Consider the following 115,343-nt stretch of genomic DNA (forward strand, 5'->3'; position numbering starts at 1 on the left):
AGTCGTAATGGCTTTCACGGCCACTGTTTTCCAGAATGGCGGTACGGCGACCGGTGTTATCCACCTCGTAGTCGAGTTTGGCGATGACGCTGGCATCCGCTGACTGCGTGGTCAGGGTTTGCAGGCGATTGACGCTGTCGTATTGGTAGTTTTGTGATACCCCGTTTGGATATACCACGGTCTCCACCGAGCCAACCTTGTTGTATTCATAACGGGTGGTCTGGCCGTGATTGTCGGTCAGGGTTTGCAGGCGGTTCAGTGCATCGTAGCTGTAGCTGACCGTTGAGGTTTCTCCTGCGGCGATCACTCGGCGTTCGAGGATGTTACCGGCCAGGTCATAGCCGTATTCGATACGGCTGCCGTTGGGCTGGTCTTCGCCGGTCTGACGATCCATGTCATCAAATTGGTAGTACCAGCTGCGTGTGCCCTGATCGTCCGTCAGGGTTGCCGAGGTGCGATTACCCGCCAGGTCGTACTGGTAGGTTTCGTAACTGCCGTCACTGTAGTCAACCCGCAACAGCTGCCCCATCAGGTCGTACTGGTAATGGCTGGTGTCACCATTAAAGTCAGTATGGCTGCTGGTGTTGCCTGCGTTGTCGTAGCTGAAGGATTCCACCTGGCCTTCTGGCAAAGTGCGGGTTAGTACCTGGCCGTTGGAATTATAGGTCCAAAGGGTGCTGTGGTTGTTGGCGTCGGTCTGGCGGATGCGGTTACCGGCCTGATCATATTCGTACTCGGTGCGTTGCAGGTACGCGTCGATCACTGCCAGCAAACGACCTTCGGCATCGTATTCATAGCCGGTGACCATACCTGCCTGATCGGTGCTGGAAGTACGACGACCCAGTGCGTCCATACCGCTGGCAGTAGTGGTGGTGTCTGCATGGATAACTGCCACCCGCTGGTCAAGCTTGTTGTATTCATAACGTGTCACACGACCAAGCGCATCGGTTTCGTTCAGCAGGTTACCGTTGTCGTCGTAGTCGTAGTGATGTTCTTCGCCCAAAGCATTACGCACCAGCGTGCGACGACCGGCCTGGTCGTATTCGTATTCCGTGCGGTGGCCGAAAACATCGATTTCGGCGCTGACTCGCCCACCCGGGTTGTATTCAGTTTCGACTTGTGTGCCGTCTGGATAGTGGGTAATGGTCTGGCGGTTAAGTTTGTCGTACTCGAAATACGTGGTGCGGCCAGCCCGGTCGGTGCTGGAGGTTTTGTTGTTCTCCGAATCGTAGCCATGGCTTTCGGTGGAGCCATCCGGGTATTCCACCTCGATCAGGTTGCGGTAAACATCGTAGCTGCAATGGGTTGCCCGGCCAGCACGGTCAATCGTAGTGACTTCGTTGCCAACCTCATCAAACAGGGTTTCACTGCTAGTGCCATCCGGATAGGCGGTTTTGGTCAGCCGGTTCAGGCTGTCGTATTCGTACCAGGTGGTTTCATCAACCAGCTCGCCATTTACGGTACGAGCACGGCGTTCGCTGAGCACATTGCCGTTATCGTCATAGCTGTAATACGTGGTAACACCCAATACATCGGTTTCACGCATTTTGAAACCGAGATCGTTGTAAACGTAGTCGGTCCGACCTTGCAGCACGTCGTAGGTGTGGATGACCTGACCTTTGTCATCAAACTCGTTGGTGGCTATCTGATTGTTGGCGTCAGTGATACTGACCAGACCGCCGAACTCGTCGTAGGCCATGGTGTATTGATGCTGCAACGGATCGGTAATCAGGATTTCCTGATTACGGTCGTTGTATTCGTAATAGGTGGTGTTATTGAGTGCATCGGTAATCGACAGGATGTTGTCGTACTCATCGTACTCGGTAGTTTCGGTTTCACCGAGCGGGTTGGTCACCGAGGTCTCATTGCCCCGATCATCATAGGTGTAGGTGGTTGAATACCCCAGCGCGTCCACTTTGGTGGTGACGTTACCGCGATCATCGTAATAGAAAATGGTGTTAAAGCCATTTCTGTCAGTCACCACGCTCTGGCGGCCTTCGATGTTGTTGTCAAATTCGGTGAGGTTACCGTCGGCGTCTTCCTGTGCGATCAGACGTCCATCATCGTCGTAGATATTTTTGGCGACCTTGCGACCGAGCGGGTCAAGAATATCTACCAGGCCGTGTTTGCCGTTGTAACTGAAACTGGTGACATTGCCTTCGGTATCGGTGTAGGCGGTCAGATCGCCCTGGGTATCGTAGGCATATTCATAAACGTGGTCGGCCGGGTCCGTCATGCGTGTAATTCGGCCCTCGGCATCACGCTCAAAGCTGATTCCGATACCACTGGAATGGGTTATGCCACTGTCAGTGTAGGTCAGGCGATTACCGTTAGGATCTTCGATATAACGGATACCAAAGTCCTGGTTCAGGTAATAGATATAGCCTTCTCGTGTGGTGAGGATGTAGTCAGACACCATCACAGCACTGGTATCGAGATCGACCATATCGCCGTCGTTGCTGAGCACATACATGGAATCGGCTGCATCAGCGTGAAGTGATGAACTGGTGCCGTTAATCGCTTCAAATTTGAAACTGACGTAGGTGGAACCGGCCATATAACAGCCTTCCTGATAGGGGCTCTCACCCCCTGTCCCAACAACTGTGCCCACTACTTTAAAGGCTTCGACATCGCCATTTGGCAAGGTCACGGTCACTCGCTTGGCAGATGTCGAATTGATACACATGGCCGTCAGGCTGACTGGCTGTTCATCCACCAAAAAGGTGGCATGACTACTATATGTATTCCAGCCCTGGGTTGGTTCTGCCGACTCTTCAAGCAGAATATTCTGGTAATCCACCGACCAGCCATAGCCAAAATCCAGATTTTCAGCACGTCGGCGGCTGTCGTATTGCCGCGTCACAACAACCGGTATGCCAGACACGGGAAGAGAAATATCTTCAAACGCCATACTGAAATTGCCGACTTTCATACCGCCTTCGATCAGCAAGGTGGCACTATCGTAGGTTTTATTACCACCCAGATCTTGAGCCATCAGCACCAGGGTGTACTGCCCATTCATCATTGTGGTTGGGTCAAGCCTTGCCAGCGTTGTAGTGGCCGCCGCCGCAGCATCCCCTTCAGCCAAAATCACCGGTTCGTCGTCGTGACTGCGGTAACCAAGTAACTGCCAGTAAATTAACTGGTCGTCTTCAATAGTGGTGGTGATATCGACAGGGGCGGTAATTGATTGATCGGTTACCAGGTCGACCAACATAGCCGTTGGTGGGACAAGATCCGTTGGGTCACGCACATAAACCGAAGCCGAAACTTCATCAGCACCAAGATCATCTTCAACATGATAAACAAAGCTATGCTTGCCAGAGCCAGACAGAATGACTGACGCGTAACCATTAGCATCTATCGTGACCAGCTCGCCATCGTAGCTCAGCTGCTCTGTGTAATGACCAAGATGCCCGGTAAATCCAGCCTGTACTGTTAATGTATCGCCCTCTTCACCGATACGTTCAGGTACGACCAGAGTGGCTTGTAGTTCAGTATCTGCAGATTGAACCGGAATCGTGAATGTTTGGCCGTGAACGAATTCACCGTCGGATACTTCATAGACTATGTCTGCCTCACCTCCCTGGCCATCGGCTGGAGTCCACGAAATAACACCAATGTCATCAATCACCATACCATCAGGGGCCTGCAATAACTGGTAGGTCAGGTTTTCCTCATCAGGGTTGTCGACGACAACATAATAAGAAAACTCCACTCCAACTCTGGCGTTTTGCGGTGGTGTAGAAGTGATTGTAAAGTCGTTATTAAGACGAGTTACTACCAATGTGTAACTTTGTAGTACGTATTCCCCCCTAGGGTCTTCGACTTTCAGAATAATGGGATAATTTCCAATATCGTCATCACCAAACTCACAAAGGAAAAGTCCTGTTGAAGACTTTATAGTACAGACGTCTGGGGCGGACTGTATGCTATATAGCAGTTCGTCACCATCGGCATCGGCGGCGATCATTTGGTAACTGTATGTAGTGCCTACTACAATCGAGCCTGCAGGAACGCTGGTCAGAACCGGCGCTTCATTTTCGACGATCACTGCCACTTCAAATTGTTGTACGACAGATGCACGACCATCAGATACTGCATATTGTACGGTATGAATACCCTCTTGGGACTCTACTGGAGTCCATTGCAAAAGACCTGTAGCTGTTATTTCCATGCCTTCTGGCGCAGTCTGTAACTCATAACCGAGTACATCGCCATCATCATCAATAGCGGCTATCTGATACTCATACAAGTCACCAGCCAATACCTCAGTAGATGGTTCACTGGCCACAACCGGCGCTGTATTCACATAGGCAGTCAATGTCACTGACAATATGAACACATTACTGTTGCTGGCATCGTCGGATATACGTACCGAAACATCAAAATCGAGATCGCCATAATCTTCCAGCGTTATCCATTCAATCACACCCTGTTGACTAACCGTCATTCCCGTTGGAGCAGATACAATATCAAAGGTGAATTCTGTATCATCTTCCCAAATTACCGGTATAGAGTAAGACAGGGTTTCCCCTGCAGTTAGTTCGACGCTATCCGTAGCAGCTTCCAAAGCCGGTGGAATGTCATCAACCTCGACAGTCGTGACATACAGAGTCAGGGCATACGTTGCAGACAGGCCCCTGGGGTCAGAAACCAGCACCTCTATAGCCACTTCCTGATCAGAAGAAACTGCCGGGCTATTCCAGTTCAGAACACCGTCACCCGATACATCAAGACCATCAGGACCCGATATAATCTCAAACGTCAGAGCTTCCCCTTCAGGATCGGAAGCTGGAATCACGTGATTCAGTGCTTCTCCAGCAGTTATCTCTATCGACTCCTCCGCATCAGTAAATATCGGCGGTTGGTTCGGATCTTTTACCGCCAGTAAATAAACCTGACTATCTCGCAGACCATAACCATCCATTGCCTCTACTTTGATTTCAACTTCACCAATGTTTTCTTCACCCGGTTCCCACGAAATAACACCATCAGTGAATGTCATACCTTGCGGGTATGTTTCCAGAGACCAGCGCAAACCTGTTTCATTAGGATCACTGGCTTCCGGAATGTATTCATAAACCTGGTTATAATAAACTTCTGTCTCAGGGACAGTATATATCTCAGGATAGACTCCTGACTGATTAGTCACAACAAGTGTAAATTTTTGCTTGGCATAAAGACCATCACTCCCGGTGTATTCAATAATTATTGAATGAGTTCCGATATCATCATTTACAGGCACCCACTCCAAAATGCCTGTCGAAGCATTTATATAAGCTCCATCAGGAGCAGAAAAAATTGAAAATATTCCATCATCAAAATTCACTCCCACAGGGGTGTAAACATATGAAGAGCCTGATGGTATTTGCTGAGGAGGTATAGATGTAAAATATGGCTGATTACAATCACCGATAGGACTATAAGTGTTAATGAATTGCCAACTGAGAATGTCGTGATCACCCCATGCTTCGCCTGTTCCTGAAGTAAACCCCACATATGCATCCTCCTGTTCGAGAACACTTGCCAGATCGACCTGATACGAAATCAGAGGTTCTTCAGGTCGGGTGTAGTCCAGGGAAAGACGCACTTCCAGGCTATCTGAACTGCCATCATAATCTATCCATGAATACCAGATATCGCCGTCATTCATTCTATCTTCAATTACTTTGAGAGTACGAGAATAACCACTCCCGTTAATATTAACACCTACATGATTACCACTATATTTGTCCCGTGAGCCATTATTATAGGTATCATACTCGATCCCCAGACTGGTATTTATTCCTTGATATCCTATACCGACACCGCTTCCACCGACTTCATTACTAACGGTTTGAATGACAAACACAATACCGTCCGCACCATCGCCATCATTGTCTGATATCCCCCCTGGATTGGAGATTCTGAAGCTGAAAAATGTGCTGAATGAAGCCTCAAAACCACTATCATCGGCCAAAGGAATTCTTTCTTCCAGAAAAGCACTACCCGCCTGCCAGCGACTACTGCCAGTCAAACGTAAGACTCCCTCAGCATCTGTGGGATATATAATTTCACTATCGCCGTTCAACTTCAGCGATGTCGTGTCGATAAACCCATCAAAACTAACATTAATCGCATCACCAGGAATACACTGAGCTTCAATATCCTTGACTTCAATTTGATATGTCTGAACATCGGATAATCCCTGAGGGTCAGTAACAACAACCGAAACCTGAACGGCGTCTGTTATTTCATCGGGGGCGATCCAGCTGATCAAGCCCGAACCCGGAGTAATAATCATCCCTTCAGGGCTATCTGTCAGAGCATAAAGCAGCTCATCACCATCAGGATCTGTAGCAGACACATCATATATGTAAGCTTCTCCTAAAAATGCGCTGGTTCCCGGGACGGATTCAATAAAAGGTGGGTTGTTTACCGCCTCAACGGTTATTTCTATTAACGCCATATCGGATGTTAATTCACCATCAGAAACCTGATAGGAAAAATTTTCCACGCCAGAAAAATCATCATCAGAAACATATGTCAGAGTTGAGCCTGATATAGTCGCGGAACCATTCTGTGGCTGAGAAACCAACATATAATTCAGAACCATTGAGTCTGCATCTATTCCAACCAGAGCCAAATCAACACTAACGCCCGAGTATGTTATTGCCGATACAGCTTCAGCTTTTGGAGCAGCATTCGCTGGTACGTCTCCATCCGATCCTTCGTCATCCGTATCTTCGCAGTACCCTTCCTCGGCAAACGTCTCGGTGTCCTGATAAACCAGATGAACATTCTCATTATTAAGAACCGAGATATTATCGGCCAACAATTCGCCAACCAGAATAAAACCGGGATAAGAACGAATTATGGCATCGCCACCTCCCGAATACAGACTGGCTGCTATTTTTGCCCTGTCATACAAGACCAGATCATTCTCGTATGAAAAGACAGCAAGACGCTCAGGATTTTGGTCTGAGCCATCCAGTTCGTCGCTATCCACATCACAGTTATTATAATTGATGCAGCTGCCGTTATTAAATGGCTTGGATTGAGTGTCCTTGACGTAAAATCTGACCTTGCCTGATCCATCCCCCAGAGGGTTACCATCATCATCCGTTGTTCTGACATACAGGTAGCTGGCACCAATTTCAAGACTACCCAGGAAATATGAACCCGGCTCAAACACCATGACAGAGCCTTCAGCACCTTCCAGATTGGTTATATGATAGGGATTGCCGGAATTATCGTACTTAAAATACAAAGAGTGCGAACTGGTTTCAATACGTATTTCTCCCCAGTCAGAGTTTTCAAAATAGAAATACTCCTCATCCGATTCTGGTTCAGGAAAGACAATATCACTGACACTTTCATGGCCACAAACATCAGCCCCACACCATTCGCCTGAACTTTGCTTATATTTAACATCATCAATATAAACAACTGTCGTGGAACCCTTTATTTTCACAGTACGATCATTACCGGATTCTTCAAAATCCGGCAATGCCAGATTACCAACCGTATTGCCACTGGCCGATACACCGCAGCTGCTTTGATTGGGTTCATAATAATTTTCAGGTAATACATTCAGGGTTGTGGCTCCCTGAATGGATATATTACATACGTCGTCGTCTGCCTTCCAACTTGTGGTGCTGCCATCGTTAATTTCGATAACGCCATTCTCAAAAACACCCAGTACTCCTCCCGCCATATTACTGCTACTACAGGTGCCAGCGGTGGCAACCAGCGGGAAGATACAACAACCGAACAATGCAATATTATTTATTGCCTTTGCAGAGACAGTCTTCCTGAGTCGTTTCAGGATATTCATATCAAAAACCATTATTCACAATTCCCTGTGAGATTTCTGTGTTTGAGAAGGACTGATTGTCCAGCCAGTGCCAGAGGAAGATAGCCGCCGTGAGGAAATGAGGTCAGGTAGCGATCGTGAGACGATCTGAAAGAAGCAGGCATTCGTACATCCATGCAATATTTTGTAGTGATATCCGTATCAACTGGATACATATAACATCAAAAACCGCCACTTATCTTACAAAACCCCATTGTTTTGTGACTCATATCACAAATTAAGACCTCAAGTTCAGGATGAGTAAGATGAAGTACTGCGGGATCCGTTTTCACAACTTTGTCAGTCAGCAGGCTGACTGCATGACAGGCTGTTGCTTTTTGTTTTCGAGGCACTCAATGTCAGGCAAAAGCAGGAGAAAAGAGGGAAATTATGTGTGATAAAGGAGCAATATGAGCCTGTTTTTAACGCTGCAATGGTAACGCAAATAGACAATAACCCTCCTGTCCCAGCCTTATTATTTGTGGGAGCGAGAATTATCCCACTCCCACAAGCAACTAATCAGCCAGCCCCGGAAACAGGTTGCTGCCGCTCGCCAGCGACAACTCTCCCGCCTGCCCGCACGCCAGTAATTCGCCGAATCAGCACATAACACAGCGGCACGTACAACAGCACCAGCAAGGTGGCTGAAGCCACACCACCCAATACAGCAGAGCCAATGGCTTGTTGCGCTGCGGCTCCCGGGCCGGTGGCCAATACCAGCGGCACGACGCCAGCACCAAATGCCAGTGAAGTCATCAAGATTGGCCGCAGTCGCTGGCGCGCCGCTTCCAGTGCAGCGGTCAAGGGTTTGCTACCCTGCCGCACCGCCAGTTCGGCAAATTCGACGATCAGGATGGCATTTTTGGCCGACAGCCCCATGGTGGTAAGTACACCAACCTGAAAGAAAATGTCGTTGCGGGTGCCCAGCAGCATGACCCCGGCCACGGCACCCAGCAGACCCAGCGGAATCACCAGTAATACCGAGAAAGGAATGCTCCAGCTGCCGTACAGCACCGCCAGACAAAGGAAAACAAACAACACGGAAACCAGATACAGCAGCGGTGCCTGGCCACTGGAAACCCGATCCTGATACGACAGCCCGCTCCATTCAATATTACTGTGGGGGATCTGTCTGGCGAGGCTCTCGAGGCCGGCCATCAGCTGCGCCGAGCTGGCCGATTCATCGGCCGCACCACTCAACGACACCGCTGGCAGACCATTAAACCGCGCCAGATTCGATGGCCCGGATTGCCAGCGACTGGCGGTGAAGGCACTGAGCGGTGTCATGCCATCTTCGCCATTACCGACCCACCAGTCTTGCAGATTGGTCGGGTGCGAGCGGTAAATAGCATCGCCCTGCACCAGCACTTTCTTGATCCGCCCCTGATGCACAAAATCACCAACGTATTCACCGCCCCAGGCAATGCCTAACGTGCGATTGATCTGTTGCAGATCCAGCCCGAGGGTTTGCGCCCGCTGCTGGTCGATGTCCAGTTTCAGCTGGGTAGCACTGTCGGCAGCGCTGGCTTCGGCATACAACACATCCTCTCTGGCCGCCGCCTGATCGGCCAGTTCCCGAGCCTTCAATAACAGCTGCTGACGCCCCAGACCACCGGTGTCCTGTAACCAGAATTCAAAGCCGTTGCTTTCCCCCAGACCGTCTATTGGTGGCAATACCATGGCAAACGCGCGGGCGTCGCGAATCTGGTTTAGTGCACCGGTAGCCCGCCGCGCAATTGCCTGAGCGGAGTTTTCCGCCCCCGGGCGTTCGTCCCAGTCTTTCAATACCGCAAAGGCAACACCGGAATTCTGGCCTGAGCCGTTAAAGCTGAAACCGGAAACCGTATAAATGGCCTCCACATTGGCGGCTTCTGCCGTCATAAAGTAGTTTTCAATCTCGGCTACCAGCTCGGCGGTGCGATGATAGGTTGCGCCAGGCGGCAAGGTATAACGAACCAGCACAGTGCCCTGATCATCTTCCGGGATAAACGCCGTTGGCAGTCGCAGGAAACCTTGCCAGGTTGCGCCCAACAACAGCACATAGAGGAACAACAGCCGCCAGCTACGCTGACTACTCCAGCTCAACAGCCGCGGATAAGCCGCTGCCCAGCGTCCGGCTGTCTGGTTCAGTGCGGCGCGCCAACCACTGGGTTGCGCCGGTCTATGCCCCAGCAATAGCACGCACAGGGTTGGCGTCAGGGTCAGGGCGACTACCACCGACAGCACCATGGCGGCTACCAGCGTGACCGAGAATTGCCGGTAAATAACTCCCACGGAACCTGGGAAAAATGCCATTGGCAAAAACACCGCTGCCAACACCACCGCAATGCCCACCAGCGCCCACGACAGTTCCCGCATCGATTCCAGAGTCGCCTGCCGCACCGGCATGCCATTGGCCAGGCGGGCTTCGACGTTCTCGACCACTACGATGGCGTCGTCCACCAGCAAGCCAATCGCCAGCACCATGGCGAACAGCGTCAGGGTATTGATCGAATAACCGGCGATTGCCAGCACGGCAAAGGTGCCCAGTAAGACAATCGGCACCGTTAATGCCGGAATCAGTGTGGTACGCCAGTTTTGCAGAAACAGGAACATCACCAGCACCACCAGTACCACAGCTTCCGCCAGGGTATGCAGTACCGACTTGATCGAACGTTCAACAAAGCGGGTGGTATCTTCCGGGTAGATGATTTGTATTCCTGGAGGGAACGAACCGGACAGCTGTTCAAGCCGTTGCTTGATCGCTGCGGCGGTGGTCAACGCGTTGGCGCCAGGCGATTGCATAATTGCCATACCTGATGCCGGATGACCATTGAGCCGCGACGTTGTGGCGTAACTTTCGGCGCCGATTTCTACCCGGGCGACATCGCCCAGTCGCACCAGCGCACCGTCCTGATCACTTTTCAGCACGATGTCGCGAAATTGTTGCGGTGTTTGCAGCCGTGACAAGGCCGTCACAGCGACGTTAAGCGCCTGACCATCAGCCAGTGGTCGTGCGCCCAACTCGCCAACCGGGACTTCGGTATTGCTGCGATCAATCGCAGCGACAACGTCTTCGGGCACCAGCTGGAAGCGATTGAGCTTGATGGGGTCGAGCCAGATTCGCATGGCGTAGGGCGAACCAAACGGTCGAATGGTGCCAACGCCGGGAATACGCGAAACCGGGTCCAGCACGGTGCTGTTCATCCAGTCGGCAATATCGTGGTCAGTCATGCTGCCAGTCTGGTCGTAGAACACCGCCACCATCAGGAAGGTATTACGCATGGCCGTCACGGCCAGTCCAGCCTGTTGTACTGGCGACGGCAGCCGTGAAGCCACCTGATTAATCAGGTTCTGTACCTGCACCTGGGCCATTGCCGGATCAGTGCCATGCTGGAACGTCAGCATCAGCTCGGCTTCGCCAGACGATGACGACGTCGCTTCAAAATACAGCAGGTTTTCCAGCCCTTTCAGCTGTTGTTCCAGAATCTGGGTGACGCTGTTTTCGACCACTTGTGCCGATGCACCGGGATAGACAGTCGCCACCCGGATAATCGGCGGCGCAATATCGGGATATTGGGAGACAGGTAAACGTTGCAATCCGGCCAGCCCAGCCAACAGCAGAATCACTGCCAGCACCCAGGCCAGTACCGGTCGATCAATAAAAAAACGCGCGATCATGGGCTGCTCCCTGCCAGACCAGCGGCAATATCGTCCATTGCCAGCGAATTGAGTTCAGTTGGCTGCCATTCAGTGGTAGTCACCAGTACCCCCGGATACAGCCGCATGATGCCCTCGGTCACCACCTGATCGCCGCTTTCGAGACCGGAATCCACCAGCCAGTGATGGCGCGTGTTGGCGTCCGGGCGTTGTTCCAGCAGCGTCAGCAAGCGGATTTGCGCCGCGCCATTTTCCACCCGCCAGACAAAGGCCCGCCCCTGTTCGTCAAAATTTACCGCCTGCTGCGGCACCACGACCACATCGACTTGCTCGCCCAGAGTCAGCTCGGCACGCACAAACATGCCCGGTACCAGCAAGCCATCCGGGTTAGCAAACTGCGCTCGTAACGTCACCATGCCGGTGCTGGTGTCCGCCCGCGAATCGGCAAATGTCACCGAGCCGGTCGAACCATAGTCCAGGCCGTCTTCAAGTGTCAGTTTGACTGGCTGGTGCGCCACCAGCGAATGGCCATCGGTCTGTTGCAACTGCCGCCGCTTTAACGCCAGTAATTGCCGGGCAGGCAACACCAGATCCACATAAACCGGGTCGAGCTGCTGAATCCGCGCCAGCGGTACAGTTTGCTCAGCCGATACCAGTGCGCCCTGATTCACTTCCGCCCGGCCAATCACACCGCTGACCGGCGCCCGGATTTGGGTTTGTTGCAGATCCAGTTCAGCACTTTTCAGTGCCGCTTCACGGGCCTGCACTTCCGCCTGTTGCTTGGCCACTTCGGCCTTGCTGAGTTCGTATTCGTGCTGGCTGATGCCATCAACACCCACCAGCTGCTGATAACGCTGACGGCTGATTTCGGCACTGGCCAGGCTGGCCCTGGCAATCGCCAGATCTGCACGGGCCTGATGCCACAAAGCCTGATAACGATCATCCTGAATACGGTACAGCAGCTCACCGGCTGCAACACTGGCACCTTCCTCGAACAGCCGTTCGGCTACCAGTCCGCGAACCTGCGGCCGCACCTCGGCGATCCGCTGCGCTACCACTCGGCCTGACAATTCGGTATGTAACGACTGGCGCTGGCGTGCGACGGTCACGACGGCGACCGCCACTTTTTCAGCCGCTGCAGGCGCATTTTCAGGCTCGGTTTGGGAAGCCGCTGAATCCGGGCCGAAACCACAACCAGTCAGCTGCAGCAATCCCAATATCAGCAGACCGGCACCCAGCCATTTTTGAGCTTTGGCAGCCCGCCCGGTCAGCGCTTCAGGTGGCTGCGCATCAGGCAGCCTGTTGTTGGTTGCTTCAGGCACTGAGTGTTGCTCCTCCATCGACGACCAGATCATGCATGGTGATGTGGGAAGCCAGTGGTGATGCCAGAAACAGTACCGAAGCCGAGATTTCCTCATCGCGCGCCACTTTCTGCAACGGAATTGCCAGCTTGTATTGCTGCGGCAACCCTTGCACCAGCTGCTGGTAGCCAGCGGCGACCTGCTCTGCGTCCTCCGGGTTTTGTGCCACCATGGCGCGTAACATCGGGGTATCGGTGGAGCCTGGTGAAACCAGATTGCAGCGCAGATTCCAGCCTGCCAGCTCCAGTCCGACACACTGACACAGACTCACCACGGCAGATTTCGACGCGCAATAAGCTGCCATGCCCAGGCGAGGCACATGGGCCGCGTTGGATGCCAGTGTGACGATATTGCGATTACGCTGGCGATTGAGTTCCACGTCTGCCTTGAACCAGGGCATCAGAGCTTGTAGCAGGTAAAAAACGCCGTTGACGTTAACGTCGAAACAGAGCTTCCAATCAGCCAGGCTGAGCTGATCAACATTGCCATTACGCAGCACGCCCGCAGCGTTGATCAGTACGTCCGGCCCCAACCGACATTCGAGCAAGCTTTCAACCACTTGCTGCACGGCCTGGGGGTCAGCCAGATCCAGTTCCACCCGACCACAGTTACCACCCGCCATCAGCTCACTGAGTTCAAACGCCTGATAGTGTTGATCGAGTTCCAGCACCCGGCCACCCAGCTGACGGATATCGTCGGCGATCCGGGCGCCAATGCCCTGGGCAGCGCCTGTCACCCACACCAGCTTGCCACTGAAGTCCATACCCGCGCTGGCCAGACTCATGCAGTCACCTGTTCAGTACCTGCTTGAGTGGTTTTGCCGTTCGCAGCCTGACTGGCAGCCTGATTAGCCAGCAGCTCCAGCCAGCCATTGAGGGTTGGTTGGCGTGCCAGATCCTCGAACATCAGCTCAAAACCGAGTTTGTCCCACTCGGCTACCAGCGTCATGATATGCACCGAGTCGAGGCCGTAATCCATCAGGTTTTCATCGCCATCAATTTCGGCCGGATCTTCATCAATAAAGCGCAGCAATTCGCCCAGCAACCAGTCACGATCGAGCTGATGATGATTGGCTAACAGCTGATCGGTAGTCACCACGGCACCACAGCGGCCAGCAACATAGTTGAGCGCCATCTGGTGCTCCTGCTGGGAAAAATCCGCCAGCGCATCGGCCACCATAAAGGGCTGGATGTCGTACATAAACGCATCCAGCGACGTCGACATACAGCCGATGTGCGCATACACACCGGTAACAATCAGTTGGTCACGCCCCCAGGTTTCGCGCATCAGGTTCAACAGCTCGCTGCGCTGAAAAGCGCTGTAACGCCATTTGGTCAGCAGCTTGTCGTGGGCTCGTGGAGTCAGGCCTGGCGTCACTTCCGTTTCATGCTCACCGGCGGCAGTAATACCCGGCCCCCACATATCGGTCAGCAAGGCGCGGTCGGTGCGGCTTTGTTGCAATGGCTGGGCGGTGTAGACCACCGGAATACCCTGCTCGTCCGCCCAGCTGCGCAGCCGGGCGATGTTGGCGGTCATCTGTTCGATCAATGGATTCTCAGTACCGTAAAACCGCAGGAAGTACTGCTGCATATCGTGAATCAGCAGCACCGCACGGGCCGGATTGAGTTGCCAGCTGACGCGATTGGCTGGCAGCTGGTCAGCGGTTGGCAGTGGATAACAAACAATTTCTGGAATACTCATAACAATTAACCTGCTGGCTGCTCAGTGGTGGAAGCTTCGGTAAGCGAAAGTTCAGTGGCATGGACTTCATCACAGCCCGCCGGGAAACCTGCCTCGGCCCATTGGCGCAGCAGGGTTTTGCTGGTTTTGCCGACCGGAGTCAGTGGCAAACGCGCCAGCAGTTGCACCTTGTCGGGCAGCTTGTATTCAGCAATGCCTTCAGCACGCAGGTACTTGCGCACGTCAATCGCCCGCAGCTTGCCGGAATGGCTGACGATACAGGCCAGACTTTTTTCACCCATCAGCTGGTCTGGTACTGAAATCAGCGCCGCCTGATAAATGTCCGGGTGGTGCAACAGCAGGTTTTCGATTTCTTCGGCGGCGACCTTTTCACCACCACGGTTGATCTGATCCTTGATCCGCCCCACCACTTGCAGATAACCGGCGTCGTCTCGCACCACCAGATCGCCCGAGGCATAGAAACCGTCTTCGTTAAACACCTCGGCATTGTGTTGCGGCGCTCGGTAATAGCCGCGGAAGGTATAAGGTCCGCGTACCAGCAACAGGCCAGGCTGGCCATTGGCAACCGGTAAACGGCTTTCCGGATCGACCACCTGCACCTCATCGTCCGGGCACATCGGATAACCCTGGGTGGTGTACCTATGCTGATCGTCGTCGTTCAGACGGGTGTAATTCACCAGCCCTTCTGCCATACCGAACACCTGTTGAAGCTGACAACCCAGCTCTGCTGGCACCCGTCGTGCCAGTGCTTCGGCAAAGCTGGCACCGCCAACCTGCAACAGTTGCAGTGAAGCCAGTTGCTGCTGATGGCCAGGTACTGCCTGTAACCACAAGGCTACTGCGGAGGGCACCAGCGCCACCATGCTGACCTGATATTTTTCGATCAGCCGGAAACAATTAATCGCTTCCGGTCCTGGCGCCAGTACCACAGTGCCACCGGCATAAAACACCCCTAATGAGCCCGGTGAACTCATGGTGTAGTTATGAGCGATAGGCAAGGCACAGAGGAAACGGGTGTTGTGGTCCAGCTGACAAATTTCGACGCTGCGACGAATGCTGTAGTAGTAGTCGTTGTGAGTGCGAGGAATCAGTTTAGGGGTGCCGGTACTACCACCGGAGAGCTGGAAAAACGCCACTTCGTCGGCCGGAGTTGGCGTTGGCTGGAAGTCTTCAGCGGCTTCATGAATCAGTTGCTGCAGCGACTCAGCACCGGCATAACCAACACCACCGTCAACCAACACCAGCTGCAGTTGTTTGAGCGACAGCCGCAGTTCATCAATAAAGCCTTTATCAGCAAACAGCGCATGTTCGGCAGAGCCAATAATCAGCGCCGGTTGCAACTGTTCTGCATAGGACGTCAGCTCGCGACGCTGATGGCTGAACAAGGCGTTAACCGGTGTAATGCCCAGCTTCAGCAAGGCAAAAAACACCACAAAATATTCCAGCTGGTTGGCCAGCTGCACCACCGCGGTCTGCCCCTGATGCAAACCACGACGTTGCAAGGCCGCTGCCAGCTGGCTGGAACGCTGCTCCAGTTCCAGATAACTGAGGCTGCCATGCTCGGATATCAGCGCCAGGGTGTCCGGCCGCCGCTGACACGGCAGGCTCAACAGGTCCGTCATGGGCCGGTCCGTCCAATAACCTTGCTGACGATAGAAATCAGCCAGCGCTTGTGGCCAGCGGCTGAACTCCACCAGCTCTGCTGAATTCACGGTTGATGTTGCTTGCGAACTCATTGGCCTTCCTCCGGCAGCAGTACCCGTAACATGGTTTGTAGTTTGGCTTCGGTTTCATGCCATTCGGATTCCGGGTCGGAGTCAGCGACGATGCCGCAACCGGCGAACAGTCGAATACGATCGTCATAAACGCGGCCACAGCGAATCGACACCACCCACTCGCCATTGCCCTGCTCGTCGCACCAGCCAACCGTGCCCGCGAACAGCTCACGATCGAAGGGTTCGATCAGGTTGATCAGCTTGTGGGCCTGACGGGTTGGTACGCCGCACACCGCTGGCGTTGGATGCAGCAAGGTCGCCAGCTCCAGCGCGCTGGTTTGTGAATCTTTGAGCTGGCCTTCAATCAGGGTCGACAGATGCCACATGGCGCGGGTCGACATCAGTGATGGCGCCGCCGGAACCGAGAGTGGCTCGCACAGCGGCGATAACAACCGTTCGATTTCATCGATCACCAGTTTGTGTTCATGGCTGTCCTTACCAGATCCCAGCAAGGCCTGACTGACCGCTTCGTCGGCGCTAACCGTAGACTGGCGAGCGGCGGAGCCCGCCAATGGATTGGAAATGATCTGATCGCCCTGTTTGTGAATCAGCAGTTCCGGGCTGGCGCCAATAAAACTCGAGCCATCTGCCAATGGCAGCAGGAAATGATGACCGCTGGGATTCTGGGCCAGCAGCCGCTGAAACAGTCGCTCAGCCGGAACACGCTCTTCCAGCTCGACATCCAGAACCCGCGACAGCACCGCCTTGCGAATATCACTGAGACCAAAGTTGGCGACCGCCTGTTGCACCCCCTGACAGAAGCGTTCTTTCTCGGGCAGGCTGCGGCGGTTTTTCACCGATACCGGCTTGCGAGTAGCGATTCGGGGTAATTCCAGCAAGGTTGCACCGGCGTTGTCGACCACCCGGGCTTGCAACGGGATGTGTAATTCTGCCGGTTGACGACGATCAAACGGGATAGCGCCCACCACAATCGGATTGGCGATGCCGCAGGCCCGCGCCCGCGCCAACTCGCTTTTGACCTGACGATGAAAGTCTTGCTGGCAGCCGGTGGCGGTTTCCACCGGAATCTGCAGACGGCTGAACACCCCCTGCGCAAATACTTGCTGGCGTCCCGATCGGAACACAAATTCATTATTGGTTGCGGCAACGGGCTGATCGCTGACAGCGCTCTGGCCGACCACAGACTCCTGCCAAAGGCTGAGACCTACGCTGGATTGGTTCACAAATAAACCTCCCTTCTGGTTGCAACTTAATAATGATAATAATTATCATTAATGCTATTCCCGCGGCATTCGCCTCGTCAACCATCGGATAGGCAAAGATGAGAAATATTTACATTTTCAGTTACCCAAGACCGCCATTTCGAAATTTCGTCACTTTTAAGCCCACATTTCAGCCGTTAAAGTCATCTGGATCCCGCCAGCCTGTGGCCAACTACTGGTCCATTGGATTACTGGCAAGCAGTCTGTTGATGGCCCCCACCAGCGCACTGTCTCAAGCAGCAACCTGCCAACCTGGCGCCGCCTGCAGCCAGCAAAGCGGCTGGGCCGATACATCCATCACAAGCTTGTCCAGCGCCGTTCAACGGGCACTGGAACACGACGCCACCCTTTCTACTGCTCGCCAACAACGTCAGGTCGTACGATTTCAAACCGATCAGGCCCGTGCGCCACTGTTGCCACAACTGTCATTGCAACTGGACTACAACCAATATTCTGAGCGAGGCCGAGGACTGACCGGCAGCAGCCAGTCCGGCTATAGCGACTACGAAATCCGTAGTCTCAGTGCCAGCCTGCAACAAAGCCTGTTTAACGCCGGTGACTGGTATCGTTATCAGGCCGCCCTGTCCGCCGACCGCCAGGCGGCCATGACGTTACAGGCTGCACAGCAGGATTTATTACTGCGAACCAGCAGTGCCTGGTTCAACACCTTGCGCCAGCAGGATCTGTTGGCAACGCTGGAAAGCGAGCTGGAAGCATTACAACAAAGCTGGCAACAGAGCCGCCGCCGCCATGAAGCCGGTCTGGTAGTCTCACTGGAGGTACAGGAAGCGCGTGCGCGGATTGACCAGACCCTCGCCACACTGGTGCAGGCGCGCAATGATCTGCAGTTGGCGCGGCTGCAATTGCAACAACTGACAGGCGTAACCATTGCTGCCTTACCGAGCCTGGGCACTGTCAGGGTTCTGGAAGACAAGAGCCAGCAACAGTGGCTGGCGCTCGCAACGGGCAATAGCCTGGAATTGCAACAGGCCGGTCTTAGCCAGCAGCAAGCAGTCCAGGACAGGCAAGCCAGCCGCATGGACCTGCTTCCCAACGTGACACTGAATGCTGGCATCAGTCGTGAAGTTGAGGATGCCTGGCGTTATTCCGACGATGGCACTGGCACACCGCTTGACACCAACAGTCGATATATTGGCATTCAGGTTTCGGTGCCGCTGTATCAGGGGGGTGGTTCCTATGCCGCCAGCCGTGCTGCTGCCGCCACTCTGGCCGAACGTCAACAGCAGCTGCGACTGCAGCAACAATTATTGGAAACCGGCGTCCTCAGCCTCTATGCCCAACTGCAAAACCAGCAGGCCAGTATTGATGCCAGACAGCAGGCGCTGACGTCCGCCAACGCCACTCTGGCAGCAACCGAAGCAGCCTGGAACACAGGCTTGAGAAGATTTATTGATGTATTGAATGCTCGCCAGGCACGTTATGACGCCGAACGGGAACTGGCAGCCAGCCGCTATGATTACCTGATCAGCTGGTTGTCATTACACCGGGTCGCCGGAACCCTGGATAGCGAAGTGATTGCAGAACTGGATTCAGCGATTGAACCGCAGCACCGTCAAGGGGGCTGACGGCCAGACACAATACGGTGGAAGCAGGAATGGATCAGACGATCCGTTCCTGCGGTAACAATAGCCAGCTGACCATCATGGTGGCGTCCGGCCAGCCACATTGCCAACCCAACTCAAACTGTTTTCCAGCCGGAAATTCAGCCGACAGAGTGCGTTTCAACTCCATCGTGCAGGAGTGACCGCCTATTGCGACAACATCCGCATCACGATAATCAAAATACACGCCCACCAGTGGATATAACGCCTTGTAAAGAGACTCCTTGGCCGAAAACACCAGCGTCACCAGACAGCGCATAGTGTCTTCGTCACGGGTACCCATATGGCCAATCGCATCACTCAAAACGCCCTCAGCCACCCATTGCTTGAGACGCTCACGTTCAATGGCAGACGTCAGCACCGGCAATACGGCCATCGCTCGCTCATACGGCATACCACGGTCGATATCGATCCCGACACTTGCGAGCTGCTGTGCTGAAGCGGTAACGGCGATTGCCTTGCCAGCACAATGGCTGATAGAGCCAATCCGGTCGGCTGGCCAGAGCGGCTCACCAGCCGTTGCCCGTTCGACCCAGTGATGAGGAACATCCAGCGCATCTGAGGAATAACCCGGTTGGCTAACTGCAGCAGTTGCAGTCAGTTGGGCATCGGTGTGATTGAGCGACTGCCAGGCACAATAACGGGCAGCAACAAATTCGGTTTGCCGCCTGACGGCTGCATTACGGCCCTCCGGCCAGCAGTGATCCAGCACGGCCGCGAAAGGCAAGGAAGTAAAGGCCGCAGAAGGATAGTTCCAGCCAACTGCGAAACCGGCACCACCAACGTCAAGCAACACCAGCTCCTGTAAAAGCAGAACTGGCAGCTCCAGTGGCGTAAGCCAGGAAAATATAGCGGAATGAGACACTCGAACCCCCTGTGCTCCTCACCCGTTGGAATGAGGAGCATAGGCACACCATAAAACTGGTGGATTACAGCCCCGCTTAGAAGTTGTAAGTACCACCTACAAAATAGTTTCGTCCCAACTGTACGGTATTAACGTTGGCATCCATGTTCTGCAGGTTCACATCCGCCAGGTTGTTTACCCCGAATTTGATATCCAGATCGTCTGTTGCAGCCAGTTTGAAATTCAGGTCAGTACGGTAATACGACATTTTGACGTATTGAGTACCGACACCACTAACCCAATACGAATAATTAATACCACCAATGTAATTAACTTTCAGCATTGTCTTGAGAGAATCGGTTGTTTGCCAATCAATTGACAGATTGGCCTGGTGCTCTGGGCGATCCTCTACCACTGCGCCATCCTCGTCCTTGACGATCAGACGTGTGTAGTTTGCGGTGGTAAACCAATCGGTGCCGAGCTGCAGATCACCGCTCATTTCGTAACCTTTCGAGGTCACCTTGCTGCGGTTAACCCACTGCGGATAGTAGGTGCCATTGACCGCATCACCCAGTTCGCGCTCAATCTTATCCTTCACATCGGTCTTGAAGACGTCGGCGGACAATGACCAAATTGGCTGAACCACTTCAATACCAAATTCTTTCGACACACTGCTTTCCGGCTTCAGGTCCGGGTTACCCGGAATATAGCAGCTGCCGCCACAGCTGATTTCGTTGTATTCAGGGCTCAGGTAACGACCGTCAGGAGCCTTGAATGCCTTGCCTGCGCCACCTTTCAGGGTTACCGAATCATTCAGCTGATAGACCAGATAAGCTTTGGGAGACACATGACCACCAAACACTTCATGATGGTCATAGCGGCCACCCAGGGTCAGCAGCAAATCATCAGTCAGAGCCAGTTCGTCCTGCAGGAAACCGGCATATTGATCAATGCTGTACTTACCGGTTTCAACATAGTTAACCGGGTCTTCCAGTTCCTGATGACGGAAATCCAGGCCCGCGACCAGCGAGTGAATACCCTGCATCGTAGTGGCGTAGGTTTTACCGTAGATGTTGCTTTCCTGGGTATGGTGTTGCGGCACGGTATAGCTGGTGTTGTAGTCATCAACATCACTGTTTTCGTACTTCAGAAATGCCGTGGTGTTGAAGTCGCCAAACTCACCGGTGTGAGTCACTGCGACGTCATAACGGGTAATGCTCTGATCACGATAGCTACCGCTGCTGTACAGCTGACGTGGACGATCATCCTGGTTGTAGCCAAGGTCAATATCCACGCTCTGGTTATCAGCAATATCCAGCGTCAGGGTTGAAGCCAGGTTAGTAGACTGCTTTTCTTCCTGTTCAGGTACATCATCTTCACTGTTGGCGTACCAGGCATCCCGGGAATAGGTTTCAGCAGTAACAGACAGGCTGGCCATATCGGTCAGCGAACCCATTACGTTACCACCTACCCGATAACGGTTGCCTTCATCACCGGAAGTCACGCTGGTGTAGTCAGCACCCACGGAACCACGCCAGTCGCCAGCGGATTTTTTGGTAATGATGTTGATCACACCACCAATCGCATCGGAGCCATACAGCGCTGCCATCGGGCCACGAATCACCTCTACCCGCTCAATCGCAGACATCGGGATAGAGTTGAAGTCCGCATCACTGCCTTTTGCAAACGCACCACCGGAAGAAATACGCTTGCCGTTCACCAGCATCAGCGTGTATTGGCCTTCCAGACCACGGATCTGGATTTCATCACGGCCTGATGTATCAGACAGGTTGTTCACACCAGCGGTAATGCGCAGCAGGTCACCCAGGCTGTCCACCGGGCTGGATTCGATCTGTTCTGCAGTCATCACACTGGTGAAAGCCGGCGCTGTTTCGATTGCTCGCGCAGACATAGTCGCACTGACAACCACTTCCTCCATGACCGGATTTTCGTCCGTTTCTTCAGCCCAGGCCTGGGCCGCTACTGCATTGGCCACTACCAGTGCCACAAAAAGCTGCTTGCGTTGCATTGCTTGATCCTCAATCCCATCTCATTTGATATTAATTATCATTTGTAAATGCTAGTGAGATTCAAATCAATACCGTAATGAGAAATTTTTCGTCAAGACATGAAACTTTTTGCTTTTGTGCTACTCATGCCAACTTTAATTGATAACTATTTGCATTTGATAGAACACCAGAATAACATCTGCCCAGATTTCAATCATTACAGCGGGAGGACCCGGCTATGAATCCGCAAATCTGTGCATCCAGTCGCCGACCGACTCACCCCGCCCCGGCTGAAAAATGGCTTAAGGAAATAGCCACAGGTACAGATCAGTGGTGGCTACAGGTCGCTCAACAAGGAACCCCCCTGGTTTTGGAGCAGGATCAATACGGCTGTGAACTGATGTTCCTGTGGCGCCAGCCAGTCGCTGAAGAAACACCGGGGGCGGTTCTGATTGAACTGTTTTCCGCCACCGCTCACCCCTGCGACGAACTGACAGTCATGACACATTTGAGCGGCACCGACGTCTGGTACTGGCAGATCCGCTTGCCTGCCAACTGGCGTGGCAGTTATCGACTGGTACCGGTGCCGAAACACCGTTTACCGGCGCCGATGCCAGCCGCTCGGCGATTGCGGCGGCAGTGGTGGATTGAAGTACTGGAGCAATTTGCCGAAGCAGATACGCTCAATCCCAACCCGTCCTATGGTGCTTTGGAACAATCGCCGTTGAGCTGGTTTGACCTGGGTTTGGGTGACAACAACCGGGTTCAGCCCATTGCGCCAGCTGGCCAGCGATACGTAGTTGACTGGCATAGCGAATTACTGGCGAATCAGCGCGAAGTGCTGCTTTACCGGACCTCCAGCCTGTCCGAATCGGCAGCAGGCAGCGCTGCACGACCATTGATCCTGTTGCTGGATGGCCAGTGGTGGAGCCGCGAGTTACCGGTATTTGAAGAGCTTGATCAGCTGACGGTCGAAGGCCTGTTGCCTGCTGCTGATTACCTGCTGCTGCCATCGCTCGATAACGACACCCGCTATCGGGAACTGGGCGATTCCGGGTCATTCTGGCAGGCCTTGCAGCAAGAACTATTGCCACTACTGCAAAGCCAGATCCGTGATTTGGCCAGCCAGGTTGAACTGGTCACTGGCCAGAGTCTGGGAGGTCTGGCGGCCCTGGTCGCGCATTTACAGTGGCCAGAGCAGTTTGCCGCCGCGTTGTGCCAGTCGTCGTCATTCTGGTGGAATGACGTCACCTTCGCCGATATGGATCATCCGCACCCGGAACAGGCACCACTGATTCAGCAGGTGCTGCATGAACGCTTTCCACAACCACAATTACGACGCCGGGTAATGCTGCAGGCTGGCCGTTATGAACCCGGCATGGACCGGTTGTCGGCCTTCATGCACCAGGCCCTGCGTCTCACCGGCCATCACAGCCGCTTTGATTATTTCAATGGCGGGCATGATCGCATTTGCTGGCGCTCTGCCTTGTTGGAAGGCATCTGTCAGCATTTTTCTGCCAACCCGTTTCTGGCCAAAGGAGGATCTGGATTATGAGCCAGCTGAACAATAACTACGTGAATCCATTCGACGATGTCAGTTTGCCCTTCACTGTGCTGCGCAATCATCAGCAGCAATACAGTCTGTGGCCGCAATTCGCCGCCCAGCCAGCAGGCTGGAGCCTGTGCTTTGGCCCAGCCAGCCAGCAGCAATGCATCGAGTGGGTCGAACAGCACTGGCAGGACATCCGTCCCATGGCCAGTCCGGCCGTGACGACCTCTGAACAGGCCCCTCTCTAAACCCTGATTTATCCAATATTTGTACGCAGCCGACGGGATCACTTTTACACCCGGGACTACGCACGCCTTGAGTAAGGAAAAGCACCATGACCAGTGCCCATTTGAATGCTGCTTCTGAACTGGCGCAACACCCTGCTGCCAACACCGGGGTGACCGATTCCGGCACGGTCAGCTGGCGGTCTGCGCCCATGCTGGACGGCCAACAAGCGATCTGGCTGGCCGATCAGCTGGGTGAAGAAGACCATGTTTACGCCATCAGCCACTGTGTTGAATTGCGCGGCCAGCTGAACGCAGACTATTTGCAGCAGGCTATTCGAATGGGCATTGCGGAAGCAGATACCGTCTGTGCCCGCTATCCACTGTCGAGCGCCACAAACCCGCAAACCACCGCTGGTATAGCGCCAATGCAACTGGCGTCCGGCCTCAACTGGCAGGATGTTGAAGCCCCGCGCTGGCTTGATGCGACCGAATTAGCAGGCGCAACCAGCAGCATGAACGCCGCCGAACTGCGGCAGCTGGCGTTTGACTGGATGTGGCAACAAAGCCGCGAACCTTATTCGGTAAGCTCCCCACAACCACTGCAACAACAGCAGGTTATTATTCGGCTCTCCAACACCGACGAGAGCCAGCCCGACAGCCCGCAGCATTGGCTCTGGTTCCAGAAATTCCACCACCTGATGCTGGATGGTTTCAGTTTCACCGCACTGACCCGCCGTATCAGTGATATTTATCAGCAGCTGTGGCACCAACAGCCAGTGTCGGCCAGCCCCTTCACAGCAGTCGCCGATGTCAGCAACGAATATCAGCAATACCGGCACAGCGAGGCCTGGCAGCAGGACAAACAATTCTGGTTCGACAACTGCGCCACTGCTTCGCCGGTCTACACCTTATCCCGACAGGGTCCAGCCAATGACCTGCCAACCGCTCGCATTGTCAGTCACCAGCAATGGCTCGATGCCGAGACCCTGAGCCAGCTGCATCAATTGTCTCAGCAGCTGGGTAACGAGCTGAAAGCCTCACAAAAACCGGCGCTGTCGGACTGGATCATGGCCTGGCTGACCGCCTATCTGGCCCGCTACACCGGCCTCAACCGTCACCGTGTTGGCGTACCCTTTATGCGTCGTATGGGTTCCGCTGCCATTCGCTCCACCGCACCAGTAGTCAATGTTCTGCCAGTGCAACTGGATCTCGAAGAGCACACCGACTGGCTCGAACTGGCCTGCCATATCAAACAACAGTTGAAAACCGTACGCCGCCACCAGCGTTACGACGCCGAACAGATCCAGCGCGATCAGCAACACCTAAATGACCAATCAGGCAAACTGTATGGGCCGCTGCTGAACTACAAACTGTTCGATTTCCAGTTGCAGCTGCCCGCTGCCGAGGCCGAAACCCACCATCTGGCTACCGGTCCGATTGACGATTTTGAATTTGGCATTCTGGTTCATGACGACCGTATTCTGCTGGAACTGCGTGCTGAACAGGGTCGTTACCAGCCAGAAGAACTGCAACAACACGGCGAACGCTTGCAGCAGCTGCTGCAACACTGGCTGGAGCACCCCAAAACAGCGGTTCAGCAATTACCCTTGCTGACCGCAACCGAGCATCAGCAACTGCAGCAGTGGAGCAACGGCCTGCAGGTCGAACCTGAGGCTGGTCAGCAAACCATCCTGGCGACGCTGTTTGCATCGTTACAGGCACAACCGGCTCAAACCGCGCTGATCTGCGGCGAGCAGCAACTCAGTAACGAACAGGTTCAGCAGCGCATCCAGCAACTGAGCCACTGGCTGATTCAACAACAATGCGGCCCTGGCACCATAGTCGCAGTCGCGATTCCCCGTTCGGTCGATGCCTTGCTGGCGATGCTGGCGGTAATGAACAGTGGCGCAACCTTTATGCCGGTGGATCTGGATTATCCGGCCGAGCGTATTGCCATGATGTGCGAAGATGCCGCCCCCTCATTGCTGCTGAGCCGCTCGGATGCGGAAGCTGACTTCCCCAGCAGCCTGCCACGGCTGAACATCGACCAGCAGCAAGCCGAAATCGAAGCGATGCCGAACGGGCCGGTCACCGATCAGCATCGCCTGTCGCCCTTGTGCCGCCAGCATATCGCCTATGTGATTTTTACCTCTGGCAGTACTGGCCGCCCCAAAGGTGTAATGAACAGCCACGGCGCCTTGCTGAACCTGCTGACCTCCCACCGCCAGAGCATCTATTCACCGGCCCTCGAACAACAGCAACAGAATCATCCAGGGCGGCCGTTGATGGCAGCCCACACCCATTCGTTTTCGTTTGATTCTTCCTGGCTGCAGGTGTTCTGGCTGGTACTGGGGCAAACCCTGGTGATCTTCGATGAACAACAGCGCCGTGATGCCCACGGGCTGGCGGAGTCCATTCGCCAGCTGCCCATCGACGCCCTTGATCTGCCCCCTTCGTTCTGTAGCCAGTTGCTGAATGCGTTGGAATTGCAGAATCAGCAAGCCGAATCAGCCCATTGGCCAACGCTGATTCTGATTGGTGGCGAAGCCGCACCGGCAGCCCTGTGGCAACAGTTGCGGCAGTTACATCAGCAGTATGGCTTACAGTCGCATAACCTCTACGGACCAACCGAATACACAGTCGACACCTTGCGTGCCGCCATTGCCGAACATCCAGAGCCCGTTATCGGCCGACCGATTGGCAACACCCGCGCGCTGGTACTGGACGGCCGTTTGCGACAGCTGCCTGCAGGCGTCATTGGTGAGCTGTACCTCAGCGGTCGTGGACTGGCGAATGGTTATCTTGGCCGGGCCGACCTGACCGCCGCCCGTTTTGTCGCCAATCCATTCATCAGTGCCAGCTCGGCCAATGCCGAACGCATGTACAGGACCGGCGATCTGGTGCGTTGGTCTGAGCAGGGCCAACTGGAGTACCTCGGCCGCAGTGATGACCAGATCAAGATCCGTGGTTACCGGGTTGAGCTGGGTGAAGTTGAAAACGCCCTGTCGTTGCTGGACGGCGTTGAAAGCACCGTGGTCATCACCGAAACCATCAATAACAGCCACCGCTTGCTGGCCTACTGCGTTGCCGCCGACCCGCAAGCCTTGCAACAGCAGGGGGCGCAATCACTGGCACAACAATGGCTGAGCCAATTGCATCAGCAGCTGCCCGATTACATGGTGCCGTCAATCTTGATGGTACTGGACGATTTTCCCCGCAATGTCAGTGGCAAGATTGATCGCAAGGCCCTGCCGACGCCACAACAGTGGCTGGCCAACCAGCCGCAAGCGCTGACCAATGACGCCCTGTCGCCGCTGGAAACGGTGTTGATAAAACACTGTACCGACGTGCTGCAATTGCCCCAGGCGCAGCCAGAAGATGACTTTTTCATGCTCGGTGGCGATAGCATCAGCGCCATCATGCTGTGTGCGGCGCTGAGAAGCAGCGGTTATCAGCTGCGTCCGGCGAGTATTTTTACCTTGCGGAAACTGGCCAGTATTGCCGCGGCCATCACGCCATCGACTGATATCAGCGCCAACACTGACATCAGCGCCAGCAATAACATCAGTGCCAACCGCACGATTGAATTCAGTGATGGCGACCTACAGCTGTTGCAACGTGAATACGGCGAGTCGCTGTTTGTCAGCGCCCTGCTGCCGCTACAACAAGGTATGTTGTTTGAAACCCTGTTTGGTCAGGACCTGCAGCAAACCGAAGAAGACCAGCCACAGGCCAACTACAACGCCTTTACCCGCCTGCACTTCCACGGGCCATTGGATGCCTGGCGGCTACAACAGTCGCTCGATCAGCTGTTACAGCAATATCCCCAGCTCAATGGGCTGTTTGACACCCATAGTCTGAGCGACAGTGTGTTTGTCTATCCACCAGCGACCCGAGCCGATCACTGGCCGATGGCAATCCTCGATCTGTCTCCACTGCCAGCCAGTCAGCGGCTTCAGCAACAGCAGCAAGCTGAACAGCAAATGCTGCAGCAGCCAATGAACAGCGCCAGCTTCGGTGGTCTGATTCGCGCCCAGTTGTTCAAACACGATGATCAACAGTGGCAACTCTTGCTGGTCATTCACCACCTGGTCACCGATGGCTGGTCAAGCCCACTGATACTGAACAGCCTGTGCCAGAACTATCACCAGCTTACAAGCGGGTCGAAACTGCAAAAGCCAGCGGATCCGGGCAGCTACGCCAATGTCGTCAACCAGCTGGCCGCACGAGATCCAGGCCCCGCCCGTCAGCACTGGCAGCAACAACTGGCCAACATCCAGCCATGCCGCCTGTTTGAAGAAGCTGACAGCACAGCGCTGGTTGAAGAATTACAGCTGACATTGGCACCGCAGCAGCACCGGCAACTACAGCAACAACTGCAAGCACGCGGGCTGACCCTCAATGCCCTGATGCAAGGCTTGTGGGCATTGGCGCTGCACGGGCTGAGTGGCCGCAATGAAGTGGTGTTTGGTACACCGGTATCGGGTCGTCAGGCCGACGTTGCCGGTCTGCAACAGCAGGTTGGTTTGTTCCTTAACACCTTGCCGGTACGGGTTAACCTGGATGTGCAAACGTCACTGTGGCAGCAGTTAGCCGATATTCAGCAACAACATCTGACCAATCTGGATTTTGATACGATCGGGCTGGCGGAAATCCAGCAGCTGGCCGCCGCTTCACAGCTGTTCGACAGCTTGCTGGTAGTGGAAAACTACCCTGATAACCGTTACCTCAGCGAGCCACTCAGTGCCGCCGCCGACGGCCGTCCGGCGCTGACCATCATCCAGGTCGATAACCGTGGTTACAGTCATTACCCGCTGGCGCTACTGGTAATCCCGGAAGATGGCCTGAGCCTGCTGCTGGAGAATCGCGGTGCGCTGACCAGTGCGCAGGCACAAGCCTTGTTGCAGCGGCTGGAGTTCTGGCTGCAGCAGCTGCTTCAGCAACCTGATACGCCGATTTGCCGCTGGCCAATGTTGAGCAACGGCGAACAGCATCAGATTGACCAGATCAACCAGACCCTCTGGCCGCTGCCGAAAACCAGTTTGCGCAGCCTGTTGCATCAGCAGGCCCGACGTTCGCCGCAGGCCATGGCCCTGCAAGACGACCAGCATCAGCTCAATTTTGCGGAGCTGAGATTGCAGGTCAGTGCGCTGGCCAGCCAACTGCGTCAGCAAGGCATAGGCCCGGGCGATATTGTGGCGGTTGCCTTGCCGCGCTCGGCCTGCCTCAGCATTGCCATTCTGGCCGTGATTGAAAGTGGTGCCGCCTATTTGCCGATGGAGCTGGATTACCCGGACGAGCGACTGGCAATCATGCTGGAAGACTCTGCCGCCCGTTTGCTGATCAGCCATTCCAGCCAACAAGCCCGCTTCGAGCAGATTCAGGCGGGCAGCCAATTGGCCATTCCACTGCAGTTGCTGGATCACTTGCCGCTACAACCGGGACAAGCGCTGGCAGACAGCCCTGAAAACGAATTGGCTATTCGCCGCCAACAGCTGCAAACCCTGATGGACAGTCTCAGTGATGATCAGCTCGGCCTGCAACCAGACCACCCGGCCTATCTGATCTTTACCTCCGGCACCACAGGGCGTCCCAAAGGCGTGCTGGTTTCTCATCAAGCCATCGTCAACCGCATCTTGTGGATGCAGCACCAGTATCCACTGGGGCCGGACGATGCGATTCTGCAGAAAACGCCGTGCAGTTTTGACGTCTCGGTATGGGAATTTTTCTGGTCCTATCTGACAGGTGCAAGACTGGTGATGGCAGCACCCGACGTTCACAAAGACCCACAGGCTCTGGCTGACACCATTGAGCGTTTTGGGGTTACAACCCTGCACTTTGTGCCGTCAATGCTGGCGCTGTTTACGGCGTCGCACCAGCACAACACCTCCAACGCGAACGTGCGTTGCAGCAGTCTGAAACAGGTGTTCTGCAGCGGCGAAGCACTGACCAAAACCCAGGCCCGTAATTTCCGCTCAGTGTTCAATGCCGAGCTGCACAACCTCTATGGACCAACCGAAGCCGCTGTCGACGTCAGCTGGCAGCCAGCCTTTGCTGAAGGACTGGATGCCGGTGGTGCCGGAGTGGCGATTGGCAAACCGGTGTGGAATACCTGCCTGTACATTCTGGACCAGTACCTGCGGCCAGTCGCCCCGGGCTGCGCCGGGGAGCTGTACCTGGCCGGCATTCAGCTGGCGCACGGTTATCTTGGCCGCCCGGATCTGACCGCCAGCCGCTTTGTTGCGGACCCATTTGGCGAACCCGGCAGCCGCACGTACCGTACCGGTGACCTCGCTCGCTGGCTCGATAGCGGTGAAGTTGAATACCTCGGCCGAGCGGATGACCAGATCAAGATTCGTGGTCAACGGGTCGAGCTGGGCGAAATCGAAAGCCAATTACGGCAGCAGCCGGAAGTCGCCAACGCGGTCGTCCAGGCTGTCGAACTCGGTCAGCACGATGACAGCATGGACAGCCGTCAACTGGTTTGCTGGCTGGTCGCTCGTGCTGGCGCTAACAGCAGTACAAATCCCGCAGAGCTCGCCAACCGCATTCGCCAGCGCCTCAGCACCACTCTGCCCGCTCATATGGTGCCAGTGGCGGTGGTCTGGATGGATGAATTACCGCTTAGCCCCAATGGCAAGCTGGATCGCAAGGCTTTGCCATTACCAGCGACAGAATCCACAGCCCGCCAGTCTGGCCGGGCTCCGGTGGCGGGGCTGGAAAGCCGTCTGGCGCGGCTGTTTGAACGGCTGCTCGGCCGAGCAGTTATGGCGGAAGATGACTTCTTTGCCATCGGCGGCCATTCGTTATTGGCGATGCAGCTGGCGGCCCTGGTTCGCAAGGAGCTCAAACGCGACATCAGCGTCGGACAGATCATCCTTAATCCGACGGTGGCCAGTCTGGCGGAACAGCTGAACAGCGACGTCATGCTGAACGACTTTGGCCAGCAGGGCTTTGGTGAAGTGCTGCCATTACGCAAAGGTCTGACCCAGGGCCAGCAGCTGTTGTGCTTCTGCCCGGGTTCCGGCTTTGCCTGGCAATACAGCGTGCTGTCACGCTACCTGGACCCGAACTGGAGCATTACGGGCCTGCAATCGCCGCGGCCAGATGGTCTGATTGCCCGTAGTGCTGACATGCAGGAACTGATTAATCGCCAGCTGCAGATCATCCGTTCGATACAGCCTCAGGGGCCGTATTACCTGCTCGGTTATTCCCTCGGTGGCACCATCGCCTGGCACCTGGCGCGCAGGCTGGAGGATCTCGGCGAACAGGTGGCCTTCCTCGGTCTGCTCGATACCTATCCAACCGAAGTTCACGACTGGAATGACCCCGAAGGGGCTGAGGCCAGCGCCGGGGCGGAACGCGAGCAACAACAGCTGCTCACCGATGCCATGAATGCCGGTGATGAGACGGCAGAATCTGAAAATCAGGCTATCCAGCAAGAACGTGACGCCATGCTGCAGCAGATTTTCGCCAACTATCAGGATGCCGTACGGCTGTTAGCCAAAACCCGTACGCCGACCTATAAGGGCAATGCCGAATTGTTTGTCGCCAACCGAGATTTGCCGGATTACATCGACCCGGGCAACGACTGGCTGAGCTACATCCGTGCCCCTCAGTCGCTACAGCTGCATCTGCTCGACAGCAGCCACGAAGACATTTTGTCACCCGCCTCCTTGCAGGTGTTGGGGCCCTTACTGAATAGCAGGCTGAATGAAAGTCTCAACCAGAGTCTGAACACGGAGAACAAGCAATGAAACGCTCACTGATGGTGGACTTTGGTTTGCTGGCCAGCAACCGCGACTTCCGCAATGTGTTTATCGCACGCACCATTTCCCTGCTGGGACTGGGCATGTTGTCGGTGGCCTTGCCGATTCAGGTGTTTGACCTCACCGCCGACAGCTTTCAGGTCGGTCTGGTGATGTCACTGGAAGGTATCGGCCTGTTCATTGGCCTGCTGTACGGCGGCGTGCTGGCGGATCGGTATAACCGTAAACGCCTGATCCTGCTGGCACGGGGCATCTGTGGGCTGGGGTTTGTCGGGCTCGCCGCCAACGCCATGTGGCTGCCAGAGCCTTCCTTGTATGCCATCTGGTTACTGGCGATCTGGGACGGCTTTTTTGGGGCTATCGGTGTCACCGCCCTGCTGGCTGCCATGCCTCATATCGTTGGCCGCGAAAATCTGATGCAGGCCCGGGCAATCAGCATGGTCAGCATGCGATTGGCGACGGTGATTTCTCCAGCCCTCGGCGGTCTGGTGGCTGCCAGCCTGAGTGTCGCCTGGAACTATTGGCTGGCCGCCATCGGTACCGGACTGACGCTGCTACCGCTGTTAAAGCTGCCAGACATGCGTCCGCCAGAACCTGATGAAGAAGAGCATCCGCTGGCAGCGATTGCCTCCGGCTTCCGTTACCTGCTGGAAAATCGCATCGTTGGTTGTGTGGTGCTGGCCGGTACGCTGGTGACTCTCACCACCGCCATTCGGGTGTTGTTTCCACAGCTCTCTGAAACGGTTTATCACACCGGGCCAGCGGAAGTCGGGCTGATGTACTCGGCGATTGCCCTGGGTGGCACACTCGGCGCCCTGGTCAGTGGCTGGGCCAATCATTTACAACGACCGGGCCAGACCATGTTGCTGCTGAGTCTTGGCGTTTATGGCTGTGTGATGGCGCTGGGGCTAGTCAGTCTGTTCTGGCTGGCGCTGCTGGTGCTGATTGTGATGGGCTATCTGGTGTCGATCACCGCACTGTTGCAGTACACCCTGGTGCAGGGTCACACGCCAGATCAGTATCTCGGCCGCATCAATGGCATCTGGACCGCCCAGGATGCCTCTGGTGATTCCATCGCCACACTGGCGGTTGGTGCCATGGGAAAAAGTCTCAGCACCCTGTCGAGTGTACTGGTGATCGGAGCCTCCACCCTGACACTCGGAGTGTTAATGACGCTGGGATTCCGCCAACTGGCGAACGCCGGTTTCCAGGCGGAAGCAGACGAGCAGCCGGATCAACCAGACACTGCAGCGTCTGATCAACCAGCCTGACCCTCAAACCGCTGCTTTTCGCTCCGCTACTTCATGGTCTGCAGTGCAGGCCATGAAGCTACAACTACTTCACATATTTTTGTCAATCTCGGTAAATAAAGACGGTTTACTTTATTTGTTCATTCGCTGGCACCAGAATGGCCGCTCTTTTATTCAGAACTTGCAAGGAAACACCATGAAACGCCTGCTTTTGCCTGCCCTGTCATTGGCATTACTGACTTCTACGGCCATGGCAGCCAAACCTGATTTTGCATCCAATGCTGATACCGATGCCATGCAACAGCAAGGTAAGGAAATGCAAGACAAGGCTAAGGACAAGCTGAAAGGCAAGTCTGAAGAAGCCCACGCCAATGCCGCCGAGAAGAAGGCGGAAGGCCAACAGAAAGCGGAAGACGCTCGTTCAAAGGGTGCAGAGAAGCGCGAAGAAATGAGCGACAAGGCTCACGAGAAAGGTGATGCGGCCAAGGAAAAAGGCCAGCAGAAACTGGAAGACGGCAAGCAGCAAGCCAAAGACAAAATGACCGAAGGCCGCGAAAAAGCCGACGAAAAAATGGGTCAGGCCAAAGAAGCGAAGGCCCGGGAAGAGAAGGCTGCAGAAGAAAAAGCCAAGTCAGAAAAAGAAGACAAACCATGGTGGAAATTCGGCAGCTGATCCAGCCGCTGTTTTTACCTGCATTCCGTCAGGCTGTGTTCACGGCCTGACTCCCCAACCCCTCCTCCTGTTTTCTGACGCCCGACTGTACTTCTATCTGTCATGCTGGTGTGATAGCTTGCGCGGCTTTTTTGACCCCGGCGACCACACGGAGAAGAACACTGATGATCTGCGGCTTTGACTACGGCACTTCCAATTGCGCGATGGGCGTACTGGACGACCAACAAATTCGACTGGCGCAGGTTGATGGTGACAAATCCTTTATGCCGTCCGCGCTTTATGCGCTGGGACGTGAGCTGATCTGCGAACAGGTGGGTCTGCAGCTGCCAGCAGGCACAGTGCGGGACGAATTTGTGAATGATCGTCGTGGCCAACTGGCGATGGCCCGCCGCATCCTCGATGAGCTGGATCTCGGCCCCGCCAACAGCGACGACGAACCCGTGATGTTTGTCGGCCAGCAGGCCTTTGGCCACTACTTCGCTGATCCGGAAGAAGGTTATTTTGTTAAGTCGCCGAAATCCTATCTGGGTGCCAGCGGCCTGCGGCCGGAATTTGTTGGCTTCTTCGAAGACATAGTCACGGCCATGATGCAGACGGTCAAACAACGTGCCGAGACGTCATTGGGACGCGAGTTGACACATACCGTGATCGGCCGTCCGGTTAACTTTCAGGGTTCACTGGCGACGGACAGCGGCGCTGAACAAAGTAACCAGCAAGCGCTGGCGATTCTGACCAAGGCCGCCAAACGCAGTGGTTTCCGCGAGGTGGAATTCCAGTTTGAGCCGATTGCCGCCGGGCTCAGTTTCGAGCGCGACCTGACCGAAAACAAGACCGTCCTGGTGGTTGATATCGGCGGTGGTACCACCGACTGCGCCATGGTGCGAATGGGCCCGGATCACCGCCAGCTGGCCGACCGCAGTGCCGACTTCCTTGGCCATACCGGTGAGCGAACCGGCGGTAACGATCTTGATATTGCGCTGGCTGGCAAACAACTGATGCCGCTGTTCGGCATGACCGCCGATCTCAAAAGCGGCAAGCCGATGCCCACCAAAACCTTCCTTGATGCAGTTTGCACCAACGATGTCAGCGCACTGGGGCGTTTTGCCAGCCTCGAAACCACCCTGTATTTGCAGCAACTGCAACGGGATTGTCTGCAACCGGAACTGATCGCCCGGCTGCTGAAGCTGCAACACAACAAGCAGAACCAGCAGTTGGTACGGATGGCCGAAAACGCCAAGATCGCCTTGTCAGACAGCCCGCAAGCCCGGGTTGAACTGGAGTTTGTTGAAGCGGGTTTACATACGCTGATCAGCGGCGACCAGTTACGGCAGGCCATCGAGCGGCCGTTGCAACGGATCACTGAATTGATGAAGGAAGCCGTTCAGCAAGCCGGCCGGGCACCGGACCTGGTGTTTGTCACCGGCGGCAGTGCCCGCTCACCGGTGATTCGTGAAGCGGTTGCCCGCACATTGGGGGATATTCCGCTGCTCGACGGCGATCACTTTGGTAGCGTGGTGTCGGGCCTGACCGAATGGGCCGAGCGGATTTATCGTTAATCCGTCGTCAACAATAAAGGGGGCAAGTCCCTGCATGCCAGGACCCTACAGTTGGACGGCCGTCAGAGACAGGCATGCCGAGGATAGAATTTGCGTAGGGGCAAGGCATGCCTTGCCTGTAAAAACAGAACCGTTTGATTAACGGAATTCACTTGAGCGCAGCAGGTCCCATCGGCACACTATTTCAATAAATGCGCTCACCTGGAGGACGAATAATGAAACTGGAAAGCACCAGCCTGACCGATGGCCAGCCGATTCCGCCGCAATACGCTTTTGCGGTTCCTGCTACTGAAGGCCACGTCAGCCTGTCCGACAACCTCAATCCACAACTTGCCTGGTCTGATGCGCCAGCCGCCACCAAATCCTTTGTGGTGGTCGTGCATGACCCGGATGTGCCGTCAGTCGGTGACGACGTCAATCAGGAAGGCAAGCAGGTTCCAGCGGATCTGCCGCGCGTCGATTTCTACCACTGGTTGCTGTGGAATATTCCGGCAGATGTGACTGAATTGGCCGAGGGCAGTCACTGTGGCGGCATTACCGCCAAAGGTAAATCCGGCCCGGACGCTCCCGCAGGGTATGTTCATGGTCTGAATGATTACACCGGCTGGTTTGCCGGTGATGCCGATATGGGCGGCGATTATTACGGCTATGATGGCCCTTGCCCGCCATGGAATGATTCCATTATTCACCACTATCACTTCACGGTTTATGCGCTGGATGTCGCTACGCTGGAACTGGGTGCCGGGGTTAACGGTGCCGGATTACTGGTGGCTATTGAAGGTCATGTGCTGGATCAGGCGAGTTTGGTAGGTACCTATACTCTGAATCCAGAACTGCTTTGATTTTCTATCTGCGTTGCCACTGCAGCGTTAAAAACAGGCTCAAATCGGTTATTTATTACGCATAAACTCCCTCTTTTCTCCTGTTTTTGCCTTGCATTGACTGCCTCGAAAACAAAAATCAACAGCCTGATAATCAATAAACAATGGGCGAGCGGATATTCCGTTCGCCCAGCAGTTTGAATGCCGCCAAATGACTCAGTATTCCGGCAACTTGATGGCCTTGAAGAGTTCGCTGATTTCCGCCTTGCTGGCACACATGGACGCTTCGTCGATCAGCTTTTTGGTCAGGTGTGGCGCAAATTCCTGAATAAAGTCATACATGTAGCCACGCAGGAAGGTGCCTTTGCGGAAGCCAATCCGGGTTACGCTCGGGGCAAACAGATGGCTGGCGTCAATAGCAACCAGATCGGCATCCGCTTCCGGATCAATCGCCATGCTGGCAACGATACCCACCCCCACGCCCAACCGCACATAGGTCTTGATAACGTCAGCATCTGCAGCGGTGAAAGCCACTCGCGGCGTCAGGCCACGGCTCTTGAAGGCATCATCCAGCTTGCTGCGACCGGTAAAACCAAATACATAAGTTACCAGTGGATAGGCGGCCACCTGCTCCAGTGACGGCCGTTTGAACTGGGCTAACGGGTGGGTTTTTGGCACCAGAATCGAGCGATTCCAGCGGTAACAGGGCATCATGATCAGATCGTTAAACAGCTCCAGCGCTTCGGTGGCAATGGCAAAATCAACGTCACCACTGGCCGCCATTTCGGAAATCTGCATCGGCGTGCCCTGATGCATATGCAGGCTGACATCCGGATAGTGCTTCATGAAACGCTTGATGACGTCAGGCAGTGCGTAACGGGCCTGGGTATGGGTGGTTGCCAGCGTCAGTGAGCCTTTCGATTCATCACTGAATTCCTGGGCTACCTGCTTGATGCTTTCAACCTTGCGAAGAATTTCCCCGGCAATTTGCAGAATCGCTTCACCAGCCGGAGTCACCCGGGTCAGGTGTTTGCCACTGCGGGCGAAGATCTCAACTCCCAGCTCATCTTCCAGCAAACGAATCTGTTTACTGATGCCTGGCTGAGAGGTGTAAAGCACCTGTGCCGTGGCCGAAACATTCAGATCGTGATGGGCAACTTCCCAAATGTACTTGAGCTGTTGAAGTTTCATGATCCCTCCCCCTTTGAATTCCTGTTATAAAAATATAAATAAATATTCTTTTTAAGTATAGATCATAGCCACTAGAGTAGCCCTGCAAATCCTCCCAAAGAATGGCAGCGACTACCGACACATGGACATCTTGTTATACATACTCGCCGGCGCAGGTGTCGGATTTATAGTGGGTCTGACCGGTATTGGTGGTGGTGCGCTGATGACTCCGTTGTTGCTGTTATTTGGCTTTCCTGCCCATACGGCGATTGGTACCGACCTGATGTATGCAGCGGTGACCAAGGCCTCTGGCGCCTGGTCCCACCACCGTCAGGGGCATATTGACTGGACCATTCTTCGACGCCTCGCACTGGGGAGTATAAGCGCCTCCCTTATCACAGGTCTTGTGCTTGATTTGTATTTTGATGACTCCGAGCAATATGGTCACATTTTGACCAACGTGCTGGGTGCCATGCTTTTGATTACCGCTTTCTCGATTATTTTCCGTCGTGGTATCCAGCAATGGTCCGGTAAATTGCTGGGCGACCACCCCGCTCGTATCGCCGCCCTGACCGTCATTGCCGGGGTTGTGCTGGGCGTGCTGGTAACCCTGTCATCGGTTGGCGCTGGTGCCATTGGTACCGCGCTGCTGATGATTCTTTACCCGGCCCTGCGTTCTACCAATGTAGTCGGAACCGACATTGCCCATGCAGTACCACTGACGTTTGCTGCGGGTTTGATCCATATATATCTGGGCAATGTGGACTTTGTTTTGTTGGGTGCATTACTGGTTGGTTCCGTGCCTGCGATTCAGGTGTCGTCGCGACTCGCAAAACACATTCCCGACAGCGTGTTGCGCAGCATCCTGGCCAGCATGCTGTTTGGCCTGGGTCTGAAATACGCGCTGTTTTAGCAGCGCCATTGATTACCGTTTCTTGTCCAGGCATGCCGGGACCCTGCAGTCATCCCAAAACAAACTTGTTGGGTTAACCCCACAAATCACCGGTCACTCCGGCCGCCTGCTCACCGGGCCACTCAACCTCCTGCTGCCAGTAATGTTGCATGATCCAGCGATGAAACTCGGGGACATCGCGGTTACCAGCGGTATGCCAGAACACATAGGGTGAACGGCCTTCGGCGAGCCATTGGTTCAGCTTGCCGAACCACTGCTGCAGGTAGGTGTGATTGGCGGCAAAGTAGCGATAACCGATAAACCGCACCACCGGATTCATCCCCGTTGCCACCGCATGTACTGGCATCCGCGGCTTCTTGCGCTGGGCATCGAGCAATTCCTCGTCATCACCCTGCTCCGCCATAATCCCGCGGGTATCAAACATCACCCGGTCAACCTGACGATTGGCCAACTCCCGCAGCAGCACAGGTTCATTAACCGTTTTATCGAAGAACGACAGATGACGGCATTCCACCGCCAGAGACAACGGCTGCCCGCCACTCCAGCGACTGGACAACAGCTCGTCCAGCACCGCTATTAGCTGCCCGATGCGGCTGGCATCAAAGGTCGCTGGCAGCTGTAACATGATGACGCCAAGTTTGTCGGGCGCTGTGGTTTGAATGGTATTGAGAAACTGGCCGAACGGTTTTCCCGCCGGGCCGTTAAGCGCCTGCAGCATGTCTCGGCTGTGGCTGATGTCCCGTGGAATCTTGAAACAGAAGCGGAATGGCGCTTCGACCTGCTGCAACCATTGCTGCAAGCGCTGTTGATCCGGCAAGGCATAAAAGCTGGTATTGCCTTCTACCGAACTGAACACCTGGCTGTATTCCGGCAACGCCTGAGCGCTGCTTTGGTCCAGTGTCATCATTTTGCCGCGCCACTCTGGCATAAACCACATCGGCAGGCCCATTCGGATACGGGGCGAATTCAGGTCAACCGTCGATAATCCTGATTGACTGAATAAATGTGTTTTTTTCGTTGCATTTGTCATAATCGGACGAACATAACTAACCGTACATTGTAAGATATCGTTTTGGCATACATGTTGGCAGGCTCTGCGGCCAGAGCCAGCATTATGCAAAGTTAACTGCCAGATACCCACTCGCACGGCCAAATTGGCCGCTGCAGTACTCGTCAACGAACGAGGCGGCAGAGCTCAAGAGCGTCAACAGAACAAGACAACAGAGAATCAGTAGCCTTATGTCAGACAATCGTGTTGAAGACTTGAACATTGAGTCGATCACCCCTCTCATTACTCCGGCCAGCCTGAAAGCCAAATTGCCAATTTCCGAAGCGGCAGTTGCCAGCGTACGTGAAGGCCGTCAGGTTATCCGTGACATTCTGGATCGCAAGGACAAGCGCATTTTTGTGGTAATCGGCCCTTGCTCCATCCATGACGTTGATGCTGCCAAGGATTACGCCCAGCGTCTGAAGACCCTGTCTGAAAAGGTCAGCGACACTCTGTATCTGGTAATGCGGGTTTATTTTGAAAAACCGCGCACCACGGTTGGCTGGAAAGGCCTGATCAACGACCCTTACATGAACGACACCTTCAAGATTGAAGATGGTCTGCACATTGGCCGTCAGCTGCTGCTGGATCTGGCTGAAATGGGCCTGCCGCTGTCGACCGAAGCTCTGGATCCGATTTCGCCACAATACATGCAGGACCTGATCGCCTGGTCTGCCATTGGTGCTCGCACCACCGAATCCCAGACTCACCGTGAAATGGCGTCCGGCCTGTCTTGCGCCGTCGGTTTCAAAAACGGCACAGATGGCAGCCTGACCGTTGCCACCAACGCGCTGCAATCCGTTGCCAGCCCACACAATTTCCTTGGCATCAATGAACAAGGTGCTGTGGCTATCGTTCGAACCCAGGGCAACCAATACGGCCACGTGGTGCTGCGCGGTGGTGGTGGTAAGCCAAACTATGACTCAGTCAATGTCTCTTTGGCTGAGCAAGCATTGGCGAAAGCCAGGCTGGCCAACAACATCATGATCGACTGTTCCCACGAGAATTCCAGCAAGAACCCGGCGTTGCAGCCACTGGTACTGGAGAATGTGACCAACCAGATTCTGGAAGGTAACCAGTCAATCATTGGTCTGATGGTGGAATCCAACATCAAACATGGTCGTCAGAACATTCCGGAAAATCTTTGTGATCTGGAATACGGCCTGTCAGTAACCGACGGCTGTATCAGCTGGGAAGAAACCGAAGAGGCCCTGCTGACCATGCACGAAAAACTGAAAGACGTGCTCGGCAACCGCTGAGTTCGGCCTGCTGGGAACGAACCCGGGTTCGTTCCCTCCTGACAATTCGCCCGCATCCCCGTATCATTCCGCGCTTGCAAAAATTTCTGCTGGAGCGCGTCCGATGTCTGAATCCCCTATCCGCCTGACCGAGTATTCCCACGGCGCTGGCTGTGGCTGCAAAATCTCTCCCAAGGTGCTGGACAAGATTCTGGTGTCACAGCTACAACTGCCTGAGTTCCCCAATCTGCTGGTTGGCAACAGCTCAAAAGACGATGCTGCCGCTTACGATATTGGCGATGGTCAGGTGGTACTGAGCACCACCGACTTCTTTATGCCGATCGTCGACGATGCCTTTGATTTTGGCCGTATCGCGGCCACCAATGCCATCAGCGATATCTACGCCATGGGTGGCAAGCCCTTGATGGCAATCGCCATTCTCGGCTGGCCGATCGACAAACTGGCACCGGAAATTGCCCAGCAAGTGGTTGAAGGCGGTCGTCAGGCCTGTGCCGATGCAGGTATTCCGCTGGCAGGCGGGCATTCCATCGATGCTCCGGAGCCGATTTTTGGTCTCGCCGTGACTGGCATAACCAGCAAGGACGCTCTCAAGCAGAATAACCAGGCACAAGCCGGTGATTTGCTGTATCTGACCAAGCCGCTGGGCATTGGCATTCTGACCACCGCCCAGAAAAAGAAAATCCTCAAACCCGAGCACACGCATCTGGCCCGCGACATCATGTGTCAGATGAACAAGGTTGGCGCCGAGGTTTCCAAACTCGACGGTGTGCACGCCATCACCGACGTCACCGGTTTTGGCCTGATGGGCCACCTGCTGGAAGTCTGTGAAGGCAGCGGCGTTAACGGCGAAGTCGAGCTGGCGCGTGTGCCTGTGATTCCGGAAGCCGCTGAATATCTGGCTCAGGGCGCAATTCCCGGTGGCACCCTGCGCAATCAAGACAGCTACGGCCATAAACTGGCCGAGATGCCACAGGAGGTGAAAAACCTGCTGTGCGATCCACAAACCTCCGGTGGTCTGCTGATTGCTATTGCCCCTGAACACGCCGCAAGGCTGGAAGCATTGCTGGCAGAGGCTGGCGTCCAACACCAGGCCATCGGCCAGTTGAGCGAACGTGCGGCCAATAGCGATGCAGCGTTTGTAACCGTCAAAGGTGATTTCTGATGACAGACCAGCGCCGCCCGGACGCCAAAGAATTTCTGGATATTTTCCTGAACGATATCCCGTTAATCGACACCCGCGCGCCGATTGAATTCCGTAAGGGGGCCTTCCCGACCAGTACCAGCTTGCCGCTGATGACCGATAGTGAACGCGCCAAAGTCGGCACCTGCTACAAAAACCAGGGACAGGAAGAAGCCATCAAGTTGGGTCACTCGCTGGTTAAAGGCGAAATCAAGGAACAGCGCGTTAACGCCTGGATCGATTTTGCCCACCAGCACCCGCAAGGCTACCTGTATTGCTGGCGCGGCGGTCTGCGCAGCCAGATCTGTCAGCAGTGGATGCACGAAGCCGGTTGCGACTACCCGCGTATCACGGGGGGCTACAAGGCCATGCGTACCTGGGTGCTGGAACAGTTTCAGCGTCACTGCGACGACATGCCGAAAATCGTGCTGGCAGGCAAAACCGGCTGTAACAAGACCGGCTTGCTGAACGCCCTTGATAACAGCATTGATCTGGAAGGTCTGGCCAATCACCTTGGCTCAGCCTTTGGCAAACGCCCGGATGGCCAACCCAGCCAGCTGGATTTTGAAAACGCCCTCGGCGTTGCCATGATCAAGGCCGACCACAGCGCCGCCGGTCAAAACGGCCAACGCATTGTGTTCGAAGACGAAAGCATGCTGATCGGCCGTTGCGCCCTGCCGCATGAGTTTCGCGCCTCGCTTAACCAGAGCCCTGTGGTCTTACTGGAAACCACGCTGGAAGAACGCATCGAGCACAGCTACAACAACTACATTCTGGCCAAGCTGGCCGACTGGCAGCAGCAAGTTGGTGAAGAAGAAGCCTTCGCCCGTTTTGCCCATGACCTGACCGACTCCCTCAAGCGCGTGCAAAAGCGTTTGGGCGGCGTGCGTTATCAGCAGCTGGCGATGCAAATGGAAGAAGCTCTCAGCGCTCATCAAATGGGCAACCCGGAATTGCATCGTGGCTGGATCACCGCATTACTGGTTGATTATTACGACCCCATGTATGAATACCAGCTCAGCAAAAAGCTGGATCGGGTGGTATTCCGTGGTAATCGCGAGGAAGTCAGGGAGTACCTGACGGCGGTTAAAGCCTGAGCTAACGCCCGGGTTGATAGTGCGCCCACCAGCACGGATGGGCGCCGGGCACTGCCCTCGTGAGAAGTTACTTCTGCGTCATCTGTTTCTTGAGCTTTTTAACCGCGCCTTCCGCCAGCGGAATCAAAAAGATATCAGCATCTTCGATCTTGTCGGTCGCCACACCCAACACATAGTTGGTGCCAACCGTATAGTACTTGCTGGAGTTGAAGGTAACGGACTCATCCCAGAACAGCTTGTCCTTCTTCAGATGACCCTTGATATCCAGCGTCATGGCGGGCTTGACCTTATAGGTTTCAGTGCGGGTGCCCAGACCGATACCGGCTGAGGTGGTTTCCATCGAGGGATAATCCACATTGCCGGTCACCACCAGATAATCGCGTTTGTACTCCGGGTACTGGTAGGTCAGGCTGACCAGTTCGTTCTGGTTGCCATACTGCATCGACACCTTCAGTGCTTCTTCTGCCACCAGCGGAATGCCGGACGCTTCGCGAATGCCCTTGATCAGAATCTGCTCGAAGCTGGTCAGCTGTTCAGCCAGCTTTTCGTTTTCCTTGTCATCCATGGCATCCTGAATGCCCTGCACGACGCGCTGAATTTCTCCGAGTTTGGCCAACAGGCTTTTATCTGACTCATTGGCGCCGGTCAGCGGCTGCATATTGATGGTGATTTGCTGAATATGCACATCACCGGAATAACTATGGGTTAGTTGCTGGCTGACACAGCCTGTCAGTGCTACTGACATCAACAGCAGAAACCATTTCACTGTATTACTCCTCAAGCATCCGCCTGGTCAATTATCAGGAAGCGTTGTGCCTCCATGAAATATTGACGTTAATATACACAAAGTTACCTGAATTGGTCGTCAGTAAATTATCGTGCTGAACCGGTAGTGCCCTGCATTGCCGACAACTGCTGAATAAACCGGTGACATTGTTGTGCTTGTCGCTCCATCCCCGGCATATTGTGCAAAACCTGCTGCATCAGATGATATGCCTCCAGAACCGAAGACTTACTCGCCTTGAGCTTATGGAAACCATTGAGCAGGGCCAATGCGCGTTTAAAGTCACCTTGTTGAAACCAGCCATGTGCCAACATCAAACGTAACTTGCCGGAAGCTGGGAGATAGCTCGCCCAAATCGCCAGAATATCTTTATGCGGGGACAGCATTTGCTCCACAGCTCGACTGCCTGTAAACAACAAATACTGATCCAGAATTTGCTGGGCTTCCTGCAAAGGGAGGGTAATTTTTTGCTGCTTTGCCTCTAGCAGCTTACCAGGCAACGTGCCCAGCAAAAGTCGATAACGCAGGTTTTGAAGTTCAGGATCTCCCGGCAATTCACCCAATAACTGCCCCAATAACCGGTCAGCATCCTGCCAGCGAGCAGACAACAGCAGAATGCGCAAGCGATCCATTTGTAGCTGGCGGTTGGTACGTTGCAGATCAAAGGACGGTTCTATCGTGCCAGCGATCCCTAATACCCGCTGATTCTGGTAGATCATGTAGCCCATCAGATGGAACAACACCATCATGTAATAGTTGCTAATAAAATCGGCCAGTGGCATGAAGAGTGTTTGCTGCTCCTGTAGCAGACCTGAAAGAAATTCAACAGAGCCATACATCACCAAAATCAGCCCCAGTAACAACCAGTATTGCAGCCCCAACCGAGTAATCAGCTTGATCGCCATCCAGGGGTTTAAAGCCGCAGTAAAACGATCTGTCATACCAAAATTGATCAAACAGGCAGGTACTATCAGTACGATCAGAGCAGAAACCAGTTCATGATATGGCGCAGCCAGAGCCGCCAATCCACCATATGCCGCACCGAAGGCTACAAATAACAGTATCAAGCGGAAAAAAAGTGACATGCTTCCAGAAAAGGCTGACAGCACTGGCGGTGCCTCCATTTCCCCTTGCGCAGTGTCCGTCAGGCAAGTGAACCAGTACTTGAAAAACACAGCCGCCAGGAGTACCGAACCAAGGCCCTGCAGTACCGGAGAATAAGATCGGAGGATTTCTGTAATCACTGCTGACACAATCAATAACAACAGCACCGGGAGACGCAGCGGATAGCGGAAGCTCTTGTCTATACGACGCCAGAACGGCTCGACATCGACTGGTACTCCAGCGTACAAAATGTGACTGCCACAGTTCCCACACACCAACTCACCGCCATTTTGATACTGTCTATCGTCGACGCAATGTTCACACAATTCGGAGTCGCATTCAGGGCAGTGATAAAGTGCACCGGTTAATGGGTGCCAGCTGCAAAAATCCGTTATTTGAGATTTCATGATGGCATGCCCTCCCGCCGATAATCTGCAATTTGCTGGTATTTTTGCTGACGATTTCGATCACCGGATCGGGCATTGGCAAGCGCCAGAGACCTTGCAAGTTGCTGGATATCCGGAGTAATGCAGGAAGGATCAAACAGTTGACGAAAAATCAGCTCTGCGATTCGATGATGAACGCTTCCTGCCAGTTGCTCAGCAATCTGTATACGGCTTCGAACATCAACACGAGTATGTAATTCAGGGTGCTCGGACCAAAGGGTCACCGCCTTCAGCCGCTCATCATCACGGATATCCTCAGTCAACATCAGATCGGCCAGAGCATTCGCTGCTTCGCTATGTGACTGTGCCAACTGCAACTGAAATACCAGCAACCGCAAACGAAAATCCAGGTGGCCATGTTCTCGCATGTCTGCCAGTACATCCAGCGCCATTGGGAAACGAGCGGCGGCAGTCAGATCAAACGCCTTGGCACGTTTAAGCTGTTGACCGTCGACGGCCTGATTCGCCTCAATGTATCTGACATTCAGCGCTGATGGTCGCAGCAGATACAAGGCCGCCATCATGCCAGCTCCCGCGACAAAACCTCCGGCGTGAGCCATATAGGCAATCATCGACTCGCCACCGCTACCAATGTAATCCAGTAATTCCTTGCCAACGTAAAGCGGTAAAACCAACAATGCAGGGGCTCTGAAATACCCTGCGAAGATGTATACCCAGTAGAAAAACTCTATTTTTCGTAGCCGAAAAACCGCCAGATACATGGCCATCACGCCAGAAATTGCTGCAGATGCACCTATCAGCGGAGTCGTAGTCGTTGTACCTTCAACCCAGACATACAACAGACCACCCAGCCCTCCCGACACCAGATAAAATGCCAAAAATAATAGTGGTCCTATTGCGGCCTCAACGGCGAAACCACAAAACACCAGAAAGACCATATTGCCCACCAGGTGCATAGTGTCGCCATGAAGGAATTGATAGCTGATAAAGTTGAGCGGTGAAGGGTCTGCCGCAACCAGACCATACTTGCCTGCCAGATCATTGCCGAAAGACTTAGCAATCTGCTCCCGGGTCGATAGCCAAGACTCGAATGCCTGCTGATCCAAAGCGCCCAGCAAATGGGGATGCTGCTGCAGGTACGGATAAAACCCCGGATCTCCAAGCTGCTCACTGGCGAGGGCCAGATATTCCTGTTCCGTGTAGAGATCCAGCACCCGCTCAAGATCATCCGGATCGTTTTGCAAGACCCAGGACTGATAAGCTGGCCATTCTTGCTGCTGCATTCCACTATCGACATAGCGCTGAAAGGCAGTGTAACGATCATTATCTGCAACAGCTTGCCAAAAGAAAAACGCCAGCAAATTCAACACAACCAGTGTGATCAGCGCCACTGGTGGTCGCTGCCAGTCGATATGTTTCTCGACGGGTAAAATAACCATATCACACTCCTTGTGTCGTCAGTTCAGCGACTATAGCACCACAATTCTTTTACAAACCAGCAATGAGCCAGCCATTTGAGACGTTGCTTTAATGTCATCCCATGATGGCAACGGAAACCATAAAAAAGGGAGCCAAAGGCTCCCTTGAAGGACGTATAACCGTGATCCGACTATTCCAGATAAACCTGGCATTCCTCTGGAATGGTTTCAGCAGTATCGGTTGGATGGGTCCAGTCAGACCAGCCAACGTTTTTACCAGGATTCGACGGAATAGTGGCGGTAAAGCTGGTGCCATACACATAGTTGATAATATGCGGCTGCCAGGTGTCATCCCCCACTGCCGGATAGTCCGCCACCTCGTTCAGCCAGGTGAACGCCCGCAGAATGGCCTTGTCTTCCCAGTTCCAGACGTCATACCCGAGACGGTCGAGTAGCACGGCCTGGGCAACGGCACCCTGCAAGGCAGAATAGACGTAGTTTTCCTTTGGTGGTGGCCAGCTGAATTCACCACCACGACGCATATCATCCGGCAGCACACCATCTACATCGTAACCATCAATAGTGGCTCCCAGCGGGTTAATACCAACCGGGTTATCCGGGTCGTATTGCCACCAGTCATCCTTGAATTTGAAACTGGCGTAGAGGGTGCGGTCACCCAGCCAGGCTTTGAAAATTTTGGCAGCCCGGGCGACACCATCTTCATCACCCAGATAAGCAGAAATCGCAATGCGGGTCGCACCGGCGAATGTGCCCCAGTTATTCGGCCGTTTTTCATGGGTGGAGATCAGGGTTTTACCGGAGGGAAATTCGTAGTCGAGCATTTCGGTGATCCATTCACGAAACTCCTCGTCGTCATCATCTGGCAGCTTCACCAGATCCGCGGCCAATACATAGGCAATCAATTCCTTGCCTAGCGGCAGGGTGTCAGCATCATCACCGTTTTCGGTGCCAATAGCCGCCATCACGGATTCAATGACTTCGTCGCGATAACTGCTTTCACCAGTTCGGGCATAGACCAGTGCTTTGGCCAGCACATTGACGTTGGTTTCGTCATCCTGGTCAGAGACGTTGGGGTTGCTGGTATCTTCGCTGGCGGCTTCCAGCATATTGTCCCAGGCATCACCTGACGTCGGCAGGGTTGCCAGCCTGGAAGCATCGATCCAGAGATAATCGCCGGGGAAAACCGGAGCGCCCGGATAAGCGGTGGTGTCATCAAGGTCGACAGCCTGAACCGGCAGCGTCAGGGTTGCCGCCAGTGCCACGGTCGCGAAGGAAAGCTTCCTCCGTCCCCAATTAGCCAGCTGGCGTAAAGTTGCATAGTCCATTTCTTTCATCCCTGTGAGTATGAAGGAGGTACTAGACTAGCAGCGCCACAATGACCACAGTGTGACCTGCACAGCAAGATTTCCAGACAAGCTATCAGCTTTACACAAACGGCACTATTGGCCCGTTAGGCCCCCTTACCGTCGCGGAAATTGTCAGTCGTTCGTCAAGAACCCCCGGAAAATACCCGCTTCACTGGCTGCCCAAAGCCATGGCATCTGAGGTAACATGCGCGCGTCCAAATTTACGCGCCCCTTTGAACGGTGCGATCACAACCATCCCTGTGAGGAACCCCCGGAGATGAAACTCTTCCAACGCCTGGTAGCATCCGCTGCCCTGTTGGCGGCAGCTGCCGTCGCTCAAGCTGAAACCTTTGTTTTCACTGCTATTCCTGATCAGGACGAAAGCCGTCTGAACGAACGTTTTGGCAAGGTCGCAGACTACCTGTCCGAACAGCTTGACGTTGAAGTGAAATACATCCCGGTGAAATCCTACGCCGCTGCCATCACCGCCTTCCGCAACAATCAGGTGCAACTGGCCTGGTTCGGCGGCTTGTCTGGTGTTCAGGCCCGTCGTCTGGTACCAGATTCCGAAGCACTGGCGCAAGGTGTTGAAGACGAGCAATTCAAAAGCTACATCATTGCCAACCGTAAAGTGGCGCTGACCATTAACGAAGATCTGGCCAGCTATGCTGACGTCATGAAAGGCAAGACCTTCACCTTCGGTTCCAAGGGTTCTACCTCTGGCCGCCTGATGCCGGAATATTTCCTCCGTGAAGCCTTCAACAAGGCGCCGGATGAGCTGTTCGACCGCGTTGGTTTCTCTGGCGACCACAGCCGTACGGTAACCCAGGTTGAATCCGGTGCCTGGGACTTCGGCGCGGTGAACTTCAGCGTGTGGGACGACATGGTTGCCCAGGGTCAGGTCAACACCGACAAGGTTCAGGTGATCTGGACTTCACCAACCTACCCTGACTACCAATGGACCATCCGTGGCGACGTTGACGGCAAGTTCGGCAATGGCTTCAAAGACAAGGTTCGCAGCGCCCTGTTGAACATGAAAGACAAGGATCTGCTGAAGAGCTTCCCGCGTGAAGGCTTTATCCCGGCCACCAACGCCGACTACGCGCCAATCGAAACCACTGCCAAGGCCATTGGCCTGCTGGACTGATCGTTAGTCCATGGCACTGTTTTCCCTGCAGCAGCAATCGCTGGGTTATGCTGGCCGGATCGTCCTGAGGGATATTTCCCTGACGATCCGGGCCGGTGAAAAAATTGCCCTGGTCGGCCCTTCCGGTGCCGGCAAATCCACCCTGCTGCACCATTTGCATCAGCTCCAGCCCGACCAGATTGCCCTCTGCCCACAAGCCGACGGTCTGGTTGAGCTGTTGTCGGCCTACCACAATATTTTTATGGGCGGTCTGGACCGCGTCAGCCCGCTGGCTGCCATGTGGAACCTGATCCGGCCATTGGCGCAAGCGCGCCAGCAAGTCGCGCAAGTAGCTCGCCAACTGGGCATCGAAGCCCAACTGTGGCAATCGGTTGACCGGCTGTCTGGCGGCCAGCGCCAGCGTGTCGCCCTCGGCCGCGCCCTCTACCGCCAACAAGCCATCTTTCTCGGTGACGAACCGGTTTCGGCGCTCGACCCGCTACAAGGCAAACTGCTGCTGGAATCTGTGCTGAGCCAGCATCAAACTGCGGTTGTCTGTATGCACAACCCGGAGCTGACGCTGGCGCTGTTCGACCGGGTGATTGCGGTTGCCAACGGCGGTATCCTGTTTGATCGCCCTGCCAGTGAACTGAGTCAGCACGATTTCGACGCGCTTTATCAAGGCGGCTCAATGACTGACGAACACGCCTCAAACCAACCCACCGCAGACCAGGGCTTGCCCACCAGCTGCATCAGCCCGGCCCAACCCGGCTTCAACCAGTCAAACCGGGAGCAGTAATGCTGCCAGCCCTGCTGACCCGTCAGGAAACCCATTCGTCTGCCCGCCGCCTGACCGCCATTATTGGCCTGCTCTGGCTGGCAGCACTGGTTTGTCTGCCGTGGGCCGATCTGGATATTCGCGCTACCGAGCCGCTGGACGAACTGGCGCGTATCGGCTGGGGACTGATAACCCCGGGTTGGGATGATCCTGCATCGCTGGTGCAGGCGTTAGGCCAGACTGTCGCCTTTGCACTGCTGGCGGTAGCGATTTCCGCCCCGCTGGGATTATTGGCAGCGCTGATGTTTCACTGGTGGCCAGTACGTTTATTAGCCGCTGCCCTGCGTTCGGTCCACGAGATTTTCTGGGCGCTGATTTTTATGCAGATCTGGGGGCTTAGCGCCACCACAGGTTTGCTGGCCATTCTGGTGCCCTACACCGGCGTGTTCACCAAGGTGTTTGCCGAAACCCTGGCACTGCAAAACCGCACACCGGAACAGAGCCTGCCACCGGCCTGGCGACTGATTCGCTGGCTTTACACCCGTATTCCCCAGGCCTTGCCGCCGCTGTTGCAATACACCCGCTACCGCTTTGAATGCGCACTCAGATCCAGCGCTATTCTCGGTTTTATCGGCCTGCCAACACTGGGCTTCCATCTGGAAACCGCCTTTAAACAAGGCCAATACAGTGAGGCGGCCATGCTGCTATGGGCCTTTGTGGCCCTGATCGCCAGCATCCGTTATTGGCTGCGCCCCAAACTGATCCCTGTCTATCTGTTGATTGCCATCTGGCTGCTACCGGAAACCATCGGCTTCAGTAACCCCGGCTATTTATGGCAATTTATCAGTCAGGATATCTGGCCAGCACCGCTGCTGGCCGGTGACCTCAGTGGCACGTTCGACTGGTACTGGAAACTGTTGTCCGGTCAGGCCTGGCAAGGTTTGCTGCAAACCCTGTTGCTATCACAGCTGGCGCTGCTGCTAACCCTGTTGATTGTGTTGCTGGTGTATCCGCTGGCCACCAGACGGCTGGTCGGCCCGAAAATCTGGTGGCCCGGTCGTTTGCTGCTGTTGCTGATGCGCTCGACACCGGAAATGGTGATGGCCTACGTATTTCTGTTATTACTCGGGCCATCCGGTTTGCCAGCCGTACTCGCCCTGGCGATCCATAACGGTGGCCTGATCGGCTTTCTGGTGGCGGGCAAAAGCGAAATGGAATACCAGCGCCAGCAACAACAGCCGCTGCAGGAACCTTCCGGCCTGCTGCTCTACAGCTATGTCGAAACCCCACGCCAGCTGCCTGCACTACTGGCCTGGCTATTCTATCGCTGGGAAGTGATCCTGCGCGAAAGCGCAATTCTGGGGATTCTGGGCATTACCACACTCGGCTTCTATATCGACTCGGCGTTTGAAGAAATCCGTTACGACCGCGCCTTTATGCTGATTCTGGTGACAGCACTGCTGAATATGCTGGTCGACGGGGTATCGCGCTGGCTGCGACGACTGGCCGAACCGCAAGCTGTGTCGGCTGGGCGGGGTTAAACAATTTTTTCAGGCGCTAATGTCTGTTCCTGTCAGACCTCTCCAGCGACCAGCATTGAACCCTGTCCAAATAATTTTCCGGTATCAAATATACCTTCCCATGCCATAAAGCTTCGTAATATATCCTGTCGTACTGGTTAAAAAATATTTTTCTGAAGTGAGAATTTTTAAACAAAACTACTTTTCCTGTCAGATATATATCTGCACTTTGTATCACAACAACAGGCTTGCCTATCGGCCCCTCCAGCACATAACCAGTCCAGCCATATTTCAGAAAGAATCTGTAATCATCAGCACCTTCATATCCACCCAGAACATCATACTCATAAAAAACAGCGTGATCTAATTCAGCTGCCCGACTGAACCCATCGAAAGAACCGGTAGGGCAATTGGATTTCAGATAATAGAATTCAGTCAGAAAAACCCCGGCAGATACTTTTATGGGGAAAAAGATTAAAAATAAAACCACCACAATAAAACGGTCATGTCCAGCCATTAAACCTGCACAGCTAGTCCAATAACTTCTCATACGTAAAAAGCCTCTCACATTCGCATTGAAATATGCCCCTTGGGATCTGGAATATTTAAGAGCAAAAAAATTAGAGTTAGTCACGCCTTCATATCTATAAACACTGTCACTCGAAAATCCTAATCTTTAACAACCCCAAAGCAAATCCATCCAATTTCCTACAAAGAATTTCCAAAACCAATAATAAAGTACCACTCAAAGAACCGAACTCATACCAGACTCAAACCAAAGACTGATATATATCCAATAAATATATAAATAGAAGTGCATTAAAACCTGACCTGACCAACGTCAGGCCTGGCTTCAATAAACATCAAGGGAGGATCTGTCAGTTAATAAGACGACGACTGCATTTCCATCAAACGACTGATCAGTCGTGTGGTGTCTTCTTCAAAACGTTCATCCTGCAGCAGTTCAATAATCGGTTGTTCGGCGGTCAATAGCAGCCGACGGCGGTATTCATAGAGTACGTCCACCAGCCAGATCAGTCGTCGCAAGGTATTGGGATTGAGCAAGCGGTTAGCGCTGATGCCGGTGACCACAAAGGAGTCGTAGCATTCGACCAGTGCCAGGTAATCCAGATGACTGTGTGGTTTTTCGCAGGCTTCGCGGAAGTCGAGCCAGACAATGCCTTCATGACCAGCCTGCTCTTCAGAGTCGTCAGGCCTCTCCTGCACCATCCGCACCGGCATAAACCGGTTACGCACCGGCACCTTGATTGCCACTTCGGCAGGCGGTATTTGCGTCAGCCCCAGCCGTTCAATAATGGCTGCTTCGCTGCTGCTGTCGGCCGGTGAAAAATAACAGTCGTGTTCAATATCATCACGGTAACGATAATCGCGCTCGCCATTCAGCGTCATTACCTCGAAGTATTTTTCGATCATGGCGATGCAGCCTAACGCCCGATGGTGAACGTCCGGGTCTGGCAGCAAGTTGACCGGTTCGTAGTTGGAGGTCAGCACCACAAACACCTGCCTTTTCAGCAGCACTTCCAAAAAACGCTCCAGCAGAATCACGTCAGCAACGTCGTGGAGGTGGAATTCGTCGAGGCAATACATGCGGTATTCGTCGGCAACCCGGTTGGCCATTACCGCCAGATAGTCGGTTTCGCCATGGTTGGCGTTCATGCCATCGTGCAGGTCGCGCAGGAAGTTATGGTAATGAATGCGTTTGGCTGGCAGCTGGGCGTTGGCAAACAAGGCGTCCATCAGCATGGTTTTGCCACGACCTGGTCGGCCCCACATATAGGCGCTGCGCAGCGGCTTTTTCAACAGACTGAAGCCATCAACGGTTTTGCAGGCGCGTCCCTGCAATCTCATCAGGGTTTCAATAACCTGCTGTTGGGTCTCATCCAGCTGGATCTGGTGGTCGGCAAAATAACGGTCGATAGACATCACTTCGGGCACTTGTTGCGACAAAAAGCCCGCAGCCTTGACCGCGGGAAACAGGGAACGAAGGATTCTAGTGAAGAATGTTGCGAAACACAGCAGTTTCCGCTGTAAAGCAATGTTTCGGATTGATCTTTATGAACAACCAGCGACGTCCAGCCAACGATTCACCAGAGTGCGAGCAAAGGCTGTTTGCGCCTGCTGGTACTGGTTGAAGTCCTGATCGACCTGCTGAATCAGCCGGGCAACCACCGACTCGTTGTGATTGGGGTTACCCACCAGTTCACGCCGGGTCCAGGTATCAACAATGGCCGGTGTCACTTCAAAGTGGCACTGGAAAGCCCAGGTTTTATTGCCGAGCCGGAATCCCTGGTTGATCACCTTGTCGCCACGTAACAGTGGTACCGCCCCCGCCGGCAAGTCGAAGGTGTCGGAGTGCATTTCAAACAACCGTTGCTGGCTGTCCAGCCCCTTCAGCAAGGCATCGTCTGCAGCGGCTTCACACAATTGCAGACTGGTGAAACCGTATTCCAGAAAACCCTGCGGTTTGACCTGGCCACCAAAGGCATAAGCAATCGACTGACAACCCAGACAGGAACCCAGAATCGCCTTGTCGGCCCGATAAAACTGATGAATGCAGTCGGCCAGTCGATCGAAATAGTTTTTAAGCTGCGGGTCGTAAACACTGGGTTCACCGCCAAATACAATTAGTGCATCGTACTGACTAACGTCCGGCAGGCCCTGGTCGTAACGGCGATAGAACCACACCAGTTCAGCACCGCGTTCGGCCACTACTTCACCAATACGGCCGGATTCAACGTCACCATCCATGCCGCCTGCCATAATGGCTGCGATTTTCATTGCTTCGCTCCTGCGGCGCTCGCCGCTGTGTTGCCAATAAATTCGGGATTACCCGGGGCGATCAGTCAGCGGCACTTGCGAGTGAGCCGGTGACTGATGGGTAATCCCAAAACCGTAATATTCGATTTACCAAGCGGGGTTATTTACCCTTACCAGCCAGAAATTCATCCAGTCCCGGGGTGCGGTAGCCGTCTTTGGTCCAGGTGATCGGGAAGTAGGATTCATCGACTTCATTGGAACCAAATTTTTTGTACTTGCCATAAATCGGCCCGTTACCAATATCCATCTTGTCCGGGTTGAACTGGATATCGTGCTGGAAGAAGTGCATTGCCATCGCCCGGCGCGGTACATCGGCCTTGTTGATCCGCGAACCGTGCCAGGTCCAGCCGTCGTGGAACGCACAGCCACCTTTGGGCACCACCACCGGTACCAGCTCCAGTTCCAGGTTATTGGCTTCCGCCCATTCCCGGACTTCCTTGAGGTCATCCTCCGGGCCATGGAACTGCATAATAGGTTTGGCTTCACCCCACTTGTGCGAACCCTTGACGTACACCAGAGTACCGCCTTCAGCAGTGGTGTCGTCCAGCGCCAGCCAGCAGCTCACCAGTTCAGGCTTATCAATCCAGAGCGAATACATGCTGTCCTGGTGAAAGCCAATCGGACGTCCGGCTGGTGGCTTCCACAGCAGGTTATCAATCATCAGTCGACTACCCTGCCAGCCGCCCAGCTGGGCACACAAGCGCCCCATATCTTCCGACAAAGCCTGACGGGCGACCGTCAGGTCTGCCTTCCAGGCGTTACAAATCTGTTTGGTGTAGGGCGGGTTTCCCTGCGGCAAATTGACTTCGTCAGGCTTGATGCCGGTGTCGAACTCACCTTTCTCGAACAGGGGTTCGAAACGCTCACGAATCTGGTCGGCGATTTCCGGCTCAACCAGCTTTTCGACAATCAGGAAACCATCGCGGCGAAACTGTTCGACCTGTTGTTGGCTTAATTCAATCATGGTGTGCTCCTGCGGCTGTCCGGCAGCCGCTCCATAAACGGATGTTGATTCGGTTCAGAATGGGTTAAATCAGTAGAAGGTCAGGTAGCGCTCGGTTTCCCACTCGGAAACCGTACGGTGGTATTCGTGCCACTCATCGCGCTTGAGCTTGATAAAGCTGCCGATCAGCCGTTCGCCCAGCGCGTCTTTCAGCACCTGGTCGGACGCCAGGGCATCAAGCGCGTCCTTGAGTGTCTCTGGCAGCCGTTCGACGCCCATCTCGGTAATCTGGGCCAGCGTCATGTCGTAGAAATTGAGCGAATGAGGCTCCGGCGCTTGCAGCTCGCGGTCAATACCATCCAGCCCAGCGGCAATAATGGCAGCCGTGGCCAGGTAGGGATTCATGGCGCTGTCGCCAATACGCACTTCCAGCCGACCATAGGGAATCCGCACCATCGCCGACCGGTTGTTATCGCCGTAGGCAATAAACACGGGCGCCCAGCTGGGCCGCTCAGCCGTGCCAATCATCAGTCGCTTGTAGGAATTCACAGATGGACACAACAAGGCGCATAGTCCATGTGCGTGCTGCATCACCCCGGCAATAAAGTGGTAGGCCAGTTTCGACAGCCCCATGCCGTTACCATCACTGTCGTCGTTAAACAGGTTGGTGCCCTGCTCGTCGACCAGCGAACAATGCACGTGCATGCCGTTACCTGTGGTATTGGCGTTCAGTTTCGGCAGGAAGCTGGCAATGGCACCGACGTTATTGGCGATTTCCCGCGCCGCCATCTTGAAGAAGGTAATGTTGTCGGCCGACTGCATGGCTTCGTCGTATTTGAAGTTCATTTCAAACTGGCCGTTGGCGTCTTCGTGGTCGATCTGATAGACCTCCAGGCCGACCGCCTTGAGCGACTTGTGCATGCCTTCCAGAAACGCCGTATTACGGGTGATACCGCGGTAGTCGTAGGTTGGCTGTCGCATATCGTCGGTGCTGTCGAACGGCTTGATCGAACCGTCTTCATCCCGCCGCAGCAAGTAGAACTCCGGCTCCAGCCCGGTCATCAGCCTCCAGCCACGCTTGGCCAGCCGTTCTGTCTGCGCCGCCAGCACGTTGCGTGGATCCATTTCATAGGCTTCGCCACTGACCGTACCAACACCTCGCACACTGGCATAACCCGGTAACCAGGGCAGCAAGGTCAGGGTCTGCAGATCAGCCACCAGCATGTATTCCGGGTCCTGCGGTGACATATCAAAACCCAGAATGGCACCACCGGCAAAACCGGCACCGTCAGTGGTGAGATCCTGCAGACATTCCACAGGCACCGACTTGCTTTTGATTCCACCATGCAAATCGACAAACTGCGCCAGCAGATAATTCACGCCATTGGCGGCCAGAAACTCACGAGCGGCTTGCAGCGCGTTGTGCGGCGGACAAACCCAGATGCTTGATACTTCAGACATGATTCCATCCTCTGTTGTCGGGATGGATTCAGTATCCGGCTGCGGGGCGGATTTACCCTTGACCGCTGGAACCGCAGATTTGATATCTGGTGCCAATCGTCTTTATCGATCTGGCACCGACTGTCAAAGCTCTGGCTTACTGGCTGCGCCAGTCTGAAGGATTGACCTGTTTCCAGCGCACAAAGGCACGGGTAAAGGCACTGATCTCGGAGTAACCAAGCCGAAAGGCGATTTCTGAAATCGTCAGCTGGTTGTAGTTGAGGTAGTACTCGGCGAGGGTTTCACGTACTTCTTCCAGCAGGGAGCTGAATGAATAGCCGTCGGTCGCCAGCTGGCGTTGCAATGAACGGCGCGACAGGAACAGACGGCCAGCGACTTCATCAATGGTCGCCGCACCTTCTGGCAGCAGCTCGATCACTTCCGATTTCACCCGCTGTGATATCGACAGGGTTTGCGCCTGTTGCTGCGCCAGCTCCATCATCGAACCCAGCGCAATATTATGCAGCATGCTGTTGGCGTCCGGCATTGGCTGTTGCAGACAGGACTGCCGGAACAGAATCACGTTACGCTGCTGATTAAAGCGAACATCGCACTCGAAGGCGTCCCGATGAGGCACGGCATCAACCAGCGCCGGATGCTGAAAATGCACTTCCAGCGGTGCCCAGCCCTTGCCCATGCCCCGTTTCAGCACATTGTTCAACATCCCAATGGTGAGCTCGGCATCCTGTCGACGATCCATGATATCGCCATCCAGAAGCTTGTATTCGAGCAGGCAAAGGTCGTCCTGCTGCTCGAATTTGAGCAAGCTGTTGCGTTGGAAAACGTGGAAATACTGCTCCATACCACGAACAGCAGTACCAACATCCGGCGCGCTGATGGCGTGATAGCCAAACAGACCCAGCCCTTCTGGCTGAAACTGTTCACCAAACCATAGGCCAAAATGCTCGTTACCCGTCGCTCGGGCCGCTTCGTGCATGGAGTTACAGTAGTGTTTGAGGGAAATATGCCGATTAGGCTGTTGATACAGCCCCTGTTGCAGACCGGCTCGCGATAGCACTTCGGTACTACGCGCGCCCTGGGAATCAATAAAGTCTTCCAGCCCAACGGTGGCAGAAGCCAGCACGCTGGACTCGGCACGCACCATTGAGCGGCGGGTTTTCAATGCTGTAGGAGCCAGACCAGCAGTCATTGGAATTCTCTCTGAGAATTAAATATTACTCAGAAAGCAATTTTCAAACCATTTTGTGAGGTCACCGCATCACTCAGGACGGGATCAGTCTTCGAAAGACAACAGCTCAACTTCAAAAATCAGTGTGCTGCCAGGCAGAATCTTGCCAGCTCGCTGTTTGCCATAGCCCAGTTCAGCCGGGATATAGAAACGGTTTTTCTGACCTTTGGTCATCAGCTGCACACCTTCCGTCCAGCCAGGAATGACCTGATTAAGCCGGAATGAAATCGGCTCACCTCGTTTTACCGAACTGTCGAAGACCGTGCCGTCGATCAGGGTACCGTGATAATGCACGGTCACTTTGGTTTTCGGGCCTGGATGCACACCGCCATCGCCCGGCTGCAGCACTTCGTATTGCAAGCCAGATGCGGTGGTTTCAACACCATCTTGCTGGCCATTTTGTTCCAGAAAGGCACGCCCGGCTGCGATATTTTCTTCAGCACCCTTGCTGCCGATACCGGCCTTGCGCAAGGCATAGCCCAACAGGATGGCAATCGCTGCCACCGCAATAATATCAACCATATCCAGTGATCCGTTCGGTTCGAGTACAGAGCTCAGTAATTGGAAAGTTCGTTGTCGTCGCTGGCGAGTTTATCACCCACGTGTTCGATCATCTTCAGGGCTTTCAACGAACGTGAAAGGAATTCCCGCTCATACAGAATCCCGACAATCACAGCCGCTGCTGCCATCAGCAACCAGACGTTGACGAACCACAACAGCAATGCCAAAGAGAAATAGAAAGCCCGCAAGCCGTTGTTATAGCTGTGGCTGGCCTGATCAATCACCTTGGCAGCATAGATCGCAAAGCTGCGGCGGTCAGCGGGAGTGACGCTGTTGTCATTCGGCATAGGAGCAGCGCCTACCAGCGCGGAGGCAAAACCGAACTGGCGCATCGACCAGGTAAAAGTAAAAAAGGCGTAGATAAATACACATATCATCACCACCACCTTGATTTCCATGGCCAGAATGGAGTCGATGGTAGCGAAGGAGATTTTCGATAGCATGTCGCGGATTTCATGCACTGCGGTCAGGGCGGTCAACAAACCGGCCAACACCAGCACACAGGAAGAAGCAAAGAAGTTGACGTTACGTTCAACGTTGGCCAGCAAGGCCGCATCGCCGACCCGTACTTCGCGGGTCAGCAGCCGTCGCATCCAGTTGATCCGGTGCACGTGCATCACGGATGACAGTGACGCCGTGCGAGTGGCCATAAATTTGGCGAATTGGCTGTAGGCAATCCAACAGAACAGAAACCAGATCAAACCGACCCAGTTCATAAATCCAATGACGTCTTCCTGTGGCATATTCAAAACCGGCTATCCTGCACTAACGGCGGTTGTTGCCTGAAGGCCAAGCTCCCCCAGACTCAAAAGAGTCGCGTATTCAACCAAAGTCTGAGCCCACATGCCATTCCCTGCATCAAGGAATGGCTGCTCTGGCCTGTCCTGTAACAGTCGTTCGATCTAACTGATGTCCTCAGCACGCACTGAAACCCGCTTGAGCAGTTCTTCGGCGCTTTCCTTGCGCTCGGAGTAGCGATCAACCAGGTAGTCGCCGCGATCACGTACCAGATAGGTGAATTTCACCAGTTCTTCCATCACATCAACAATTCGGTCGTAATAGCTCGATGGCTTCATACGGTCGTTGTCGTCGAACTCCAGCCAGGCTTTTGGTAACGACGACTGGTTTGGAATGGTCACCATCCTCATCCAGCGCCCCAGCACCCGCAGCTGGTTCACGACATTGAACGACTGCGACCCACCACACACCTGCATCACCGCCAGAGTTTTGCCCTGGGTCGGACGAATTGCCCCCATGGTCAACGGAATCCAGTCGATCTGGGCCTTCATGATAGCTGTCATGGCGCCATGTCGCTCCGGCGAGCACCAGACCATGCCTTCACACCATTGCACCAGTTCCCGCAGTTCCTGCACTTTCGGATGTTCAACTTCAGCATCATCCGGCAGTGGCAGGCCCGATGGATTAAAGGTCCGGGTATCGGCGCCCATTGCCTGCAGCAGCCGCGCCGCTTCTTCCGCCGTCAAGCGACTGAAAGAGCGCTGCCGCAAGGATCCGTACAGCAACAGAATACGCGGCTTATGACTACTGGCCGGTGCCCTGAACAGGGCCTCCGATGTAGGTATATGAAACAGTTCTTCTGCCAGATTCGGCATTTCATGTTCGCTCATTGGACAACTCCTCTCGACAACTGGCTGTCTAACCGCTCAGTCGTTAACGCACTCAGTTTTCAAACCAGTGCCGGGTACGGTTGGCTATCGCCACCAGTGACAACATCACAGGTACTTCCACCAACACCCCAACCACGGTTGCCAACGCCGCGCCGGATTGCAAACCAAACAGCGAAATCGCGACCGCAACCGCCAATTCGAAGAAGTTACTGGTGCCGATCATACAAGCCGGTGCAGCAATATTATGGGCCAGCTTCAGGCGTTTTGCCGCCCAGTAGGCCACCACAAAAATACCGTAGGTCTGCAGCATCAGAGGAATGGCGATCAGCACAATATCAAACGGCTTTTCAACGATAACCGGCGCCTGCAGGCCAAACAGAATCACCACAGTGGCAATCAGCCCCATAATCGAGAACGGCTTGATTTTCGCCAGCAGGCTGTCCAGCTCGTGGGTATCCTTCTGCTTCACCAGCGCCTTGCGGGTAAGCCAACCCGCGACCAGGGGCAATACCACGTACAAAACCACAGACAGCAGCAGCGTTTGCCAGGGCACCTGTACGTCACTAATACCCAGCAACAGGGCCGCCAGTGGCGCAAAGGCAAAAATCATGATGATGTCATTAATCGATACCTGCACCAGAGTGTAATTCGGATCCCCCTTGGTCAGCTGACTCCAGACAAATACCATCGCAGTACAGGGCGCGACGCCCAGCAGGATCATGCCAGCGATGTATTCGCTGGCGGTTTGCGGATCAACCCAGCTGGCGAACAGTACCTTGAAGAACAGCCAACCCAGCAAAGCCATGCTGAAGGGCTTGATCAGCCAATTGATGACCAGTGTCAGCAGCAGACCTTTGGGCTTTTTGCCAACGTCCTTGATAGCAGCAAAATCGACCTGCACCATCATCGGATAGATCATCAACCAGATCAGCACCGCCACCGCCAGATTGACGCTGGCGACTTCCAGTGCGGCAATGGCTTCAAACAGGCCAGGCATCAGCAGTCCCAACACGATCCCGGCGACAATACCGGCACCGACCCAGAGGGTCAGGTAACGTTCAAAAATGCCCATCAGTACACCTCGGCCAGCGCTTGCAGCTGTTGTTGCAGAGTGGCCTGGTCGACTGTCAGATCGAGCTGATTGACCTGTTCCAGACGGGCACTAAGAGTCCCGATCAGACTGTGGAAGGCCCGCTCCTGATCATCGCCACCGGGCAATTTGGATGGATCCGCCAGGCCCCAATGGACCTTTTTGCCAGCGCCGATCCACAGCGGGCAGGCTTCGTTGGCGGCGTTGTCGCAAACGGTGATAACAAAATCCGGTGCAAAGCTTTCAAACTCATCCCACGACTGGCTTTGCAGGCCACTGACATCAATTCCATGTACCGCCAGCGCTGCCAGTGAGCCCGGATAAACCTGTCCGGCCGGTTGACTGCCAGCGCTACGAACTTCAAAACCCGGCTTTAATACGTGGCGTGCGACGGCTTCCGCACAAATACTGCGACAACGATTATGCGTACAAACAAACAGCAACTTCATGGGTTGTTGACCTCAGGGTTTATCAGGGCAGCAGCTCAGCTGCTATCAAAAACTGGCATTCGGCCGCGGCTGACAACAGCCCGGCAAGGATTCTTTTGGCTGACAGGCGGACATACGCTCAACGGCTTCCGCGATATAACCCTGGTGATGAACAGACAACTGTTCGAGCACCGCCCAGGTGCCGGTTTCCAGCGCGGGATTGAGGCTGTAATAGACCCACTGACCGCGTTTTTCGTCCAGCAACAAACCAGCCTTGCGCAACAGTGCCAGATGGCGCGACACCTTCGGCTGACTCAGCAGTAGGGCTTCGGTCAGCTCGCATACGCACAACTCGCCATAACGCTGAATCAGCATCAAGGTGGTCAGGCGGGTTTCATCCGCCAGCAGTTTGAACAATTCCAGTGGTGTCATAGCGTTTTTCATTTGTGCCCATGTATATATGCGCCAAATCATATATACGTTTTTCCAGATATACAAACCTGCACACGACAATCTCGCCCAGCCCCCAAATCAGGTAAACTGCGCCGTCTGACTGATATCCGGAGTTATTTGTGAGCAGCACTTCCCTTTCCAGCCCAACTTCTACCAGCGTCGCCGTGATTGGCGCCGGTCCTGCCGGACTGATGGCCGCCGAACAGCTGGTTAACGCCGGGCTCACAGTCGAAGTGTTTGACGCCATGCCAAGCGTCGCGCGCAAATTTTTGCTGGCCGGTATTGGCGGCATGAACATTACCCACTCCGAGCCATACGCAGACTTTGTACAGCGCTATGGTGCCGAAGCCGCTCAACTCAAGCCCGCTCTGGATCAGCTGCCGCCAGAACAATTGCGCCAATGGATTCACCAGCTGGGAATCGACACCTTTGTTGGCACCTCGGGACGGGTTTTTCCGACCGATATGAAAGCCGCTCCGCTGTTGCGGGCCTGGCTGCAACGGCTGAAAGCCGCTGGCGTGGTGTTTCACCAGCGCCATCGCTGGACTGGCTGGAACCCAATGCCAGACTCAGATTCAGGCTGCGCAGCCCAACACTGGTGTTTTGACACCCCGAATGGTTCGATTGAACGCCAGTTTGATGCGGTCGTACTGGCACTTGGCGGTGCCAGCTGGCAACGCCTGGGATCTGACGGCCGCTGGCAACCCTGGTTGCAACAGGCTGGAATTGCAGTTACCCCACTGGTAGCGGCCAACTGTGGCTTTGAAGTGGACTGGAGTGATTATCTGAAGGAGAAGTTCGCTGGCGCTCCGATCAAGCACGTGGCGCTGTCACTGACCGACAATCAGGGTCAGCGGTGGCAAAAAACCGGCGAGTTTGTAATCAGTGCCTACGGTCTTGAAGGCAGTTTGATCTATGCCCTCAGCCGTCCGATGCGCGAACTGTTGCAAGCTGGCAAGCCGGTTAACCTGCTACTCGACTGGCTGCCGCACACCTCACTGAAAGAACTTGAACAGAAACTCAGCCAACCGCGTGGAAAATTGTCGTTCAGCAACTGGTTGCGCAAGAAGCTCAAGCTGCCAGCTGTCGCCAATTCACTGTTGCGGGACTGTTTGCCGGAACTCGACCTGAACAATCCGCAAGCGCTGGCTAACGCGATCAAGGCGATGCCATTACAGCCGTTACGCACCCGGCCAATTGATGAAGCCATTTCGTCGGCGGGCGGCGTGCAGTGGAATGCTCTTGATGAAGACTTGATGCTGAAACAGCTGCCAGGCGTCTTTGTCGCGGGTGAAATGATGGACTGGGAAGCGCCAACCGGCGGCTATTTGCTGACCGCCTGTTTTGCGACAGGCATGCGGGCGGGCCAAGCGGCGGCCAGGTTTATTCAGGGTTAGAAAACGGCGTCCGGGTTATTAACGGACTCGAATATACGTCATTCCAGACTTGCTCTGGAATCCAGCCTGCAGTGCAATTTGCTGCGCAGCATGGTGCCCAAATCTGGCAAGCTCGCTTGGGAAGACGCGTAATTTGCTGGCATCCAGAATCGGGAAACAAACGGAGCCCCATATGCAAAAGCAAAGGGCCCCGATTTGTTAGTGATTAATGGTCGTGATCGTGGTCGTGATCGCACTCATCAAAATCAATCGCCATGTACACCTGACTCTGCGGGAAATCCGCCGGATAAGCCATAAAATACTGGGTTTCGGCGTCCACTGGCCACCAGCAGGAAGCAGCACGCGGAACCTCAGCGTACTCTACCCGCTCAATGCAGTAATGCAGTTTCTGGTATTCGGCTTCCGGGAAGTCCGCCAGAAACGCAGCTGGAAAACCGTCGACAGAAGTGTCGATCTTGTTTTCATCAGACAGGGCCTTGAGCTTGCCTTCCCACGCAGAATCCTGGGTGCATTCAATCAGGAAGTCGCCCAGCAAGCGGGTGTGTTGTTTTTTGGTGATACGGGCGTTAGCCATAGTCGATCCTGTTTACTGAAAAATGTTGAAAGCGGATTACCAGGGCAGCTGCTGGCCATTGGAGTGCCAGAAGCTACCGGTGTTTTCGAGTGTCAGCTCATCAATCCGTGTGGCCAGGCCTGCAGCCGCCTGTTCCGGGGTAATGTCACCGGCAAAGTTAACCATACGAGTCTGCACAAAACCGGGATGCAGTTGGGCAACCGCAATGCCTTTCGGTTTCAGGTCTATCGCCAGGCTTTTGCCGAACGCATTAAGCGCCGCCTTGGAAGCCCGATAACCATAATAGGCACCAGAACCGTTATCTTCCATCGAGCCCATACGACTGGTGATATTGGCGATCTTGCTACCCGCCGCCATAAACGGCAACAAGGCATAACTGACCATCAGGGGTGCAATACTGTTGACTTCAAACTGCTGGCGAATCTGATCGAAATCCATGCTGTCGAGGGTTTCGTTAAGAAAGATACCGGCGTTGTTGATCAATAAATCCAGTGGTTCATCCAGCAGCTGCTCAACGATGGACTGCACCGCGCCGACTGATGCTTCATCGGTCACATCAATACCGGCAATGGTCGCATCCGCCAGCTCGTCGAGTTCATCAGACGATTCCCGGCATACTGCCAGCACCTGATAACCACGCTCACTGTACAGTCGCACCAGTTCGAGGCCAATACCACGGTTGGCGCCTGTAATCAGCACAGAAGGCATTTGCTGCTCCTTTGTCGAGGGATTCAATGAGCGGCCATACTAACGGCGCTCCCAGCCAGCTGCAATGCATAAACAGGAACAAAAAACCGCCCATTAAGGGCGGTTTGGCAGCACGATCGTCAGGCCGGAGCCAGTTCAGCAACCAGCAAGCTCAGACGCTTGTGCTGCATCTGCAGCTTGTATTCAATTTCCTTGAAACGGGTACGAATGGCCGCCGCCTGCCATTTGTCGGCAAGGTTCTGTTTGGTGGTTACGTAACGCTCAGCCTGCAGGTTGGTCCAGTCGTTCAGCATCGTCTTGAAGTGTTCGTACTCCTGTTCCAGCACCCCACTCCAGCGCTGGTGATCATCCGCCTGCAACTGACTGGCTGCCAGATTTTGCTCAGCCCGTTTGAACTGCATCTGGATTTTGGCACGCTGAATCTTGAAATCGGACACCGTCTTCAGGTTCCAGGTCAAACCAACCCAGGAACAGGCCTTGATAAACCATTTGGTCGGATCCCAGTGATACCAACGAATGCCGTTACGGTAGTCGGTCTGAAAAATGTGATGATAGTTGTGATACCCCTCACCGTGGGTCAGGAAGGCGAAAAACGGGTTGTCACGAGCCGTGTTCTCATCGGTATAGGGTTGGGTTCCCCACTTGTGGGCAATGGAATTAATAAAGAAAGTGACATGATGGGTGGTAAACAGGCGCAGCAAACCGGCCAGCAGTAACATGCCCCAGACATCACCAAAGATCACTCCAAGCAGCAACGGCAAACCAATGTTCATCGCCGCCACAATCCAGAAATAGTATTTCTCCTGCCATACCACCACCGGGTCTTTCAGCAGGTTTTTAACGTTTTTGTGATCGGTCACGCCCGCCGGATACCGCCGCAGCATCCAGCCAATGTGGGAATACCACAAACCACGTCGGGCGGAATACGGATCCTTGTCTTCGTCATCAACGTGCTTGTGATGGGTACGGTGGCCAGAAGCCCATTCCAGAATGGTGTTCTGCAGCGCCGAAGCGCCCCACAAGGCATACCATACCCGTAACAGCCAGTGCGCTTCATAAGCACTGTGGGACCACAGTCGGTGATAGCCACCCGTTATTGCCATACCCGTCAGCCAGGTGATAACAACATAGGCGATCCAGGCCGGTGCCTGATAGCCATAGGTAAAGCCATACCAGGGAACCAGGATGATTACCCCCAGAAATGAACCGGCAAACATGATCGCCGGACCCCAATACAGAGGTGGCTTTTGCCCATCAGAAGAAGTCGAAGCAGCACGGTCAGAAGAGTTCTTTTCAGTCATGATCGGTCACTACAGTTTTGTGTCATTTTTTGTTTATTGTGATCAAGATAGCAGATCAGCTCACAAAACGATGCAGGCAAACCGTTGCGACAGGTTATCCATTAGGCGGGTTTGTTCTGACGGGTCATAAAATACTGCCGTACAGATACAAAAAAGCCGCACAAAGGTGCGGCTTTTTGGCATTCAGATACGGGGATCAACCACCGAAATCGTCCAGCATGATGTTTTCAGGCTCAACACCCAGAGACAACAACATGTTGATCACTGACTGGTTCATGATTGGAGGCCCACACATGTAGTACTCACAATCTTCTGGCGCTTCGTGATCACGCAGGTACTGTTCATACAGTACGTTGTGAATGAAGCCGGTCAGACCGGTCCAGTTATCTTCTGGCTGTGGATCAGACATCGCCACGTGCCATTCGAAGTTGTCGTTTTCAGCAGCCAGTTGATCGTATTCGTCCTGATAGAACAGCTCACGCAGTGAACGTGCACCATACCAGAAGCTCATCTTGCGCTTGGAGTTCAGACGCTTGAGCTGGTCGAAGATGTGGGAACGCATAGGCGCCATACCCGCACCACCACCGATGAATACCATCTCGGCATCGGTATCCTTGGCGAAGAACTCACCAAATGGACCGTATACAGTTACCTTGTCACCTGGTTTCAGGTTGAACACGAAGGTAGACATGATGCCCGGCTGAATGCCCTTGGAACCTGGAGGTGGTGTTGCAATACGGATATTGAACTTAACCACACCCTTCTCTTCAGGGTAGTTCGCCATGGAGTACGCACGAATCGTGGTCTCGGTGTTAACTGCCTTGATGTTGAAGAAGCCAAAACGCTCCCAGTCACCACGGTATTCTTCCTGAATGTCGAAGTCAGAGAAGTTGATTTCGTACGGAGGACACTCCAGCTGTACATAACCGCCAGCGCGGAAATCAACGTTCTCACCTTCAGGCAGAGCCAGGGTCAGCTCCTTGATGAAGGTCGCCATGTTAGGGTTGGAAACAACCGTTGTTTCCCACTTCTTCACGCCAAACACTTCTTCAGGCACTTCTACCTTCATATCCTGTTTAACAGGAGTCTGACAGGACAGGCGCCAGCCTTCACGGGCCTCACCCTTGGTGAAGTGAGAAGCTTCCGTTGGCAGCATTTCACCACCACCATCAGTCACCTTGCACTTGCACTGGGCACAGGTACCGCCACCACCACAGGCAGAGGACAGGAAGATGTTGTTGGCAGCCAGAGTCTGCAACAGTTTACCGCCGGCTTCAGTGACAACTTCACGTTCACCGTTGATCAGGATTTTAACGTCGCCAGAGCTTACCAGCTTGGCGCGGGCGCCCAGAATGATGAATACCAGTGACAGTACAATCACGGTAAACATCACTACGCCCAGAATAATTTCGATATTCAAAACTTCGTCTCCTTACAGTGATACGCCAGAGAAGGACATGAAGCCAAGTGACATCAGACCAACAGTCATGAAGGTAATACCCAGACCCTGCAGACCTGCTGGCACGTCGCTGTACTTCAGCTTTTCACGAATACCGGCCAATGCTGTAATCGCCAGCGCCCAGCCCACACCGGAGCCAACGCCAAATACCGCGCTTTCAGCAAAGTTGTAGTCACGTTCAACCATGAACAGAACCGCACCCATGATGGCGCAGTTCACTGTGATCAACGGCAGGAATACACCCAGCGCGTTGTACAGTGCAGGTACATACTTATCCAGTACCATTTCCAGAATCTGCACCACAGCGGCAATAACACCAATGTAGGTCAGCAGACCCAGGAAGCTCAGGTCAACAGTAGCGAAATCAGGAGACGCCCACACCATCGCACCTTCCTTCAGGAACGAAGTGTAGATCAGGTTGTTGATCGGGGTACAAATACCCAGCACCACAACCACGGCGATACCCAGACCAATAGCGGTCTGGATTTTCTTGGAGATCGCCATAAAGGTACACATCCCCAGGAAGAATGACAGAGCCATGTTCTCAAGGAACACAGACCTGACGAACAGACTGATATAGTGTTCCATTAGTGACCTCCGGAGTGCTCAGTGTTTGGCAGAATCTTGAATTCAGCTTTTTCCACCAGCTCTTTCTTCCATGCACGCAGCGCCCAGATGAACAGTGCGATGATGAAGAAGGCAGATGGTGGCAGCAGCAGCAAACCGTTAGGCACATACCAGCCACCGTCTTTTACCAGCGGCAGGATTTCGAAGCCCAGCAGTTTACCCGCACCAAACAACTCACGGATGGTACCAACAGAGATCAGCATCAGGGAGTAACCCAGGCCGTTACCAATACCATCGAAGAAGCTCAGTACCGGACCATTCTTCATGGCGAAGGCTTCCGCGCGACCCATTACGATACAGTTGGTAATGATCAAACCGACGAATACCGACAGCTGCTTGCTGACATCATAGGCATAGGCCTTAAGGATCTGATCGACCACGATTACCAGCGAGGCAATAATGATCATCTGCACAATAATCCGGATATTGTTCGGAATCTGGTTACGAATCAGGGCGATACTGGCGCTGGAACAGGCTGTTACCAGAGTCAGGGCCACACACATTACCAGAGTCACTTTCAGACTGGTGGTTACCGCCAGCGCTGAACAGATACCCAGAATCTGAACCGCAATCGGGTTCTTGCCGAACAAGGGTTCGGTCAATACTTTCTTGATCTCAGACATGCTTATGCTCCCTGTGCTTTCAGGTTATCAATCAGCTTGCCGAAGCCGGTATCACCAACCCAGAAGCGAACCAGATTGTTCACACCACGGCTGGTCAGAGTTGCACCGGACAAACCATCGACCTGGTTCGGGTTACCTTCTTCAGCACCGCCTTTCACGACACTGATAGCAACCTGGCCCTTGTCATTGAATACGTGCTTGCCAACCCACAGTGATTTCCACTTCGGATTGTCAACTTCACCACCCAATCCAGGGGTTTCGGCATGGGAGTAGAAGCCCAGGCCAACGATGGTGTCCATGTCGCCTTGCAGCGCCAGGAAGCCATACAGGGTGGACCACAGACCATAACCATGCACTGGCAGAATGATCTTCTGGATGTTGTCACCATCAGCAACGATAAACACTGCGGCAAATTTCTCCAGACGCTTGATGCTGGCCGGATCTTCATCACTGCCCAGAGCGCGTGACAGCGCCGGAGTCTTGGAAGACTTCTTCTGATCGAAGTTGTCGACGGTCAGACCAGCGTCACGGATTTCCTTCAGCTCAGCGTCAGTAGCAAAGCGACCTTCAGCCAGATTCACAATGCGAGTCTGGATTTTGGACTTGAACTGTTCGGCAACTGACTTGCCTTGCTCATACAGACCAGCCGCCTGCAATACTGCAGCGCGCTTGTCGTTAGCCTTGTTTTCCTGTTGCTTGCTGCGCAAGCCCACCGCGGAGCCGGCAACAATGACCGAACACACCAGACACAGCAGGATCGCAACAATCAGGGTTTTCTGGATGCTGTCGTTATTAGCTGACACGTGCAATCCTCCGTTTGATGTTTGCCTGAACTACGAAGTGGTCGATCAGAGGTGCAAACAGGTTGGCGAACAGAATGGCCAGCATCATGCCTTCAGGGAAAGCAGGGTTAACCACACGAATCATCACCACCATGAAGCCGATCAAGGCACCAAAGACCCACTTGCCCTTGTTGGTCATGGACGCAGATACCGGATCGGTAGCCATAAAGACCATACCGAAGGCAAAACCGCCCAACACCAGGTGCCAGTACCATGGCAAGGCAAACATCGGATTGGTGTCAGAACCAATACCGTTCAGCAACAGCGAGAACGCCACCATGCCGACCATTACGCCAGCAACAATGCGCCAGGCTGCAATGTTCATGATCATCAGCACAGCGCCGCCGATCAGGATAGCCAGCGTGCTGGTTTCACCCATAGAACCCTGGATCGTACCCAGGAAAGCGTCCATCCAGGTGATACCACTGTTCAGAATACTGGTCACACCGCCTTCGGCCGCGCTACCCAGAGCAGTTGCACCGGTGAAACCATCAGCCGCAGTCCATACCGCGTTACCAGACATGGAAGCCGGGTAAGCGAAGAACAGAAAGGCACGACCTGCCAGAGCAGGGTTCAGGAAGTTCTTGCCGGTACCACCGAATACTTCCTTGCCGATGACCACACCGAAGGAAATACCCAGCGCCACTTGCCACAACGGAATGGTTGGCGGCAGCGTCAGCGCAAACAGAATCGAGGTAACAAAGAAGCCTTCGTTAACTTCGTGACGGCGAATGGTGGCAAACAGCACTTCCCAGAAACCACCCACGATAAAGGTAGTGGCATACACAGGCAGGAAGTAGGCAGCACCAAACACCAGGTTGTCCCACAGGCTTGCAGCATTGTGACCGGAACCACCCAGCAGGGCGATCAGCAGCTCACGCCAGCCTTCCAGTACAGTACCGTTACCAGCTGCGATGGCTTCGTTCGCCTGCAGACCGATGTTGTACATACCGAAGAACAGCGCCGGAAAAGTACAGGCCCACACAGTAATCATAATGCGCTTGAGGTCGATGCCGTCACGCACGTGAGCTGTGTTGTTGGTTACGTTTGGTGGCGAGTACAAGCCGGTATCAACGGCTTCGTACAGCGGGTACATCTTTTCGTACTTGCCGCCCTTTTCAAAGTGCGGAGCCAGATTGTCGAGAATAGAACGCAGACCCATGATTAACCCTCCGCCTCAATACGAGTGAGATTCTTGCGCAGGATTGGACCGTATTCGTACTTGCCCGGGCAAACAAAGCTGCACAGAGCGAGGTCTTCTTCATCCAGTTCCAGCGCGCCCAGGCTGACAGCTGATTCCATATCTTCAACAATCAGCGCCCGCAGCAGGTGCGTCGGCAGAATATCCAGCGGCATAACCCGTTCATAGGCACCAACCGGCACCATCGCACGCTCACTACCATTGGTAGAGGTGCTGAACGCAAAGGTCTTGTTCATCAGCTTGGACAAGTAAATTGGCATCACCGAGAAACGGTTGGCACCCGGGGTGAAATAATGCAGCAATGGACGCTCACGACCTTCGCGCAACACAGTCACCTGATTATGGAAGCGACCCAGGAAGGCTTCAGCACCTGCTGCAGTACGACCACCAAATACGGAGCCACTCACCACCCGGTTTTCAGCGTCAGCCAGTTCACCGGCACTCAGCTGGTCCAGGCTGGCACCCAACAGGGTACGGACGATACGAGGCTGCTTCACTTGTGGACCAGCCAGGGAAATTACGCGTTCGTTGTACAGTTTACCGGTCGTAAACAGAACACCAATTGCAATAACGTCCTGATAACCTACGGTCCATACAGTGCGGCTTTCACTGACAGGGAACAGGTAATGGATGTGGGTACCAGCCAGGCCTGCCGGGTGCACACCGGCAAACTCTTCGCTGGTCTCAACACCCGCAGATGGAATATTGGCACCAGCAGCCTTGCACACGAACAACTTGCCTTCAGTCAGGTTTTTCAGCACGGTCAGACCGTTCTTGAAAGCTTCTGCCTGCTCGGCAATCACCAACTCAGGGTTGGCTGCCAGTGGATTGGTATCCATGGCATTGACAAAGATCGCTGCTGGACGACTGTCCAGTGCTGGAACCTTTGAATAAGGACGGGTGCGCAGTGCTGTCCACAGACCGGAATCAACCAGATTCTGTTGCACATCAGCGGCAGACAGGGAGGAGAGTTTTGCAGCCGGGTAGCTTTCGAAGATGATTTCTTCGTCGCCATCCACATCGATTACTACGGACAAAAACTTGCGGCGATCACCACGATTAACAGCCTGGACGATGCCTGCTGCTGGCGCGGTGTACTGAACGCCTTCGGTTTTTTTATCTGTAAATAGGACTTGCCCCTTCTTGACCCGATCACCTTCCCGAACAGCCATTGTCGGCTTCATGCCGACATAATCTCCGCCCAACAATGCCACTTGTGTAACACTCTTACCGGAAGAAATGGTTTGCTCAGGAGCTCCGGTGATAGGTAAGTCGAGACCTTTTTTAATTTTGATCATATGCCTCGCCTAATCACATGGGTACCAGAATGCCGTCCCATACAAAAAGACACGCGACCGCCCCGATACTGCCAAACAGCTCGGACTTTGCCCGTGTTCCCCGTGTTTTGTTATGGGAAACAAGCACTTGGATACTCGTTTGCTAAGTTTACTAAGTTAAAAACGGCGCTAAGTATAGAGGTGCGAGACCGAATAATCTAGCGGCCATGCGGTTTCGGAAGACATACTTCTGAAGTAACTCTGTATGCCAAAACGGCATATAAAGCCTGGAATTAATCGGGAGTGCCGAAGTAAACACTCCCGATTATTGCGTTACATTCAATTACCGGGAAGCAACCGTATACAACGCAAGCAAGTTCGAAAACTTACTTCTTAACAGGGTAAGTCGGGTATTCAACGCCACACAGCTGGTGCGCAATACGAACAACCTGACGGCTGTAACCGTATTCGTTATCGTACCAAACGTAGAGGTTAACATGCTCGCCGTTTACGATTGTTGCCTTGGCATCAACAATACCGGCATGGCTGTTACCAACAAAGTCGGTAGAAACCACTTCTGGGCTGTTCACCCAGTCGATCTGACGGGCAACATCAGAGTTCAGGGAAACATCACGCAGATAGTCATTCACTTCCTCAACAGACACTTCGCGAGACAGATTCAGAGACAGAATCGCCATCGAAACGTTTGGAGTAGGAACACGAATGGCGTTACCGGTCAGCTTGCCCTTCAGTTCTGGCAGCGCCTTGGCGACCGCTTTGGCAGCACCAGTCTCGGTGATAACCATGTTCAGCGGCGCAGAACGACCACGACGATCACCACTATGGTAGTTATCGATCAGGTTCTGGTCGTTGGTGTAGGAGTGAACGGTTTCAACGTGACCACTCTTGATGCCGAACTGATCGTTCATCACTTTCAGCACTGGAGTAATGGCATTGGTGGTACAGGAAGCTGCAGACAGAATTTTGTCAGCAACATCGATATCACCGTGGTTGATACCATAAACGATGTTCTTGATATCACCCTTGCCTGGTGCAGTCAGCAGCACACGAGCAACGCCCTTGCTCTGCAGGTGCTGGGCCAAACCATCTTCATCACGCCACACACCGGTGTTATCGATCACCAGCGCATTGTTGATGCCGTACTGGGTGTAATCGATTTCAGCCGGGTTGTTGGCGTAAATGATCTTGATGTAGTTACCGTTGGCGATCAGCGCCTCGTTTTCTTCATCAATGGTCAGGGTGCCACGGAAAGTACCGTGTACAGAGTCACGACGCAGCAGGCTGGCACGTTTCTCCAGGTCAGCGCCCTTGCCACGGCGAACCACGATGGCACGCAGGTTCAGTGCTTTGCCAGCACCGGATTTTTCGATCAGGATGCGAGCCAGCAGACGACCGATACGGCCAAAGCCGTACAGTACCACGTCGCGGTTCTCGCCAAAGTTTTCTGGCTGACCGATGGCATCGCCCAGCTCGTCGATAACGAACTGACGCAATTCACGGCCATTGCCTTCCTGGGCAAATTTTACTGCCAGACGACCGATATCAACGTGAATGCTGTTTACTTCCAGCTCAGCCAGCACACCCAGAATCGGGAATGTGTCCTGCACAGAAATCTCTTGCTTCACGATATGACGAACAAAGCGATGCGCCTTGAGAATGTCGATAACGGAACGATTGATAATTGCACGGCCGTACACAGAGGTAATTACGTTGCGGTTGCGGTACAGGGAACCGATCGCAGGAATCATGGATTCAGCGATGGCTTCGCGTTCTGTCCACTCTTGCAAGCAGGTATCGCGCATATCTTGGGTCACGGGCAAACCTTCCATAAAAAAGCTGTTGGTCACAGGGGTGCGGATTATGCACAGACTGAATGCGGATCACAAATTTGTGGAATTGCAAGCAAGCTGGTAATAAATCCACCAGCCTCTGGTCAAAATGTAAGAAACATTACTGAAACACAATATCCCGTCAGATTGTTCCACTCGCCGCCAGCCGCCCTTTCTCATCCGCCACCAATCGCGCCACTCATCCCGCCAATTCACCCGCAACAGCAACAAGACCGGGCAAAATCGGGCCACACCAGCCAGGAACCACCCCGAAACAAGCCCCGCAAGCTTGTAAATTTCCAACCTTTCACCAGTGAATGATAGAAAATTTACCGTCAATAGCCCTCCGGCATCCCCCTCATCAGCGGATTTTCTATTCTATTTCATCCACTAAAGTCATAAAAAAAGTAACTTTTTCGCCATCCACTCCACAAAATTTTGACAAAGATGTCAGGCTGATAAGCCAAGATGCCGACTAGCAGCACTCTCCCACGAGACTTACTGGCAAAGTGGCTGTGACAGCCTTTCATGCATTGATTACACTAGCCCGCCCAAATTCGTAGCATCAGGGAAACCCCATGAGTCAGCAGGCAAGCCAACTAGTATCTTCCGATCTGCCCAGCCGGGCCGCTGAAAGACGATTCTGGGGCAACCTGCAAGGTGCCAGCCGCAGCCTGGCGATTGCCGAAGCCGCCCGCCAACATGCCGGGCTGACCCTGATCATTACCACCGACACCGCCAGCGCACTGCAGATTGAGGAAGAACTCGGCTTTTTCGCCAGCAACAGCAAGCTGATGTTGTTTCCGGACTGGGAAACCCTGCCCTACGACGTGTTTTCGCCGCATCAGGATATTATCTCCCAGCGTATCGCCACCCTCAGCCAGCTGCATGGCAGTCGTGACGGTATCCTGATCATTCCGATCGGTACCTTGCTGCAAAAATTGCCACCACAGGGGTTTTACAGTGGCCAGAGTTTTGTACTCGACATCGGCCAGACCTTCGACGTCGACAAAACCCGCGTCCAGCTTGAAGCAGCGGGTTACCACTGCGTTGATACCGTTTACGAACACGGTGAATTTGCCGTCCGCGGCGCCATTGTTGATATTTTTCCAATGGGCCAGCCCCAGCCGTTCCGGATCGACCTGTTTGATGACGAAATCGAAACCCTGCGAACCTTTGACCCGGACAGTCAGCGCACCCTCGACAAGATCGACAGCATTCGCATCCTGCCCGCACGTGAATTTCCGCTGACCACCACCGCCATCAAGCTGTTCAAAAACCGCTGGTTTGATTTTTTCGAGCAAAATCCTAACGACTGTTCCATTTATATGGACATCACCCAGGGCATCGCCCCGGCCGGTATCGAATACTACCTGCCGCTGTTTTTCGCCGATGAGCTGGGCAGCTTTTTTGATCACCTTCCAGCTAACACTCTGGTGATTCATGACCAGGCGATTGAAACGGCCGCTAGCCAATTCCGACTCGACGTCGAACAGCGTTACGAAAGTCGCCGCCATGACCGTACCCGCCCATTGCTGGCTCCAGCCGAACTGTTTCTGGCGCAGGATCAGCTGTTCAGCAAGCTGAATGAATACCCTCGCATTCAATGGCATGACGACGACTTACCGAAACGTACCGGTTCAGTGCGCTTTGATACCGCCAAACTGCCTGACATCAGCGTTGACTCCCGCCTTGAACAGCCATTACAGCGACTGCAGATCTGGCTGCAAAACAACGATCAATGCAGGGTGGTCTTTTGTGCGGAATCCGCAGGCCGTCGTGAAGCCCTGAAAGAATTGTTGGGGCGCATCAAGCTGAGCCCCAAAGAGCTCAGCAACTGGCAGGAAATCACCGACAACCAGCCACGCCTGAGCCTGACCATAGCACCTCTGTCGCAAGGCGTACTGATCAGCGGCCAACCAGATCTGGCACTGATTACCGAAAATGAATTGTTTGGTCAGCGGATTCGCCAGACCCGCCGCCGTAATCGCCAGAAAACCGATGCCGACAACGTTATCCGCGACCTCACCGAGCTGAAAGAAGGCTCACCGGTTGTTCACCTCGACCACGGCATCGGCCGTTATATGGGGCTGCAGGCACTTGATGCAGGCGGTCAGACCAACGAATTTCTGGTGCTGGAATATCAGGGCAACAGCAAGCTGTATGTACCGGTTTCGTCACTGCATCTGATTGCCCGCTACGGCGGTGCCGAAGACGGCGCCGTACCAATCAGCAAACTGGGCACCGACAAGTGGGAGCAGGCAAAACGCAAGGCGGCTGAAAAAATCCGCGACACGGCTGCCGAACTGCTCGACATCTACGCCCGTCGCGAAGCCCGTAAAGGCTTTGCTTTCGACGGCCCGGACGAAGAATACCAGCGCTTTGCGGCGGGTTTCCCCTACGAGGAAACCCCGGATCAGCAAGCCGCTATCGACGCTGTCATTGATGACATGTGTTCGCCGCGTCCGATGGACCGGCTGGTTTGTGGCGACGTCGGCTTCGGTAAAACCGAAGTCGCCATGCGGGCCGCCTTTATTGCCGTACAGAGCGGCAAACAGGTCGCCGTACTGGTCCCCACTACCCTGTTGGCGCAGCAGCATTACCAGAACTTCGCTGACCGTTTTGCCGAATGGCCGGTCAAGGTTGACGTGCTGTCACGCTTCAAGTCGGCCAAGGAAACCCAGCTGGCACTGGACCGCATGATCGAAGGCAAAACCGACATCGTCGTCGGCACCCACAAGCTGCTGCAAAAAGATGTGAAGTTTGAACATCTGGGCCTGCTGATCATCGACGAAGAACACAGATTTGGTGTCCAGCAGAAAGAACGCATCAAGTCGCTGCGGGCCGAAGTCGATATTCTGACCCTTACCGCCACGCCAATTCCGCGCACGCTCAACATGGCGATGGCCAGCATCCGTGACCTGTCGATTATTGCCACCCCACCAGCCAAACGCCTGAGTGTGAAAACCTTTGTACGCCAGTACGACGACACCGCGATCAAGGAAGCCGTACTGCGAGAAATTCTCCGTGGCGGCCAGGTTTATTACCTCCACAACGAAGTCAAGTCGATTGAAAAGACTGCTCGCGAGCTGGATGAACTGGTGCCGGAGGCCCGCGTCGTTGCTGCTCACGGTCAGATGTCCGAGCGCGAACTTGAAAGCGTGATGAGTGATTTCTACCACAAACGCTTCAACGTGCTGGTGTGTACCACCATTATTGAAACCGGTATCGATATTCCGTCGGCTAACACCATCATTATTGAACGTGCCGACAAGTTTGGTTTGGCCCAGCTGCACCAGCTGCGTGGCCGGGTTGGCCGTTCGCACCACCAGGCCTATGCCTACCTGCTGACACCGCCACCCAAAACCATGACCAAGGATGCCGAAAAGCGTCTCGACGCCATTTCGGCATCGCAGGACCTCGGCGCCGGTTTCATGCTCGCCACCCACGACCTCGAAATTCGTGGTGCCGGGGAATTGCTGGGCGACGAACAGAGCGGCCAGATCGAAACCATTGGCTTCACCCTGTATATGGAAATGCTCGATCAGGCGGTCAAGGCCATGCGTTCTGGCAAAATGCCTTCCGACAACCTGACGCCGCGCCAGACCGCCGACGTCAACCTGCATATGCCAGCACTGATTCCGGCCGATTATCTGCCGGACGTCAACAGCCGCCTGACGCTCTACAAACGCATGGCCAACTGCGACGATGACAACCAGCTGCGCGAACTGCAGGTCGAAATGATCGACCGCTTCGGACTACTGCCAGATCAGGTCAAAAACCTGTTCCGCCAGACCTCGCTGAAACTGAAACTCACGCCGATGGGCATTGCCAAACTGGATGCCGGAACCGAATCCGGCCGACTGGATTTCAGTTCCGAGACCAACATCAACCCATTCACCCTGGTGAAACTGGTACAAACCAAACCTGCCAGCTACAAGCTGGAAGGTGGCCACAGCTTGCGTTTCTATTTCAATATGGACACCATCGACCGCCGCTTTAACGTAATCGACCAGGTACTTACCGAATTGCAAAAGGAACTCTGACCGTGACGCTGTTTTTCCGCCCTCTGCTGGCAGTCGCAACAGGCCTGATGGCCTCCTCTGCACTGGCTGAAAACGCCTTGTTCGGCAACAACTGGTACGACGTTGAAATGATGCTGGTCGCCTATACCGACCTCGCCGATATCGACAACGAACACTGGGACAAGCTGCTGGCGCCAGAAGACTTGCCGGCAGCTGCAGTGTCTGACCCGCTGACGGGCAAATCCGCCCAGCCCAGTGCCGTTCAACAAGCCTATCGATTGCAGCAATGGCAGCAGAACTGGGCCCAACACCTGCCCTGGCCGGTAACTGCCAGCAATGGCTATTGGTCGCCACTGGCAGCCAACAGCCATCTGCGGATGCAACGGGAAGCCAGTCGTATTGATCCGCAGGGCGGCATGCGAGTGGTTTGGCATGAGCGCTGGATTGAACCGGTTCAGGCTCAGGCCGGCCAGCTAAAACATCCGATCAACCTGACCCTGGACGGTGAACCTGAAATTCAGATCAGCGGCTCTTTCAGCATTTATCTGAGTCGTTACCTGCACATCCACACCGACCTGGCAGTCCAGCATCTGAGCGCCAACCTGCCGCAAGAGCCGCTGCTGATGCCGGTTGCCGAAACCACAGATTCCCTGCTGGCCACTGCCATCGACACGACAGCTGCAATCAACCCTGTCGCAGAGCCAGTGACGGTGATCGAGCAGCCAGAACCACAGCCCGTGATGATCGATGGCCTGTACCCGGCACGCGCTGCTCACATTGTCATGAGTCGCCGTATGCGCAGCGGCGAACTGCATTACCTCGATCACCCAATGCTGGGTCTGGTGATTCGACTAACGCCTGTCGACATTCCAGAGCCGGCTCCAGCACCAACTCCTGTTGCAGCACCGGCAGCTGCGACAACCAGCCCGGCTCAATAACAATCGCGCGTCTGATCCAGGCACTGGCAGATAAAACGATAGAAAAACAAAGGCCCGGAGTTTTTCCGGGCCTTTGTTTTTTGCCAGCCTACAAGCCTGAACTATTGTCACCTGGACCAGCCGCTATCACACAGCAGGCAAAGCCGCCTCAATCAGATCCCGCACCTGTCCCATACCGGCATCCAGCACCCGCTGAATGTCTTCCATGGTAATCACAGCGTCGCTGCGACCAGCGGCCGGGTTCACCACCAGACACACACTGGCATAAGGAATACCCAGCTCCCGGGCCAGCACAGCTTCCGGCATGCTGGTCATACCCACAACGTCACAACCAATACGTTCGAGATAGTCAATCTCCGCAGTGGTTTCCAGCCGCGGCCCCTGAGTCACGGCGACCACACCAAAGTCAGACACCGGCAACTGCAGCTTTGCAGCCGCACCCAGCAAATGCTGGCGAATATCAGCATCAAATGGATCGGTGAAGTCGATGTGCTCCAGTGGTTTGTAGCTGCCATCAAAATAGGTGCTTTCACGACCCCAGGTCAGATCCACCAGCTGGTGCGGGATCACAATCGCACCAGCGTCCATATCAGCATGAATACCGCCGACGGCGTTGACGGCAATAATTGCGTCAGCACCCAATTCCTGCAAAGCCAGCAGGTTGGCGCGGTAATTTACCTTGTGCGGCGGCAAGGCATGAGGATGACCATGACGTGCCATAAACAGCACCTCACAGCCATTCCATGTACCCTGCTGAACACTACTGGACGGTGTTCCCAGTACTGTGTTCACGTCGTGAACCTGGGTAATTTGAGGGCCTTCCAGACGAGTCAGACCCGTACCACCAATAATGCCAATGCGTTTTGTCGGCATGAAATCTCCGAATAAGCTAGTCAATCAAATCAATATTGCGCAGCTGTTGCTGCAAATGCTGTTGGCGCTGTTGCCCGTTATCCATAGCCTGAGAGTTCAACGACAGCCGCCAGCCACTCAGGTCCAGCAGTTCAGCGCCCTGTTGCAGCAAGCGCTCAACCTGCTGCAAGACTTCCAGCTCGCCTTCAGGAAGGTTACAAACCACCAGCGCGTTGCATCCCGCCGCCATGGCCAGCAGCGCCCGCTCGGCATAACTGCCGGCTGCCGCCGCCCCCTGCATGGTCAGATCATCACTGAACACCACACCATCAAAACCCAGCTGCTGGCGCAGCAGCTGCATCCAACGCGGCGAAAATCCTGCGGTACGTTCGGAATCAAAGGCTGGATAAACCACATGCGCAGGCATCACACCGTCGAGCAAGCCTTGCTGATTCAAGCTGCGGAACGGCCGCATATCATAGTCCAGCTGTGCCAGGTTACGGTGATCAACCGGCAATTCGAGATGGGAGTCCGCTTCGACAGCACCGTGCCCCGGAAAATGTTTGCCGACGGCTTTCATACCCACGGCGTGCATACCACCAATAAAACAACCGGCCAACGCGGTCACGACTGCGGCATCAAAACCAAAAGAACGATCACCAATCACTTTTGAACAGCCGCGCTCGATATCCAGTACCGGGGCAAAGCTGACATCAACGCCAGCCAGTGCCAACTCCAGCGCCATCAACTCACCGAGCCAGCCAGCAGCCTGACGAGCTTGTTGCGGCTGCCGAGCGAATAACTCCCCCAACCGCCCCATCGCTGGCAGTCGGGTAAAACCCTCGCGAAAGCGCTGTACGCGGCCACCTTCCTGATCGACAAACACCGGCAAGCCCGGTCGCACCTTACGCACATCCGCCAGCAGCTGTTGAAGCTGCTGAGGATTCTGATAATTGCGGCCAAACAAAATCAAACCCGTCAGCGCTGGCGACTGTAATACCGGCAGATCGGCTTCCAGCAACTGCGGGCCAATCAAATCAGCAATGACGCCAACCGGCTGTGACGGCAATGCAGTTACAACTGACGACATGGGATCCTCGAAAAACTGTGCTGCTGAATCCACACAGGTGTTTTTGCCGGCACCTGTTCAAACAGGGCCAACAAATCACTGTTACGCATCCGAATACAGCCATGCGACAGTGGCTTGCCCATGGGTTCAGAATCCGGCGTGCCATGGATATAGATATAACGCCGCATGGAATCAACCCCTCCCATCCGGTTACGACCGACTTCGAGCCCCTGCAACCAGAGGATGCGCGAAAGAATCCAGTCGCGCTGCGGAAACGCCTGCGCCAGCTGATCGGAATAAATTTCGCCGGTAAAACGACGACCAACAAACACCGAACCGAGCGGCAGGCCTTCACCAATACGGGCAACCACCCGATGCCAGCCAATCGGCGTCTTGCCCGAGCCCTGCTGCTCACCCGCGCCATTCAGCGCCGTGGAAACCGGATAAAGCGTGCAGCTGGTCGGCGTTTTCAGACGCAACGCCTGATCCGCAATCGACACCTCGATCAAAACCTCAGCATCCATGCTGCGACACCTTGCAACTATTCATACATGTGATTTTTCATAAATAAGGGAAGCAATCAGCCCTGATGGGGCGCCTGAAAACCGCTCGACAGGAAAGGCACCAGACGATCAATGACGCCTTCAATGCCAGTAGAAACACCCAGATCATGCTCGGCCATTGCCGTCAGCGATTCAACACCGGAAAGCGTAAAGACCGTTGCACCCAGCATAAAGTGGATACGCCAGAAACGCTCCTGATCATCCAGCTCGGGGGACGCCGCTGTCACCAGCGACATAAAACGGGCAAACACCGCACCGTATTCCTTACGCAGAAACTTGCGCAAATGGCCCTGTTCCTGCGAATAGGCCAACCCCAACAGCCGCATGAAAATACCGACCCGACGCGGATTACCCTTACCCGCCGCCAACGAATTCTCCGCCAGCAGCCGCAGCAAGTCAGCCAGTTGTGGCGTTTGATCACCCAGACGTGCTTCAAATTCCTCCAGGGAGCCATCCAGATCTGCGCAGAACGGCGTCAGGAAACGGGCAAATACCGCCTGAATAAGCTCTTTCTTGGAACCAAAGTGATAATTCACCGCCGCCAGGTTAACACTGGCCTTACTGGTGATGTTACGCAGTGAGGTCTCGGCAAATCCACGTTCCGAGAATAATTCCTCTGCTGCGTTAAGAATCGATTTGGCGGTATCTTTTTGTGCCATGGCTCATTCCGTCCGCTACTTTTCAAATGTTTGAAACATACGTTTCAAACAGCGAAAGGGCAATATCAGGAACAGAATTATGCCAAAAAGTATCAAAATTTAAGCCTTTTCAGCGCCGCAAGAAAAACCGTTTCAAACGCACTGAAAACACCAGCCAAACACAATCAGGGATATTGTCGAGATCACCGAAACAGACATGGAGAAAAATAAAACACTGTGGGTTTACACAGTATTTAATACTGTATATATTCACACCCACTGTACAGATAAACAGATATGGATAGAAGATGATCAAGCTCACAGCAAGACAGCAGCAGGTTCTCAACCTGATTCGCTCGGCACTGGAAGCCACCGGCTTCCCGCCTACTCGCGCAGAAATTGCCAAAGAGCTTGGCTTCAAGTCGCCCAATGCCGCCGAAGAACACCTGAAGGCACTGGCGCGTAAAGGTGCTATCGAAATCATGCCGGGCGCCTCCCGTGGCATCCGTATTCTGCTGGAACCGCAAACCGGCCTGCCGATTGTCGGCCGGGTTGCTGCCGGTAGCCCAATCCTTGCAGAGGAACACATCGAGGATTATTGCGACCTGCCTGCCAGCTTCTTCAAACCGGATGCCGATTACCTGTTGGAAGTACACGGCGACAGTATGAAAAACATCGGCATCATGGATGGCGACCTGATCGCCGTGCACAAATGCGATACCGCCCGTAACGGCCAGATAGTGGTTGCCCGGGTCGAAAATGAAGTAACAGTGAAACGGCTCGAGAAAAACCGCAACAAGGTTTTGCTGCACGCCGAAAACGAACAGTACGCGCCAATTGAAATCGATTTGCGCGAGCAGGAATTCAATATCGAAGGATTGTACGTCGGCGTTTTGCGTCGTACCCACTAACCAGAATGCTTTGTTGAGGTGAGCCCCATGCGTCAGCTTAGTTTGCAAGTCGATCAGCCAGCCCTGCCCTTAAGCAGCAGGATTGAGAGCAGCCGGGTCAACCGCCCGGCTCAATCCCAGGGCAGCCTGACCGAAGTCATCGTCAGTGATAACAGTGCAATTCAACCACTGCACTTGCTACCCATGCTGGCGCACTGCAATGCAAGCAAACGCTGGTTAATGTGGCTCAGCCCCAACCGCACACTCAACAAACGCTGGCTGGAAAGCATGGCGCTGCAAAAAGCACCGGTGGTGCATATCGATCTTTGCGCTGATACCCAGCAACAGCTGTGTCAACGCATCCTGGAGCAAGGCAACAGCCATCTGATTATCGAATGGCAAGGCAAGGTTGACCCAACCAGCCGTAACCGCCTGCGTAAACTGGCGCACGAGTCGGGCAGCCATGTCGTCCTGGTGCATCGCGGCTGACACCGAACAACCAGAACAGCCAACCAGCAGACATAAAAAAAGCAGCCCATGGCTGCTTTTTTGTTGGCCTGGCGAGATGCATCCCGCACACAAGCCGGCTCAGTGAACCCGGTAACTCGGCTCGGTCGGCTCAAAGTCTTCGGAATCCATTTCAAAGCCAGACAACTCACTGACCATGCGCACACCGGCCTCCAGCATTACGCGGGCCACATCAACATGGTGATCTATCAAACTGGCTTTGGCGTCTTCTGAAAAATGGATACGTACCAGAGCATCGCCATCCTCATCTACGCGACGAAGAGCAATATCACCGTTCGATAATTCTACAATCTCAAAGAATCGGGCCATACACGCCTCACACAAAATGGCCGGCGAGTTTATCACAACGAATTCCTGATAACTGCAGTTATTCGGGAACCTGGATAAAACCTTTTTTTCAGTGCCTGCCAAGATATAAGAATCTGTCTATCTACAATATGGGGGCGAGACCGACCGACTACAAGCCAGCCTGACAAGCCTGTTCGAATGAACAAACAAGATCGGAATATCAGAGAAACTGCCGCTGGATTACGGCAATTTCAATACTTGCTGCTTCAGCTTTCCCGGTGATTACCGCGCTGACGTTCTATCAACTGCTGCAACTGCCCTAACCAGTCGGTTACTGCAGGTTTGTCAGACGCTGAGGAACTGGCAATCAGTCCAGCCGGAGCAACTTCATGAACGACTGGCTGCTGCGGCCAGCCAGCTTCTGCAAAAGCCCGCTGCGCCTGTGCCAACCAGCTATAGGAATCCTCCTCCAGCTGGCGCAACTCAGACATATCACCGGTCACCAGTGAAGTCACTGCCAGCAGCTGCGACAAGCTTTCAACCCGCTCACGCAGATTGACCGCCCCCGCCAGCTCATTCAGATAACTCAGATAAGCAGACTGCAGCTGCTGCAGGGCGGCCTCTTCAAAGGCCGCCTGCAGTGGCTTGCTATCTGCCTGCTGACACTGTTGCAGCATCAGCTGGCTGAGATAAAGCCGGTGATTGGTTTGGGCAACCCAGTTAATGCTGGCCACGGATCAGAAATCCATGGTGACACCGAAGTGCCAGCCGTCGCCAATTTCAATACGGTCCCGCTTGCCTTCAACACGAATGCCGTTGTAACGGTAACCGGCAAAGATCCGGGCAGACGGAATCACAGCGTACTGGGCGCGCCAATCGGTGTTGAACATATTCTGGGTATCGCCAAAAGAGACAACTGGTGGTGCGTAATAGGCATAACCGGCAAAGCTGAAATCCGGATGGGTTGGCAGGTTGGCACGCAAGAAGCCGCCTACTCCCAACGCCGCACCCGTGTAGTCATCGGTGTCGTACAGGAACGCCTTGGCACCCACACCCACAAACAGGTTCTTGTTCTGGTTACGCAGATCAACCACATGCAGACCGGCACCCAGCATGTTGCCATCGTCCATATCATGCAGGCCAGACAGGTTGATGTGCAGGCCGGAAGAGGTCTGGGTAGCGTCATAGGCAATACGGACAGATTCATCTGCCAGACTCAGATCCAGTGCACCACCGGCATGAGCAACACCCACCAGGCCAGACATCATTGCGCCGGCAACTGCTGACTTCACCGCCAGAGCCATTTTGTTCATATCTATCTCCCAGAAACTTTTGGCAAATCGCGCCAGTAAAAATCCACGGGCGCATCATAGCAGCGCCCCGTACCACGTTAAACGGCCTTGCAAGGCTATCGTTTACATGAACGGGGCGCCGTGATCAGGTCCATGAATGGACCCGGATAAGACGAATCTTACTTCATCAGGTCCAGCAACAGTTTGTTCAGCTTGCTGACATATTCTGCCGGATTCTTCAGCTGGCTACCTTCGGCCAGTTGCGCCTGGGCATGAATCAGGCTGGCCAGCTCCTTGAAGCGGTCTTCATCCTGTTCCTGATCGAGACGTTCGATCAATGGGTGAGTCGGGTTCACTTCCAGCGTCACATCGGACTCTGGCATAGCCTGACCAGCCGCCTCCAGCATCCGGCGCATATGGCCACCCATATCGAACTGCCCCACCACCAGACAGGCTGGTGAATCAGTCAGACGGGAAGTCACACGAACAGTTTTGACGTCGGCCAGGGCTTGCTGCAGACGTTCAACCAGTGCCTTGTGGGTTTCCTGCAGCTCTTCCTGCTGCTGCTTCTCGGCTTCATCCGCCAGGTCGTTCAGATCCAGCTCACCCTTGGTCACATCCTGGAACGACTTGCCGTCGAACTCACTCAGGTGACCTACCATCCATTCATCCACCCGGTCAGTCAGCACCAGCACTTCAACGCCTTTCTTGCGGAAGTACTCCATATGCGGGCTGCCCAGCGCAGATTCGTAGCTTTCGGCAGTGATGTAATAAATCTTCTTCTGACCTTCCCGCATACGACCCACATAATCTTCCAGGCTGACGTTCTGGGCCTTGCCTTCGGATTTGGAGGTTGCGAAACGGAACAGCGAAGCGATTTTTTCCTTGTTGGCAAAATCTTCCGCCGGGCCTTCTTTCAGTACTTCACCAAACTCATTCCAGAACTGCTGATATTTTTCAGCATCGTTCTTGGCCAGTTTGCTGAGGGTATCCAGCACCCGCTTGACCAGCGCAGCACGCAGACTCTCAACCTGCTTGTCCTGCTGCAGAATTTCACGGGAAACGTTCAGTGACAGATCGTTGGAGTCCAGCACACCCTTCACAAAACGCAGGTACAGCGGCAGGAACTGTTCCGCCTCATCCATAATAAAGACGCGCTGTACGTACAGTTTCAGGCCACGGGCGCTGTCACGGTTCCACAGGTCAAACGGTGCCTTGGCCGGAATGTACAACAGACTGGTGTAGTCCAGCTTGCCTTCGACCTTGTTGTGCATCCAGGTCAGCGGTTCCTGCCAGTCGTGAGAAATGTGCTTGTAGAATTCCTGGTAGTCGGCATCGCTCAGCTCGGACTTGGAACGGGTCCACATCGCCTTGGCTTCGTTCACCGCTTCCGGCACTTTCTTGGCTTCGCCGTCATCATCGGTGGTCGACACTTCCTGTGGCAGATAAACCGGAATCGCAATATGGTCGGAATACTTCTTGATCAGCGAGCGCAAACGGTAGCTGTCGGCAAAATCTTCTTCACCGTCTTTCAGGTGCAGGGTGATGCGGGTGCCACGGTCAGCCTTGTCGATGCCTTCGATGGAGAAATCGCCTTCACCAGCGGATTCCCAACGCACACCGGCGTCAGCCGTTTCACCAGCACGACGGGTTTCAACCGTTACCTTGTCGGCAACGATAAATGCCGAATAGAAGCCCACACCAAACTGACCAATCAGCTGGGAGTCAGCTTTCTGATCGCCACTCAGCTTACTGAGGAATTCAGCCGTGCCTGACTTGGCAATGGTGCCCAGGTGATTGATAACGTCATCGCGATTCATACCAATACCATTGTCTTCAATGGTGAGGGTGCGAGCGTCTTTATCAAAATCAATGTGTACCGCCAGTTCGCTCTGGCCTTCGTACAGGGCATCGTTTTTTAATGCCTCAAACCGCAGTTTGTCGCAGGCGTCGGAAGCGTTGGATACCAGCTCCCGCAAGAAGATTTCCTTGTTGGAGTACAAGGAATGAATCATCAGATGCAGCAGCTGTTTGACTTCTGTTTTAAAGCCAAGTGTTTCTTTGCTGGCTACGGTCATGAGTTTCTCCTGTTAGCTGACGCATTCAAACCGGCGTCGTCGATGTTCATCTCATTGCGATGCTGAGAGCGGTACCTTGTCGCGGCCGCTCCAGCCGATGATGAGAAAATGGGGACGCTCTGTTCCATTTCAACCCGCGAACCAGCACTGAAAAGAATTTTTTTAGAATTCAGTGGTTTGGAGTTGCCCGAGTACGACCAGGCGAAAATTGCAGACTTGGCCTGCAGCCCGCTTCGTAGCATGATAACGACTCTATTCATCGTCCGATGAGCCAAACCCTGACGCCGGATTCCCGGCCATGTGAATACCCATGTTTTTGAATACCGCCGTGCTGTTGGCTTTTATCCCAACGTTCTTTTTTGTCTCCATTACACCGGGAATGTGTATGACCCTGTCGATGTCGCTGGGCATGACGGTCGGTGTACGTCGCACGCTCTGGATGATGATTGGTGAGCTGGCGGGCGTCGCCCTGGTAGCGACTTCAGCGGTGGTCGGCATTGCTGCCGTGATGCTGAATTTCCCGCTGCTGTTTATGGCCTTCAAAATTGTTGGTGGCCTTTATCTGGCGTATCTCGGCGTCCAGCTGTGGCGATCAAAAGGCAAACTGGCGCTGGCAGCCATGGGCGAACAGCAACGCCAGATTTCCCGCAAGGACCTGGTCTGGCAAGGTTTTATGACAGCGATTGCCAACCCCAAGGGCTGGGCATTTTTTATCGCCCTGTTGCCGCCGTTTATCGATCCGGCCATCAGCATGGTCAGTCAGCTACCGGCACTGATTGCTATTATCCTGTTGCTGGAATTTGTCTGCCTGGTGATTTACGCCAGCGGCGGCAAGAGTCTGGCGTTACTGCTGAAAAACCAGAGTAACGTCAAACTGATTAACCGCTGTGCCGGCACTTTGATGCTGGGTGTGGGCGGCTGGCTGATCGCCAGCTGAGCTCTCCAACCAGGCACACCAACCGAATCAGGCCACAGCAAACAAAACTACCAGCCCGGTTCAAATGCCTGACGAATGGCCTCATAACGCCCTGGCAAACCAGCGTCTGGCATCAAGGCCGTCACAATCGCCACAGAATTGATGCCGCTGTCCAGCACGACTCCGGCATTTTGCTCGGTAATGCCACCGATACAGGTCAGCGGGAAATCACTGTTTTCAGCCACCCAACGGCTGAGTCTGGCAACACCTAATGGAGGATATTTCAACCGCTTTGATAGCGGTGGAAACACCGGCCCAAAGGCAATATAGGAAGGTTTCAGGCTGCGGGCGCGAATGATTTCCCATTCCGTGTGCGTGCTGATTCCCAGGCAGATACCGGCCGCCGCCAGCGCTGGCAAATCTGCCGTCGCCAGATCCTCTTGCCCCAGATGCACGCCCCAGGCGTTTAATTCCAGCGCCAGCTGCCAGTCATCATTGATGTAAAGCGGTACCCCGGCTGCTTCACACAAGCGAATAGCCGCTGCGGTTTCGGCACGATAATCAGTCCCCTGCTGCTTTACCCGCCACTGCAGGGTATCTACGCCCAGCGCCAGCAGCTGCTGCAGCCAGTCGAGATTATCCACCAGCCCGTACATACCTAACGGCCGGTCCAGCTTTGGAAAAACCAGCGGCATCACCACCGTCTCGGGTTCCTCTGGCTGTGTTTCGAGCCTGAGCGGCTGCACCCGAATACCAGCCTGCGTCAGAGCCGGGCCCGCTGTTGCAAAACAATTGTGGTAATCCGCTGGCCGACGCGTCGCCGCCGCCAGACTGGCGGACGCCAGATTCACCGCTTGCAACAGGCTGTCGTACAGGCGTTCGCCTTTGGCCAACGTCGCCGCCAGCGCCGCGGTAAAATGACAGCCACTGCCGTGGGCAGCAATTTCCAGCCGCGGATGCTCTATCACAAATCGGCTCAGCGCCTGCTGCTCCGGTTGCTGACAGTCCTCCGCCGGATAATGAAATACCCAATCCTGCACCAGCGGCATACCGGTATCGGAATACCCCTGCGCTGGAGTCTCGGAATCGCCGCCCGTGATCACCACGGTCGACGGCCCCAGCTTGTGCAGTTGATCTGCGACCTCTGCCAGCGGTAGCGGCTGGCCAGTCTGCCCCCATCCGACTAACCAACGCGCTTCGGACTCGTTCGGCGTGATGATATCGACCAGTGCCAGCAAACGACGCCGCAAGCCAGGCATTTGTTCAGGCAGACCGGCAGCGCCAGAATCGGAAGTTCCCGCCCCCGCTGGATTGACTGCCGTCGCCTTTAACACCGGGTCCCAGACAATTTGCGCCGGACAGTCAGCCAGCACCGTCAGTAACCATTCGAACAAGGCTGCATCTTCCGGCAACCAGCCCAACCGAATCACCGCAGGCCAGCCATCTGCCCGTAGCGCCTGCCATTGCGCCTGAACCTGCTCAAGTGGCACCAGCCAGCTGGCTTGCATACCCAAATGATTCTGCGCGGTAATTGCCAGCACCACACACTGACACTGCACCCCGAGCCGGTTGGCAACGGCGACATCGGCCTGCATACCGGCTCCGGCGGCGGTATCCGAGGCTGTCAGACTCCAGACTAACGGCCGCTCAAGCGGGCCCGCTTCCGTTTCGATAGCGAAAAATGCATCTGTCATGCCTTGCCATCCTGATGCCAGAACGGCAATCCCAGCGTAGGAGTGGAAGCCTGGGCTTGCTGGCGCTCAATCATCAGCCCAGCCTGCCAGGCTTGCCGTCCGCCATTCACGGCGGCGGCAAAGGCGCTGGCCATTTGTACCGGGTCCAGAGCTCTGGCGACGGCGGTATTCAGCAACACGGCATCAAAACCAAGCTCCATTGCCTGCATTGCCTGTGAGGGCTTACCGAGCCCGGCGTCAATCACCATCACGGCCTCCGGCAAACGTTCACGCAGGGTTTTCAGCCCCTGCAGATTCTGCAAGCCCCGACCAGTGCCAATCGGCGCTCCCCAGGGCATTACCGCCGGACAACCGGCATCCAGCAGTTTCTGACACAGCACCAGATCTTCGGTGCAGTACGGCAACACCCGGAAGCCTTGCGCCACCAGCTCCCTGGCCGCCACCAGCAGCTCAAACGGATCCGGCTGCAGGCTATAGTCCTCGCCGATCACTTCGAGCTTGATCCAGCGGCTGCCGAACAATTCACGGGCCATATTGGCCAGCAAAATCGCTTCGCTGGCGCTGTGGCAACCGGCCGTATTCGGCAGCAGAATCGAGCCGCTCTGCTGCAGCCAGTCATCGATCAACTGCCAATGGCCGTTATCTTCAATTTGGCAGGCGGTCTGGCGGCGAACCGAGACGGTAACAAACCCCGGCCCGGCCGCCTGTAACGACTGTCCCATGATGGACGGTGATGGATACAACGACGTACCCAGCCACAAACGGCCGGGAATGACTTCACCATCGATAACCAGATTATCCAGCGCTGGTTCGCTGTTGGTTGGTTCAGCCACCGGTAATTGCTCCCATCACGTCGATCGAATCACCTTCTTCAACACCCGTCGTCGACCAATTTGGCTGACTGACAATCACCTGATTGCGGGCAACCACCATACGTCCCTTGCTACTGGAATCTGGTTCGAGATAGCCCCGGGCGAGCAGCAATTGTTCCAGTGTCATGACTGGCTCACTGCTGTCTGCAGCGAGAACCAGCCACTCGCCGTTAATACGGATTTTCATGCCGGCAGCTCCTGTTGTAATTCCTGCTGTAACTCTTGCTGTAAAGCATGTTGCAGCAGCACAGCATCGACCGAAGCATCGGCCGGGGAGATATCCAGTGGTAGCTGCCATTGCTGTTGCAACTGCAGCAACACTGCCGGTGCCAGCAAATAGCCGTGGCGGAATAGCCCGTTAATCGCCAGCCCCTGCGGAATCTGCCGAATTTCCGGTTGATGCGACGGCAACCCCGGACGCACGTTCGACGACAATTCAATAATGCGGGCTTCTGCCAGTTTGGGAGACAAGGCATAGACGGCACTGAGCATTTCCAGCGCCGACCGTACGCTGACAGGCGAACGGTCGTCCGATTCAATTTCCGTGGCACCCAGGATGTAACGGCCAGCGGATTTCGGCACCAGATAGAGGTGATACCTGGGGTGCAGCAAACGTACTGGTCGCGAAATCACCACGTCCGGCGCTTCGATCCACAACACTTCACCACGCACCCCACGCACCTGCGAATTGGACTGCTTGCCGCCAACACCACGACAGTCGAGCCACTGCTCAGCGGCAACCGGTTGACCATTTACCTGCACATCCACGTCACCAAAGCGGACCTCAGCGTCGTACTGAATCTGGCCACCGAGTTGACGGATGGCCCGCTGTAACAGCACCAGCAGTTGGCGGTTCTCCAGGTGGGATTCCTGAGGCAACCAGAAACCCGACTGAAAGTGGCCGGCCAGTTCAGGCTCCAGCTGATGCAGTTGTTCGCCATTGACCGGCTGCAGCTGCGCCGGGCTACTGATGCCGGCGCGCTGCATGTGCTGGGCAAAATCCGTCAGTTCCGACTGATCCGCCGGATGTGCCACCAGCAAACTGCCACGGTTACCAAAGGGCACGGCTTCACCGGTTTGTTGCTGCAGCTCGGCCAGCCATTGCGGCCATAACAGCCGAGACTGTTTCCCCAGCTCAAACAAACCGGGCGCACACACCGGCAGCTCGGCCCAGGGGGCGATCATGGCGGCAGCGGTATAAGCCGCTGCCGCGGGCGTATGTTCGGACGCCTGTTCAAACAGGTTTACCCGATAGCCCTGCCGAGCCAGCCGCCAGCCCAGCAAGCTGCCCAGCAAGCCAACCCCGGCGATAGCAAATTGGGGCCTGTTTTGCAGTGGATCAGGCATCGGCAGATTCCTCTTTGGCGATGTGATAAATCTCACTGCCAAGTTCGCGGAACTGCTGTGACATCTGTTCCATGCCCTGTTCGGCTGCTTGTGCGGTTTTGGCGGCTTCTTTCGCTGCTTCCACGTCACGAACTTCCTGCGAGATTTTCATCGAGCAGAATTTTGGCCCACACATGGAGCAGAAGTGCGCTACCTTGTGGCCCTCTTTCGGCATGGTTTCATCGTGATAGGCCCGGGCGGTTTCCGGGTCCAGCGCCAGGTTGAACTGGTCTTGCCAGCGGAATTCAAAACGCGCTTTCGACATCGCGTCATCATGCAGCTGGGCACCCGGATGACCCTTGGCCAGATCCGCTGCGTGAGCGGCAATGCGATAGGCAATCAGGCCCTGTTTGACGTCTTCCTTGTTGGGCAAGCCCAGATGCTCTTTCGGCGTCACATAGCACAGCATGGCGCAGCCGTACCAGCCGATCATGGCAGCACCAATACCGGAGGTGAAATGGTCGTAGCCCGGTGCAATGTCGGTGGTCAGTGGTCCAAGGGTGTAGAACGGCGCTTCATGACAATGCTTCAGCTGCTCGTCCATGTTCTCCTTGATCATGTGCATCGGCACGTGGCCCGGACCTTCGATAAAGGTCTGCACGTCGTGTTTCCAGGCGATTTTGGTCAGCTCACCCAGCGTGCGTAGTTCGGCGAACTGGGCTTCGTCGTTGGCATCCGCCACTGAACCCGGCCGCAGGCCATCACCCAGCGAGAAGCAAACGTCGTAGGCTTTCATGATCTCGCAGATGTCTTCGAAGTGTTGGTAGAGGAAGCTTTCGCGATGATGCGCCAGACACCATTTCGCCATGATAGAACCACCACGACTGACAATGCCGGTGACGCGCTTGGCCGTCAGTGGAATATGCGCCAGCCGCACACCCGCGTGAATGGTGAAATAGTCCACGCCCTGCTCCGCCTGCTCGATCAGGGTGTCGCGGAACAGCTCCCAGGTCAGGTCTTCAGCAATGCCACCACACTTCTCTAACGCCTGATACAAAGGCACAGTGCCAATCGGTACCGGCGAGTTACGCAGAATCCATTCGCGGGTTTCGTGAATATTCTGGCCGGTCGACAGATCCATAATGGTATCCGCGCCCCAGTGGGCCGACCACACCAGCTTTTCGACTTCCTCAGCAATCGACGAGGTCACCGCCGAGTTACCAATATTGGCGTTGACCTTGGTGCGGAAATTCCGGCCAATGATCATCGGCTCGGTTTCCGGGTGGTTGATGTTGCACGGAATCACCGCCCGGCCGCGGGCGACTTCGTCACGCACAAATTCCGGCGTGATCACCTTGGGAATCGAAGCGCCCCAGCTCTGACCCGGATGTTGGGTTGCGGTGGCCTCAGCCAGTTGCTGTTCACTCAGACCGAGGTTTTCACGCACGGCGATGTATTCCATTTCCGGAGTGATAATGCCCTGACGGGCGTAATGCAGCTGGGTGACATTTTGGCCAGCTTTGGCCCGACGCGGCTGATGGCCGGTCTGCATGCGATAACTGGCGTAACGCAGGTCCTGTTCACGAGCCTGACTGAAGGCCGAGGTGGGCTGGGTCAGCAGTTCGGTATCGCGGCGTTCGTCAATCCAGTGGCGGCGCAGCTCTGGCAACCCCCGGGTCAGGTCAACCTGGTAATCCGGGTCGGCATACAGACCGGAAGTGTCATACACCCGCACTGGAGCGTTGAATTCCTGTTTGTTGTCGGCCAACGTGGTTGGTGTCAGTTCGATTTCCCGCATGCCCACGCAAACGTCGTCGCGGCGACCATTCACCAGAATACGGTGCGAAGCCGGATAGGCCAACGGTGCCAGTTCAGCATGATCTAACGGGTTATTGGTTTTGCTTGCTGTATTGGTAGCAGATGGTGTTTGAGAATTGCCCATGCTCGATGCCTCTTTAAGATTTAAAGGGATCAGGCTGGCAGCGAATTGGGAGAAAAGAAGCCAGGAAGGCTATGGAGGCACTCGTTGCGCGCGTGGGTTGAAGATCGTTTGTACACGAGACATGCGGCAGATCCCGACCCGAAACGGGTGTCTTTTCTGTTCCCTACGCTGGCACTAACCAGATCAGGTTCAACGGGACCCGCTTACGCGATCTCAGCCTCTCAAATGAGGCACCCCGACAGAATGTTTGGTCATGCTAGGATATTCGCCCGGCGGCGACAAGTTGAATTTGAACCTGTCACAGCCAGTCATTAGCTGTGTTACTCCGCTGGCTTGACCAGAAAATGCGCTCTGGCAGTGGCAATCGGATTGCTGCGTTCGGTTTGCCAGGCAGTAATGGCGACGTTGGCAATCCGACTACCCTGTCGCCACAACTGGCATTCGGCATAGGTTTCCCGATCTCGCCCGGCGCGCAAATAATCAAGCGAAAAGTCGACCACCTTGGGCATCGAAGCTGGCTCGGTTTTGATCAGCAGCTGCAAAGCCGCCGCAAGTTCCATAAAACCACCAATCACGCCGCCGTGAATGGCAGGCAACATTGGATTTCCAATGTTGTCCGGGTTACGCGGTAATACAAATAACAACTCGTCACCAATGCTCTGTACCTTGATGCCAATGGTACGGGCGTAAGGAATGGCATCCGCCAGCTGCTGGTAATCACGGTGCTGTTTCACCAACCGCAGCTGTTCGGCGATATTGATGTTGCTCATGAGGATGCCTCCCTGGCTTTGACGGTTTGGGCAATCAGCTTGTCGAGGTGGACACCGATGCGCATAAACGACGCGGTGGCCTTGGCCACCAGCTCACCGTCGCCACTCTGGATCACCCGGCCTTCCACAAACACCACGTTGTCGCTGGCGCGAATCACTCTGGCATCACAAATCAGATCATGATGAGGCTGGGCCGCACGCATATAGTCGGTGCGCAAATCCAGAGTTGGGCACAGTTCGTAACCGGGCAAGGCGCTGAAAACCGCACACCCACAAGAGGTATCCAGCAAGGTGGTCAGACTGCCGCCATGGACCACTCCGGTATCGGGATTACCCACAATGGCTTCACTGTAGGGCAGCTTGAGTTGGGCGTAACCGTCACCGGCCGCTTCCACCGTCATGCCCAGTTTGTTGCAGTGAGCCAGCACACCTACGAACTGGCGGCAGGCCCACAGGCTTTCTTCCGCTGTTTTATCAGTCTCTTTATTATTTCCCATATCGACACTTTCAAAGTCTATTTTTGAGATACAGGAACAATACGTTCATATTTCCGACGGCACAAGTAGCCACAGACCAACCAAAGCATTGCCGCGCCGCCGATAATTAGTTGGCACCTGTGTTTGCCGATTGGCTAACCGCCGACTATTACTTAAAGACACCCTGCTTCCCCTGATGATGTAACACCATGGCGACCAATGTACTTATTTGTGATGACTCCAGTTTTGCCCGAAAACAGATGGCCAGGGCCATTCCGTTGGGCTGGGAAGTTGAAATCCACTTCGCCAGTGATGGCCTTGAAGGGCTGGAAGCTATCCGGCAAGGCAAAGGGGAAGTGGTTTTTCTTGATCTCACCATGCCCAACCTCGACGGTTACGGCGTACTCGAACACATTCGCCGCGAAGATCTGCCCGCCATGGTCGTGGTGGTTTCCGGAGACATTCAGCCAGATGCCCAGGCGCGGGTAATGAATCTTGGTGCCATGGCCTTCATCAAAAAGCCGATTGATTCGGCCAAGACGGAAGCTGTGTTGACTGAATACGGGATTATGACCAAGGCCTGATATGACGACCCAGATACCTCTCGTAACTCTGAGTGACGACCAGCGCGACTGTTATCAGGAGCTGACCAACGTCGCCATGGGCCAGGCCGCCGACCGACTGGCGCGGTTGCTGGATCATTACGTGGTACTGCCGATTCCACGGGTTAACCTGATCGAAATCAGCGATCTGCGCATGGCCATTGAAGGAGCCCGCGACGGCGATGCCATTTCAGCGGTGTGCCAGGGTTTTATTGGCAACGGCATTGCCGGTGAAGCACTGCTGTTGTTCAACGACACCAGCTACACCGATCTCGCCCGACTGGCCCAGTATCCCGCCAAACTGACCCATCAGGATCAGCTGGAAATGCTGATGGACATCAGCTCGCTGTTGATTGGCGCCTGCATTCAGGGCATCGGTGAACAACTGGAAATCCATTTTAACCAGGGCCACCCGGTGATTCTGGGCCAGCACTGTGATCTCAAGGACATCCTCAACGTCAGCCACCAGAAATGGCGCCGCACGCTGGCGATTGAAATCCACTACACCATGGAAGCCGTCAACGTAAATTGCGACCTGTTGCTGCTGTTTACCGAAGACTCGGTACAACGCCTGAACAAGAAAATTGACTACCTGCTGGATTGATCATGCCGAACTCCAACATAGATATGGGTGACATCCACTGGCTGATGGATATTCTGCAGAATATCGATACCGGCCTGGTGGTACTCGACAAGGATTACAACATCCAGCTCTGGAACGGCTTTATGGACAGCCACAGCGGCATCAGCCCGCAGCTTGCCAAGGGCCGCAACCTGTTCAAGCTGTTCCCGGATATTCCCGAGCAGTGGTTTCGCCAGAAAGCCGAGCCGGTTTTTCAGCTGCGCACCCGCACCTTCACCATCTGGGAACAACGGCCACACCTGTTTCATTTCAAGAATTACCGCCCAATTACCGGCCGTGCCACCTCGATGTACCAGAACACTGCCATTATTCCGCTGGAATCAATCGACCGTTCGATCAATCACATATGCGTGATCATTTACGACGTCACCGACGCCGCACTTGCGCAGCAGGAACTACACCACCAACAACAGGAGATCGCCAAACTGACCTGCGTCGATCACCACACAGGTTTGATGGCCCTGAGCGCCTGGCAACACCAAAGTGCCCGCGAACTGGCCCAGTGTCACCGCGCACCAACTCCGTCGACGATTGCCATTATGGATCTCACCGGTGTTAATCAGCTCGATGACGCCAGCCTTGCCTGCGTGTTTGGCATTGTCAGCCGCGCCTTGCGCCATACCGATATGGCAACCCTGCTCGATCCCAACCACCTGGCAGTGATGCTGCCAGCCAGTGCTGACAGCGATGTGCGCTTTTTTATCGAGCGTATTCGCAAGAGCATCAGCCGCAAGATTCCCACCCTATCCCAACAACATCTGGCCACCGGCATTGCCCAGGCCAACCCGGATTTCAGCCATCTGAATGACTGGCTGCAAGCAGCACAACACGCCATGCAGCAAGCCCGTCAGCAGCAGGCCGAATGGATTTCAGTTCACTCGTCTGCTGCTGAATAGGCTGAACATTGCGGCGGTTCTCACAAGCGTAAGGTTTTTGGTAAAGCCGCAGCGGCTTTAACCAAGGTGTCACGAGTGAACTCTAGCGTTGGCTATTTCGGGCAGGGAAACAGGCATGAGCTGGTGGAAATACGGGGTGGTATATCAGGTTTATCCACGCAGCTTTCAGGATGGTAACGGTGATGGTTGTGGCGACTTGCGTGGCCTGATCAATCGTCTTGATTATCTCAACGACGGCACCGAAAACTCCCTTGGCGTGGACGCCATCTGGCTGTCGCCCATTAATCCTTCGCCGATGCACGACTTCGGCTATGACGTCTCCGATTATCGCGATATCGACCCTGTGTTTGGCACGCTGGCGGACTTTGACGAGTTAGTGCAGCAGGCTCATCAACGCAGCATTCGTATTATTCTGGACCTGGTTCTGAATCACACCTCCCACCAGCATCCCTGGTTTCTGGAAAGCTGCCAACCGGGCTCAGCCAAAGCTGACTGGTATATCTGGCATGAAGGCAAGCAAAGACCGAACAACTGGCAGTCGTGTTTTGGAGGCAGCGGCTGGAGCTGGCATGAGCAACGGCAGGCCTGGTATTACCACTCGTTTTTGCCGCAGCAGCCGGACCTCAACTGGCGCCACCCGGAAGTGGTGGAAGCAATCCGGGAGTTGCTGGATTTCTGGCTCGAACGTGGAGTCGATGGCTTCCGCCTCGATGTGGTGAATTATTATTTCAAGGACCAGCAGCTGCGTAATAATCCGATCGACTGGTTGCGTATCGCCCGCCCCTATGACCGTCAGCATCATCATTTCGATCGCGACCAGCCGGAAATGCATCAGGCGTTACAAGCCATGCGGCAATGGATCGACGCCCACCCGGACCGCATGATGGTCGGCGAAGTTTTTATCGCCGAGACCGATTCTGCCGCCTTGCCTGCCAGTTATTACGGCCAGAACGATCAACTGCATCTTGCCTTTAATCTGGAATTTCTCCGCACGCCCTTCAGTGCCTGGGCGTTTCGGGAGGCGATTCAGCGCTGGGAAGAATTACTCGGACCGAATAACTGGCCTTGCTACACCCTCAGTAACCACGATATCAAACGGCATATTTCCCGCTACGACAAAACCGGTTTTACCCACGACCGTGGCCGTTTATTGGCCTTGCTGTTACTGAGCCTGCGCGGCACTCCCTTTCTCTATTACGGCGAAGAAATTGGCATGCCCGAACAACGGGTACCACGCCAACACCTGCAGGACCCGGTCGGCTTGCGTTACTGGCCATTGCATCCTGGCCGCGACGGCTGTCGGCGGCCGATGATGTGGTCACCCGATCCGGCAGATTTCAGCACGGCTGCCAGCAGCTGGCTACCAAACCAGCCACAACCGGGCATCAGCGTGCAGGAACAGCAATACAACCCGTCCAGCCTGCTGAGCTGGTACCGCCAACTGATCTGGCTGCGGCGCCGCAATGCCACCCTGCAACGGGGCCAGTTGAAATTACTCGACAGTGGCTACGAGGTGCTGGTCTTTATGCGTCATGGCAAAAACCTGCCCGGCTTGTTGGTGGTGCTGAATTTCAGCCACTACCCCATGGTGATGGATTTGCATCAGGGAGCGATTGCCAAAGTGCTGGCCAACAGCCACGAGCGGCTGGAGTTTGAGGAAGGTGATTTGCTCTTACAGCCGTTGCAGGGCCTGATTCTCAAGCCCCGTCAGGATTTTCCGATGCCATCAGCGCTGGCCTGCCAACGTAGCCGCGGCGCGTTCTGACATCTGCAGGCCACGCTGACAAGCTGCGGCCTGTCTAGGGCGCGAACAACTGATCGCGGTAGGAATGTGAGGGATAAATACCAAAGATACGAATATCACGGGCGAAATAGGCCAGTTCGTTAAGCGCCAGCTGCATCTGGGCGTCTTGCGGATGACCCTGAATATCTGCATGGAACAGGCTGGCTTCCATGCTGTTACCATCCATATAGCTTTCCAGTCGCAGCAGGTTTAGACCGTTGGTGGCAAAGCCGCCGAGCGCCTTGTACAAGGCTGCCGGAATGTTGCGCACCGAAAACAACAAGCTGGTGATATAGACAGTGTCTGGCTGGCGCTCTTCGTGTTGATGCTCGCGGGCAAACACCAGAAAACGGGTGGTATTCCCCATCACGTCCTGAAAGTTTTCATGAATCACTTCGAGACCATACAGCTCTGCCGCCAGCGATGAAGCAATCGCCGCCCTCTTGCGGTTATTGCCTGCCGCCAGATTCTGGGCTTCCTGGGCAGTATCCATCGACGGAATGGCCTTCATGCCCAAATTGACAATACGCTGATGACATTGCGCCAGAGCCTGCGGATGCGAAGCCACTTCTTCGATGTCCATCAGGGCGACGCCCGGCAAGGCCAGCAAGCAGTGGTTGACCGGCTCAAAATGCTCGGCAATCGCAAACAAATGAGTCCGCGGAATAATCCGGTAGATCTCCTCGACCCGGCCTGCGGTGGAGTTTTCCAGCGGAATCATGGCCCGCTCGGCCTGGCCGCTGGTGACCAGCTCCAACGCGGACTGGAAATCCTCACAGGGCAAGACTTCCCAATCCGGGAACACCCGGCTACACGCCAAATGGGAATAGGCACCGGCCGTTCCCTGATATGCCACACGGCGAACCATCAATGACTCCTGATTATTCTGGTTTTTATCGTTAATCATATTTTTGCACCAGAACAGGGCGAAAACCCCAAAACCGTGCATCAATTGCGCCAGTAGCGGGCTACCTGTCTATTAACAACGCCGACAGTATGCATCAATTGTGAGCACTGCTCACCTGTTGTTAGCACTGCCAGTGATGCTAAGCCCCTGACCGGGTTTCAGCAGCAGGGATTTTGTGGTGGCAGATATTTGACCGCTTTGACCAGGTCACTGGCACGCAACCTGCTAAGCTATTTATACGTGCTGTTAACCACCACACCAACGCCAGCACTGCCACGCGGCTGTGCAGCGCAAGTATCAAGGTAACTGTTTATGACCGACCTGTGGCCTCTGGAGCGACCGCTGGAAGACAAGACACGCCGGGTTCTGGCGAGCAACCGTTCAGCTTTGCAGGACCTGCCCGAGCCATGGTTACGCCAGTGGGACAGCGTCTGGTTGCCCGTCGCCTGCTGGGTGGCGCAGCAAAAGTTACAGATTGGTGGCGTGCCGATCTTTGGTATTCATGGCGGTCAGGGTTCCGGCAAATCCACTCTCAGTCAGGGATTGGCCAAGCTGTTTCGCGCCGCGCTGGGCTGGAATTGCGTGGTGGTTTCTATCGATGACCTCTACCTCAGCCATGCGGAACGCCAGCAACTGAGCCAAACCGTTCACCCGTTACTGGCGACTCGCGGCGTGCCCGGCACCCACGACGCCGAACTCGGCCAACAACTGTTTCAGCAGCTCAAGAATCTTCACCCGGGTGACCTGCTGGCCATGCCAGCGTTCGACAAGGCTTCGGATGATCGGTTACCGCGCAGCCAGTGGCACCAGTGTGTTGGCCCGGTCGATCTGATTCTGTTTGAAGGCTGGTGTGTTGGCTGCGAAGCCGCCAGCGACGCCAGCCTGCAGACACCGGTCAATGAACTGGAAGCCAGTGAAGATGCCGACGGCCACTGGCGTCAATGGGTCAACCAGCATTTGCAAACCGATTACAAAGCCTGGTTTGCCATGCTCGACAGGCTGATTATGCTGAAAGTACCGGGCATGAATGCGGTACTCGAATGGCGCGGCCAACAGGAGCAGGAAAACCGTCGTAATGCGAAGGGAGCCGATGATCGTTCAATGGATCAGGCGGCGCTAATACGCTTCATCCAGCATTATCAACGGTTGACCGAAAATGCCCTGCAAAACCTGCCCGCCAGCGCCGATCTGGTACTTGAATTAAACAGTGCCCACGCAGTGCACAAGATTCTATAGCCCTAAGCCACAGGAGGCCGTATGACCACTCAGAGCCGCGTTAATCAGCCAGCCATTGCACTGGTGGTAATCACCGATCTGGACGGCACCCTGCTGGACCATTTCAATTACAGCGCGGCGGCCGCCCAACCGGCGCTCAAGCGGCTCAGGAAAATGCACATTCCGGTGGTGTTCAATACCAGCAAGACCTGCGATGAAGTCGCGGGTTTGCGCCATGAGCTGGACAACACAGATCCGTTCGTCTGTGAAAACGGCAGCGTTATTCACATTCCGAAATCCGAAGGCGGCGGTTACAACAGCGAGATTCTTGGCACCAGTTATGTCCAGATTCTCAAGGTATTGCACCACATGCACCAACAGGGCTTCCACTTCCGTGGTTTTAACGACATGCCAGCCTCCGAGGTGGCGGCCCTGACCGGCCTGCCACAAGACAAGGCCTGGCTGTCGAAAAAGCGCGCGGCATCAGAACCCATCATCTGGCACGACTCTGACGACGCCCTGACTGATTTTCGCAACCAGCTGGAAGCAGCCGGGCTGCAACTCACCAAAGGCGGCCGTTTCTATCACGTGATGGGACAGGCCGACAAAGCCTCCGGACTGGCCTTCGCCCGTGATTTTTATCAGCATCTGTGGGATCAACCCGTGAAGGTAGTTGCACTTGGCGACGGTGAAAACGACCGTGCCATGCTGGAAGCCGCCGATTACCCGATTGTTATTCCGGGGGAAAAACAAACCCTGTCAATCGACAACCCAAATGCCGTAACAGCCCCACGCAAGGGGCCAGCGGGATGGAACCACTGCATTATCGAATTGCTTGAAAAACTACAATAAGGAGCCTGTAGATGGCCGATTTTTACCAGAATGGCACGATCACCACTTTGCACAACCTGGTGGACCGTCCACTGGAAGACATGGAAAAGGAGCTACAAAGCTTTTCCCGCGTCCGCCCCATGTCACTGGTTTTGCCCGCCCTGTACTCGGAGTTCCAGGGCCCTGCGATGGGCAATATCATCAACGAAATCTGTGAAGTCCCCTATCTGAACGAAATTGTTGTTGGCCTCGACCGCGCCGACGAAGCCGAATACAAACACGCCAAGGAAGAGCTTTCCCGTCTGCCGCAGCATCACCGGGTACTGTGGAACGATGGCCCGCGCCTGCGCAAGATCGACGCTCTGCTGGAAGAAAAAGGCCTGGCTCCAAAAGAAATGGGCAAAGGTCGTAACGTCTGGTACTGCTACGGCTACGTCCTGGCTTCTGGCCGAGCGGAATCCGTTGCCCTGCACGACTGCGACATTGTCACTTACGACCGCAGCCTGCTGGCACGACTGATTTATCCGGTTGCCAACCCGGGCTTCAACTATGAATTTGCCAAGGGTTATTACACCCGCATCGCCGACGGCAAGATGAACGGCCGTGTCAGCCGCTTGCTGGTCACGCCACTGATTCGGGCGCTGAAAAAGGTGCTCGGCCACCGCGACTATCTGGATTTTCTCGACAGCTTCCGTTACCCGCTGTCTGGCGAATTTTCGATGCGCGTTGACGTATTGAATGACCTGCGTATTCCGAGTGACTGGGGCCTTGAAGTCGGCGTGCTATCGGAAATGAACCGCAACTACAGCACCAACCGCTTGTGCCAGGTTGATATCTGCGACAACTACGACCACAAGCACCAGCCACTGTCGCCGGAAGATGCCGCTGCGGGCCTGTCGAAAATGAGTACCGACATCTGCAAGGCGATTTTCCGCAAGCTGGCCACCCAGGGCGAGGTTTTCACCAATGAAACCTTCCGTACCATCAAGGCCACCTACTTCCGCGTCGCCCTCGACTTTGTTGAGACCTATTACAACGATGCCCGCATGAACGGCCTGGCACTGGATCGCCACAAGGAAGAAGAAGCTGTCGAATTGTTTGCCGAAAACATCATGCGTGCCGGTGAATTTTTCCTCGAGAATCCAATGGAAACGCCTTTTATCCCCAGCTGGAACCGAGTGATTTCGGCAATTCCGGATATCCTGGATCGCCTCTATGAAGCGGTAGAAGAAGACAACGCCCGGGTTTAATGCGTTTAACCCGAGCAATAAAAAACCGGCTAGCGCCGGTTTTTTATTGTCCGTTCAATTTATGCGGGGTCAGTCGTCAGCCAGACCGTCTGATACGGCGCCAGTGTCAGATCCTCCGACTCCAGCACCTGATTGTCACTCAACAAGTCCGCCGTACCTTTCACCAGGAACCCCAATACAGACAAAGGCAGCAACAACTGCCGGTCTGTGACGTTGGAAATCGCGTAAATCACCTGCCCCTTACAGACACTGGTACGCTTCAGGATCAGCACATCCGAACTGATTTTGATCACCTGTTGGCGGGCCGACGGATGGAAGGCCGCCTGGCGACGACGAATGCGGATCATCCGCCGTAGCTGATCAAACACTTCAGCCTGTGGCGAAACCGGGTTGCTTAACAGGCCGTCCAGTTCTTCCTTGTTCCAGATCCGGCGGTTAATGGAACGGGTGCGGCCGGTTTGCTCAACGTGGGCCAGATCGTTCGGGCTGGCCGTCAGGCTATGAATATAAACTGCCGGGATGCCCTGCATCGCCAACATGATTGCCTGCGAACAGAGGAAGCGTGGCACCTGATAATGATCCGGGCCGCGACGGGTGCCCATGCAGGCATCAAACAACGCAATATTGATTTCATACGGGCTTTCGGTGCCATCTGGATTGGCTTTCATGCTCACAAAGCCACCGAACTTGTGCATGCTGTCAATCAGGTTCTGAACCTCATGGGGCGGCAGCAGACCTTCGACCGGTCTCACACCGATACCATCATGGGAAGCGGTGAAATTCAGGTAGGTACAGCCAGGCGGCAGCGGCGGAATATTCAGCACCCACTCCGACAGCACATCGGATTTACCCCGGTTCAGCGCATGCAGCACCAATGGCGGCAAGCCAAACTGGTAAACCATATGGGCTTCGTCGGAATCACCGAAATAACTGATGTTTTCTTTCACCGGCACATTGGTTTCAGTAATCAGCACCACATCGGGTGCCACCTCATCCACCACATCCCGCAGCAATTTGACGAATTCGTGGGTTTCCGGCAAATGAATGCAGTTGGTGCCGATTTGTTTCCACAAATAGGCAATGGCATCCAGACGGATAAAGCGCGAGCCTTTTTCGATGTAAAAGAGTACCACGCAGAGCATTTCGATCAGCACGCGCGGATTGGCGTAGTTGAGGTCAATCTGGTCTTCACTAAACGTCGCCCAAACGTGACGAACACCACGATGGGTGTGTACCGGCGACAACAAGGGCGTATTACGCGGTCGGGTGACCTGACTAACGTCAGTACAAGGGTCTACTTCGATAAAAAAATCGCAGTAAGGCTCGACGTTGGCGATGTAGTCGATAAACCACAGGCTTTCCCGCGAACAGTGGTTGACCACCAGATCAGCCATCAGATCAAAATGCGCGGCGACGTCGGCGACATCATCCCAACTGCCCCAGTCAGGGTTCACCTGACGGTAATCAATCACTGAAAAACCGTCGTCCGAGCTATAGGGGAAAAACGGCAGCAGATGCACCGCATTAACCGTGTCTGCCAGCTGGCTCTGCAAAAACTTGCTGAGGGTATTAAACGGCATTTCACCCGGCTGCTGGATGCTGTTGCCATAGGTGATCAGAATAACGTCCTGCTCATCCCACAAATGGCCATCCTGACGTTCCCTCTGCTGGTAGCACTCCTGAAACTTGCAACACAAGCGCTCAATGGCACAAGCAGTCTCCTCAACCACAACGTCATTTTTGTATATTCGAGTCAGACGTTGCAGCAACTTGCCTTTCAGGTCATTGGCCATGCGATAGATATCCTGCTTTGTTATCCGTTATGACTCTAACTCTAGCCAATGTTGTGCCACTTCCTGCCAACACCCGGACTCTGATCAAGTGCCTCTTGCACCACGAATGCCCCGTTCGTTCCCGATTCAAACGAGGGCTGACCCGCGCTTCGCACCCTTGAGATGCATTTTCATTCAAATGCAGCACCAGAAAACTTCACAACAAAACAAAGCGCACTAATAACGAACATTCTTCATGTTCGTTATTGCTCCTGCACATTTAGCTCTCAAACTGTCCGATAAATGCTCAAAGGTACTTCCGACTGGAACAGCAGCGTGCGAATCGGCATCGCTGCCAGGTTCTGTTTTTCGGTTGGCGTGCAGGCCTGCGCGTAAACCCGGTTTTTTTCCTCGCCTTCGAAATGCAGAAACAGCTTCTGGCAACGACTGAGCATCGACCAGGTCAACGTCATACGCGGATGATTGAGTTCACTATCCATCACCGGACAACTCCAGGCCGCGCCAGCTTCGTTCATACAGGCGTCTAATGCTTTTGAATGCGGAAACCAGGATGCGGTATGCCCGTCATTGCCCATGCCAAGAACTGCCACATCCAGATTGATGATTTGTTCATGCAACCGGTTTTCGCACTCCATAAAGCCATCCACAGGCGTTTTGGCGGCATTTTTCAACGGTAAAAAATAAGCCGCTGCGGCTTTGTTGCGAAGCAGGTGTTGACGTACCAGAGCAGCGTTGCTGTCCGGGCTGGTCTCATCAACCCAACGTTCGTCCACCAGAGTCACCAGAATTTTGCCCCAGGGAATATTCTGCTCGCTTAACAGTTCAAAAAAGCGCTGCGGGGTTTTGCCACCACTGACCGCCAGGCAAGCCCTGCCCTTGTCTGCTACCCGCTCAGCCAACTGATCAGCAACGGCCTCAGCCAGCTGTCGCGCCAGTACTTCGGAGGATTCATAACGATTGTCACTCATAGCGCTCTCCCAGGCTCGCAGGATCACCAACGGCCTGTTATTCAATTCGGTGGTAGCTAGCTGTTTTCAACCCATAACCGGCCATCCTGGGCCAGCAGCAGAGTTGATGCGGCGGGCCCCCAGGTGCCTGCGGTGTAGGGCTCCGGGCGCAAATCTATCTCGTTCCAGTGCTGGATAATAGGGTCTACCCAACGCCAGGCTTCCATTAATTCATCGTCCCGCACAAACAAGGTAGCATTGCTGCATAGGGCATCAAACAATAACCGTTCATAGGCTTCCGGCACCCGGGTTTTACGATGATTGGCCGGGTTCAGACTGAGATTCATTGGCCGCACGCTCATGCCAGGGCCAACCCGCTTTTCACACAACATCAAGCGCACACCATCGTCCGGCTGCAGCCGGAACACCAGCTTGTTGGCCATGGTGTTTTTATGCTGCATGGGAAAAATGGAATGTGGAATTTCCTTGAAGCTGACAACGATTTCGGTCACGCGCTCCGACAAACGTTTGCCGGTACGCAGATAAAATGGCACCCCGGCCCAACGCCAGTTATCAATTTCCACCTTGGCAGCGACAAAGGTTTCCGTATTGCTTTTATGATGAACGTCAGGCTCTTCCCGATATGGAGGTACCGGCTTGCCCTGCGAAACCCCGGCATCGTACTGACCACGCACGACATGGCGATGGATGGCGTCACCAACGATGGGTTTGAGCGCCCGCAAGACTTTGACTTTTTCATCCCGTACCGCGTCCGTTTCAAGCCTGGCAGGCGGTTCCATCGCGACAATGCAGAGCAATTGCAACAGGTGGTTCTGGAACATGTCACGCATGGCCCCGACCTGCTCATAAAAGCCGGCGCGCTTTTCGACACCAATGGATTCGGCAATGGTGATTTCAATATGATCGATAAAATGCTGATTCCACTGGGACTCGAACAGCGAATTGGCAAAGCGCAAAACCAGCAGATTCTGTACGGTTTCCTTACCCAGATAATGATCAATTCGATAAATCTGCGACTCGCTGAAATATTCCGCGACAGATTCGTTAATGGCTTTGGCGGACTGCAGATCATGTCCAATAGGTTTTTCCAGCACCACTTTCGAGCGACTGCCAATCAACCCGGCGGTTGACAGTCCTCGGCAGACCGGCAAAAACAGGTTAGAGCCTGTGGCCAGATAAAATACCCGGTTAACATCATCCGACGATAAAGCGGCCGCCAGAGCGTCGTAATCATCAGGATTATCCGCGTCCAGACACACCAGTTGCAGCTTACTGGCAAAACCATCCCACACGGCTTCTTCGAGATATTCACTGGCAACATGGGTTTTCAAGGCTGCCAATACCCAGTCGATAAAAGCCACTGATTCCATTTCGCGGCGGGAAATACAGACCACCCGGCCATCTGGCAGCCGTCCATCACGATGTAACAGATAGAGCGCGGGCAACAACTTGCGTTGTGACAGATCGCCCGTACCACCAAACAGGACCAACTCAAAGGGTGACTCAATTTGCATGCGTACCTCCTGGTTTGCCGTGAGACGTCACGTCAGATTCGCGCCTGCCTTTCGCCTATTTTTCGTCTACTTTTCATTCATATCAAAGAATAGGCCAAGCCTGACGGGCTATGGTGACAGTAACAAGTTCAACCGCAGACAACACCGCGATTGGCCCGCACAACCAGACAAAGTCCGCAAAACTGATGCAAAAAAGCGCCGTTCAATTCATCTCTACCCAGAACCCGGCATGACAGATGCTTTATCAAAAGAGCATAATGACGTCACGCGGCGGGAAATTCTCCCAGCTCCTGGACAGTGGAGCGAGCAATGCGGAATCACGTCACAAAACATTCAGCCAACAAGAAGGACAGGCTGTTCTCGTTATTGACATAATCTGCCAGTAAACTCGCCGCCAAACCCAAACTGCTAGTAAAATTTGAAGGATCAACACATGGTTCGTAAATGTCTGTTCCCGGTTGCCGGTTATGGCACCCGCTTCCTCCCCGCTACCAAAGCAATGCCAAAAGAAATGCTGCCTGTGGTCAACAAACCACTGGTGCAATATGGCGTAGAAGAAGCTCACGCAGCCGGCATGACAATGATGGGGTTCATCACCGGTCGCGGTAAACGTTCAATTGCTGACCACTTCGACATCAGCTATGAGCTGGAAAACGAAATCAAGGGCAGCAGCAAGGAAGAGCTGATCCTGCCTATTCGTAAACTGATGGTCGAAAACGAATTCGCCTACAAGCGTCAGAATGAAATGAAAGGCCTGGGTCACGCCGTATTGTGTGGCCAATACCTGATGGGTGACGAGCCATTCGGCATGATCCTGGCCGATGACCTTTGCGTTGCCGACGAAGGCGACGAAGGCGTTATGACCCAGATGGTCAAGATTCACGAAAAGTATGGCTGTTCCGTGGTTGCCGTGCAGGAAGTTCCTGAAGAAACCATTCATAAATACGGTGTGATTGCTGGTGAAGAAATCGAGCCTGGCGTCTACCGTGTCAGCAACATGGTTGAAAAGCCAGCCCGCGAAGATGCTCCGAGCAACCTGGCCATTATCGGCCGTTACATCCTGACTCCTGACATCTTCGACAAGATCAAGGCCACCTCTGCTGGCGTCAATGGTGAAATTCAGATCACTGACGCTCTGCTGAAACAGGCTCAGGAAGGCAACGTCATCGCCTATAAATTCCGTGGCCGTCGTTTCGATTGCGGCAGCATTGATGGCTTCGTTGAAGCGACCAACTACGTCTACGAAAACATCTTCAAGAAAGGCTGATCTTTTCCTGAAGCGCGAAAATCCCGAAATCTAAAAATTTCGGGATTTTTTAAAAAAGCGATTGACGAAAGAAACTGCCATACGTAATATTCGTCTCGCTGTTGAGAGACATTCCCCGATAGCTCAGTCGGTAGAGCAGTAGACTGTTAATCTATTGGTCGCTGGTTCAAGTCCAGCTCGGGGAGCCACTCAACAATTTGTTCGGGGTATAGCGCAGTCTGGTAGCGCGCCTGGTTTGGGACCAGGATGTCGGGAGTTCGAATCTCTCTACCCCGACCAAACAGTTAAATTGTCGTTTCGACAACATTCCTCAAGCAGATCTAAACAAGATTCCAGCTTCAGAATGATATTCGGGGTATAGCGCAGTCTGGTAGCGCGCCTGGTTTGGGACCAGGATGTCGGGAGTTCGAATCTCTCTACCCCGACCATAAAATCATTCACATCTCTTCACAGCACCATCAGTTACATCATTATTGACCTAACTCTCGATATAGAGTGCCAGTTGTAACAAACACGCCTTTTTGTCTTCACCAAATTCCAGTAGCCTGACACCACTAACTTACTATCAACCCAGTAGTATCGGTGGATGCCCATGTCTCGTTTGGCCCGGTCTGTACAGTTTCCCGTTGCATGCCCTGAATGCAATGCCAATACCGCCTACTCCCTCGAAAAACTGAACCATCTTAAACAAGTGAGTTGTCGCCATTGCCAGCATGAATTCCCACTCACCGAGCAATTCAAACGCCAGACAGGCAAAATACTCAGAGATCTGGAAGGGTATGTTGAAATGCCCGACGAGGCAGAAACTGAAGAAGAACGTGAACCCGGTTAAATCTAACGATCACTACATAGAAACCGAACACCCGCCCAGATTACAGACATAAAAAAAGCCGCATCAGCGGCTTTTTTTATTGCAGCAACTTAGTTACCAGCAATATCCAGCAACTCAACTTCGAAAATCAAGGCAGAGTTGGCAGGAATTTTAGGGCTTGGGCTGCGAGCGCCATAAGCCAGATCAGCAGGGATGAAGAACTTGAACTTCTCACCCACTTTCATCAGCTGAACGCCTTCAGTCCAACCAGGAATTACGTTACCCAGCGGGAATTCGATTGGCTCGCCACGCTCAACAGAGCTGTCAAATACAGTGCCATCGATCAGGGTGCCATGGTAGTGAACTTTTACAGTATCAGCCGCAGTAGGCTGTGGCGCATCGCCATCAACCGCAGTCATTACTTCGTACTGCAGACCAGAAGCAGTTACAGTCACGCCATCTTTCTTGGCATTTTCAGCCAGGAAATCTTCGCTCGCCTTGGCAGTTGCATCGCTCAGAGCCTGCTGCTTACGCATCTGATCTTCGCGAATCTTCTCGAAAGCCGCCTGAATAACTTCATCACCAATCTGAGGCTCAGCCTTGGCCAAAGCATCCTTGATGCCAGCCGCAACCGCATCAGCGTTCATTTCAACATCTTCTTGAGACAATTGACGACCGATATTCAGACCAACGCCATAGCTTGCCTGGTCGATGTGGTTTTCCAACTTCACTTTTTCCTCCTGACCACAAGCGGCCAAAAACAATGTACCCAGCAACACTACAGGTACAGACTTAACTAATTTCATGCTTGTCTCTCGTGTTGATTGAACGATTGCCCAAGTAGGCAACACTACCCCCGAAAGGTTTCAATTGAGAGGCAGCGGCTCCAGAGCGGACAGCCATCCTACACAAAGCAGCGCCCGTCTAACAGGCATAATGGCCAAGTTTCGCGCGCCGATCGCATTCGCGATGAATATTTGCACAAACCTGCAATTCAGCCGCCGACAAGGAGGTCGCCACCTGGCATTGATAATTGCGATGACGGAGATCCCGATCCGACAGCGCCTGCATACCCTTGTCACAAGCCGCCAGTAACAGGCTACTGATCAAACACAAAGTAATAGTCAGAGATTTCAAAGGCATCATTCACCAACAAAGCAACGTTCAGACCAGCCACAACGCCAGTCAACACCACCATTCCATTGGTCCAGAATAGCAGCCCAACGCAGCCTTGCTGAAAATTTCCTAAGCCGTTGAAATGAATCGCAAAAAAACATTGACAGTAAATTTCTCATTGGCATAATACGCGCCACTTGATCAGCACAGCGACGCCGACACGGCCTAGCAAGCAGATCAGTCTTGCAGTGGCTATGTAGCTCAGCTGGTTAGAGCACAGCATTCATAATGCTGGGGTCGGCAGTTCAAGTCTGCCCATAGCTACCACGAATTCTAAAAGGCTGAAGAGTTTACTCATCAGCCTTTTTTATAGTGGAACGCAAGTTTGCAGTGGCTATGTAGCTCAGCTGGTTAGAGCACAGCATTCATAATGCTGGGGTCGGCAGTTCAAGTCTGCCCATAGCTACCACGAATTTTAAAAGGCTGATGGGGCAACCTGTCAGCCTTTTTCGTTTCAGGCTGCCAAACATAGAATCATCCATAGCCCTCGCAATACCCCCAGCCAGCAAAACACGCCACCAGAAGCATCGCATCAAAAAACGCAAAAAATACCCGACACATCGGCCGGGTATATGGAGTTGCAGATTCGGGATTCCAATCAGGGATTCAGGCGCTGAATCTTCCATTCACTGCCAGCGCGCTGATATTCAACCCGGTCATGCAAGCGGTGCTCACCACCCTGCCAGAATTCCACCCGCTCCGGCACCAGCAAATAGCCGCCCCAATAATCCGGCAATGGAACTTCCTGACCTTCATACTGAACATTCAATTGGGCAAAGCGGGTTTCCAGCTCAGAGCGATTGGCCAACGGACGACTCTGTGATGATGCCCAAGCACCCAGTTGGCTTTCCCGTGGACGAGAGTGGAAATAAGCTGCGGCCTGCTCACGATCGATCTTCTCGACACGACCCTGAATTTGCACCTGGCGTTCCATCGCAATCCAGAAGAAGTGCAGGCTGGCCTTGGCGTTAGCGGCAAAGTGCTGCCCTTTGTTGCTTTCGTAATTGGTGAAGAACACAAAACCGTTTTCGTTGTAGGACTTCAACAACAGGATACGCTGCCAGGGTTGGCCGGAATCATCGACGCTGGCAACCGTCATTACCGTCGGCTCTTCAGGCCGGGTGCTGCGATACTGTTCAAACCAGGCATGAAACTGGGTCAGCGGGTCTGGAGCAACCTTGGTCTCATCCAGACGGCCTTGTGTGTATTCCTTGCGGATATCGCCTAAATCAACCATGTCGTGCTCCTTCTGTGTAGATTTCTGACGTCATTATTGCAAACTTGTCCTGCACCAATATTGACCTGTGGTAAGACCACATTCGGCATATCATTCTGGTACTATCAGCGGCCGGTAAAACGCATGAGATTAATGAATGTCTGACCACAACTACCCAACCGCCCCGCTGCTACGCCGCCTGGCAGCACTGGCTTATGACGCTCTGGTGTTACTGGGGGTATTCCTGATTCTGGGGCTTGTCATTGTTGGTATCGCTGCTGCACTGAACCACGGCGAGCCACTCGGTGCCTTGCCTGGTTCGATCGTTTATTCGCTGATCTTCTGTATGTGTTTTTTCTACTACTCGACGTCCTGGCGTCGCGGCGGCCAGACCATCGGCATGAAAGCCTGGCGCATCAAGCTGGTTGCCGATGATGGCAAGCCGATTCGACTGTCACACTGCATGCTACGCACCGGCGCTGGGTTCTTCTCACTGATGGCCTTTGGGCTGGGCTTTTTCTGGGCCCTGATCGACAAGCGTCAGCGCAGCTGGCACGACATGGCATCACTAACCCATATCGTGCAGATTCCGAAAGCCTGATTAACCCGCCCGCCGCAGCAAAAACATACCGGCCAGCAGACATCCGGCAATCGGAATAATGCTGGCCCAGATCGGCGCAAAGCCAAACACAATGCTGGCGGGCGCCAGCAGTTCTTCTGCGTACTTGTAGACCAATCCCACCAGAATACCGGAGAAGATCCGGTAACCCGGCGTCACCGAACGCAGCGGACCAAAAATAAACGAGATCCCCAGAATCACCAATGCCAGCGTCCCCAGCGGCTGGGTTACCTTGCGCCAGAACGACAGTAAATAGTTATCGGCATTCAGCCCCTGCTGTTGCAGATATTGGGTATAGCTGTAGAGATTGCTGATCGACATATCGCGCGGCTCAATCATCACCACACTCAGGCTCTGCGGCGTCAGCCCGGTATCCCAATCGAGCGTCGACAGATACTCCATCGACGTTCGTTCAGGTTCGATTGTCATATCGATCACCGACTGCATCTGCCAGCGTTGCTGCGAATAAATCGCCCGCTCCGCCGAACGAATGCCCAGCAAATCCTGCTTGTCATCAAACTCAAACAGGGTAATACCATGCAGTACGCCATTCGGTTCAATGGCGGTAAAACGCATAAAGGTATTGCCTTCGCGATGCCAGAAGCCCTTGCCCTTGTTGGATAGAATATCGCCCTTGCCCTGCTGCACGGCCTTTTGCGACTGGGCGATACGCTCCAGCGTCGGAATCGCGTATTCGGCCATGGCCATGTTCAAGGCCATCAGCACCAGCATCGGCTTGATCACCGCCACGGCGATACGGCCAACCGAAATCCCGGCTGCCCGCATTACCGTCAGCTCACTACTGGCAGCCATGGCTCCAAGCCCCGCCAGACAGCCAATCAGACTGGCCATTGGCAGATATTCATAGATCCGCCGCGGCAAACGCAGCCCCATGAATTGCATAGCTTCGAGGAACTGATAACCACCTTTGAGCTGATCCAGTTCGTCAACCAGAGTAAAAATTGCGTCCAACCCCACGATGACAACAATCACCACCAGAGTCGCCATCAGCACACTGCGAGCGACGTAGGCATCCAGTCGATTCATGAAAATCATAGTGCAGCCACCCTGCGGCGACGCAGCCACTCCGGCACCAGATACAGCCCAATCGCAATCAGCAGATACACCAGATGCAGACTCCAGAGCCCAATCATGGGATCCAGCTTGCCCTTCTCGAGCATGCCTTTCATGGCAATCAGCAAGGAGATGTACACCATAAACAGCACAATCGCCGGGAACAGCCGGGCGAACCGGCCCTGACGCGGATTCACCTTCGCCAGCGGTACGGCCAGCAGCGTCACAATCGGTACCATCAACAGCATCGAGATCCGCCACTGTAACTGGGCCTGATGCTTGGGATCGGTTGATCCAAACAAATCCAGTGTTGGCACCGCCTCCTTACGCAGCTGTTTGCGCTCTTCCAGCTCATCGGCAATCTTGACGCCGTAGAGGTCAAAGTTGAGCGATTGAAACTCCAGACTGCCAGGCGTCCAGTCGTAACGTTTACCGTTATGCAGTTCAAGGAAACGCGAACCGGTTTCATCACTGACATACTGAGTGCCGCGATCGGCCAGCAGAATGCTGTTGCCGTCGGTGATAAACACCTTGTTCATCTGGGTTTTGTCATCCGACAGCGACTCCGCATAGGTCACCCGCGAGCCGCCTTTCATACTCTGAAAACGCCCTGGCACCAGCAATTCAAACTCGGTCAGCTGGGCCTGCTTTTTGTACAGCTCTTCCATTTTCTGGGCCCCCCAGGGGCTCAGGTAGAGACTGAAAAGTCCAACCACCAAAGCAATCGCCGCCGCCGGGCCAGCGGTGTACATCAGCAAACGCCGCGAGGAAAACCCGGTTGCCGTCAGCACCGTCATCTCGTTTTCAGCGTACATGCGGCCATAAGCCAACAGAATGGCAATAAACAGTGCCAGCGGCAGAATCATTTCCAGAAACGAAGGCAGTCGCAGCAACAGGGTGAAAAATACGATGTCGAGTGAGACTTCGCCCGCCGCGGCCGCAGCCAGCTGGCGAATCAGACGCCCGCTCATCAGAATCATCAGCAGCACAATGGTGACTGCAAACAGCGAACCTGCCAGTTCCCGGGCGAGGTAACGAAAAATGATCAAAGCTGATCCCTTGTCGAGATGAACAATATCCTCAGCCGGCACCTGCATGCCTGGACTGGATAAAAAACGTACTAGCCGGAGCGATGAAACAAAGCAATTCATTCAGCCCCTTGTAATTCCTGCAACCGCCTGCACATTATAGGGATCAAAGGAATTCAGGTAGATGGCCAAAATTGTCTCCGGCCAGTTTCTACTGCCACTCACGTTCCAGCAGGAGCCCCTATGAAATACCAGGTATCCCAGCAAGCCGCGGCCGAAGTGCAGGCGGCGTGTATTGTGGTCACTATCGACCAGTCAGGCAAGCTGTCCGATGCAGCGGCTGTGATTGATCAGGCCAGCGATGGTTTTTTGAGCAAGCGTTATGAAGCTGGCGACATCAAGGGCAAAACCGCAGAAACCCTGCTGTTGCCGGGTGTCAGTGGCATTGCTGCCGCACGCGTACTGCTGGTTGGTAGTGGCAAGGAAACTCCCAACACCACCAATGCCATCAAAATCCTCAACGCCGTCGCCGCTGCCACCAGCAAATACGAAGGCAGCGTTGCCCTGGCACTGAGCGAACTGGCCAGCGAAGCTCTGCCAGAATCCTGGTGGGCCGAACAGACCGCAATCGCCTACGCCCATGCAAGCTACAAGTTCACTGAAACCAAAGCCAAACCGGAAGAAGAACCAAAACAGGCTGAAGCCGTTATCTGGCTGGGCGGCGATGTAGACACTGCTTTCCTGAAAGGTTCAGCAATTGGTGAAGGCATCAACTTCGCCAAGGAACTCGGCAACATGCCGCCGAATATCTGCACTCCGACCTGGCTGGCCGAACAGGCCATCAGCCTGACTGCCGACTCAGCACTGGAAACCATGATTCTGGATCAGGAAAAACTGGCCGAACTGGGTGCCGGGGCTTTCTACTCGGTTGCCAAGGGCTCCAGCGAACCGGGCAAGATCATCGTCATGCAGTACAAGGGTACTGACGCCAGCGAAGCACCACACATGATTCTGGGCAAGGGCATCACCTTTGACACCGGTGGTATCAGCCTCAAGCCAGGCCTGAAGATGGATGAA

At 54.4% G+C, this 115,343-nt stretch carries 91 protein-coding genes, 5 tRNA genes, 1 pseudogene and 1 riboswitch (1 of these 98 running past the window's edge); of the genes and pseudogenes, 37 read left to right on the forward strand and 60 right to left on the reverse strand.

Annotated features, from left to right (window positions below; all coding sequences use genetic code 11):
- The 7 genes from K6123_RS11670 to K6123_RS11700 all read right to left on the reverse strand — a co-directional run.
- A partial coding sequence (locus K6123_RS11670) for a putative Ig domain-containing protein (RefSeq protein ID WP_221797902.1) occupies positions 1 to 7,819 on the reverse strand: 7,819 nt, incomplete at its 3' end.
- A 537-nt stretch (positions 7,820 to 8,356) separates the two neighbouring features.
- The gene (locus K6123_RS11675; RefSeq protein WP_221797904.1) at positions 8,357 to 11,497 is read right to left on the reverse strand and encodes a multidrug efflux RND transporter permease subunit; all 3,141 of its coding nucleotides are present in this window, start codon (positions 11,495 to 11,497) and stop codon (positions 8,357 to 8,359) included.
- On the reverse strand, positions 11,494 to 12,798 hold the full coding sequence (locus tag K6123_RS11680; RefSeq protein ID WP_221797906.1) for an efflux RND transporter periplasmic adaptor subunit: 1,305 nt from the start codon (positions 12,796 to 12,798) through the stop codon (positions 11,494 to 11,496). The genes K6123_RS11675 and K6123_RS11680 overlap by 4 nt, the downstream gene beginning before the upstream one ends.
- The gene (locus K6123_RS11685) at positions 12,791 to 13,621 is read right to left on the reverse strand and encodes a 2,3-dihydro-2,3-dihydroxybenzoate dehydrogenase (protein ID WP_281423936.1); all 831 of its coding nucleotides are present in this window, start codon (positions 13,619 to 13,621) and stop codon (positions 12,791 to 12,793) included. Before K6123_RS11685 ends, K6123_RS11680 begins: the two co-directional genes overlap by 8 nt.
- Positions 13,618 to 14,538: an isochorismatase family protein gene (locus K6123_RS11690; RefSeq protein ID WP_221797908.1), complete on the reverse strand. Its 921-nt coding sequence runs from the start codon at positions 14,536 to 14,538 to the stop codon at positions 13,618 to 13,620. Before K6123_RS11690 ends, K6123_RS11685 begins: the two co-directional genes overlap by 4 nt.
- Positions 14,539 to 14,543: 5 nt before the next feature.
- Entirely contained in the window at positions 14,544 to 16,274 is a 1,731-nt protein-coding gene (locus tag K6123_RS11695) for a (2,3-dihydroxybenzoyl)adenylate synthase (protein WP_221797910.1), read from the reverse strand.
- A complete protein-coding gene (locus K6123_RS11700; RefSeq protein ID WP_221797912.1) occupies positions 16,271 to 17,497 on the reverse strand; it encodes an isochorismate synthase in 1,227 nt (408 codons plus the stop codon). The genes K6123_RS11695 and K6123_RS11700 overlap by 4 nt, the downstream gene beginning before the upstream one ends.
- Positions 17,498 to 17,745: 248 nt before the next feature.
- On the opposite strand from K6123_RS11700, the gene K6123_RS11705 reads away from it, so the two are divergent.
- Positions 17,746 to 19,122: a TolC family outer membrane protein gene (locus K6123_RS11705; RefSeq protein ID WP_221797914.1), complete on the forward strand. Its 1,377-nt coding sequence runs from the start codon at positions 17,746 to 17,748 to the stop codon at positions 19,120 to 19,122.
- Between the two features lie 34 nt (positions 19,123 to 19,156).
- On the opposite strand, the gene K6123_RS11710 is transcribed toward K6123_RS11705, so the two are convergent.
- Complete coding sequence (locus K6123_RS11710) at positions 19,157 to 20,023, reverse strand: 4'-phosphopantetheinyl transferase family protein (RefSeq protein ID WP_221797916.1); 867 nt, start codon at positions 20,021 to 20,023, stop codon at positions 19,157 to 19,159.
- A 76-nt stretch (positions 20,024 to 20,099) separates the two neighbouring features.
- On the reverse strand, positions 20,100 to 22,031 hold the full coding sequence (locus K6123_RS11715) for a TonB-dependent receptor plug domain-containing protein (RefSeq protein ID WP_221797918.1): 1,932 nt from the start codon (positions 22,029 to 22,031) through the stop codon (positions 20,100 to 20,102).
- Between the two features lie 218 nt (positions 22,032 to 22,249).
- On the opposite strand from K6123_RS11715, the gene fes reads away from it, so the two are divergent.
- The 7 genes from fes to K6123_RS11750 all read left to right on the forward strand — a co-directional run bounded on the left by fes (position 22,250) and on the right by K6123_RS11750 (position 35,877).
- A complete protein-coding gene (gene fes / locus K6123_RS11720; protein WP_221797920.1) occupies positions 22,250 to 23,566 on the forward strand; it encodes an enterochelin esterase in 1,317 nt (438 codons plus the stop codon).
- Positions 23,563 to 23,808, forward strand: coding sequence for an MbtH family protein (locus K6123_RS11725; protein WP_221797922.1), 246 nt, complete (start codon positions 23,563 to 23,565; stop codon positions 23,806 to 23,808). The genes fes and K6123_RS11725 overlap by 4 nt, the downstream gene beginning before the upstream one ends.
- A gap of 86 nt (positions 23,809 to 23,894) precedes the next feature.
- On the forward strand, positions 23,895 to 31,544 hold the full coding sequence (locus K6123_RS11730) for a non-ribosomal peptide synthetase (RefSeq protein ID WP_221797924.1): 7,650 nt from the start codon (positions 23,895 to 23,897) through the stop codon (positions 31,542 to 31,544).
- The gene (entS, locus tag K6123_RS11735) at positions 31,541 to 32,827 is read left to right on the forward strand and encodes an enterobactin transporter EntS (RefSeq protein ID WP_221797926.1); all 1,287 of its coding nucleotides are present in this window, start codon (positions 31,541 to 31,543) and stop codon (positions 32,825 to 32,827) included. The genes K6123_RS11730 and entS overlap by 4 nt, the downstream gene beginning before the upstream one ends.
- Before the next feature lie 175 nt (positions 32,828 to 33,002).
- Positions 33,003 to 33,479, forward strand: coding sequence for a hypothetical protein (locus K6123_RS11740; RefSeq protein WP_221797928.1), 477 nt, complete (start codon positions 33,003 to 33,005; stop codon positions 33,477 to 33,479).
- Between the two features lie 164 nt (positions 33,480 to 33,643).
- Positions 33,644 to 35,035: a molecular chaperone gene (yegD, locus tag K6123_RS11745; RefSeq protein ID WP_221797930.1), complete on the forward strand. Its 1,392-nt coding sequence runs from the start codon at positions 33,644 to 33,646 to the stop codon at positions 35,033 to 35,035.
- 215 nt (positions 35,036 to 35,250) lie between these two features.
- Complete coding sequence (locus tag K6123_RS11750) at positions 35,251 to 35,877, forward strand: YbhB/YbcL family Raf kinase inhibitor-like protein (RefSeq protein ID WP_221797931.1); 627 nt, start codon at positions 35,251 to 35,253, stop codon at positions 35,875 to 35,877.
- Between the two features lie 195 nt (positions 35,878 to 36,072).
- Here the strand turns inward: K6123_RS11750 and cysB are convergent, their stop codons facing one another.
- On the reverse strand, positions 36,073 to 37,047 hold the full coding sequence (gene cysB / locus K6123_RS11755) for an HTH-type transcriptional regulator CysB (protein WP_221797933.1): 975 nt from the start codon (positions 37,045 to 37,047) through the stop codon (positions 36,073 to 36,075).
- 121 nt (positions 37,048 to 37,168) lie between these two features.
- Between cysB and K6123_RS11760 the strand changes: the two genes are divergently transcribed.
- Entirely contained in the window at positions 37,169 to 37,939 is a 771-nt protein-coding gene (locus K6123_RS11760; RefSeq protein WP_221797935.1) for a sulfite exporter TauE/SafE family protein, read from the forward strand.
- Positions 37,940 to 38,012: 73 nt separating this feature from the next.
- On the opposite strand, the gene K6123_RS11765 is transcribed toward K6123_RS11760, so the two are convergent.
- A complete protein-coding gene (locus tag K6123_RS11765) occupies positions 38,013 to 38,846 on the reverse strand; it encodes a DUF72 domain-containing protein (RefSeq protein ID WP_221797937.1) in 834 nt (277 codons plus the stop codon).
- Between the two features lie 332 nt (positions 38,847 to 39,178).
- On the opposite strand from K6123_RS11765, the gene K6123_RS11770 reads away from it, so the two are divergent.
- The 3 genes from K6123_RS11770 (at position 39,179) to mnmH (ending at position 42,523) form a co-directional block, all read left to right on the forward strand.
- The gene (locus K6123_RS11770) at positions 39,179 to 40,246 is read left to right on the forward strand and encodes a 3-deoxy-7-phosphoheptulonate synthase (RefSeq protein WP_221797939.1); all 1,068 of its coding nucleotides are present in this window, start codon (positions 39,179 to 39,181) and stop codon (positions 40,244 to 40,246) included.
- Positions 40,247 to 40,349: 103 nt separating this feature from the next.
- Positions 40,350 to 41,408, forward strand: a complete 1,059-nt coding sequence (selD, locus tag K6123_RS11775; RefSeq protein ID WP_221797942.1) for a selenide, water dikinase SelD — start codon at positions 40,350 to 40,352, stop codon at positions 41,406 to 41,408.
- Positions 41,408 to 42,523, forward strand: coding sequence for a tRNA 2-selenouridine(34) synthase MnmH (gene mnmH / locus K6123_RS11780; protein ID WP_221797944.1), 1,116 nt, complete (start codon positions 41,408 to 41,410; stop codon positions 42,521 to 42,523). The genes selD and mnmH overlap by 1 nt, the downstream gene beginning before the upstream one ends.
- A gap of 67 nt (positions 42,524 to 42,590) precedes the next feature.
- On the opposite strand, the gene K6123_RS11785 is transcribed toward mnmH, so the two are convergent.
- From K6123_RS11785 to K6123_RS11800, 4 genes are all read right to left on the reverse strand, one after another.
- Positions 42,591 to 43,289 (reverse strand): hypothetical protein, encoded by a 699-nt coding sequence (locus K6123_RS11785; RefSeq protein ID WP_221797945.1) that lies wholly within the window; start codon positions 43,287 to 43,289, stop codon positions 42,591 to 42,593.
- Between the two features lie 107 nt (positions 43,290 to 43,396).
- Positions 43,397 to 44,818 (reverse strand): hypothetical protein, encoded by a 1,422-nt coding sequence (locus K6123_RS11790; RefSeq protein ID WP_221797946.1) that lies wholly within the window; start codon positions 44,816 to 44,818, stop codon positions 43,397 to 43,399.
- Positions 44,815 to 46,257 carry a rhomboid family intramembrane serine protease gene (locus tag K6123_RS11795; protein ID WP_221797947.1) on the reverse strand — a complete coding sequence of 481 codons (1,443 nt, stop codon included), beginning with the start codon at positions 46,255 to 46,257 and terminating at the stop codon, positions 44,815 to 44,817. Before K6123_RS11795 ends, K6123_RS11790 begins: the two co-directional genes overlap by 4 nt.
- Positions 46,258 to 46,427: 170 nt before the next feature.
- On the reverse strand, positions 46,428 to 47,582 hold the full coding sequence (locus K6123_RS11800; protein ID WP_221797949.1) for an alginate lyase family protein: 1,155 nt from the start codon (positions 47,580 to 47,582) through the stop codon (positions 46,428 to 46,430).
- 298 nt (positions 47,583 to 47,880) lie between these two features.
- On the opposite strand from K6123_RS11800, the gene K6123_RS11805 reads away from it, so the two are divergent.
- The 3 genes from K6123_RS11805 to K6123_RS11815 are packed head-to-tail and all read left to right on the forward strand — an operon-like array spanning position 47,881 to position 51,048.
- Positions 47,881 to 48,750, forward strand: coding sequence for a putative selenate ABC transporter substrate-binding protein (locus K6123_RS11805; RefSeq protein ID WP_221797951.1), 870 nt, complete (start codon positions 47,881 to 47,883; stop codon positions 48,748 to 48,750).
- Positions 48,751 to 48,760: 10 nt separating this feature from the next.
- Positions 48,761 to 49,528, forward strand: coding sequence for an ATP-binding cassette domain-containing protein (locus K6123_RS11810; RefSeq protein ID WP_221797952.1), 768 nt, complete (start codon positions 48,761 to 48,763; stop codon positions 49,526 to 49,528).
- Positions 49,528 to 51,048: a PhnE/PtxC family ABC transporter permease gene (locus tag K6123_RS11815; RefSeq protein WP_246624758.1), complete on the forward strand. Its 1,521-nt coding sequence runs from the start codon at positions 49,528 to 49,530 to the stop codon at positions 51,046 to 51,048. The genes K6123_RS11810 and K6123_RS11815 overlap by 1 nt, the downstream gene beginning before the upstream one ends.
- Before the next feature lie 16 nt (positions 51,049 to 51,064).
- Here K6123_RS11815 and K6123_RS11820 read toward each other — a convergent pair.
- From K6123_RS11820 to K6123_RS11875, 12 genes and pseudogenes are all read right to left on the reverse strand, one after another.
- Positions 51,065 to 51,682 (reverse strand): annotated as a pseudogene (locus K6123_RS11820) (hypothetical protein); the annotation flags it as partial.
- Positions 51,683 to 51,909: 227 nt separating this feature from the next.
- On the reverse strand, positions 51,910 to 52,995 hold the full coding sequence (gene zapE / locus K6123_RS11825; RefSeq protein WP_221797957.1) for a cell division protein ZapE: 1,086 nt from the start codon (positions 52,993 to 52,995) through the stop codon (positions 51,910 to 51,912).
- A 105-nt stretch (positions 52,996 to 53,100) separates the two neighbouring features.
- On the reverse strand, positions 53,101 to 53,826 hold the full coding sequence (locus tag K6123_RS11830) for a type 1 glutamine amidotransferase (protein WP_221797959.1): 726 nt from the start codon (positions 53,824 to 53,826) through the stop codon (positions 53,101 to 53,103).
- Positions 53,827 to 53,965: 139 nt separating this feature from the next.
- Positions 53,966 to 54,829: a phytanoyl-CoA dioxygenase family protein gene (locus tag K6123_RS11835; RefSeq protein WP_221797961.1), complete on the reverse strand. Its 864-nt coding sequence runs from the start codon at positions 54,827 to 54,829 to the stop codon at positions 53,966 to 53,968.
- 69 nt (positions 54,830 to 54,898) lie between these two features.
- Positions 54,899 to 56,269, reverse strand: coding sequence for a type III glutamate--ammonia ligase (gene glnT, locus K6123_RS11840; protein WP_221797963.1), 1,371 nt, complete (start codon positions 56,267 to 56,269; stop codon positions 54,899 to 54,901).
- A gap of 136 nt (positions 56,270 to 56,405) precedes the next feature.
- A complete protein-coding gene (gene qhpR, locus K6123_RS11845) occupies positions 56,406 to 57,458 on the reverse strand; it encodes an AraC-like transcriptional regulator QhpR (protein ID WP_221797965.1) in 1,053 nt (350 codons plus the stop codon).
- 84 nt (positions 57,459 to 57,542) lie between these two features.
- Positions 57,543 to 58,019 (reverse strand): FKBP-type peptidyl-prolyl cis-trans isomerase, encoded by a 477-nt coding sequence (locus tag K6123_RS11850; RefSeq protein ID WP_221797967.1) that lies wholly within the window; start codon positions 58,017 to 58,019, stop codon positions 57,543 to 57,545.
- A gap of 32 nt (positions 58,020 to 58,051) precedes the next feature.
- Positions 58,052 to 58,801 (reverse strand): DUF599 domain-containing protein, encoded by a 750-nt coding sequence (locus K6123_RS11855; RefSeq protein WP_246624778.1) that lies wholly within the window; start codon positions 58,799 to 58,801, stop codon positions 58,052 to 58,054.
- Between the two features lie 159 nt (positions 58,802 to 58,960).
- Positions 58,961 to 59,686, reverse strand: a complete 726-nt coding sequence (gene arsH / locus K6123_RS11860; RefSeq protein WP_246624759.1) for an arsenical resistance protein ArsH — start codon at positions 59,684 to 59,686, stop codon at positions 58,961 to 58,963.
- Between the two features lie 52 nt (positions 59,687 to 59,738).
- The gene (gene arsB, locus K6123_RS11865) at positions 59,739 to 60,758 is read right to left on the reverse strand and encodes an ACR3 family arsenite efflux transporter (protein WP_221797971.1); all 1,020 of its coding nucleotides are present in this window, start codon (positions 60,756 to 60,758) and stop codon (positions 59,739 to 59,741) included.
- Entirely contained in the window at positions 60,758 to 61,225 is a 468-nt protein-coding gene (locus K6123_RS11870) for an arsenate reductase ArsC (RefSeq protein WP_221797973.1), read from the reverse strand. Before K6123_RS11870 ends, arsB begins: the two co-directional genes overlap by 1 nt.
- 45 nt (positions 61,226 to 61,270) lie before the next feature.
- Entirely contained in the window at positions 61,271 to 61,636 is a 366-nt protein-coding gene (locus K6123_RS11875) for a metalloregulator ArsR/SmtB family transcription factor (protein ID WP_221798470.1), read from the reverse strand.
- A gap of 140 nt (positions 61,637 to 61,776) precedes the next feature.
- Here K6123_RS11875 and K6123_RS11880 point away from each other — a divergent pair, with 140 nt between their 5' ends.
- Entirely contained in the window at positions 61,777 to 63,054 is a 1,278-nt protein-coding gene (locus K6123_RS11880; protein WP_343223987.1) for a TIGR03862 family flavoprotein, read from the forward strand.
- Between the two features lie 205 nt (positions 63,055 to 63,259).
- Here the strand turns inward: K6123_RS11880 and K6123_RS11885 are convergent, their stop codons facing one another.
- From K6123_RS11885 to K6123_RS11930, 10 genes are all read right to left on the reverse strand, one after another.
- Positions 63,260 to 63,628: a hypothetical protein gene (locus K6123_RS11885; protein WP_221797974.1), complete on the reverse strand. Its 369-nt coding sequence runs from the start codon at positions 63,626 to 63,628 to the stop codon at positions 63,260 to 63,262.
- A 36-nt stretch (positions 63,629 to 63,664) separates the two neighbouring features.
- A complete protein-coding gene (locus K6123_RS11890; protein WP_221797976.1) occupies positions 63,665 to 64,336 on the reverse strand; it encodes an SDR family oxidoreductase in 672 nt (223 codons plus the stop codon).
- A gap of 119 nt (positions 64,337 to 64,455) precedes the next feature.
- A complete protein-coding gene (locus K6123_RS11895) occupies positions 64,456 to 65,637 on the reverse strand; it encodes an acyl-CoA desaturase (RefSeq protein ID WP_221797978.1) in 1,182 nt (393 codons plus the stop codon).
- Positions 65,638 to 65,833: 196 nt separating this feature from the next.
- Entirely contained in the window at positions 65,834 to 67,057 is a 1,224-nt protein-coding gene (nqrF, locus tag K6123_RS11900) for an NADH:ubiquinone reductase (Na(+)-transporting) subunit F (RefSeq protein WP_221797980.1), read from the reverse strand.
- Between the two features lie 12 nt (positions 67,058 to 67,069).
- Positions 67,070 to 67,684: an NADH:ubiquinone reductase (Na(+)-transporting) subunit E gene (nqrE, locus tag K6123_RS11905; protein ID WP_221797983.1), complete on the reverse strand. Its 615-nt coding sequence runs from the start codon at positions 67,682 to 67,684 to the stop codon at positions 67,070 to 67,072.
- Complete coding sequence (locus K6123_RS11910) at positions 67,684 to 68,346, reverse strand: NADH:ubiquinone reductase (Na(+)-transporting) subunit D (RefSeq protein ID WP_246624761.1); 663 nt, start codon at positions 68,344 to 68,346, stop codon at positions 67,684 to 67,686. The genes nqrE and K6123_RS11910 overlap by 1 nt, the downstream gene beginning before the upstream one ends.
- A gap of 2 nt (positions 68,347 to 68,348) precedes the next feature.
- The gene (locus K6123_RS11915) at positions 68,349 to 69,149 is read right to left on the reverse strand and encodes a Na(+)-translocating NADH-quinone reductase subunit C (RefSeq protein ID WP_221797985.1); all 801 of its coding nucleotides are present in this window, start codon (positions 69,147 to 69,149) and stop codon (positions 68,349 to 68,351) included.
- Positions 69,139 to 70,350: an NADH:ubiquinone reductase (Na(+)-transporting) subunit B gene (locus tag K6123_RS11920; RefSeq protein WP_221797987.1), complete on the reverse strand. Its 1,212-nt coding sequence runs from the start codon at positions 70,348 to 70,350 to the stop codon at positions 69,139 to 69,141. The genes K6123_RS11915 and K6123_RS11920 overlap by 11 nt, the downstream gene beginning before the upstream one ends.
- Before the next feature lie 2 nt (positions 70,351 to 70,352).
- Positions 70,353 to 71,687, reverse strand: coding sequence for a Na(+)-translocating NADH-quinone reductase subunit A (locus K6123_RS11925; protein WP_221797989.1), 1,335 nt, complete (start codon positions 71,685 to 71,687; stop codon positions 70,353 to 70,355).
- Positions 71,688 to 72,052: 365 nt separating this feature from the next.
- A complete protein-coding gene (locus K6123_RS11930; RefSeq protein WP_221797991.1) occupies positions 72,053 to 73,501 on the reverse strand; it encodes a glyceraldehyde-3-phosphate dehydrogenase in 1,449 nt (482 codons plus the stop codon).
- Between the two features lie 593 nt (positions 73,502 to 74,094).
- Between K6123_RS11930 and mfd the strand changes: the two genes are divergently transcribed.
- Together mfd and K6123_RS11940 are read left to right on the forward strand one after the other, a co-directional pair.
- On the forward strand, positions 74,095 to 77,562 hold the full coding sequence (mfd, locus tag K6123_RS11935; RefSeq protein WP_221797993.1) for a transcription-repair coupling factor: 3,468 nt from the start codon (positions 74,095 to 74,097) through the stop codon (positions 77,560 to 77,562).
- 2 nt (positions 77,563 to 77,564) lie between these two features.
- A complete protein-coding gene (locus tag K6123_RS11940; RefSeq protein ID WP_221797994.1) occupies positions 77,565 to 78,479 on the forward strand; it encodes a CsiV family protein in 915 nt (304 codons plus the stop codon).
- A gap of 126 nt (positions 78,480 to 78,605) precedes the next feature.
- Here the strand turns inward: K6123_RS11940 and K6123_RS11945 are convergent, their stop codons facing one another.
- From K6123_RS11945 to K6123_RS11960, 4 genes are read right to left on the reverse strand one after another with little or no spacing between them, the layout of a single operon-like run.
- Positions 78,606 to 79,352, reverse strand: a complete 747-nt coding sequence (locus K6123_RS11945; RefSeq protein WP_221797997.1) for an S-methyl-5'-thioinosine phosphorylase — start codon at positions 79,350 to 79,352, stop codon at positions 78,606 to 78,608.
- A gap of 16 nt (positions 79,353 to 79,368) precedes the next feature.
- On the reverse strand, positions 79,369 to 80,421 hold the full coding sequence (gene nagZ, locus K6123_RS11950; protein ID WP_221797999.1) for a beta-N-acetylhexosaminidase: 1,053 nt from the start codon (positions 80,419 to 80,421) through the stop codon (positions 79,369 to 79,371).
- On the reverse strand, positions 80,406 to 80,924 hold the full coding sequence (locus K6123_RS11955; protein ID WP_221798001.1) for a L,D-transpeptidase: 519 nt from the start codon (positions 80,922 to 80,924) through the stop codon (positions 80,406 to 80,408). The genes nagZ and K6123_RS11955 overlap by 16 nt, the downstream gene beginning before the upstream one ends.
- Before the next feature lie 56 nt (positions 80,925 to 80,980).
- Positions 80,981 to 81,622, reverse strand: a complete 642-nt coding sequence (locus K6123_RS11960; protein ID WP_221798003.1) for a TetR/AcrR family transcriptional regulator — start codon at positions 81,620 to 81,622, stop codon at positions 80,981 to 80,983.
- A 287-nt stretch (positions 81,623 to 81,909) separates the two neighbouring features.
- On the opposite strand from K6123_RS11960, the gene lexA reads away from it, so the two are divergent.
- Both lexA and K6123_RS11970 read left to right on the forward strand, forming a co-directional pair.
- On the forward strand, positions 81,910 to 82,512 hold the full coding sequence (gene lexA, locus K6123_RS11965; protein ID WP_221798004.1) for a transcriptional repressor LexA: 603 nt from the start codon (positions 81,910 to 81,912) through the stop codon (positions 82,510 to 82,512).
- Between the two features lie 27 nt (positions 82,513 to 82,539).
- A complete protein-coding gene (locus K6123_RS11970; protein ID WP_221798006.1) occupies positions 82,540 to 82,980 on the forward strand; it encodes a SulA-like leucine-rich domain-containing protein in 441 nt (146 codons plus the stop codon).
- A gap of 99 nt (positions 82,981 to 83,079) precedes the next feature.
- On the opposite strand, the gene K6123_RS11975 is transcribed toward K6123_RS11970, so the two are convergent.
- From K6123_RS11975 to htpG, 4 genes are all read right to left on the reverse strand, one after another.
- Positions 83,080 to 83,328: a hypothetical protein gene (locus tag K6123_RS11975; protein WP_221798009.1), complete on the reverse strand. Its 249-nt coding sequence runs from the start codon at positions 83,326 to 83,328 to the stop codon at positions 83,080 to 83,082.
- A 245-nt stretch (positions 83,329 to 83,573) separates the two neighbouring features.
- Positions 83,574 to 84,041 (reverse strand): DUF6586 family protein, encoded by a 468-nt coding sequence (locus K6123_RS11980; RefSeq protein ID WP_221798011.1) that lies wholly within the window; start codon positions 84,039 to 84,041, stop codon positions 83,574 to 83,576.
- A gap of 3 nt (positions 84,042 to 84,044) precedes the next feature.
- Positions 84,045 to 84,620 carry a YfaZ family outer membrane protein gene (locus tag K6123_RS11985; RefSeq protein WP_221798012.1) on the reverse strand — a complete coding sequence of 192 codons (576 nt, stop codon included), beginning with the start codon at positions 84,618 to 84,620 and terminating at the stop codon, positions 84,045 to 84,047.
- Between the two features lie 158 nt (positions 84,621 to 84,778).
- Positions 84,779 to 86,677: a molecular chaperone HtpG gene (gene htpG / locus K6123_RS11990; RefSeq protein ID WP_221798014.1), complete on the reverse strand. Its 1,899-nt coding sequence runs from the start codon at positions 86,675 to 86,677 to the stop codon at positions 84,779 to 84,781.
- Positions 86,678 to 86,987: 310 nt separating this feature from the next.
- Here htpG and K6123_RS11995 point away from each other — a divergent pair, with 310 nt between their 5' ends.
- Complete coding sequence (locus K6123_RS11995) at positions 86,988 to 87,614, forward strand: LysE family translocator (RefSeq protein ID WP_221798016.1); 627 nt, start codon at positions 86,988 to 86,990, stop codon at positions 87,612 to 87,614.
- Positions 87,615 to 87,661: 47 nt separating this feature from the next.
- On the opposite strand, the gene K6123_RS12000 is transcribed toward K6123_RS11995, so the two are convergent.
- The 7 genes from K6123_RS12000 to K6123_RS12030 form a co-directional block, all read right to left on the reverse strand.
- Positions 87,662 to 89,287 (reverse strand): thiamine phosphate synthase, encoded by a 1,626-nt coding sequence (locus tag K6123_RS12000; protein ID WP_221798017.1) that lies wholly within the window; start codon positions 89,285 to 89,287, stop codon positions 87,662 to 87,664.
- Complete coding sequence (locus tag K6123_RS12005; protein WP_343223988.1) at positions 89,284 to 90,120, reverse strand: thiazole synthase; 837 nt, start codon at positions 90,118 to 90,120, stop codon at positions 89,284 to 89,286. Before K6123_RS12005 ends, K6123_RS12000 begins: the two co-directional genes overlap by 4 nt.
- Complete coding sequence (thiS, locus tag K6123_RS12010) at positions 90,113 to 90,346, reverse strand: sulfur carrier protein ThiS (protein WP_221798020.1); 234 nt, start codon at positions 90,344 to 90,346, stop codon at positions 90,113 to 90,115. The genes K6123_RS12005 and thiS overlap by 8 nt, the downstream gene beginning before the upstream one ends.
- The gene (locus K6123_RS12015) at positions 90,343 to 91,506 is read right to left on the reverse strand and encodes an FAD-dependent oxidoreductase (protein ID WP_221798021.1); all 1,164 of its coding nucleotides are present in this window, start codon (positions 91,504 to 91,506) and stop codon (positions 90,343 to 90,345) included. Before K6123_RS12015 ends, thiS begins: the two co-directional genes overlap by 4 nt.
- Positions 91,499 to 93,427, reverse strand: a complete 1,929-nt coding sequence (gene thiC, locus K6123_RS12020; protein WP_221798023.1) for a phosphomethylpyrimidine synthase ThiC — start codon at positions 93,425 to 93,427, stop codon at positions 91,499 to 91,501. The genes K6123_RS12015 and thiC overlap by 8 nt, the downstream gene beginning before the upstream one ends.
- 143 nt (positions 93,428 to 93,570) lie before the next feature.
- Positions 93,571 to 93,675: riboswitch (TPP riboswitch) on the reverse strand.
- Between the two features lie 72 nt (positions 93,676 to 93,747).
- Positions 93,748 to 94,197: a PaaI family thioesterase gene (locus K6123_RS12025; protein WP_221798025.1), complete on the reverse strand. Its 450-nt coding sequence runs from the start codon at positions 94,195 to 94,197 to the stop codon at positions 93,748 to 93,750.
- Entirely contained in the window at positions 94,194 to 94,694 is a 501-nt protein-coding gene (locus K6123_RS12030) for a PaaI family thioesterase (protein ID WP_221798027.1), read from the reverse strand. The genes K6123_RS12025 and K6123_RS12030 overlap by 4 nt, the downstream gene beginning before the upstream one ends.
- Positions 94,695 to 94,882: 188 nt before the next feature.
- Here K6123_RS12030 and K6123_RS12035 point away from each other — a divergent pair, with 188 nt between their 5' ends.
- The 4 genes from K6123_RS12035 to K6123_RS12050 all read left to right on the forward strand — a co-directional run bounded on the left by K6123_RS12035 (position 94,883) and on the right by K6123_RS12050 (position 98,579).
- A complete protein-coding gene (locus K6123_RS12035) occupies positions 94,883 to 95,257 on the forward strand; it encodes a response regulator (protein WP_221798029.1) in 375 nt (124 codons plus the stop codon).
- Position 95,258: 1 nt separating this feature from the next.
- Positions 95,259 to 95,879, forward strand: coding sequence for a histidine kinase (locus tag K6123_RS12040; protein ID WP_221798032.1), 621 nt, complete (start codon positions 95,259 to 95,261; stop codon positions 95,877 to 95,879).
- A gap of 2 nt (positions 95,880 to 95,881) precedes the next feature.
- The gene (locus K6123_RS12045) at positions 95,882 to 96,814 is read left to right on the forward strand and encodes a diguanylate cyclase domain-containing protein (protein ID WP_221798034.1); all 933 of its coding nucleotides are present in this window, start codon (positions 95,882 to 95,884) and stop codon (positions 96,812 to 96,814) included.
- Positions 96,815 to 96,929: 115 nt separating this feature from the next.
- Complete coding sequence (locus K6123_RS12050) at positions 96,930 to 98,579, forward strand: alpha-amylase family glycosyl hydrolase (RefSeq protein ID WP_221798049.1); 1,650 nt, start codon at positions 96,930 to 96,932, stop codon at positions 98,577 to 98,579.
- Between the two features lie 34 nt (positions 98,580 to 98,613).
- Here K6123_RS12050 and K6123_RS12055 read toward each other — a convergent pair whose 3' ends face one another.
- Positions 98,614 to 99,504, reverse strand: coding sequence for a prephenate dehydratase (locus K6123_RS12055; RefSeq protein WP_246624762.1), 891 nt, complete (start codon positions 99,502 to 99,504; stop codon positions 98,614 to 98,616).
- 312 nt (positions 99,505 to 99,816) lie between these two features.
- Here K6123_RS12055 and K6123_RS12060 point away from each other — a divergent pair, with 312 nt between their 5' ends.
- The 3 genes from K6123_RS12060 to K6123_RS12070 are packed head-to-tail and all read left to right on the forward strand — an operon-like array spanning position 99,817 to position 102,800.
- Positions 99,817 to 100,740: a hypothetical protein gene (locus K6123_RS12060; protein WP_221798051.1), complete on the forward strand. Its 924-nt coding sequence runs from the start codon at positions 99,817 to 99,819 to the stop codon at positions 100,738 to 100,740.
- 21 nt (positions 100,741 to 100,761) lie between these two features.
- The gene (locus tag K6123_RS12065) at positions 100,762 to 101,571 is read left to right on the forward strand and encodes an HAD-IIB family hydrolase (RefSeq protein ID WP_221798052.1); all 810 of its coding nucleotides are present in this window, start codon (positions 100,762 to 100,764) and stop codon (positions 101,569 to 101,571) included.
- A gap of 11 nt (positions 101,572 to 101,582) precedes the next feature.
- The gene (locus K6123_RS12070) at positions 101,583 to 102,800 is read left to right on the forward strand and encodes a glycosyltransferase family protein (protein ID WP_221798054.1); all 1,218 of its coding nucleotides are present in this window, start codon (positions 101,583 to 101,585) and stop codon (positions 102,798 to 102,800) included.
- A gap of 59 nt (positions 102,801 to 102,859) precedes the next feature.
- Here K6123_RS12070 and K6123_RS12075 read toward each other — a convergent pair whose 3' ends face one another.
- The 3 genes from K6123_RS12075 to zwf all read right to left on the reverse strand — a co-directional run bounded on the left by K6123_RS12075 (position 102,860) and on the right by zwf (position 107,075).
- Complete coding sequence (locus K6123_RS12075) at positions 102,860 to 104,593, reverse strand: sugar phosphorylase (protein WP_221798057.1); 1,734 nt, start codon at positions 104,591 to 104,593, stop codon at positions 102,860 to 102,862.
- 266 nt (positions 104,594 to 104,859) lie between these two features.
- Entirely contained in the window at positions 104,860 to 105,561 is a 702-nt protein-coding gene (gene pgl, locus K6123_RS12080) for a 6-phosphogluconolactonase (RefSeq protein WP_221798059.1), read from the reverse strand.
- Positions 105,562 to 105,617: 56 nt separating this feature from the next.
- Positions 105,618 to 107,075: a glucose-6-phosphate dehydrogenase gene (gene zwf / locus K6123_RS12085; protein ID WP_221798060.1), complete on the reverse strand. Its 1,458-nt coding sequence runs from the start codon at positions 107,073 to 107,075 to the stop codon at positions 105,618 to 105,620.
- A gap of 433 nt (positions 107,076 to 107,508) precedes the next feature.
- Here zwf and galU point away from each other — a divergent pair, with 433 nt between their 5' ends.
- The 5 genes from galU to K6123_RS12110 all read left to right on the forward strand — a co-directional run bounded on the left by galU (position 107,509) and on the right by K6123_RS12110 (position 109,174).
- Complete coding sequence (galU, locus tag K6123_RS12090; protein WP_221798062.1) at positions 107,509 to 108,342, forward strand: UTP--glucose-1-phosphate uridylyltransferase GalU; 834 nt, start codon at positions 107,509 to 107,511, stop codon at positions 108,340 to 108,342.
- Between the two features lie 112 nt (positions 108,343 to 108,454).
- Positions 108,455 to 108,530 (forward strand) — tRNA-Asn (locus tag K6123_RS12095).
- Positions 108,531 to 108,544: 14 nt separating this feature from the next.
- Positions 108,545 to 108,621, forward strand: a tRNA-Pro gene (locus K6123_RS12100).
- Positions 108,622 to 108,693: 72 nt separating this feature from the next.
- Positions 108,694 to 108,770 (forward strand) — tRNA-Pro (locus K6123_RS12105).
- A gap of 164 nt (positions 108,771 to 108,934) precedes the next feature.
- A complete protein-coding gene (locus tag K6123_RS12110; RefSeq protein WP_221798064.1) occupies positions 108,935 to 109,174 on the forward strand; it encodes a hypothetical protein in 240 nt (79 codons plus the stop codon).
- A gap of 89 nt (positions 109,175 to 109,263) precedes the next feature.
- On the opposite strand, the gene K6123_RS12115 is transcribed toward K6123_RS12110, so the two are convergent.
- A complete protein-coding gene (locus K6123_RS12115; protein WP_221798066.1) occupies positions 109,264 to 109,959 on the reverse strand; it encodes an FKBP-type peptidyl-prolyl cis-trans isomerase in 696 nt (231 codons plus the stop codon).
- 560 nt (positions 109,960 to 110,519) lie between these two features.
- Here K6123_RS12115 and K6123_RS12120 point away from each other — a divergent pair.
- Positions 110,520 to 110,596: transfer RNA gene (locus K6123_RS12120), tRNA-Met, on the forward strand.
- Between the two features lie 65 nt (positions 110,597 to 110,661).
- Positions 110,662 to 110,738, forward strand: a tRNA-Met gene (locus K6123_RS12125).
- A gap of 189 nt (positions 110,739 to 110,927) precedes the next feature.
- On the opposite strand, the gene pdxH is transcribed toward K6123_RS12125, so the two are convergent.
- Positions 110,928 to 111,566, reverse strand: a complete 639-nt coding sequence (gene pdxH / locus K6123_RS12130) for a pyridoxamine 5'-phosphate oxidase (RefSeq protein WP_221798067.1) — start codon at positions 111,564 to 111,566, stop codon at positions 110,928 to 110,930.
- A gap of 136 nt (positions 111,567 to 111,702) precedes the next feature.
- Here pdxH and K6123_RS12135 point away from each other — a divergent pair, with 136 nt between their 5' ends.
- On the forward strand, positions 111,703 to 112,146 hold the full coding sequence (locus K6123_RS12135) for an RDD family protein (RefSeq protein ID WP_221798069.1): 444 nt from the start codon (positions 111,703 to 111,705) through the stop codon (positions 112,144 to 112,146).
- Here K6123_RS12135 and lptG read toward each other — a convergent pair whose 3' ends face one another.
- Positions 112,147 to 113,220 (reverse strand): LPS export ABC transporter permease LptG, encoded by a 1,074-nt coding sequence (gene lptG / locus K6123_RS12140; RefSeq protein ID WP_246624763.1) that lies wholly within the window; start codon positions 113,218 to 113,220, stop codon positions 112,147 to 112,149. It lies immediately after the preceding gene.
- Positions 113,217 to 114,287 carry an LPS export ABC transporter permease LptF gene (gene lptF / locus K6123_RS12145; RefSeq protein ID WP_246624764.1) on the reverse strand — a complete coding sequence of 357 codons (1,071 nt, stop codon included), beginning with the start codon at positions 114,285 to 114,287 and terminating at the stop codon, positions 113,217 to 113,219. The genes lptG and lptF overlap by 4 nt, the downstream gene beginning before the upstream one ends.
- A gap of 222 nt (positions 114,288 to 114,509) precedes the next feature.
- Between lptF and K6123_RS12150 the strand changes: the two genes are divergently transcribed.
- Positions 114,510 to 115,343: the 5' portion of a leucyl aminopeptidase gene (locus tag K6123_RS12150; RefSeq protein WP_221798073.1), read on the forward strand. 627 nt of this gene lie beyond the right edge of the window; only the first 834 of its 1,461 coding nucleotides appear in the window; it begins with the start codon at positions 114,510 to 114,512; its stop codon lies beyond the right edge, outside the window.

It is taken from the genome of Oceanobacter mangrovi (assembly GCF_019740315.1).
Classification (GTDB): Bacteria; Pseudomonadota; Gammaproteobacteria; order Pseudomonadales; family Oceanobacteraceae; genus Oceanobacter; species Oceanobacter mangrovi.

Excerpts from the sequence above, each read along its gene's own strand:
- K6123_RS11675 (WP_221797904.1), bottom strand. The coding sequence starts at position 11,497 with ATGATCGCGCGTTTTTTTATTGATCGACCGGTACTGGCCTGGGTGCTG.
- K6123_RS11685 (WP_281423936.1), bottom strand. The coding sequence starts at position 13,621 with ATGAGTCTGGCCAGCGCGGGTATGGACTTCAGTGGCAAGCTGGTGTGG.
- K6123_RS11690 (WP_221797908.1), bottom strand. The coding sequence starts at position 14,538 with ATGAGTATTCCAGAAATTGTTTGTTATCCACTGCCAACCGCTGACCAG.
- K6123_RS11695 (WP_221797910.1), bottom strand. The coding sequence starts at position 16,274 with ATGAGTTCGCAAGCAACATCAACCGTGAATTCAGCAGAGCTGGTGGAG.
- K6123_RS11705 (WP_221797914.1), top strand. The coding sequence starts at position 17,746 with ATGGCCCCCACCAGCGCACTGTCTCAAGCAGCAACCTGCCAACCTGGC.
- K6123_RS11715 (WP_221797918.1), bottom strand. The coding sequence starts at position 22,031 with ATGCAACGCAAGCAGCTTTTTGTGGCACTGGTAGTGGCCAATGCAGTA.
- fes (WP_221797920.1), top strand. The coding sequence starts at position 22,250 with ATGAATCCGCAAATCTGTGCATCCAGTCGCCGACCGACTCACCCCGCC.
- K6123_RS11725 (WP_221797922.1), top strand. The coding sequence starts at position 23,563 with ATGAGCCAGCTGAACAATAACTACGTGAATCCATTCGACGATGTCAGT.
- K6123_RS11730 (WP_221797924.1), top strand. The coding sequence starts at position 23,895 with ATGACCAGTGCCCATTTGAATGCTGCTTCTGAACTGGCGCAACACCCT.
- entS (WP_221797926.1), top strand. The coding sequence starts at position 31,541 with ATGAAACGCTCACTGATGGTGGACTTTGGTTTGCTGGCCAGCAACCGC.
- K6123_RS11740 (WP_221797928.1), top strand. The coding sequence starts at position 33,003 with ATGAAACGCCTGCTTTTGCCTGCCCTGTCATTGGCATTACTGACTTCT.
- yegD (WP_221797930.1), top strand. The coding sequence starts at position 33,644 with ATGATCTGCGGCTTTGACTACGGCACTTCCAATTGCGCGATGGGCGTA.
- K6123_RS11750 (WP_221797931.1), top strand. The coding sequence starts at position 35,251 with ATGAAACTGGAAAGCACCAGCCTGACCGATGGCCAGCCGATTCCGCCG.
- cysB (WP_221797933.1), bottom strand. The coding sequence starts at position 37,047 with ATGAAACTTCAACAGCTCAAGTACATTTGGGAAGTTGCCCATCACGAT.
- K6123_RS11760 (WP_221797935.1), top strand. The coding sequence starts at position 37,169 with ATGGACATCTTGTTATACATACTCGCCGGCGCAGGTGTCGGATTTATA.
- K6123_RS11765 (WP_221797937.1), bottom strand. The coding sequence starts at position 38,846 with ATGATGACACTGGACCAAAGCAGCGCTCAGGCGTTGCCGGAATACAGC.
- K6123_RS11770 (WP_221797939.1), top strand. The coding sequence starts at position 39,179 with ATGTCAGACAATCGTGTTGAAGACTTGAACATTGAGTCGATCACCCCT.
- selD (WP_221797942.1), top strand. The coding sequence starts at position 40,350 with ATGTCTGAATCCCCTATCCGCCTGACCGAGTATTCCCACGGCGCTGGC.
- mnmH (WP_221797944.1), top strand. The coding sequence starts at position 41,408 with ATGACAGACCAGCGCCGCCCGGACGCCAAAGAATTTCTGGATATTTTC.
- K6123_RS11790 (WP_221797946.1), bottom strand. The coding sequence starts at position 44,818 with ATGAAATCTCAAATAACGGATTTTTGCAGCTGGCACCCATTAACCGGT.
- K6123_RS11795 (WP_221797947.1), bottom strand. The coding sequence starts at position 46,257 with ATGGTTATTTTACCCGTCGAGAAACATATCGACTGGCAGCGACCACCA.
- K6123_RS11800 (WP_221797949.1), bottom strand. The coding sequence starts at position 47,582 with ATGGACTATGCAACTTTACGCCAGCTGGCTAATTGGGGACGGAGGAAG.
- K6123_RS11805 (WP_221797951.1), top strand. The coding sequence starts at position 47,881 with ATGAAACTCTTCCAACGCCTGGTAGCATCCGCTGCCCTGTTGGCGGCA.
- K6123_RS11810 (WP_221797952.1), top strand. The coding sequence starts at position 48,761 with ATGGCACTGTTTTCCCTGCAGCAGCAATCGCTGGGTTATGCTGGCCGG.
- K6123_RS11815 (WP_246624758.1), top strand. The coding sequence starts at position 49,528 with ATGCTGCCAGCCCTGCTGACCCGTCAGGAAACCCATTCGTCTGCCCGC.
- K6123_RS11830 (WP_221797959.1), bottom strand. The coding sequence starts at position 53,826 with ATGAAAATCGCAGCCATTATGGCAGGCGGCATGGATGGTGACGTTGAA.
- K6123_RS11835 (WP_221797961.1), bottom strand. The coding sequence starts at position 54,829 with ATGATTGAATTAAGCCAACAACAGGTCGAACAGTTTCGCCGCGATGGT.
- glnT (WP_221797963.1), bottom strand. The coding sequence starts at position 56,269 with ATGTCTGAAGTATCAAGCATCTGGGTTTGTCCGCCGCACAACGCGCTG.
- qhpR (WP_221797965.1), bottom strand. The coding sequence starts at position 57,458 with ATGACTGCTGGTCTGGCTCCTACAGCATTGAAAACCCGCCGCTCAATG.
- K6123_RS11850 (WP_221797967.1), bottom strand. The coding sequence starts at position 58,019 with ATGGTTGATATTATTGCGGTGGCAGCGATTGCCATCCTGTTGGGCTAT.
- K6123_RS11855 (WP_246624778.1), bottom strand. The coding sequence starts at position 58,801 with ATGCCACAGGAAGACGTCATTGGATTTATGAACTGGGTCGGTTTGATC.
- arsH (WP_246624759.1), bottom strand. The coding sequence starts at position 59,686 with ATGAGCGAACATGAAATGCCGAATCTGGCAGAAGAACTGTTTCATATA.
- arsB (WP_221797971.1), bottom strand. The coding sequence starts at position 60,758 with ATGGGCATTTTTGAACGTTACCTGACCCTCTGGGTCGGTGCCGGTATT.
- K6123_RS11870 (WP_221797973.1), bottom strand. The coding sequence starts at position 61,225 with ATGAAGTTGCTGTTTGTTTGTACGCATAATCGTTGTCGCAGTATTTGT.
- K6123_RS11875 (WP_221798470.1), bottom strand. The coding sequence starts at position 61,636 with ATGACACCACTGGAATTGTTCAAACTGCTGGCGGATGAAACCCGCCTG.
- K6123_RS11885 (WP_221797974.1), bottom strand. The coding sequence starts at position 63,628 with ATGGCTAACGCCCGTATCACCAAAAAACAACACACCCGCTTGCTGGGC.
- K6123_RS11890 (WP_221797976.1), bottom strand. The coding sequence starts at position 64,336 with ATGCCTTCTGTGCTGATTACAGGCGCCAACCGTGGTATTGGCCTCGAA.
- K6123_RS11895 (WP_221797978.1), bottom strand. The coding sequence starts at position 65,637 with ATGACTGAAAAGAACTCTTCTGACCGTGCTGCTTCGACTTCTTCTGAT.
- nqrE (WP_221797983.1), bottom strand. The coding sequence starts at position 67,684 with ATGGAACACTATATCAGTCTGTTCGTCAGGTCTGTGTTCCTTGAGAAC.
- K6123_RS11910 (WP_246624761.1), bottom strand. The coding sequence starts at position 68,346 with ATGTCTGAGATCAAGAAAGTATTGACCGAACCCTTGTTCGGCAAGAAC.
- K6123_RS11920 (WP_221797987.1), bottom strand. The coding sequence starts at position 70,350 with ATGGGTCTGCGTTCTATTCTCGACAATCTGGCTCCGCACTTTGAAAAG.
- K6123_RS11925 (WP_221797989.1), bottom strand. The coding sequence starts at position 71,687 with ATGATCAAAATTAAAAAAGGTCTCGACTTACCTATCACCGGAGCTCCT.
- mfd (WP_221797993.1), top strand. The coding sequence starts at position 74,095 with ATGAGTCAGCAGGCAAGCCAACTAGTATCTTCCGATCTGCCCAGCCGG.
- K6123_RS11945 (WP_221797997.1), bottom strand. The coding sequence starts at position 79,352 with ATGCCGACAAAACGCATTGGCATTATTGGTGGTACGGGTCTGACTCGT.
- nagZ (WP_221797999.1), bottom strand. The coding sequence starts at position 80,421 with ATGTCGTCAGTTGTAACTGCATTGCCGTCACAGCCGGTTGGCGTCATT.
- K6123_RS11955 (WP_221798001.1), bottom strand. The coding sequence starts at position 80,924 with ATGGATGCTGAGGTTTTGATCGAGGTGTCGATTGCGGATCAGGCGTTG.
- K6123_RS11960 (WP_221798003.1), bottom strand. The coding sequence starts at position 81,622 with ATGGCACAAAAAGATACCGCCAAATCGATTCTTAACGCAGCAGAGGAA.
- lexA (WP_221798004.1), top strand. The coding sequence starts at position 81,910 with ATGATCAAGCTCACAGCAAGACAGCAGCAGGTTCTCAACCTGATTCGC.
- K6123_RS11970 (WP_221798006.1), top strand. The coding sequence starts at position 82,540 with ATGCGTCAGCTTAGTTTGCAAGTCGATCAGCCAGCCCTGCCCTTAAGC.
- K6123_RS11975 (WP_221798009.1), bottom strand. The coding sequence starts at position 83,328 with ATGGCCCGATTCTTTGAGATTGTAGAATTATCGAACGGTGATATTGCT.
- K6123_RS11985 (WP_221798012.1), bottom strand. The coding sequence starts at position 84,620 with ATGAACAAAATGGCTCTGGCGGTGAAGTCAGCAGTTGCCGGCGCAATG.
- htpG (WP_221798014.1), bottom strand. The coding sequence starts at position 86,677 with ATGACCGTAGCCAGCAAAGAAACACTTGGCTTTAAAACAGAAGTCAAA.
- K6123_RS11995 (WP_221798016.1), top strand. The coding sequence starts at position 86,988 with ATGTTTTTGAATACCGCCGTGCTGTTGGCTTTTATCCCAACGTTCTTT.
- K6123_RS12000 (WP_221798017.1), bottom strand. The coding sequence starts at position 89,287 with ATGACAGATGCATTTTTCGCTATCGAAACGGAAGCGGGCCCGCTTGAG.
- thiS (WP_221798020.1), bottom strand. The coding sequence starts at position 90,346 with ATGAAAATCCGTATTAACGGCGAGTGGCTGGTTCTCGCTGCAGACAGC.
- K6123_RS12015 (WP_221798021.1), bottom strand. The coding sequence starts at position 91,506 with ATGCCTGATCCACTGCAAAACAGGCCCCAATTTGCTATCGCCGGGGTT.
- thiC (WP_221798023.1), bottom strand. The coding sequence starts at position 93,427 with ATGGGCAATTCTCAAACACCATCTGCTACCAATACAGCAAGCAAAACC.
- K6123_RS12025 (WP_221798025.1), bottom strand. The coding sequence starts at position 94,197 with ATGAGCAACATCAATATCGCCGAACAGCTGCGGTTGGTGAAACAGCAC.
- K6123_RS12030 (WP_221798027.1), bottom strand. The coding sequence starts at position 94,694 with ATGGGAAATAATAAAGAGACTGATAAAACAGCGGAAGAAAGCCTGTGG.
- K6123_RS12035 (WP_221798029.1), top strand. The coding sequence starts at position 94,883 with ATGGCGACCAATGTACTTATTTGTGATGACTCCAGTTTTGCCCGAAAA.
- K6123_RS12040 (WP_221798032.1), top strand. The coding sequence starts at position 95,259 with ATGACGACCCAGATACCTCTCGTAACTCTGAGTGACGACCAGCGCGAC.
- K6123_RS12045 (WP_221798034.1), top strand. The coding sequence starts at position 95,882 with ATGCCGAACTCCAACATAGATATGGGTGACATCCACTGGCTGATGGAT.
- K6123_RS12050 (WP_221798049.1), top strand. The coding sequence starts at position 96,930 with ATGAGCTGGTGGAAATACGGGGTGGTATATCAGGTTTATCCACGCAGC.
- K6123_RS12055 (WP_246624762.1), bottom strand. The coding sequence starts at position 99,504 with ATGATTAACGATAAAAACCAGAATAATCAGGAGTCATTGATGGTTCGC.
- K6123_RS12060 (WP_221798051.1), top strand. The coding sequence starts at position 99,817 with ATGACCGACCTGTGGCCTCTGGAGCGACCGCTGGAAGACAAGACACGC.
- K6123_RS12065 (WP_221798052.1), top strand. The coding sequence starts at position 100,762 with ATGACCACTCAGAGCCGCGTTAATCAGCCAGCCATTGCACTGGTGGTA.
- K6123_RS12070 (WP_221798054.1), top strand. The coding sequence starts at position 101,583 with ATGGCCGATTTTTACCAGAATGGCACGATCACCACTTTGCACAACCTG.
- K6123_RS12075 (WP_221798057.1), bottom strand. The coding sequence starts at position 104,593 with ATGGCCAATGACCTGAAAGGCAAGTTGCTGCAACGTCTGACTCGAATA.
- pgl (WP_221798059.1), bottom strand. The coding sequence starts at position 105,561 with ATGAGTGACAATCGTTATGAATCCTCCGAAGTACTGGCGCGACAGCTG.
- zwf (WP_221798060.1), bottom strand. The coding sequence starts at position 107,075 with ATGCAAATTGAGTCACCCTTTGAGTTGGTCCTGTTTGGTGGTACGGGC.
- galU (WP_221798062.1), top strand. The coding sequence starts at position 107,509 with ATGGTTCGTAAATGTCTGTTCCCGGTTGCCGGTTATGGCACCCGCTTC.
- K6123_RS12110 (WP_221798064.1), top strand. The coding sequence starts at position 108,935 with ATGTCTCGTTTGGCCCGGTCTGTACAGTTTCCCGTTGCATGCCCTGAA.
- K6123_RS12115 (WP_221798066.1), bottom strand. The coding sequence starts at position 109,959 with ATGAAATTAGTTAAGTCTGTACCTGTAGTGTTGCTGGGTACATTGTTT.
- pdxH (WP_221798067.1), bottom strand. The coding sequence starts at position 111,566 with ATGGTTGATTTAGGCGATATCCGCAAGGAATACACACAAGGCCGTCTG.
- K6123_RS12135 (WP_221798069.1), top strand. The coding sequence starts at position 111,703 with ATGTCTGACCACAACTACCCAACCGCCCCGCTGCTACGCCGCCTGGCA.
- lptG (WP_246624763.1), bottom strand. The coding sequence starts at position 113,220 with ATGATTTTCATGAATCGACTGGATGCCTACGTCGCTCGCAGTGTGCTG.